Below are 115343 nucleotides of genomic sequence, written 5' to 3'. Positions count from 1 at the left end.
GTCCGCAAACGGATTCTGCTGTTGATGGGGCCGGTCAGCGGCGGTAAATCGACTCTGGTTACACTGTTAAAACGGGGCCTGGAGCAGTATTCGCGTACCGATGCCGGCGCCGTATATGCGATTGAGGGCTGCCCTATGCACGAGGAGCCGCTGCACCTGATTCCGCTGGAGCTTCGTCCGGAGATCGAACGGGAGCTCGGGGTGCGCATCGAAGGCAATTTATGCCCGTCCTGCCAGATGCGCCTGAGAAATGATTACCACGGCGATATTGAACAGGTCAAGGTCACCCGCGTTATTTTATCGGAAGAGGAACGTGTCGGCATCGGAACCTTCAGCCCTTCTGATCCCAAGTCCCAGGATATTGCCGACCTTACCGGCAGCATCGACTTCTCGACTATCACGGAATACGGCTCGGAATCCGATCCGCGCGCTTACCGGTTCGACGGGGAGCTGAACAAGGCCAACCGCGGCCTGATGGAGTTCCAGGAAATGCTGAAATGCGACGAGAAGTTCCTGTGGAACCTGCTGTCATTGACCCAGGAAGGGAATTTCAAGGCCGGGCGGTTCGCGCTGATCAGTGCGGATGAGCTCATTGTGGCCCACACCAACGAAACGGAGTACAAATCCTTTATCTCCAATAAAAAGAACGAGGCGCTGCAGTCCCGCATGATCGTTATGCCCGTTCCATACAACCTGAGAGTATCGGAAGAGGAAAAAATCTACGCCAAGCTGATCGGCCAGAGCGATATGAAGCATGTGCATATTGCGCCGCATGCCCTGCGGGCCGCTGCGATTTTCTCCATCCTGACCCGGCTGAAAGAGAGCAAGAAGCAGGGGATGGACCTGATCAAAAAGCTGCGGATGTATGACGGCGAAGAGGTCGAAGGCTACAAGGAAGCCGATCTGAAAGAAATGCAGTCCGAGTATCTGGATGAAGGCATGTCCGGTATTGATCCGCGGTATGTCATTAACCGGATTTCCAGCGCCCTGATCAAAGGCGACCTGCAGTGCATGAATGCGCTGGATGTGCTGCGGGCGATCAAGGACGGACTGGATTCCCACCCCTCGATTACAAAAGAAGAACGCGAGCGTTACCTGAACTTCATTTCCATTGCCCGCAAGGAATATGACATTCTCGCCAAAAGCGAAGTGCAGAAGGCATTCGTCTACTCTTTTGAGGAGTCGGCCAAAACGCTGTTCGAGAACTACCTCGACAATATCGAGGCCTACTGCAACTGGACCAAGATCCGCGATCCGCTTACGGATGAGGAGATGGAGCCGGATGAGCGGCTGATGCGTTCGATTGAAGAGCAGATCGGTATCTCCGAAAATGCCAAAAAGGCCTTCCGTGAGGAGATTCTGATCCGCATCTCGGCCTATTCCCGCAAGGGCAAAAAGTTCGAGTACAACAATCATGACCGGCTGCGCGAAGCGATTGAGAAGAAGCTGTTTGCCGATCTGAAGGATATCGTGAAGATCACCACCTCGTCCAAAACACCGGATGAAAGCCAGCTGAAGCGGATTAATGAGGTGTCCAGACGCCTGATCGAGGAGCATAACTACTGCCCGATCTGCGCCAACGAGCTGCTGAAATATGTCGGAAGCCTGCTGAACCGGTAAGCTCTCGCTGTTCTAAATAAACAGCGTGCCCTGTACGTCCGGGCACGCTGTTTGCTGTGTTCTTTAATAAAACTTGATTCCGCTACGGATGTGTACTAAACCAGTCTCTATCTCGCCTGCTTGGCGTACCACTCCGAGAATTGCTTTTGGTACTCGGCGATATATTTATCGATACCCGCTGCCTTCAGGCGCTCCAGCGCTTTCGGGAAGGCAGTCTCATAATCGCTGAAGCCGCTGCCGATCGGTGCAAGGTACTCGGTGAATACACCGTTCAGCTTGGTTTCTTCATTTTTGACCGGTGTGTTGTCAAAGTTAAAGCCGGCACCCTTGGAGATGATTGCCCCGTCATCCCATGCCTTGTATTCGGCGATGAAATCATCAGGCACAGTGTTGTCGAAGCGGATGAAGTTTTTGTTCATCAGCAGCCAGTCGGGGATGAGTGAGTCTGTATTGATTTTGGTCAGGCGGCCGTTCGCATCCAGGGTGTAGTCAGTGCCTTCAATTCCATAGGCGAACAGGTCATACAGCTGCTGGTTCTTTTGCAGCAGGTTGAAGAACATCAGATACCGTTCAGGGTCCTTGGCTGCGGCGGAGACGAAGAAGGCGGTGCTGTAAGTGCCGCGGCTGATTTTTGGACGGCCGGTGCCGAGGAAATAGTTGACCAGCTTGGCGTCAGGGACAGCCTGGGAAATCGTAGCCGCACCTTCAAACGGACGGGCTGCCGTTCCGGCCCAGAACATCGCCTTGCCGGAGTTCCAGTCGGACTGCAGCTGCGGCACGTTGGTGGCGGCGTATTTAGGAATAATACCCTTATCATACCAGCCGCGCATCAGGCCCGCATAGGTTTTGAATTCCTCAGATTCAAACCAGCTGATAATCTTATCGTCCTGCATAGATTCATCAAGGGCGATAAAATCATTTTGCCAAAAGAGATTCTTGTCGGTAAAGTCGTATTGCAGCATTCTGCGGGCATCCGTACCGGCGTAGCCGATGAGCTCGGGATGGAGGGCATGCGCCTTGTCATAGAACTCCTCCAGCTCTGCCAGGGAAGTCACTTGGGTCATACCAGCCTCCTCCAGCAGATCCTGACGGACCAGCACGCTGTAAAATTCGGCGGAGTTCGGTTTGTTGCCTACAGGGATCGCATACTGCTTGCCGTCCAGCAGGAAGGCGGTAAAGGAAGCTTCATCCACATTTGCCCTGAGGTCCGTCAAAGCTGCAGCATAGGGGGTAAGATCGGTGTACAAGCCTTTGGCTACTGATTTTACCATGTAATTGGTATCGGTATAGGTGGCGAAATCCTCACCTGTAGAGAGCATCAGGTCGGTTTTGCCGCCGCCGTATTCGGTCCAGGGCAGGAACTGGAATTCCACCTCGGCATTGATCTCTTTTTTGATCACATCGTAGAACTCGGACTTCGCCAGCTCCTTCATCCGGTTGGACTCATCGCCGTAAAGGACGATCTTCAGCTTGGCCGGTGCCAGGGTGCTGCTGTTGTTTGCGCTGTCTGCTGTAGCTGCAGGTGTTGTTCCTTCACTGCCAGTGCTGCCAGTATTACCGGAGGTACCTGAGTTAGCGCTTTCATTATTGCCCTGAGAGCAGGCGCTTAACAGGAACACAGCGGAGAGGAGCAGACTTAACCAACCTTTTTTCTTTTTCATGATGAACCCTCCTGAACTAGAATGTACTCATGAAGCATATATTGCAGCGGCTGTGCTCCCTTTTCCATTGTACAACAAGTCGGGATACGGGGGCACAAGCCTGTAGCAATCCATACGGGGGCATGGTGCCGGAATCAGCCTTTGACTGAACCGACCACAATCCCTTTGACAAAAAAGCCCTGCAGAAACGGGTACAGAATAGCAATCGGCAGAACGGTCAGACAGGTCATGGCCATTTTGGCGGTCTCGAGCGGCGGAGCGATAATCGCGCCTCCAACCTGTGCGGCGTTGCCGGAAGCAAGGAACTGGATGTTGGCCATCATGTTGTACATCAGATACTGGATCGTATAGAGCTCCTGGTCGGTTACCAGCATCAGCGGCAGATAGAAGTCATTCCAGAACTGCAGCGCGTAGAAAAGAGAGATGGTGACCAGCCCGACCCGGCCGAGCGGAATCATAATGCTGAAAAAGATCTTCAGGTGGCCCGCGCCGTCAATCTGCGCTGACTCCACAATCTCATGCGGAATGCTGCGGAAGTAATTGGCCATCAGGAACATCAGGAAAACGCTTAGTACATAAGGAATGAACAGTCCGAGCAGCGTATCCCCGAGATGATAATATTTGGTGCTGAGCAGATACCACGGCAGCGTTCCGCCGCTGAACAGCATGGTGAAGTAGGCAAAGAAGGCGAAAACGTTCTTGAGCCGGAAGCCTTTGACAGAAATGACGTAGGCATAGGCGGTAGTCACCAGTACAGCGGTAAGCGTACCGAGAACGGTTACAACCAGCGACATGGAGTAGGCTCTTATGATCTGCTCGGCTTTGGAGCCGAAGAGAAACTGGTACGTTTCCAGGCTGAAGCCGCGCGGCCAGAAGGAGTAGCCTTCGGCGGCAATTCTCGATTCCGTGGAGAGGGAGCCGGACACCGCCAGCACAAACGGTACAAGGCAGATGACCGAGAATACGGCTATGCAGATGTAAAAGAAAACGAGCAGGCCTTTATTTTCAGTAGCGGGCATGATTCTGGCCTCCTAAAATAATTTGCTGTCTTTGTCATACCAGCCCGCCAGCTTGTTGGCCAGCAGCACCAGAATGAAGCCAAAGACCGACTGGTACAGCGTAATCGCTGAAGCGAAGCCGAATTCGCCGGACCGGATGGCTGTGCGGTAGACATAGACGTCGATGATGTCCGTAGTCGGCAGCAGCAGCGGATTGAGGAAGGTAACGCCCATAATCATGCTTAGATCGCCCTTCAGCATCCCGCCGATTCCGAGCAGGGTCATTAATATAATGGAAGGAATCAGCATGGGGACGGTGATTTTGGTAATAATCTGCCACCGGGAAGCCCCGTCGATCTTGGCCGCCTCGTAGTAGGAGGTATCGATCCCCTGCAGCACGGCATAGTAGATGATGGCGCCGTAGCCGGCGCTTTTCCAGATATTCGCCAGCACCAGAATGATTACGAACAGCCACGGGCTGGAATACCAGTCCATCTGACTTAGACCGAGTGCCTGAAACAGCTGATTGAAAATCCCCTTGTCATAATCCAGCAGGGAGAAGAGAATCGCCCCGATAATAATCCATGAGATAAAATACGGGAAAAACATCACGCTCTGCGTCACCTTGATAAACCACTTGCTGCGCAGTTCATTCAGAATGACGGCGATCGCTACGGAGCAGAAGGTGCCGGTCAGCATATAAAGCACATTTAACATTACGGTGTTGCGTGTTGCACGCAGAGCATCCTCCATGCTGGAGAAGAAAAACTCGAAGTTGGAGAAGCCCGCCCACGGGCTGCCGAAGATCCCGTCATTAAAGTTGTAGTTCTTGAAGACAAGGATCAGGCCGCTCATCGGCAGATAGGCGAACAGGATCAGAATAATGATGCCCGGCAGGGCGAGCAGGTACAGCGAGCTGTCCCGCTTCAGTGTTTTGCGGAGGCTTCCTGTTCTGGAAGTCTTGGGGACCGGGCTCTGCCGTACCGGTGCTCCGGGTGCAGCCTCTTGGATCATTAACAGTCACTCCTTTGTGCCGCTTAACCAGTTGACTTCTGTTTACTTGGCCGGCGCAGGGGCGTAGGCTGCAGGGAGCGTCTGACGTCCGGCCGCTGATTACGGTAGAAATCCAAACCTAAAGGCGGATGCGACGCTCCATGCAGTTCCAGGCTTCCCTTCCGTTGCTGTCGCCTGTAAATTTCATTTGTAAGCCAACTCGTGTAGCGGTATATTTTCCGTGCCTTGGCAGCACGCTTTACATCGCAAAGCATAAATCGCAGACAAATGAAAACGCTATCAAAATAAACGGGAAAAAGTTAAAAAAGACGGAATCTGCGGGCTTAAAAAAACGTAAAAGCCATCACTTTTCTGCTTTTTGGGCTTGAAACGGGGCTTTTGGGGGCTGTTTTGCGGATAAAATGGCATGATTGGTGATTGCGGATGAGCTTTGGCAAGTACAAGAAGCTTGCCGGATATAGCGTCCCCTTGTTATGCATTCACCAGTTGGACTAAGTGGAAAATTGCTACTTAATTCTTCGGTGAATCCAGGAATTAAGAAACGAAGTGGAAAAACGTCACTTAATTTCCCCGGAATCCTTCCCATTACGCTTTATGGCCGCAATTAGGTGTGCTTTTTCCAACTAATGATCGTAAAATCCGGAAAAGGACAAATTTAAGTAGCAATAATCCACTTAGATGCCGGAAGGCCAGCTTCAGGAACAGCGGCTGCCGCTTTCTTTGTGGCTCATGTTACTTCTGCAAAAGGGGATGCCTCCTGACAGCCTACGGCTGAGGAAGCATCCCCTTTATCATTGTAGTTGTTGTAGCGTGAAGTGATACGTTTAACGGTGCTATTGGCGTAAACGGTGCTATTGGTGCTATAGGTGCTGTTGGTTCTATATGTGCTACTGGTGCTACAGGTGCTGTTGGTGTTGGTGCTGGTGCTGTTGGTGCTGTTGGTGCTGTTGGTGCTGTTGGTGCTGTTGGTGCTGTTGGTTCTATATGTGCTACTGGTGCTACAGGTGTTGGTGCTGGTGCTGTTGGTTCTATTGGTGCTATTGGTACTATTGGTACTATCGATGCTACCCGTGCTGTCCACGCTACCCGTGCTGTCCACACTAACCGACTATTTGCCCTAACGGTGCTATCCCAGCTAATCTGCTATCCGTGCGACTGCAGAATATGGCTCATCCGCCATTTGGACGGGGTTACCCCGTACCGTTTTTTGAATTGGGTGGTGAAGTAGGTGCTGCTGTTGTAGCCGACCTGTTCAGCGATTTGCCGGATATCCAGCGCAAGCTCGTTTACGAGCAGCAGCTGTGCCTGCTCCAGCCGGATCAGATTGACGAAGTCGGGGAAGCTGCTGCCTACTTCATCGGCGATCAGCCGGCTGAGGTACGCTGGGCTGAGCGACAGCTTCTCGGCAAGCGAGTTAAGCGACAGCCTTGGATCGTTGTAATGCTCTCTGATGTAGAAGATGGCTTCAGCCGCGATACTCCTGGACTGGACTGCGCTCATGCCGTCGATCCGTCCGGTCGCAGTATAGCAGCATTCCTCCAGCCAGCCGCGCAGCTTCCCGTAGCTTTGAATCTGCCAGATGACCTGGTAATGATCCAGAAAGCCGGAATGCCGGATATCGCTGCCCAGCCCGGCAGTACGTTCCAGCTCCAGGGCAAGCCTCGAAACGGCGATTGCAGCCTGTTCAATCCGGTAGCTGGTAACTACAGCAAGCAGACGTTCCACAGCCTGCGGGATATGGCTGCGCTGCTCCGGCAGTCGGACCGCCTGCAGCACCGGTTCAAATGTACTGTCTGGAACCGGGCTGTTATTCAGGTGGATCGTATCATCGGCAAAAATAATATTCCGCTGGTCATGGAATTTGACGTACTGGAGTCCGTTAGCTGCTTCATTGTATTTGGGCTTCAGGAGGCTGAGGTCCTCCGCCAATCCGCTGATTCCAAGTGCGCAGCGGGCACCGGGCTGTGTAAGCCAGACCGCCAGCGACTCCCAATGATCCCGGTACAGGGCATAATCCCCAAAGCTTCCGCTGTGCAGCTCGCTCAGGATCAGGACGGCCGACCCTTCATGCGGGTGGAAAGCCTGCACAGCAGCCAATCCGGAGAATCCCGTGCGGATCTGTTCTACCGCTTCGCTGCAAATCTGCTGCAGCCCGGCAGCCGGGGCCTCCTCCAACACGGCCAGTACGCAGACGCAGTATGCTCCTCCCGTTGCTCCCAGGCGCATATTGGGATTGACCGACTCGTCCGGAGCCCGGCGCGGGGAGAGCAGCCAGCGCATCAGGGCGCTGTCGTCACTTTCCTTTTTGAGCTGGTTCAGCCGTGCCCCGATCAGCTCGAGCTCCTGGCTGGCCGCCGCAAAATCACTGCCGGTCTTCAGCGCCTCCTCATTGCCCGACAGGTGGAGGATGTTGCCGAACAACCGGCCGATCGGCTGGTACATCCGGCGGGAGATCAGGCCGGAGACCAGTGCTGCCGCCGCAATGAGGACGAGACACAGCGTAATCATCAGATTGCGGGCACTGGAAATATCCCGGATGCTGTCTTTATAGGGAGTGTCCGATATAAACCACAGATTATCCTGCAGGGAATAGACATAGGTAACCAGCCGGGGCTCGCCGGCTCCCTTATAGACAAAGGAGTCTTGTCCGGGAGAAGACTTGACGACCTGCTCCAGCATCCCGGATTCCAGCGGCTGACCGGAAAGCGCACTGTGCATAAGCACAGTACCGTTGTCATCCAGCACAGCATAACGTGTCGCTTCCCCTTCAGCCTGTGTAAAAAGATTGTTCTGCAGCTTGGACAGATTCACTGTTAAAGCAACAGCCCCGTAATATTCACTGTCCGCAAAGGCCCGGTCATTATAGAAAACCGTCATCAGCTTTACTGGAGCGCCATTGTTCTGGGCAGCATCCCATAGAAACGGAGATTCGACAATCCGGCTATCCCGCATCCGCTCCGCCAGCTGCAGCTTGGATTCCGGGCTCAGCGGCATATTTTCAAACATCGCAACCGGCTCATCCACTCCGAATATATAAGCGTTCTCCAAATACTGGTTGACCACCAGCGCCCCCTTAATCTGGCTCAAAGCACTGTAGAGCTGGTCACTCCAGCCCGTATCCCCGCTGAGCATCAGCGCATTAATGTTCGGATTGGCATAGAAATCCATCGTGTAATTCTGGACGATTTCCTTATAGTTCATGAATACGGTTTCAGTATTGAGCAGCACATTCCGGTTGGCTTTGTTGACATTCGCTATCGATATATTCCGGTACCAGAAAAAGATGACCACCGCCAGCACAAGAATGCAGCAGACGGATATTGTGGTCAGGCTTATAAAGAAACGGGTGTACAATCGCTTTCTTTTTCCCAAACAAATCGCCCCTTTGTGTAAAACCTGCTACCCCCATTCTATGGTGACAGATCGGCTTCTGACAAGCAGTGAAATAGCAGATTTAGAGCATGAAAGTATAAAAAAGGATAAATAGAGCATGAGAAATGCAAGAAAGTTAAACCTGGGCGAACTATAATTGGTGGTGCTTACATACTACCGCTTCTAAGGAGGCTTCTTGTATTGAGAACATTCCGCAATCCGGTCATGCCGGGTTTCTATCCTGATCCATCCGCTATCCGTGTCGGTGAGGATTATTATCTGGTTACTTCCAGCTTTGAATTTTTCCCCGGCGTTCCGATCTTTCACAGTAAGGATTTGGTCAACTGGCGGCAGCTTGGGCATGTGCTTGACCGGCCGTCACAGCTGAATCTCGACCATACGATTCCCTCCATGGGCATCTGGGCGCCGACGCTGCGCTATCATCAGGGGATTTTTTATATGATTACGACCTATGTGGACAATGATAAAAACCAGCATAACTTCTATGTCACCGCCACTGATCCCGCCGGCGACTGGTCCGATCCGGTCTGGCTGGAGGATGCTCCGGGGATTGATTCCTCGCTGTTCTTCGATGAAGACGGCAAGGTGTATTATACCGGTAACCGTGTACCGCCCGAAGGCCAGGATTATCCGAAGGATATGGACATCTGGCTGCAGGAAATTGACCTGGAGGCAGGCAGGCTGATAGGGCCAAAGATCAGCATCTGGAAGGGTGCGCTTAAAGTGGCCCACGCCCAGGAAGGTCCGCATATTTACCGGATCGGCAACTGGTATTATGTGCTGATTGCTGAAGGCGGTACCGGGCATACCCATGCGATAACGATCGCCAGAAGCAGAAACGTAACCGGCCCTTATGAGGGACACAAGGCTAATCCGATTCTGACCCACCGCCATCTCGGCCGGCAATACCCGATCGTCAACGTCGGTCACGGCGAGCTGGTTGAGACCCAGCATGGCGACTGGTGGATGTTCTGTCTGGCTTCACGCACCTGCGGAGGCTATTACCGCAATCTGGGGCGTGAAACCTTCCTCACCCCGGTAGCCTGGGAGAATGAGTGGCCTGTAGTGAATCCCGGTAAAGGCGTACTGGAATTCGAGTCTGCTGCACCGGATCTGCCGGAGACGAAGTGGCCGGAGCTGCGGCTCGTGATGATTTTGCCGGCGGTGAGCTGGGCCTGAGCTGGAACTTCCTGCGGACACCGCGCGGTGAATTCTGGAGTCTTACCAAGAACCCTGGACATCTGCGATTGCAGATGAAGCCGGAAAAGCTGTCGGAGGTAGCCAACCCTTCCTTTGTGGGAAGAAGACAGCAGCATCTCAGCTTCCGGGCTGCGGCGGACATGACCTTCAGTCCGGCGCAGGAAGGAGAGGCTGCAGGGCTTGTGCTGCTGCAGAATGAGAATTACCACTTCCGCTATGAGCTGGGACTGGATGCGGGCGAGCAGGTGCTCCGCCTGATTGAGCGGCGCGGCGGAAGTGAGCAGCTGCTCGCATCGAAGCCGTATGCCGGGAATAAAGTGCAGTTCAAAGTCCAGGCAAAGGGGCAGGAATACAGCTTCTACTACAGAACATCCGAGGCGGACAAGTGGACGGCACTGTATGAAAAGGCGGATGGAACCGTGCTGAGCACCGATCTGGCCGGAGGCTTTACCGGGGCGTACATCGGCATGTATGCCAGCTCGCAGGGCGCAGAAAGCAGCAACTACGCAGATTTCGACTGGTTCAGCTATGAAGGGCTTGAATAGGAGGAGAACAAATACTATGACTGTTAATGAGAGAACTGAAGCTTATCTGCTGCCTGAGCTACCACAAATTCCAGAGCGGACTTTTCGTATAACGGACTACGGCGCAGAGAGCGGAGGTTTGTCCCTGAGCACCGCTGCAATTCAGGCTGTGCTTGATGCCTGTGCTGCTGCAGGGGGCGGAACGGTTATCATTCCTCCGGGCCTCTGGCGTACCGGGCCGCTGACCCTGCACAGCCGGATTAATCTGCATGCTGAGCGGGGAGCGATGGTGCAGTTCGTGTCCGACTCCTCCTTGTATCCGCTGCTGCCTTCCTATTATGAAGGCAATTCAGGCTGGCGCTGCCAGGCGCCGCTGGACGGTGACGGATTAAGCGATGTAGCCATTACAGGCGAGGGGATTTTTGACGGGAGCGGTGAAGGCTGGCGTCCGGTAAAGCGATTCAAAATGACAGAGCAGCAGTGGAAGAAGCTGACAGGCTCCGGCGGAGTTGTGGATGAGGACGGAGAGATCTGGTGGCCGTCACGTGCAGCGCTGGAAGGCGAAGCGTATGTCCGCAAGCTGCAGGAGAGCGGTGAAACCGCTATGGAAGCCTATCTGCCGGCGCGTGATTATCTGCGCCCGACACTGCTCAGCCTGCGGAACTGCCGCAGAGTGCTGCTGGACGGGCCGACCTTCCAGAACTCGCCTGCGTGGTGTCTGCATCCGATGGCTTGCGAGCAGATTACAGTCCGAAATGTCCAGGTCCGCAATCCCTGGTTTTCGCAGAACGGAGACGGTATTGATCTGGAATCCTGCAGTCACGCGCTTGTTGAACACTGTAGCTTCGATGTCGGGGATGATGCGATCTGCCTGAAATCAGGCAAGGATGAAGAGGGCCGCAGGCTGGGAAAACCCTGCCGGTATGTTACGATCCGCCACTGCACCGTGTATCACGGGCATGGGGGCGTTGTCATCGGCAGCGAGATGTCCGGCGGCGTGCATGCCGTCCGGGTCAATGACTGCCTGTTCATTGGAACAGATATCGGGCTCAGATTCAAAAGCGCCAGAGGCCGGGGCGGGGTGGTCGAGGATATTGTCATGGAGAACATCACTATGAGCGGCATTATTCATGAGGCAGTCTCTTTCCATATGTTCTACGCAGGTGTAGAAGGCTCGGAGGGACATGATGTGGAGCTTCTGCCAGTGACTGAGGAAACGCCGCAGTTCCGGGATATTACCTTGCGCAATATCGTCTGCCAGGGAGCCAATACCGCGCTGCTGGTCAACGGGCTGCCTGAGCTGCCGCTGGCGGGGCTCACTGTTGAGAAGCTGCGTGCGGACAGTGAGCAGGGCATTATTTTGCGGAATGCCGACGGTCTGAAGCTTGACGGGATCAGGCTGCAGACTGCGCAGCTGCCGGCGTTGCAGATTACGAAATGCAGCAATGTGACCATTACCGATTCGGATGAGCTGTTACTCGCCCGGAGTCAGGATAATGTCACCGTCCGCGTTCTCCCGGGCACTCCGTGAGCCGGAGGACGGCCGGGCTTTGGCTTCCTTCCGGTACTGAAGCGGAGTCAGCCCGGTTGACTTTTTAAATGTCTTGTTGAAGTGGGAGAGATGCTCGAAGCCGACTGCCGAGGCGATTTCCTGGATTTTGCCGGCAGAACCGGACAGCAGCCGCTCTGCTTCCCTGACCCGGATATGCACGATGTACTCCCGGAAGTGAAAGCCCGTCAGGCGGTGGAAGACCCTGCTTAAATAAGAGGGGCTGATGAAAAAATGCGTTGCAGTCTGCTCAAGCGTCAGTGACTCCCGGTAATGATCCCGGATATAGGTGGCGACTTCTGTAACCAGCTGATGGAGCGGATGCTTGGTTGCCCCGGCCTGTGAGGTAGTCTCGGAACGCTGCAGCAGAATCATCAGCTCCGTCAGCAGCGTAATGATGGACGTTTCATAAAAAGGCCGCTGCAGCCGGCACTCCTCCAGCATCCGGTTCAGCAGGCTTTCCGCCTCGTCCTGTTCACGGAGTGTCAACCTGAACAGGCGATAGCCGCGGCTGCTGAACCATTGCGCGCTGCTGCGCAGAGCCGGCGGCAGCAGGGCCGGGTCGTAATTGATCAGAATCCGCTCAAATTCGGCGATTTCGGAGCTTGCAGTAGCATGAAGCTCGTTGCCGGGGATGAGAATCAGCTCACCTTTGTGAACCGTAATCACCCTGTCATCGACAAAGTAGACGCGCTCGCCCTCCAGCAGATAATACAGTTCCGTTAACTCGTGGCTGTGCGGGCGCGGCATGGCGGTAATACCTTTGCGCTTCATATGCTGGATGCTGCAGCGCCCGTCTGCAATATGATATTTGGGATTAGGGCTGCTTAAGCTGGTCATGAATCTCCTCTTTTCTACAGGCCGATACGGCTATTATAGAATACATTCAGTTGGTTATGAAAGGAGCAGCACATGCTTATTACCGTTTCACTAAACAGCGCTGAAGCATTCAGCAGCCTGCAGGAGGCACTGGATTCCATTCCGCCGGGGCATAGTTCAGCGGTCACCATCCGCATTAAGCCCGGTATCTATGAAGAAAAGATCACCGTAGGCCAGCATCTGCCGCCGATTCTGCTGCTTGGCGAAGATCCGCATTCCACGATCATAAGCTGGTCGGATAACGCGCATACGCTCGGCCCGGACGGCGAGCCGCTCGGCACATTCCGCTCGGGCACGCTGAATGTGTTCGCCGCAGGCTTCACGGCCGAGAATCTGACCGTCCGCAACGCCTCCGGTCCGGGTACAGGTCAGGCTGTGGCGGCTTTTATCGACGCAGACCAGGCTGTCTTCCGGCGTGTCCGCCTGCTTGGCGACCAGGACACCCTTTATACCGGCCAAGGCAGACAGTATTACGACAATTGCTATATTGAGGGCGATGTGGATTATATTTTCGGTGCGGCCACCGCTTTGTTCGACCGCTGTGAGCTGCACAACAAGCGCTCAAGAGGCTACATTACCGCTGCTTCAACTCCGGAAGGCACGAGGTTCGGCTATGTCTTTCTGGACTGCCGGATTACGGGCGGCGAGGGTGTTAGTGAGGTGTACCTGGGACGGCCATGGCGGGACTTTGCCCATGTGGCCTTTATCCGTACCGCTATGGATGCATCTGTTACCCCGGAAGGATGGCACAACTGGGGACAGCCGGGGCGGAAACAACAAGCCGTTATGAGGAATTTGCCAGCAGCGGCCAAGGCGCCAATCCTGAGGCGAGAGTGCCGTGGTCCCGGCAGCTGAGTGCCGGGGAAGCGGCGGAATACAGGGTGCTGAACGTCCTCGGCGGCTGGCATCCGGAGGGGTATTAAGCGCCTGCATAACGCGGACTGAATTGAGGAGGCAGAACAACGCATGGATGTATTGCAGCAATATATGAATAAGCTGACGGATTCTGCGCCCCGGAGCTCTGCTTACCGCGAGAATGTTTCTTTCAGAGAGTGGAGGTCCGGCCTTGCCGGTGCCTTCACGGAGAAGCTGGGCGGTTTTCCTGGGCGGCACGCGGAGCTTGAACCCGTACTGCTGGAACGTGTTGGCTGCCCCGGCTATGTCCGGGAGCGGATAGAAATCACCACCTATGAGGGACTGCGTATGCCGCTGTACCTGCTGATTCCAGAGCAGGCTTCAGATTCGCCCGCGCCAGCAGTTATTGCCGTGCACGGGCACGGCTACGGCAGCCGGGAGATTTGCGGCCTGAATCCGGATGGTTCAGAGCGGCAGAGTGACCCGGGGCTGCATAAGGATTTTGCCGTATCCCTCGTCAAAGAAGGATTCGTTGTCGCTGCGCCGGAGGTGCTTGGCTTCGGTGACCGGCGGCTGGCTGAAGACCGTGCAAGCGGCGAGCCGGGCAAAAACTCCTGCTTCCGCCTGTCCTCGGCGCTGCTAATGGCAGGACAGACGATGGCGGGATACCGCATTTATGAATCGATGCGGGTTGTCGATTATCTCCAGACCCGCAGTGAAGTGTGCAGCGGGCAGATTGGCATTATGGGCATTTCCGGCGGCGGGCTGGTGGCCGGATTCACAGCGGCGCTTGATGAAAGGATAGCCTGCGCGGTTGTCAGCGGCTATGCCAATACATTCGCCGCCAGTATTCTCTCCCGGAACCACTGCCTGGATAACTACATTCCGGGGATTTTACTGGAAGCCGAGATGCCCGATCTTCTCGGCCTGATTGCGCCGCGTGGACTGTTTCTGGAGTCGGGCGACGCTGATCCGCTGTTTGGTCCGGAAGGCGCATCAATGGCGTTAGCCAGATTGCAGCAGATTTACACTGCGGCGGGTCATGCCGGGCAGATCGGGGCGGATTTTTTCCCGGGCGGACATGAGATTCACGGCGGGCCGGCGTTTGCGTGGCTGCGCGGGCAGCTTAATGAGACAGACAAATAGATTGAACTGGAAATATACAAAGCGTAAAGTGGCGGAAGAGAATTTTGGAAGTGTAAGAGTGTAGATCAACGACAGGAGGAATGAAGGATGCCAACAACAGAAGCAAGTACGCTGAGCTGGTCCCGCAGGATTGCGGACACTATCCTCGGGCAGTGTAATGAACAGGGTGAGCATGCTTACCTGCTGGAACGCTGGGCTTATGTCCCGGGGATGCTGCAGCTGGCGATGGCCAGAGCCGGGATTCAGCTGGGTGAGCCGGAGTATTTCGGCTATATGCAGCGGCATATGGACAGCTTCATCGGGGAGGACGGCTCGATCCGGACGTACCGGCTCGAGGAATACAACCTGGACCAGATCAACCAGGGTAAAAATCTGTTCCTGCTCTACCAGAAAACCGGAGAGCAGCGCTACGCCGAAGCCGCCCACCTGCTGGCGGCCCAGCTGATCAGCCATCCCCGCACCTCGGAAGGCGGCTTCTGGCACAAAAAGGTCTATCCGTTCCAGATGTGGCTCGACGGCTTATATATGGCTTCACCGTTCCTGGCCCAGTTCGGCGCAGTCTTCCAGCGTCCCGAGCTGATCGACGAGGCGGCCCGCCAGCTGCTGCTGATCGAGCGGCGGACCCGAGATCCCCGTACCGGGCTGCTGTATCACGGCTGGGATGAATCGAAGGAACAGGAATGGGCCGATTCCACAACAGGCTTGTCCTCCCACTTCTGGAGCCGGGCGATGGGCTGGTATGTGATGGCTTGCGTGGACTGCCTGGAGCACTTCCCGGTGACCCATCCGCAGCGCGGGACCATTATCGGCATTTTCCAGCGGGTGTGCGGTGCCCTTCTGGAGGTACAGGACAACGAGACCGGCCTCTGGTATCAGGTGCTGGATCAGGCGGGGCGCAAGGGTAACTACCTTGAAGCGACAGGCTCAACGATGTTCGTCTATGCCATGGCCAAAGGTCTGAGGCTGGGCTATCTGGAGCGTTCTTTTAGAGAAGCTATGCTTAAAGGCTATGAAGGCATTGTGAAGCATCTGGTCACTGAGGACAGTGAGGGCATCCACCTGCATCAAATCTGCAATGGAGCAGGACTGAGTAAGGACCGTAACGGTTCTTATGATTACTACATTTCCGAGGCGGTTGTTTCGGATACCCCGATGGGAGTGGGGCCGCTATTGCTGGCATCGCTGGAGGTAGAGAAATATGGTGACGGGCAGTAGACAGCAGCCGGAACAATCTGGGCAATCGGGGGGATACCGGTATAACTTCACCGGCATTCCGAAAGACGGATATGTGGCGGTTCCCTATGAACGGCAGACAGGGGCAGTGCGGTATGAGGATACGGGGAGCTACGGATTTGTGGAGCAGACCTGTGCAATGCCGCCGCGCCGGGTGAATCGTGCGCAGATAACGGCTGGCAATGGAGGATTCGAGCTTAATATGCAGGAGGCAGGCAGCCGGACGGAAGGTCAGGCAGAGGAAATAGGCGGTCATAGTGGCGGCATGGCATTCCGTATCAAGCTTCCCCGCGGTGCCTACACCATTCAAGTCACGCTGAGCTCTGCTCCTGAGGATACAATCATCGCCGTTTCCGGCATGAATGCTGACGCCCTCAGCCAGGCGGAGTACTGGGATGCAGCCAGGCTCGTGCCCAACCTTACCCGTCCGCGGACTCAGGGAAAGGTCTGGTCCTACGACTATGTATGCGGCCGGGAGTATCTGGATGTAGAGATCGAACCGCGGCGGCCGGGTGTGAAGGTGGGGCTGGCTGAGCTGGTGCTTACGCCAATTGGACGTAAGTACCGTACCGGTGCGGAACTGCCGGTTATTTTTACACTCGGGGATTCGACGGTAAAATCATATGTGTTCGAGGAAGCGCCGATGTCCGGCTGGGGCTAGGTATTTGGCCGGCTTTTTGACGGGAATAAAGTGCAGATCGTCAATTACTCACAGGGCGGACGTTCCTTCAAAAGTGCACACAACGAGGGGCGGTTCAACGACATTCTGCTGACCGGCCGGGCAGGCGATTATCTCCTGATCCAGTTCGGCCATAATGACGAGTCGGAGGATGAAGAGCAGCGTTTTGGCAGAGGATCTACCGAGGAAATGTACCGCACCTATGTGGAGGAAATCTATATCCCGGCTGTACGCGAGCGTGGGATGATTCCGGTACTGCTGACCCCGATGTCGCGGATAGACGGTGCGGCGCAGCCGGGGCACAGGTATGAGGATTCCTTTGCAATGCGTAAATTTCCCGTTATCCTCAGGGAGCTGGCCGGGAAGCTCGGAGTCCCGCTCATCGACCTGAATAAGGCCAGCCTGGAGTATTACAATGAGCTTGGCGTTGAAGCGGTAACGGCGGTTTTTATGTCCGTTGAAGCCGGAGAGACTCCGGGTAAAACCAATGACGGCAGCTACGCAGGCGGCCACCCCTCCTCCAAAAACGACGGCACGCACTACAAGGAAGCCCTGTCCAAGCAGTTTGCCAGGATGGTCGTTACCCTCATTGCTGAGCTTGGAAGGATGGGGGATGCTGACGCTGCCCGAATTGCCGGAATGTTTAAGCCTTCGGTGCTTGAGGCTATCCGTTCGCAGGATTGGTCAACGGTGTATCCCGAAATTGCCCCCGATATCGTGTCCGGCCCCGGCGCATATTACCGCAATCAGATTGAGAAGCTGCTGCAGCTGGGTGTGCTTGGCACAGACGGGGAAGGCCGGTTTAACCCGGATACGGAGATCGGCCCGGCGGAATTTGCTGCGGCACTTGCCAAACTAATGAAGCTTGACCCTGGAGTACTGGCAGACTATATGGATGCGGCTGGAGCAGACACGTTGACGAGGGAAATGATGGGCGCGATGCTCTGGGATGTGTATCTGGTAACTTTTGCAGCAGGAAAACCACGCTTTATGACCGATTATAACGGGGATACCGTTGGCCCGGACGATCCTGATTATAACCCTAATCTGCCCCCGGAGCAGAGAGGAATTATGTATTACCCGCTTGTCTCATATGAACAGCTGACGGATACGGATCAGGTTGACCCGGAGCTGCTGCCCAAGATTGAAGCGGCCTACAAGCTGGGACTCTTCCGTGCGGAAAAAGGAATCCGGCGGGGCAAGCTGTCCTACGCTGACGCACTTGAGCCCAAGCTGCCGGTTACCCGGGCCAAAGCCGCCAAGGCTTTGTATTATATGTGGGTGCTGATCCACCCGGTAAATGTAGAGAATCATGTGCTGCTGTAATGTAGCCTATGGTCCCGAGGAGCTGCCTGCTCTTTCCTGTTTCGAGGGGGAGGGGCAGTTTTTTTGCTGATTAGAGTTGAGTTTGCTGATATAGCTGCAGTTTGTGCAGTTAAAAGGAGCCAAAATTTGTATCTTCGCGATATAAGTGTAGTTTGTGCAGCTAAATTTGCTTGGATCGGCCTGCTACAGGCTTTTTTGCGCTTTTTAAGTGTATGGAATACAGCTAAACGGGTTTTGCGGGAAAAAAGAGCTGTTTTAGTTGTACAGAGTGCAGTTAAGACCGGGGGCGGAACGGTATGTCCCAGACCCCGCCGGCTATTGTGTGAGGAGTTTACCCGGATAGATACGTGAAGGTTAAATCAGCCTTTAGAGACTGCCTGAGACTGAATGTACTGCTCTATTTGCTTCTTATGGTGCTTATCGTGGGGCAGGAAGCCCCGGAGATGCCCGCGGTAGCTGAAGTTTTTGCCGTCCCCGTCCTTATGCGTCCGTATAAATTCCTCCTCGCTAATGTCTGTCATCTGACCGACAATCAGGCCCCGGTACCTTACAAACTGCTGAATCGCCTCCTGCACGGTTACGGTCTGCGCGTATTCAATTGCCCTGGCGTTAAATTCGTTAAAGTTCAGATGCTTCGCGGTCACCGGCTGGCCTTCCTTCACTTTGGCAAATGCCTCCTCGTAAAAATACTGATCCCAGCGCATCATGTGGCACAGCAGCTCTTTGAGCGACCATTTACCTTCTCCGACCGGGCTCTCCCAGACCTCCTTGTCCAGAGATTCCAGGGATTGTATGTAGGGGATAAAAGACTGAAATTCGGATACCCGCTGAGCGTTTGTTTTTGGTGCCATAACTTGATCCTCCTGCAAATAGGGTGTAGTGGTTAATTTTTCTATACTAACTATACCTTATCTAACTTGACTACAGTGGGTCAGGTTTTATTATGCTGCAAGGATCTTCATTACAGCAAAACAGGAGCAGTTCTCTGCACAACGGGTTGATATAATGAAGGTACCGTACGGGAAGGGCTGGGCTGCTCAGTGAACTACAGTAAAGATATAGAGCGATGCATTGATTATATTGAGGCGAATATTAAGGAAAACCTGACTGCGGAAGAGATTGCCGCTGTGGCCGGCTATTCGCTGTATCATTTCTGCCGGGTATTCAGCCTATGCAGGGAGATGACTGTGATGGAATACGTGCGCAGCCGGAAGCTGTCTTTGGCGGCAGTGGAGCTGTTCAGCGGGCGGAGTGTGACGGAAATTGCGCTGGATTACGGGTTTGAAACGCCCGGCGGTTTCACCAAAGCGTTCCGCAAAGCCTACGGCTACAGTCCCTCGCAGTACGCGGCGCGGATGGCCGGATATCTACAGGACGGTCCGGAATTTGAGATCGGAGGGTATTTAATGGATCCTGTGTTTGTGACGAAGCCCGCTTTTAAGACGGCCGGCTACGGCATTGCGACGAATGTGACAGACAGCAGCTATACGAAGGATATTGCTTCATTCTGGAGCCAGTATGAGGGCGAGAATCTGGAGGACAAAATGTACAGCATTCTTAATCCGCCCAGACACGGTGAAGTGGGGCTGTGTGTACCAGCAAACGGCGACGGCAATGCTGTGTACCTGCTGGGTGTAATTGTCGAGGACTTCTCTAGGGTAACACCGGATATGCTGACTGTGGAGGTGCCGGCCGCGGAGTATGCGGTATTCACCACACCGCCGGTGGACGGGACTGAGGATGGCGACCCGGATGTATTCGTGCAGGTGATCAGAAGCACCTGGAGGTACATTTTTGAGGAATGGTTTCCGGCCAGCGGCTATGCGTTCGACGAGGATAAGCTGGACTTTGAATTCTACGATGAACGCTGCCATTTGCGGGTGGATACGGTCATGGAGATTTACATTCCTGTGAGGGAGCGGGCGTGAAAATAAGACTTTAACGTTGTGCTGCTGGTGCTGCTGCTGCGGGGCAAATACTGTCCGGGTGAAGGGGCTGCACTACGGGAATGTTTGGGCTTCCGGCCGCTGTTAAGGTTGGATTTCCTGATTGAGGCCGCGCATTGCGGTGGAAATCCGGGGACAGCCTATGCTTCCGAAGCTAGCTTTTCTACGAAAAGCTTTTAGGCGGACGATCCCGCTCCTGCAGCTCCAAAATTCCCACCGTTACGCTCACCCGGCCACACTTTGCAAACGTTTTTTTCGTAAGATCATCTAATACCAATCATTCCCGGCGGACTCTATAATGGGTTAGAATGTATACCTATTGCTGAAAGGAATGTTCCGCAAATGCCATTAGTAGATATGCCGCTAGAACAGTTAAAACAATACCAGGGAAGAAACCCGCGTCCGGCTGACTTCGACGCTTACTGGGAACGCGCTCTGGAGGAGCTTGCCACGGTTGACACGCAGCTTGAGCTAATCCCAAGTACTTTTCAGACCCCGCAGGCCGAATGCTTCGATCTGTACTTTACAGGAGTGCGCGGTGCGCGCATCCATGCCAAATACCTGCGTCCGAGAGCAGTAAGCACGCCGCAGCCAGCGGTTCTGCAGTTCCATGGTTATACCGGTGACGCCGGTGAATGGCAGGATAAGCTTGCTTATGTGTCGCTGGGCTTTTCGGTGCTGGCACTGGACTGCCGCGGACAGGGTGGATTATCGGAGGATACAGGCGGAGTGAAGGGCAATACGCATAACGGACATATTATCCGCGGGCTGGATGATCATCCGGACAACCTGCTGTTCCGCCACATCTATCTCGACACTGTCCGTCTGGCGCAAATTGCGCTTGAGCTGCCGGGAGTCGATCCTGAACGGGTGTATGCCATGGGCGGATCGCAGGGCGGAGCCCTTACCATCGCTTGTGCCGCACTCGAGCCGCGGGTAAAAAAGGCTGCCACTACATACCCGTTCCTGTGCGACTATAAGCGTGTATGGGAAATGGATCTGGCCAAGGATGCCTACCATGAGCTGAACATCTATTTCCGGAAGTTCGATCCGCTGCATGAGCGGGAGGACGAGGTTTTTGAGAAGCTGGGTTATATCGACTTGCAGTATCTGGCTTCCCGCATTCAGGGTGAGGTACTGTTCATCACCGGTCTGATGGATACCATCTGCCCGCCGTCCACCCAGTTCGCAGCCTATAACAAAATCACCGCGCCCAAGCAGCTGGTCGTTTACCCGGACTTCGGGCATGAATATCTGCCGGGCGGCGGCGACCGTACGATGCAGTTTTTCCTTGGGGAATAGCAGCCTGCAATTTGCACGAACTGCGCAGTAAGGTTAAATGCAAATGTGGTTGAATGCAGTGTGAAACGAAAAATAAAAGGCACTACCAGTGGCGCATCCCTAGGAACGCCAGCTGATAGTGCCTTTTTAATAATCAATGATATGAAGCTGTCTACATAAACTTCCGCTGCACCTTTTTCCCGTCATAGGTGAAGAGGGCCTTTTTATCCTCAACGACGGTCTGCAGATGAACGGTGCGGCCCCAGAGAGAATAGATGTGCGGAAGGGTGCGCTCCAGATATTTCAGGTCAAGCTCGATGCTCTCGTAGCGGTGGACGATCAATAGCTCGCCGTTGCGCTCATAGTCTGCATCCTGAATGACAAGGTATGGGGAGCCGCCGTTGACCCTTGCGAGCACGAGCTGGTCGCGGACATTTTCCCAGGCTTTGTCGGTGATTTTCCACTCAGGCCCTTTTTTCTCGAACACATAGAGGTCAAGGTCGTTAACCAGCTGCTTTGACAGGTAGCTGCGGATGAAGGAGATGTCGGAATCCAGCTCGCGCACCTCGAACATTTTGTCGCGGTCCCAGCGGCGTTCGATGTCCTCAAAGATTTTCAGGCCCAAATAGTACGGATTCAGGCTCTGGCGTGACGGCTGCACAACGGACGAATTGAGCTTGGAGTACTCGATCGTCTCCTCCGGCGTCAGATCCAGCTCGCGCATGATCCGCTGATGCCAGTAGGAAGCCCAGCCTTCGTTCATGATCTTCGTCTCCATCTGCGGCCAGAAATAGAGCATCTCGTCGCGCAGCATGGTCATAATATCGCGCTGCCAGTCCTCCAGTGTGGTCGAATATTGCTGGATGAACCAGACGATATCCTTTTCCGGCTCAGGCGGAAACGTCCGCTTGGCGGCAGCGTCCGGCTCCTGCGGACCGGCTTTGGCCTGATCAAGCTTCCACAGCTCGCTGTAGGCATTGTCCCCGGCAGGTTTGCCGGCCTGCGCATCCTTGCTGGCTCTCATTTTTGCTTCCAGTATTTCCGTTTTGCCGAGCTTGCGCGGCTGGATCAGGCTGGGGTCGATGTGCTCCTGAATCGCCAGCACCGAGTCGATGAACCGCTCCACCCGGTCAATGCCATAGGTCACCGAATAACCGGCGATCCGGTCGGCTGTGGCAGACATACTCTCGACCATATCTCGGTTCGACATGGAGAATCGCATATTATTTTTGAAAAAATCGCAATGGGCAAGCACGTGGGCGACGATCAGCTTATTCTGGATCAGGGAATTACCGTCCAGCAGGAAGGCGTAGCAGGGATTGGAGTTAATAACTAGCTCGTAAATTTTGCTGAGTCCGAAGTCGTATTGTGATTTCATTTTATGAAAAGTTTTTCCAAAACTCCAGTGCCCGAACCGGGTCGGCATCCCGTAGGCTCCAAAGGTATAAATAATATCGGCAGGACATATTTCATACCGCATCGGGTAAAAATCCAGCCCGAACCCGGTAGCAATCTCCGTAATCTCGGCAATCGACCGCTCCAGCGCCTTAATTTCGTCTTCACTTGGCATGATTCTACTCTCCCTCCGGCTTGCTGTTCTTTTTAAGTATATGGGCGGGAGGGGGAGAGTATGATGGGGGACCCGGGAGAGTATATTATCCGAAATCGTCCAGCCTATACAAATAAGAGCAGCACACCTCCCGTTACACAGGAGATACGCTGCTCTTTGCATTTGATCATCCAACCTCAATACACAAACCGCCGCTGCACCCAGTAGCTGAACACGAAGATCGACACCTCGGTCAGAATCTTGGCTACTGCCAGAGGAATAATCAGCTGCTCGCTGTAGAAATAGAGCAGGCCGTAGTTGAACAGCAGCACAAGAACGACGAGCGAGAAGTATTTCGGGAGCGACTGGAGGCGTGAACGCTTGCCGCCGCTGAAGACATATCTCCGGTTGACGGAATAATTAAAGATCGAGCTGCACAGTCTCGCGGCGACTACGGACAGGAACAGATTGTGCGTCAGGCGCTGGAACAGGAACAGCAGCACGAAGTCGATCAGCGCAGACAGCAGCGATGAGGTGCTGAACATCAGGATCGGCAGATAGATCCTGATGGAATCGGCGAGCGGGCGGAAGTGCGACGATTTGTTGTGGTCCAGATACACGGTATCAATGAATTCCTCGGTGATATCGTAGCCCTCCTTGCGGGCGGTCAGCAGCATGTTCATTTCGTACTCGAACCGGTCGCCGGGAATCCGGCCCAGCCAGTCCAGCATGGACGGAGGGAAACCTCGCAGGCCGGTCTGGGTATCGTAGACTTTGCTGCCGGTAGTAAGAGCGAATACTCCGCGGGTCACGGAGTTACCGAAGCGGCTGCGCAGCGGGACCTTACCGCTGAAGCGCCGGCTGCCCAGCACGATTCCGGGCTTGTTTTGGCTATACAGCGCCTCAGCGACCCGCTTGATATCATGAGGTAAATGCTGCCCGTCACTGTCGGCGCAGACTACGTAGCCGGGCAGGTTATTGTCCTGAATGTAGCGGAATCCGGTTTTGAGCGCCCGGCCCTTGCCATAATTGACGGGATGAGTCAGTACTGTGCAGCCGAAAGCTTCAGCCGTCTGGAACAGCCCCCGGTAAGCATGGCCGCTGCCGTCGTCCACAATCAGAATCGGCCCAAGCCCGTAATCCTGCAGCTTAATAATCAGGTCAAGCAGCCGGTCGTCAGGTTCATATGCAGGAATTAGGATAGTCATAATCGTGGTCACTCCTTAATGTAAAGTATGTCACTGACGCCTCGCTCCTGGTTTTTACCCTGCGGATTATTGACCACCCGGCCCATGAAGTACATGGTCGAGGAGCCGCCGCCGTCCAGATTGTAGGCTTCGGTTGCCCCGAGATCCTGCATCAGGTCCGCCAGCTCGGTCAATGTCATACCGCGGCTGTAGCCTTCATTGCGCCCGTCGACAACAACAAACACATAATGGTTCGGGGCAATCATGCCGATGGCCGTCCGCGGATTGGCGTTCTGGATCGAGCGGTTGCCGAAGTTGGTGTCAATTTTGACACTGCTGAAATCACTGGTGATTTGCCCGTCCTGAATCAGAATCGGTCCGAATGACAGCGTGTTGGTTACTCCCTGCACCAGCAGCTCGTCAGAGGAAACCTCCTCCTCGTTATACGTCCGCATCGTACCGTCCCCGAACAGCGCCATCGCATCACGTACAGGTTCATCGCGGTACACCGTACCGTTACGGATAATCACCCCGTCCTCGCGGAAGCCGTAATAATCACCGTTAATCGCAAAAATCGCATCATTACTGGAAGCAATCTCTGAAGTCACCTCAGTAATATTGGTACCAAAGCTGTTATCGGCAAAAGCGGACTTCAGACTGTTCGCATCCTTTAACAAGACATCCGCCACAAAATAAGTGATTTTGTCTGAACCGGAGCCGGTCTCAACCTGGTCGATCTGGATTTGAATATCATCGCTGCTGTAGCTCCAGTCGTCGGATGTAGCATCAACCCCGGCTGAAGAAGATGCAGTCTCAGCACTTCCGGTTGTATTATTGCTGTCTGCCGTTCCGGCGGCTTCATCGGCCACAACGACCTCCACATGCTCGATCAGGTAACGGTCAGCCAGCTTATACACCACTCCGCCGATTACCAGGACTACGGCCAGAATCATGATTCCTACTTTTTGCTTTAAGCTCAGGGATTTTCTCTTGTCAATCTGTATCATTACAGCATCACCTCTACGTGTAAGTTCTTAAGCAGGATGATACGCGCCTTACCTTTAGTGAACCTGAAATGAAAGACAGGGATGGAGTAGGAAGATTCTGCTTGTCTGTAAGTTTCGGTAATGGGGTAGTAACAGCCGCAGCGGCTTGGTATACTCAAGCAATAGACAAACTTTTCCAGAGCGGATAAGGAGGCAGCTGTAAAAATGCGGTTATCACCCGAAAACAGACGGATGCATAAGCCGGAATCTATAAAGGGGCGTGGGCTTCGCCATGGGGCATTGACGCTAGCTATACTGCTCATTATGACGCTTATTCAGGGTTGCTTTCTTACTGGCAGAGACGCCGTGAATGACGGGCTTAGCCATGAGATCAATGAGCAGGAGGATGTGGTTTATTCCATTGGAACGGGTCCGCTGAACCTGGACAGGCTGGATGACTTCATGGAGCGGAAAAAAGGCAGCCAGCGGATTATTCAGTTCACGCCTGAGGGTGACCCGATTTTCACAGAGGTGCGGTATAGAGAGGGGAAGCTTGTTCTTGCTTATGACAGCATGGAGGACGCATTTGGGCCAAAGGAGACGGGAACGTATACCTGCCGGGCACTGGAAAAGAGTAAAGGGAGCACAGCGCTGGAATATACACTCACAGGCTGTGAAGGGGAATATCCGGAAGCCGCACTGCTCTGGATCAATTACAAGCTGTCAGAACAGGATGACTTTGGCTTTGTGCTGAAGTACGGGGTGAACCGGAAGAACGAGATCAATACGCTCCAGGGGAAGCTGGTCAAGGATCTCCAGGATGGCACTACAGTAGAAGCAGCGGAGTTCCGGCTGCCGCAGGCGAAGCTGCAGAGCATTTACCGCGAGCTGGTGCTGGCCGGCTATGTAAGGAATAAGACCTTGACCGAAGACTGCAATATCAAGCCTGCTGTCAGCTACGAGCTGCTGGTACAAATGAACGGCAGCGAACGGAAGTTTGCCTGGAGTGAATGCGACCATAGTGCAGACGGAGAGGGAATGACTGCAGTGGCACAGCACATGATCAGCGAGGTGCAGGAAGGGGAATTTTATCAGGCGCTGCCGGAGACAAAAGGTTATTATGAATAAGAGCTGGCCACGGCCAAGCCCAAATAAGCAAATCTACTAGAATTCACGGAGGTCCTGGCTATGCAACAGCGTGTACTGCTGATTGAAGATGATGAAGATATTAGCAGAATGGTAAGCTCTTATTTAGTAAAAGAGGGCTACGAGGTCGAGCAGGTATTTGACGGGGAAGCCGCCGAGCGCAAGGTGCGCAGCGGGGAGGCTTATGATCTGGTGCTGCTGGATCTCATGCTGCCGAGGCGCAGCGGGATGGATGTGCTGCAGAGCATCCGTGCAGCCAGCCTGGTGCCGGTGCTGATTATGTCCGCCAAGGACAGTGATGTGGATAAAGCGCTCGGACTCGGCTTCGGCGCAGATGATTATATTACGAAGCCGTTCTCGATGATCGAGCTTGCGGCGAGAGTGAAGGCGGCGATCCGCCGGGCTGGCTATGCGGCTGCGGGTACTGTCAGGGCTGAGGAGCCTCCGGCAGCCGAAGCACAGCAAGCCAAGGTTATTCCCCTGCGCGGGCTGACTGTTAATCTGGATACTTTTTCGGCAGAGAAGCACGGAGAAGAAGTCAAGCTGACCGCCAAGGAGTTCCAGATCCTGCGGCTGTTCGCAGCCAATCCGGGCAGAGTGTACACCAAGGCGCAGATTTACAGTCTGGTCTGGGAGGATGATTATTACGGAGACGAGAATGTTATAAATGTACATATGAGAAGACTGCGCGAGAAGATAGAGGATGACCCCTCCCATCCTGAATATATAAAAACACTGTGGGGCATCGGCTACAAGCTTGGGGATGTGCTGCCATGATTATTTTTCTCGGCGGAATTATCGCTGTGCTTCTGCTTCTTATCCTGTGGCAGACGCTGAGGCTGAGGGAGCACGGGCGCCAGCTGCAGTACATCCGGACCAAGCTTACGGGCATAATGGCGAGCGGCTCGCATGAACGGCTGCTGCTGTTCAACAGCGATCCGGCGCTGCAGCAGCTGCTGGCCACCCTCAATGACCTGCTAAATGTCAATCACAAGGGCGCGGTGGAGCGGGTCCGGCTCGAGCAGTCCATGCGTCATATGCTGGCTAATATTTCCCATGACCTGAAGACACCGCTGACCGTTGTACTCGGATATATTGAGACCCTGCTTCAGGACCATGATCTGCCTGCCGGGGAGCGGGAGGCGATGCTACGGACCATTCATGCCAAGGCGCAGGAGGTTATTGCGCTGATGAACCGGTTTTTTGACCTGGCCAAGCTGGAGTCGGGGGATAAAGAAATGCCGCTTACGCGGGTGGAGCTGGGTGAGCTGTGCCGCCGCAACATTTTGTCCTTCTATGAGCTTCTCAGCGCCGGAGGCAGCGATGTGCAGATCGAGATCCCGGATGAGCCGCTGTATATTATGGGGAATGAGGAGGCGCTGGACCGGGTACTCGGCAATCTGCTGTCCAATGCAATCACTTATGGCGGTGACGGGGGCGTGCTGGGACTCAAGCTGTTTTTGAAGGAAGACAAGGTATGCATTGAGGTGTGGGATAAAGGGAAGGGCATAGCCGAAGGCCATCAGGATAAAATCTTTGAGCGCCTGTACACCCTGGAGGATTCGCGTAACCGTGATTACCAGGGCAGCGGGCTTGGCCTGACCATCACCAAAAGACTGACCGAGCAGATGAACGGCAGTATTACTTTAACGAGCAAGCCCTACGTTAAGACGGCGTTCACTTTGTCCTTCCGCAGGCTGGAATTTTAAGAATGAAGGCTTTACAGATTGGAATTGAAAATAAATGCTGGAGCCACGGCGAAGCCCAAATTAATATTTAAACTCCAAGCTTAAGATTTTCGTAAGAAACAGGTAATAAAAAAGAAAATTCCCCCCTGTATTATATAAATCAAGGAAGACAACGAAGGCAAAGGGGATAACGGAAAATGACAACCATACTGCGGACGTGGAACTTAACCAAGGTCTATCAGGGCAAAGAAGCCGTAAACAACGTGAATATGAATATCAAGCAGGGTGAAATTTACGGTTTTCTCGGGCCGAACGGGGCCGGTAAGACAACGGTGATGAAAATGATCACCAATTTGGTGAAGCCTACTGCGGGCGAGATCGAATTTTTTGGCGAGAAGATGACATCCCGCTCTTACGAAATGCTCAAGCGCATGGGCTGCATCATTGAGTATCCGGTGTTCTATGACAAGCTGAGCGCCCGGGAGAATCTGGAGCTGCATGGGGAATACATGGGCTACTATGACCCGAAGGCGCTGAAGGAGGCGCTGGAGCTGGTGAACCTTACCGGGACAGACAAGAAGCCGGTCAAGCAGTTCTCGATGGGCATGAAGCAGCGGCTGGGCATTGCCAGAGCGGTAATGACCAAGCCGGAGCTGCTGATTCTGGATGAGCCGATCAACGGGCTGGACCCGCTGGGCATCAAGGAGCTGCGCGAGGTGTTCCGCATGCTGAGCCGTGAATACGGGATGACACTGCTGATCTCCAGTCATATTCTCGGTGAGGTTGAGCAGATTGCCGATACCATTGGTGTCATCAAGGACGGCGTGCTGCTGGAGGAGGTTGCCATGGATGAGATCCGAAGCCGGGATACGGACTATATCGAGCTGATTACGGATAACAGCAGTAAAGCGGTATACACGCTGACCAATACGCTCGGACTTAGCAACTTTAAGGTAATTGGTGCCCGGACCGTCCGGATTTATGAGAAAATCTCACAGCTGGAGCTGAGCAAAGCGCTGGCGGAGGCAGATGTGGAGCTGGAGAGCCTGAACCGGAAGCAGCACTCGCTGGAAGATTATTTTGTCGGACTGATGGGAGGTGAAGTCGTTGCTTAAGCTGATCAGACTGGAAATGCGAAAGAACAGAATCAGTTTGTTTACGGGGTCTCTGATAGCAGTCTTGGCTATTATATTGTTTATGCTGCTGCTCGTATTCACAGAAATAGATGATAAAGGTGACTTCTCTACCTATGCCGATGTTTTTGACGGTGTGCATATCTTCGTAAAAGTAGTATTTATGGTCTTTGGGTCCGTCCTGATCAGCAAGCTGGTCATTGATGAGTATAAAAATAATACGATTGATCTCCTCTTTATGTATCCGATTCCCCGCAAAAAGCTGATGGCAGCCAAGCTGCTGATTGTTTCCTTGTTTATGCTGGTTACGATTTTTGTATCCAATGTGGTGGTGGGTGCGGCAATGGTCTTATTTAATCATTACTTTGTTGAAGCGATCTCAGGCGACCTGACAACGGGGCTGATCGGCGAGCAGCTGGCGATATCCGCTTCGGATGCAGTATACTCGGCAGGGATCGGGCTGATACCGCTGTTCTTCGGAATGCGCAAAAAATCTGTCCCCGTTACGATCGTATCCGGCGTGCTGATCGCAGGTGTTCTGTCATCCAACTTCGGCAGCTTCCGCCTGGGCAATCAGGTAGGCGTATCCTTGTTCCTTGGGCTTGCAGGTGTTGCCGTTGCCTATTTCTCGATCCGCAAGATTGAGACGCAGGACGTAGGCTAACCGGAAATCTGGACTATAAAAAAAGGTGAATAAACCGCTTGATGCCGCTGTTTTACTGGCGACCGCAAGCGGTTTTTTTGCTATAATAAAGCTTAATTCAGGAATTTCTACATATATAGATAATTTCCGCATTTGCGGATGCATAATAGCAGGTTCTGAGCAGCGGAGGAGGTGGGCAATGGTTAAAGACTGGGCTGCCATTCTGAGCAGGGTGCTTTCTGAGGAAAGTGCTTTTAAATCGTTATATGATCATCATCCCGATCTGATCATCATACTGGACAGGCAGGGAAAATTCGTGGACAGCAACCGGGCTTTCGGCTCTGCCGTTCCGTGCGTTCCAGCGCACACATTTAATGGCACTGAGGAGGGGCTGACTCCCGGTGAAGCACATTTTACTGCGGCACTGGAAGGGGTAACCTCCAGCTTTGAGCTTGCAGAGAATGAGGAAGACGGCAGCGTATCTGTCTCTCCCACCATAACGTATGCTCCGGTTAAGGCTGAAGAGGGGATAGCTGGTGTGTTTGCCATTATCCATTATGATGTGAATACGCTGCTCCCTGCAGCACTGCTAGAATGGTTCAGCCGGCTCGCCGCAGCCGGGACCGAAGAAGAGGAACCGGAGCAGCAGGAAGAGAAGCTCCCGGCGCTTATGCGCGAGATGGCTGAAGATAAGCGTCTCAGCCTGATTCTGAATTCGGTATCGGCGGGGATCTTTGGTCTGGATAACGAAGGCCGTACCATCTTTATCAACCGTGAAGGCGCGGATATGCTGGGCTATCACCCGTCAGAGCTGTACGGCGTCCACTTGATGGACCTGATTAATCAGAGCCATGGCAGCACCGCCTCCTACGCCACGCTGGAGTGCCCGATCCGCCGTACCCTGGACGACGGGGTTATCCGCAGCAGCTCAGACGAAATATTCTGGCGCAAGGACGGCACCAGCTTTTTTGTAAGCTACCGGATCGCTCCGCTGCTTGACAAAGGCATGATCTGCGGGGTGGTTCTCTCCTTCGCCGATATTACCAATGAACGTGAAATCCGGCGTGCCAAGGAATCGGCTGAGCAGGCAGCCCAGGCCAAGTCTGATTTCCTGGCCATGATGAGCCATGAAATCCGTACACCGATGAACGGAATGATCGGCATGGCCGATCTGCTGCTGGAGACGGAGCTTGAAGAAGAGCAGCGAAGCTATGCTGAGATTCTGCGGAGCAGCAGCTACAGTCTTCTGCAGATTCTGAATGACATCCTCGATTTCAGCAAGATGGAGGCCGGGAAGATGCAGCTGCAGTCAGAGACCTTCGATCTGCGGGAGATGATCGAGAGTGTGATTGACCTGTTCACGCCTAAGGCGGAGGAGAAGCAGCTTGCTCTGCGGTGGTGGGCCGATACCAGTGTTCCGGAGGCTGTAACCACCGATCCCAGCCGTCTGCGGCAAATCATCGTGAATCTGGTGGGTAATGCGCTGAAATTCACCGAACGGGGAAGCGTGACCCTGTCGGTGAAGAATATACCGCTGCCGGGCTCGGAGGAATATCTGCTGGAATTCTCGGTTCGTGATACCGGCGTTGGAATTGCCGACAGCAAGCTGAACCTGCTGTTCCAGTCCTTCTCGCAGCTGCACCCGTTCATTAACCGCAAATACGGCGGTACCGGCCTGGGGCTTGCGATCTGCAAGCAGCTGGTGGAGCTTATGGGCGGAACCATTTTTGTGGAGAGCGAAGAAGGCCGCGGCTCCATATTCCGGTTTATGCTGCCATTCGTAAAGGAAACGGTGGAAGCGTAAGAGGGGGATGCACGGCAACGCATTCATATTATTAATACAAAAGCCAGCTCGCCCCGAGAGTTCGGAGTCAGGCTGGCTTATTTGTTGTTTGCATTTCAGTTGCAGAGGGTGCTCAACAGACTAAGTGGAATTATGACACCTATTTTCCGCCAGAACAGCGGCTTCAGAACTTTAGTTGGAAAAATGCTACTTAATTTCAGTGATTTCATCGCTGGAAGGCTATTGAGCCTATAATAGGTGTTGTTTTTCCAACTAATCATTGTAAAAGTTAAAATTAGGCTGAATTAAGTGGCGAAAATCCAACTAAATCTTAACAGGCTCTCCTTGGGCAGGTTTTAGCGTTAACTACGCTAACCCGTCAGCCCCTAACCCGTAAGTAGATAGGTGCCCCACCACTCCTAGCGCATATACATCAGGCCGACAGTAGCCGGTCCGCAGTGGCTGCCGATAACACAGCCCGCATTGATAACGGCGATTTCCTTAACGCTGGTCTGCTCGCGCAGCGCCTTCTCCAGGAACTTAGCGTCTTCTTCGGCCAGCGTATGGGCAACAATCAGCAGCTCCTGATCCATCTCGCCGACATTAGCAAGCGCGTTTTGCAGCATTTGCTCTACAGCCTTTTCCTTTTTGCCGCGGACTTTGCTGACGGGCACGATGGCGCCGTCGATCAGCCGTAGAACAGGCCGGATCTTCAAGAGGCTGCCGATAAAATTCTGCATCCCCGAGCAGCGGCCGCCCATATATAAGTAATCAAGGGTATCAACGACAAATTCAGTCTCCACCCGGCTGCGGCACTGCTCCAGCATGGCGGTAATTTCTGTACTGCTATGGCCTTTGGCGGCTGCGCGGGCAGCCTTCATAACGAGCAGCGCAATCCCGCCGCACAGGGTCTCGGAATCAACGACCCGTACTCGTCCTTCCGGGAATTCGCCTGCAGCCAGCAGGGCATTCTGGTATGTAGAGGATAAGGCAGAAGACAGGCTGATATAGACTACATCTCCGCCGCTTGCGATAACCGGCTCAAAAGCCGCGATGAAGTCAGCCGGCGACGGGGCAGCCGTCTTCGGTAAGGCTCCGTTAGCCGCTACTCTGCGGTAAACTTCCTCGGGTGTAATGTCTACACCGTCTTTGTATGTACCGTCCTGAAATACTACGTACAGCGGAACGATGCCGATATCATACGTTTGCTTCCAGCCTTGCGGCAAATCGGAAGTGCTGTCTGAAAAAATCTTTACATTAGACATGAAATTCTCCTTCACCGAATCTGAACTTCGGATCACAATTATGTTACAGAAATATACCATATAATCTGTCTATTATACCAAGCCCATGCCGATTCTCAAAATAAAAATCACAGCCTGATAGAAAAAAAGACTATCCGCAGGGGGATAGTCTTCACTCTTCTATGATCAAGCGGTAGGGAGGGGCACAGCTTATTTTTTGACAACCGGAATCCAAACCTCACAGACATAATCTTCCGCTGATGTATCTCCGGGAGGGTACAGCTCGATTTCCGGTCCGCCGGCATGCTGATAGCCTGTTCCCGGGAACCATTCCTGATAGATCCGCTGCCAGACAGTCTGAAGCGTATGGGGCAATGGTCCTTTGGAAGTAAATACCGCCCAGCTGGCAGCCGGAACGACGCCCTTCTCGTAGCCATGCGCATCTGCAGCTTCATCTGCCTGAACGGCGACCCAATAAGACAGCAGATCCTTTTCCATATCCATGCTCATACAGATACCGAGCCATGCTTCCTCTGAAGCAAGTCCAATCAGCTCATCCGAGGTGCCGTCCTCGTTGCATTCGTTCCAGAACTCGGGAATTCTGCGGAAATTCTCTCCGTCCTTGCAGGTAACCCGGATTGATTTGCCGATTACGTTAAAAGCAGGCTTATCCATGATTTTGTATTCCATTTCCTGATCTCCCTTCAATGATAGGTGGAAAGAGAGGCGGGGGAACGCTTTGAGCTGTACCCCGGGTTCACGCGCCGCCGAGGGAGTAAGCCCATGGGCCTTGCGGAACGCCTTGGCAAAGGATTCCGGTGAGTCATAGCCGTATTTCAGCGCTACATCCAGCACCCTGATTCTGGAGCTCGCAAGCTCCTGGGCAGCCAGTGTCAGCCTGCGCTTGCGGATATAGTCTGCCACCGTAAAGCCGGTCAGCATACTGAACATCCGCTGAAAATGAAACGGAGATACGTGTGCGATCCCTGCCACATCCTCGATTCGCAGCGGTTCGGTCATCCTGCTCTCCATATAATCCATAGCTTCCTTCATCCGGATCAGCCATTCCAAGACGCTGTCATCTCCCTTTGAGTTCATCCTATCATGGATAGAGGAACCAGTCCTGTTATTCTCTGCTCATTAATGACAGGTTTCTTTTCAAAGTATAACGTATTGCAGGCATTGCTGTCAGTTCCCGAGCCGGTAGACTCTGGCTTCATAAGGACGCAGCGTGTCGCGCTCCCCGGCAGCCGGCTCACCGGGATAGTTACTGATGATTGTTTCATCCACTGCGGCAAGCTCTTCCGGAAGCTGAACAGTCTGCAGGGCATCGCTGAAGTTCAGCAGCACCAGCCACTTTTCATTATCCAGCGCCCGGGTGTAGGCATAAATATATTCGTCCTCCGGCAGCAGCAGCTCATATTCGCCATAAGCCATTATGAGATTCTCTTTGCGCAGAGCGATCAGCTTCTGGTAGTAATAAAAGACGGAGTCAGGGTCGGCTAAGGCCTGCTCAACATTAATATCCTTATAGTTCGGATTGACCTTCAGCCATGGCGTGCCTTCCGTAAAGCCGGCGTTTGCCGAGTCGTCCCACTGCATTGGAGTGCGGGCATTATCCCGGCCTTTGGTATGGATAGCTTTCAGAATCGTATCATGATCCTCGCCGCCCTCCGTAACCTTTTCCCGGTACATATTCAGAATCTCGATATCCTTATAGTCTTCAAGTACAGGGAACTTCACATTCGTCATGCCGATTTCTTCACCCTGATAAATGTAAGGAGTGCCTTTAAGCGTATGCAGCAGGGTAGCCAGCATTTTGGCCGACTGTACACGGTACTCACCGTCATGACCAAAACGCGAAACCATCCGCGGCTGGTCGTGGTTATTCAGGTATAGACTGTTCCAGCCCTGCTCAGCGAGCCCAACCTGCCATTTATGCAAAATATCGCGCAGCCCCTTGAGGCTCCACGGTGTAACCTCCCATTTGCCGCCGGGACCGGAGTCGATGTCCATATGCTCAAACTGGAACACCATCTGCAGCTCCTTGCGGTCCTCTGCCGTATAAAGAATCGCATCCTCCACACTGGCACCGGGAGTTTCTCCGACGGTCATAACATCGTATTTGGAGAGTACCTCACGGTTCATCTCCTGCAGATACTCATGAACCCTCGGGCCGTTCATATAATATTCGCCGCCGCCGGCCAGCCTGCCGGGCTCCAGATCGTCACGCTTGACTGAAGGCAAGCCTTCCACCTTGGAGATCATGTTGATGACATCCATCCGCAGGCCGTCAACACCCTTGTCCAGCCAGAAGGTCATCATCTTGTAGAGCGCTTCGCGCAGCTTGGGGTTCTCCCAGTTGAGATCCGGCTGCTTGCGCGAGAACAGATGCAGGTAATATTCACCTGTTGTTTCATCCAGCTCCCAGGCCGGACCGCTGAAGATAGAGCTCCAGTTGTTAGGCAGCTCGCCATCCGGACCGCCCGGACGCCAGATATAATAATCACGGTACGGGTTGTCTTTGGAGGAGCGGGATTCTACGAACCAGGCATGCTCATCCGAGGAATGGTTAATGACAAGGTCCATCATCAGCTTGATGCCGCGTTCATGCAGCCCGGCGAGCAGCTCTTCCCAATCCTGCAGCGTGCCGAACTCATCCATAATATCCTCATAATCGCTGATGTCGTAGCCGTTGTCATCGTTCGGCGACTTATAGACCGGGGACAGCCAGACGACATCGACGCCAAGCTTTTTAAGGTAATCCAGCCTGGATATGATCCCGCGCAGATCGCCGATGCCGTCTCCGTTGCTGTCCTGATAGCTTCTCGGATATATCTGGTAGACTACCGCTTCTTTCCAAAAGGCTCTGTTCATGTTAACGACTCCTTCTATGTGCTTATTTGTGTACCCGCATAAAAAGCCCCGGGGGACAGGATCCCCCGGGGCCGACAAAAACTATGCCGTTACCGAGGAACCTTCAGCCGTAACGCTGCCGAGCCCGTTCACAGTATACTCTTTGCCATGAATCGTGAGTGCCGCCGGTACATCGGTCTCATTGGTTACTGTAACCTGTGCATCGGTAACGTTAACCTTGAGCCGTGAGCCGCGGAACATGATTTTGAACGAATACGAGGTCCAGTGACCCGGATTGGACGGGTTCAGAATCAGCCGGTCTGCCTGAACGCGCAGTCCGCCGAAGCCGTGGACAACCGACATCCAGGTGCCCGCCATACTTGTAGTGTGGCAGCCGTCTTCCGTATCGTTGTTGTAGTTGTCGAGATCCAGCCGGGACGTACGCAGGTACATTTCATAGGCTTTTTCCTTGTAGCCCAGCTCGCAGGCCAGAATGGCATGGATGCAAGGGGACAGGGAGGACTCATGAACGGTGATCGGCTCGTAGAAGTCGAAGTTCCGTTTTTTCGTATCCAGATCATAGCGGTCGCCCAGGAAGTACAGCCCTTGCAGGACATCGGCCTGCTTGATGTAGCAGGAGCGCAGAATGCGGTCCCAGGACCATTTTTGGTTGAGCGGCAGATTCTCCGGAGCCACTTCCTTCACCGGAATGATCTCTTTGTCGAGGAAACCGTCCTGCTGCAGGAAGATGCCGAGCTCCTCATCAGATGGATAGTACATTTTGCTGATGATTTCATTCCACTTGGAAGTCTCACTGTCCTGGAGCTCCAGCTTATCAGCCAGCTCTGCGTAACGGGCAGCTTCGTTCTCCTGCAGATATTTCAGTGCTTCGAGCGTATATTCCATCGTCCAGGAAGCAATCCGGTTTGTGTACCAGTTGTTGTTGACATTGTTCTCGTATTCATTCGGGCCGGTAACGCCCAGCATGACATACTGATCCTTGCGCGGCACATAATGCACGCGTTCCTCCCAGAAGCGGGAGATTTCCACCAGCACCTCAAGCCCGTATTGGCCCAGGTAAGCCTTGTCGCCGGTGTAGTTCACATAGTTGTAGATAGCATGGGCGATTGCGCCGTTGCGGTGGATCTCTTCAAAGGTAATTTCCCACTCGTTGTGGCATTCCTCACCGTTCATGGTCACCATCGGGTAGAGTGCACCTTTTTTGAAGCCGAGCTTACGCGCGTTTTCCTTAGCCTTCTCCAGATGCTTGTAGCGGTAGATCAGCAGGTTGCGTGAAATGCTGGAATCCGCAGTACTCAGGTAGAACGGCACGCAATAAGCTTCAGTGTCCCAGTAGGTGCTGCCGCCGTATTTTTCACCCGTAAAGCCTTTAGGCCCGATGTTCAGACGGTCATCCTCTCCGGTATAGGTCTGATTCAGCTGGAAAATATTGAAGCGGATCGCCTGCTGTGCCGATACGTCTCCTTCAATAATAATGTCGCTTTCCTTCCATTTGTCGCCCCAGGCAGCGGCCTGCTCGTTCAGCAGGGTAACAAAGCCGGCTTCGCGGGCACCATTCAATGCGCTGTGGGCGGCTTCAACAAGCTGGCCCAGGCCGTAATTGCGGGAGGTTACATTGGCGGCATACTTATAAATAACCACCTGGTCGCCGGACTGCACAGAAAGTGCCACTTTGCTGCCCACATATTTCTCCTGCTCAAGCGCTTCAGCTTCTGCAGTAACCTTTTCACCGTTAACCACAATGTCAAAAGCGAAGGCCGAAGTCACATGGAAATCGAGCTTTTTCGTTTTGAGCGTCAAATAGCCGCCTTCAGTACCGCTTTTCTTCTCTACTTCATTCCAGAATTTCTCGTCATAGTTGGAGTCCTTGTTCTTGATGTCTCCGTCAAGGTAAGGAGTAACAGTGAGCGTTCCGGCGAAATTCAGTGGAGTAACCGCATAACGGATCGCGCCGATCTCATGACGGGCCATGCTGACGATGCGGATGCTCTCCACCTGTACCTGCTTGCCGTCTTCCAGCTCAGCAGTAAAGCTGCGGAACAGTGTCCCTTCCTTCATATTAAGTACACGGCGGAACTGGGTCACAGTGCTGGTTGCCAGATCGAGCGGCGTACCGTCGATATCAATGTTGATACCGATCCAGTTGGTGCTGTTCAGTACCTTGGCAAAATACTCCGGATAGCCGTTTTTCCACCAGCCGACCCGGGTTTTATCCGGATAGTAGACGCCTGCCATGTAGCTGCCCTGCAGGCTGTGGCCGCTGTATTGTTCTTCAAAGTTGGCTCTGCCGCCCATATACCCGTTACCGATGCTGAAGATACTCTCGGAAATTTCCTGGGTGTGCGGATCAAAGGATTCTTCAATGATGGACCATTCATCAATTTTCAGATATTGTTTCATTGTTTTTTGGCTCCTTTTAAATGAGGGATGATATAAATGGAACTATTGGTTCGACATTACGGTCACGTGGGGAACCGCTCCGAAAGCAACGGAATACTGGGATCGCTATTGTCCCGGGGTGCTCAGCTCTGGCTATCTAAACTGAACTTATGGTTTTTCACCTGGGCTGGCCGCGGCTGCAGAGAATGTTTGGACTTCCGGCCGCTGTTGTCTTCAGATTTCGTGATTTTAACCGCTTCTAGCGGTAGAAATCTGAAGACAAGCTTATGCTTCCGTAGCGAGCTTTTCTGCGAAAAGCTTTCAGGCGGACGCTAACGCTCCTACAGTTCCAAACTTCTCTTCCGCCGCTTGTCCCTTTATGTTAAAAATGTAAGTTCACTTTATATAGCTGGTAAGCATCCGGGGACAAGAGCGAACGCTGATGCTTCTGCTCATTCCTTTTGCATTCTCCGCTAATCACGTGTCCTCAGATCTCTCACAGATAGTTCTTTTATAAGAGTAGTAGGGCAGTAAACGCATTTCACAATTACCGGTTAATATTCATCAAACCGCTGTAAACCATTCTCCCAGCTTGGAGACACTAACCTGGGCCAGAGAAGGAACGACGAAATCAGCCTCGAACAGGGTTTCCGGTGAGCCGATGCCGATGCTGCGCATGCCGGCGCGGGTTGCAGCCAGGATTCCGGCTTCGGCATCCTCGAATACGACGCAATGCTCAGGGGCAATGCCTACCGCCTGTGCGCCCAGCAGGAATACTTCAGGGTCCGGCTTGGCGGCGCTGGTGTGAGTCCCGTCTATGATGGCATCGAAGTAAGGGGTTAGGCCGGTATTGTTCAGAATAGCCATTGCATTTTTGCTGGCAGACCCCAGGGCAACCTTGATTCCAGCCTCACGGCATTCCTGCAGGAAGGAGAGGGCGCCCGGCAGAATCTCGGAGCTGTCCATCTTAGAGATGTATTCGACATAGCGGTTGTTCTTCTGCTCGGCAAAGCGCGCTTTGTCTTCTTCACTGAACGTGAGTCCGCCGATCTCCAGCAGAATGTCAAGTGATGCGGCCCGGCTGACACCCTTGAGCCGCTCGTTGTCCTGTTCCGTGAATACGAAGCCGAGCTGCTCCGCAAGCTCTCTCCAGGCAATAAAATGATATTTGGCGGTGTCGACGAGAACGCCGTCCAAATCGAACAGGCAGGCTTTGATTTCTGACATGTTGAACCTCCTAAAAGTTTTGTGAGCTGTGCTTCCTGAAATCCTTCGTACAAAACTCGCTTCGGAAGCATTAGCTAAGTTTTGTGAGCTGTGCTTCCTGAGATTACTTCGTACAAAACTCGCTTCGGAAGCATTAACTAAGTTTTGTGAGCTGTGCTTCCTGAGATTACTTCGTACAAAACTCGCTTCGGAAGCATTAGCTAAGTTTTGTGAGCAGTGCTTCCTGAAATACTTTTTTCGTACAAACCCGCTTGGAAGCACCTGCTATGTTTTGTTAGCGCTTGCTTGCATCCGTTTCTGTGTTATAGAAATAGCTTCGGCAAGAGGGTTCCGGTTTTGAAGAGCTGTAGCCGAAATTTAGCGCAAACGTTTGTACAATATTCGAAAAAATAAATGAAGCATCGGACTGCTTCATTTATTTTTGAATCCGGGTCATTTCTTGCCTGGAGCATACATGGATGACTCTCTCACGATCAGACGGTGAGGAATGACGAAACGGTTCGTATATCCCTGATCATTGTCCGGCTTCTGGATGGTCTGGATAAGCACCTGGGAAGCAGTATATCCGAGATGATAAATACCGATATCAATACTGCTGATCGGCGGGCTGGACAATTCCGAAAGCGGGATGTTGTTGAAGCTGACAATCGCCAGATCTTCAGGCACCTTGTATTTCAGCTCGTTCAATCCGCGCAGTACACCGAAAGAGACCATGTCATCGACTGCAACCAGTGCGGTCGGCCGGTTCGGGAGATTCATAAAGAATGACATCGCCCGGTAGCCGCTGTCCTGCAGAAACTCGCCCTCCACAATCCATTCGGGCCGCATTTCAAGGCTGCTGTTCTGCATAGCCTTGCGGTATCCTTCAAGACGGTCGCGCGAAACGATCAGATTGGGCGGTCCGCTGACAAAGCCGATACGCTCATGACCCATTGAAATCAGATGATTCGTGGCGTCAAAGGCTGCCATGACATTGTCGTTATCCACGGATAATATATCCTCATAGCGGTCGCTTCGTCCAACAAGGACGAACGGATATCCGCCGGATTCGAGAAAATCAATAACCGCATCATCCTTGCGTGAGTACAGCAGAATAACGCCGTCAACACGGCGTCCCTTGAGCAGGCGGGAAACAGCTTCAAGCTCTTCCTTCTCGTTGGCTCCGGAGCTTATTAGCACATCATAGCCGGAACGGCTTGACTGGGTGACAATCCCCCGGATCAATTCCATAAAGAACAGATTGGAGAAAAGCTCCTCGGCCGGCTTCGGCAGGATGATGCAAATGCTGTTGGTTGTTTTCGAAACCAGGCTCTTTGCCATCATGTTCGGAGTATAGCCCATTTCCTCCATGATCGTTTTCACTTTACGGGAAGTTTCTAGGCTGATTCTGGGATGGCCTGACAACACCCGGGATACCGTGGAGGGAGAAACTCCCGCTTTCTTAGCCACATCCTTGATGGTAACTGTCATAGAAACCTCCTTCATGGAACCGTTTGCTTTACACAGTAATATTAATCGAAGTGCTGATAATTGTAAATAGAGAAAGTCTTGCAACAGGCCGTTTTGCTGCCTTTTTGGAATAATATCCACGATTCGCGGCCCGATTTTGCATGTTTTTACAGCGGGATCAGACAAACTGAGGCAGTCAGAGGCTTTCTGCAGCGTAATTGGCGATCTTAGCGTCAAATGCGGGATATAGAAGTGTGCAAACGATTTTCATTGAGAAAACCGGTTTCTTTGTTGGTTTTTTGCCGGGAGGTTTGTGCAATTATGTGCAACTGGATGAAAATATTTTCAGTGAGCTTCCTGTATTATTGTTCTTGAAAAATAAAGAATTACAGTTGACAACGCTTTAAAACGAGGATTAATATGGTAAACAGAACTTAAAAGCGCTTACAAGTGTATTTGTCATGCAGGAGTAACCCGAAAGTCTGTTTGTTGATGGCCGCAGCTTCCTTTGCTTTCTTTTGCAAACGTTTGCGCTAATGTTCGTGAATTTGGAAGGAGCATTACATTCATTATGAAAAGGAGGGAATAGGCTTAAGACGGTCTAAGCAGCCGCGGCGGAAAGTGAACCCATTCACGGCATGATGTATTTCCGCAGATTGCGGAGCAAATCTCACATTTAGGGGGGCTTTTTGGAATGAAACTGGCTTCATGGAGCAAAAAAATGTTCGCCATCAGTATGATTGTCGTTCTGGTGTGCTCCTATTTTAGTTTTCCGGCATCTACGGTACAGGCGGCGGCAGCCAGAGCGGTTCTGGTCGGCAGCCTTCAGTCGGAGCTGTCTACGGAAACTAAACAGACCGGGGACTGGAATCCGGATACGACAGTCACTGAAATGACGTATATGAACAACGGCACTTATATGTTCACAGGAACACTGCCGGCGGGCACTTATGAATATAAGGTTGCGCTAAACGGCACATGGGATGAAAGCTATGGACACAGCAGCTATACCAATCCCCAGGGCGTAAACAAAGACGGCAATATTGTGCTTACGCTCGCAGCCGAGACGGCAGTGACCTTTTACTACAACGATATTACCAAGAAAATTGCAGACTCCACGTATTACACACCGCTTGCCCAGGATAAACTGCCAGACTTACGGGCTCTCTGCAGACTGAGCTGGGTGATGCAAAGGACCATTCTGCGGCCGATGCCCGCGCCTTACTGACAGACACTAATTTTGACAGCGTTTACGAGCATACGGCAAATCTGCCTAAGGGCGATTATGATTATCAGATTTTTGTACCGGGAGCCTCTGCAGAAGGGGATAAATATTATCCTGCAGCTGAGCAGAACCTTGATCTGCCGGCGGATCTGCCGGTTACGTTCCGTTACAGTGCGCTGACGCATGATGTGAGCGCCAAGTTTACAGCTCCGGTGAATCCGGGTACTGTAACGCCTGTTCCGGAAGGAAGTATGCGGATTCATTACAACCGTACGGCTGGCGATTATGCCGATCAGGGCCTGTGGCTGTGGGATGATGTAGCTGCCGCCTCGTCCGGCTGGCCATCCGGGGCAACTGCTTTTCCTGAAGGACAGCTGGACTCCTACGGAGCTTTCGTAGATATTCCGTTAAAAGCAGGCGCCAAAAAAATCTCCTTCCTCGTCGTTAACCGCACCAATGAGACTAAGGACAGCGGGGATAAAACCTTCCTGATCAATACTCCGCAGACCAATGAAATCTGGATTAAGCAGGGCAGCAATGAGGTGACGCCGTACGAACCGGTTACACTGCCTGCCAATACTGTCCGGATTCATTACATCCGTGCGGATCACAAGCAGAGTGATTTCGGTTTATGGACCTGGGAGGACGTAGCACAGGCTCCTTCTAAGTGGCCGACGGATGCTGTTATGTTCCCGGCCGAGAATACAGACCGTTTCGGTGCTTATGTGGATATTCCGCTAAAAGAGAATGCAAGAAAGCTTGGCTTCCTTGTCGTTAACCCATCGAATGAAGCAAAGGACGGCGGAGATAAAGCATTCAGCCTGCTTGACCGCTACAATCAGCTGTGGATCAAAGAAGGCGACAATACTGTTTATGTCTCCCCGTTCGGCGAACAGCCTATAGGTCTGGTATCGGCTGAAGTGCTCTCCAGCAGCAAGCTGCTGCTCGGATTTACACTTACTGACGGACTTGATGCAGCGACGCTGAAAAGTGCGATCACTGTAAAAGACAAAGATGGTGCTGCCGTTGATGTATCAGCCGTGAGAATTACCGGCACAGCGTCTGTTGAAGTGGACACGGCTGCTTTTGACCTGGAAAAGACACCGCTGAGTGTTACTTATTCCGGAAAAACGGTCTCTGCGTCCAGCGGCTGGAGAATGCTTGATGAAATGTACAACTACACTGGCGATGACCTGGGTGCAACCTATCACGCCGCAGACAAATCGGCAACGCTGAAGCTGTGGGCACCTGTGGCCAGCTCGGTTACAGTCAATGTATACAGCAAAACGGACGCTTCCAAGCAAGTCGGACATGTAAGCCTGACCAGAGGCGAACAGGGCGTATGGTCCACTCAACTTACACCGGCTGATATAACCGGAGTGAGCGGGGAAAAGGATGTCCGCGGCTACTACTATCAGTATGAAGTGACCAATCATGGTGTTACGAAGCCTGTGCTTGATCCTTACGCCAAATCAATGGCCGTATTTACTGTCGATTCTACCGGTGCAGCCGGTCCGGACGGGGATACTGTCGGCAAAGCGGCAATCGTAGATTTGAGCAAAACGAATCCTGCGGAGGTTCATCCGGCTGATATCGAGGGCTATGAAAAACGCGAGGATGCCGTTATCTACGAAGTCCACATCCGCGACTTTACCTCCGATGTCTCTATTGAGAGCAGTCTGGGCGGCGAACGATGGGGCTCTTACGATGCTTTTGCCAAAAAGCTCGATTACATCAAATCAATGGGTGTAACCCACATTCAGCTTCTTCCGGTAATGGCCTGGTATTACGGGGATGAAACAGGGATGGGCGAAAGAGAAACGGGCTATTCCGCACAAAACAACGAGTACAACTGGGGTTATGATCCGCACAGCTACTTCTCCCCGGACGGCGCTTATTCAGAAAACCCTGCTGATCCCGAGGAGCGGATCAAGGAACTGAAGGGCCTGATCAATGCGGTTCACGAAGCCGGAATGGGTGTTATTCTGGACGTTGTATACACTCACATGGCGAAAAAAGATTTCCTGGATGACATCGTGCCAAATTATTATGCGTTCCAGGATGCGAGCGGCAACTTTATCGGAGGCTTCGGCAACAACCTGGCCACCAATCACAAAATGGCCGAGAAGCTGATGATTGATTCCGTTAAATACTGGTTCAGCGAGTACAAAATCGACGGCATGCGCTGGGATATGATGGGTGATGCTACACAGGATGCGGTGCAGGCGGCTTATGATGCAGCCCAGGCGATCAATCCGCAGGCGCTGTTTATCGGCGAAGGCTGGGTTACGTTCGGCGGCGCGGCTTCCGATCCGTCACTTGCCGGACAGGGTGCTGACCAGCAATGGATGGACAAAACGGACAGCGTCGGCGTCTTCTCCGATGAGTTCCGCAACGAGCTGAAATCAGGCTTCGGATCGGAAGGTGAGCGAGATTTATTACAGGCGGAGCGCGCTCCATTGCGACCATCCTGAATAATATCAAGGCCCAGCCGTCCAATATTCCCGCGGATGATCCGGGTGATGTGGTGCCTTATATCGAGGCGCATGATAATCTGACCCTGCATGATGTCATTGCCCAGTCCATCAAGAAAGATCCGGCTATTCCGGCTAATGAGCTGGAAATTCAGCAGCGGATCAGGCTGGGAAATACACTGGAGCTTACTTCACAGGGAACGGCCTTTATGCAGGCCGGCCAGGAATACGGGCGTACCAAGCAATGGCTGGGTACAGGTATTCCTGAACAGAAATACACCGAGATGAAGGATGCAAACGGCCAGTCCTTCGGCTATTTTATCCATGACTCTTATGATTCCTCGGATGCAGTCAACATGTTTGACTGGTCCAAAGCGACTGATGCCGTGAAATATCCGGTACAGAACACGACCAAGGATTACACTGCGGGTCTTATCCAGCTCAGAAAGTCCTCGGATGCCTTCCGTTTGGGCGACAAGAGCCTGGTGGATTCCAATGTTACGCTGATCCAGGCGCCGGAAATGAAGGCAACCGATCTCGTAATCGGCTACAAAAATAAAGCAACAGACGGCACAGGCATCTATTATGTGTTCGTTAATGCTGATGATGAAGCCAGAACCCTTAGCTTGTCTGAGGATCTGACCAAAGGTGCGGTGCTTGCCGATGATGATCAGGCAGGAGTGACAGCCATTCCAGCCGGAGAGCAGAGCGGGTTCACTCTTACTGGCACATCGATTCAGCTCCAGCCGCTTACTGCGGTAATCATCCGTATGGATGCAGCGGCAGCGGTCTTTGCTTCAGTAGAGACGGACAGTGCAGCATATTCGCTGCAGGTGGGCACAAGTCATCAGACAGCTGCCTATGCCAAATATGACGACGGAAGCAAACGTAATATTACCAAAACTGCCGTCTATACTTCTGACAAACCTGAAGTAGCGAGCGTGTCGGCACAGGGTGTTGTGACCGGGGTTAAAGCCGGAACGGCACATATTACGGTGACTTACGGCGGAAAGTCCTCTGTTATAACGGTTAAGGTAGTCACAGAGGCTGTAGATACCAAACGTTATGTAGAATTTACCTATGTGCGCGAAGACAAGGATTATACCGACTGGAATATCTGGGTCTGGAATACAGGCGCGAAGAACGACCAGATTGACTTCACTACCTTCAAGGACGGGAAGGCCAGCGTGCTGATTGAGGTTGCTCCGAATGCGACCAGCGTAGGTTTTGTCCTGCGCAAGGGCACCGACTGGAATACCGGCAAGCAGGATTATCCGGATGACCGGGTTATTCCGCTGACCGCAGGCGAGAGCTATACCAAGGTCATTGTCACCAGCATGGTGAAGGAGCTGGATATCAAGCCGTTTATCAGCGGTCCGGTGATGAAGGACGGAACAATCACCTTCATGTACCGTGATGATGCGCTGTTCCGCAGCGGCAATCAGCAGGATATTGAGGCCGTAGCTGTAAAAGTAAATGGTTCCGAATATCCGATGACTTACGACGCGGTGAATGAATGGTTCAGCTATGAGCTGACAGGTGCCGAGGCAGGCACGTACAAATACACCTTCCTGGTCACAAAGGACGGAGTAACCGAGGAGCTGGCTGATCCAAAAAATACAGTCGGCGGAGAATCCTCAGTAACTTACCACAAGCCGGAGGTTAAAATTACTGCAGCAGCAGCGCCGCAAGCGGTGAGCTCAAATGAAAATGCGGTCATTACCATTACCGCGGCTTCAGCAGAGGAAGTCTCCTATAAAGACGGCTATATGGATCTGACCGCGCTTGGCGGACCGGCTAAAGTTCAGCTTGATACCGGGCTGATGAAGCAGACGGTTGCTGTAAAAGATACCGTGGCAGCGGGAATCAAAACCATTCCGCTTACACTGGTTGACGAGTATGGCAATACGCATAAAGGCTCGGCAGCACTGGAAGTCAAAGCCAGAACCTATAGCGGAGATAAGCTTGATTTTGATTGGGATGAGGCGCGGATTTATTTTGCGCTGACTGACCGGTTTGCTGACGGTGACCCGGCGAACAATGAGAATGTGGATAAAAGTCATCTGGAAGCCTATCACGGCGGGGATTTCCAGGGGATGATTGATCATCTTGATTATCTTAAGGAGCTTGGCATCAATACGCTGTGGATTACGCCGGTTGTCGATAACATCGACTTTAACAAAGGTGTCGGCTTCGGCGGCACCCAGTACGGCTACCACGGCTACTGGGCCAAGGATTTCACCCAGCTCGATGAGCATCTGGGTGATATGGACACCTTCAAGGAACTGATCGAGAAGGCGCATGACAAAGGCATCAAAATTATGGTCGACGTTGTCCTTAACCATGCAGGCTATGGCCTGAAAGCGAGCGACAATGAAGAAGGAGTAACGGCTGAAGATAAAGCGCGCTTCGACGGCATGCTCCGCACGGACGGCGTATCTTCGGATACCGACCCGGTTAAAGGTGAGCTGGCCGGACTGCCGGACTTTAAAACAGAAGATCCTGCGGTGCGTCAGCAGATTATTGACTGGCAGACCGGCTGGCTTGACAATGCCCGGACTGACCGCGGGGATACAATCGATTATTTCCGTGTGGACACAGTCAAGCATGTGGAGAGCACAACCTGGAAAGCATTTAAAAATGCGCTGACTGCGATTGATCCTGAATTCAAGCTGGTCGGCGAATATTTCGGCGGTACGATTGACAGCGACGGCGGCAATCTGCAGTCCGGTCAGATGGACAGTCTGCTTGATTTCGGATTTAAGGGCGCAGCCAAAAACTTCACGGACGGCAAAATCAGCGAAGTGGATGCTTATCTGCAGGACCGTGAAGCCAAGCTGGACAATACGAAGACTATGGCCCAGTTCCTGAGCAGCCATGACGAAAACGGCTTCCTTTCGGATTATGTGGGCGGCGATAAAGGCAAGCTGATGATCGCTGCTGCGCTGCAAATAACGGCAAAAGGCCAGCCGGTAATCTACTACGGCGAAGAGCTCGGCCGTTCCGGCAGCAATGCCGGTGATATGGCACAAGGACAGTTCAGCGAAAACCGCAGCGATATGCCGTGGGATCAGCTGACTGCGGAGCAAGGGCTGCACGACCATTACCAGAAGCTGCTGAATATCCGTGCCAAGTATTCCAAGGTGTACTCCAAGGGGACCCGCACAACGCTGGCAGGCTCGGATGAGCTGGGATACCTGGCGTTTAACAAGCAGTATGGCAATGAAAATGTTGTAACAGTAATCAATACCAAAGCTGAGGCAGCAGCTGTAAGCATCCCTGTGCCGTTTGCCGCAGGAGCAAAGGTAACAGATGAATACAGCGGCAAGACGTATACAGTATCTTCTGACCGGAAGGTGGCATTTGAGCTGCCGGGCAGAGCTGACGGCGGAACCGTTATTCTGGCAGCGGCGCTTGTATCTGTGCCGGGCTCCAATCCGTCTACAGGTACACCGGTTACTCCGGCTGCACAGAATACCCATACCATCAGTACAGACAGTCTGAAGAATGCCAAGGACGGCAAAGTGAGCCTTGAAATTCCGGTTGCTGCAACGTCTGTTCTGCTGCCTGTCAAGGCTGCAGAAGCGCTGGGCACAAACGCTCTTGAGCTGCAGATGGGCGGATTAAGTGTGATCCTACCTAATGCAGTATTGCTACAGCTCCAGAAATCACTCAGCGGAGCTGATGCGGAGGGTGCGCAAATCCGGTTTAGCGCCAATGCGCTGCAGGATAGTGCGGCAAGCGCTCTGGTGAACGGGCTGAGCAACGCCTTTACCCAAGTAAGCGCTGCTTCGAAGATCTATGATTTCTCACTGTCTGTAGTGAAGAAGGACGGCACAATCACGCCGGCAGGTACTTTTGCAGCACCGGTTGAGTTAACCTTTGCCATCAGCAGCAGTGCGGATAAAGATCTCACAGGCGTGTTCTATGTAGGTGAGAACAACAGTCTGGAGTACGTCCGCAGCGCGGTTAACGGTGAGCGGATTACAGCACAGGTAACGCATTTCAGCAAATATGCGGCACTTGAGCTGAACAAGTCGTTTACAGATGTGCCTGCTTCGCACTGGGCTTCACAGGCCGTGAAGTCACTGAGCGCCAAGCAGATTATAACAGGTGTGTCTGCATCAGCATTCAATCCGGGTGCTAATGTTACCCGTGCAGAATTTACTGCACTGCTGATCCGTGCACTGGGAACCGAAGCAGCAGGCCAGACCACATTCAGTGATGTACAGGCGGATGCCTGGTACGCCCCTTATGTGGCCGCTGCAGTCAGCCAGGGCATTGTTTCCGGACGCAGCTCTGCGCTCTTTGCACCGAATGCGGCGATTAGCCGTGAAGAAATGGCGGCTATGGTCATCCGTGCGCTTGAAGTGAAGCAGGGGCAGAAGGTAAGCCAGAGCGCTTCTTCCGCAGGCTTTGCGGATGCAGCCAGCATCAGCCCATGGGCAGCGGTGTATGTAAATACAGCCGCAGGTCTTGGACTGGTGCAGGGCAGAGAAGCCAACCAGTTTGCGCCTAAGGCCAATATGACCCGCGCAGAAAGCGCACAGGTTATCTACAAATTGCTGGCTAAGTAGAGTTTAAAGCCAGAGTTAGATTTGCAAAAAGGAGCGGTCCCCATTTACTGGAGACCGCTCCTTTGCGTTGTGTTGATTTGGTATGATGAGATTGGCGGGGGGCGGGATAACGTTGAACTGCTCTCGCCTAAATTATTGTGAAAACAGCACCCTTCAACCGTTGAAGGGTGCTGTTTGGCTTGTATTTGATTCGGAAACCAGCTTAATCAGAACAATGTAAGGAGAATGCCTGTACGTATGCGCTGATCAAACTAAGTGGATTTTCGCAGCTTAATTCTTTAACATTTGCCTTGTTTGAGATTTTAGGTGGAAAAACGCCACTTAATTTTGCAGAATTAGCTCCCGAAGGCGGGTTTCTACTGGATTAGATGGCGTTTTTTCCACTTAGGTATCAGAAATGTGGGAAAATAATAGAATTAAGTGACTAAAATCCAACTAGTCTTTAGCGATCCGCCTAGTAGCAGGGCGGCATTCTTACAAAACCGCTTTGATCGCCGTGTACCCGTAAGCCGGAAGCTTAACAGACAGCGTACCGCGTTCTGCGCGCAGGGAGTCACCGGTGAACAGGTTCTCCCAGCTGCGCTCCTCAACGCCCAGCCGGAAGGTCTGGGCGGTTTCTTCCGTATTCATCAGAACGATGATGATTTCGTCGCCCAGGCTGCGTTCGAAGGCGATCTTGCTTCCGCCGCGGCCGGCTTCAAGGAATTTGAAGGACCCGCTGCGCAGGGACGGATGGCTGGTACGGATGGAGATCAGCTTCTGGTAGAAGCTAAACAGGTCATGATCCTGCTTGGTAGGGTCCCATTCCATGCACTTGCGGCAGCCCGGATCGTTATCGCCGTCGAGGCCGACTTCATCGCCGTAATAGATGCAAGGCGTGCCCATGAAGGTGAACTGGAACAGCGCAGCCAGCTTAAATTTCTTCTTGTCGCCGCCGGCCAGGGTCAGGAGGCGTGCGGTATCATGGCTATCCAGCAGATTGAAGGCAACCTCGCTGGCCTGCAGCGGATAACGCGACAGCTGCTTGCCGATCGCATTGGCAAAGGCTTCAGCGTCAAGCGAGCCGTTGATGAAGAAGTCGAGTACAGCATCCGTGAACGGATAGTTCATGACGGCATCGAATTTGTCCCCCTCCAGCCAAGGAGCAGATTCATGCCAGATTTCACCGAGAATGTAGGCTTCCGGGTTAGCGGCTTTGACAACCTTGCGGAATTCGCGCCAGAAGCCGTGATCCACTTCGTTCGCCACATCCAGGCGCCAGCCGTCGATGCCGACCTCTTTGATCCAATACTCTGCCACTTTGAGCAGATATTCCTTGACCTCAGGATTCTCCGTATTAAGCTTAGGCATATGCGGTTCGAACGAGAAGGCATCATAGTTCGGAATATTGTCCACGACCTGAAGCGGGAATTCACGGACATGGAACCAGTCCTTATAACGGGAGTTCTCCCCGTGCTCCAGCACATCCACGAACGGGGCGAAAGTTCTGCCCGAATGGTTGAATACGGCATCCAGCAGCACGCGGATTCCGCGCTCGTGGCAGGCGCTGACCAGTTTTTTGAGCGTTTCGACATCGCCGAAATGCGGATCGACCTTCATATAGTCTTCGGTATCGTATTTGTGGTTGGTTGTTCCGGCAAAGATTGGCGTGAAATAAATACCCGTAATCCCCAGCTCTGTCAGATGATCGAGGTGATCGATAACCCCTTGCAGGTCTCCGCCGAAGAAATTTTCGGGGGTAGGCGTACCGCCCCAAGGCTGCACATTCTCAGGATTCAGGCTGGGGTCGCCGTTGGCAAAGCGTTCAGGGAATATCTGATAAAATATAGCATCTTTAACCCAGGCTGGCGGGGTGAAGACATCTCCGCGGTTTATGTAGGGAAATTCGAACAGCCGGTTGGGATTTGCCGGACGCTCTGTCTGAAAATCGCTTTCTGTCATCCAGATGCGTTCATGTCCCTTTTGCAGCAGAAATCCGTATTTAAGGCGGCGGTACAGGGGAACGGATTCACATTCCCAGTAATCGAACATTGCATCACTGGTGAAGAGCTTCATTGGAATCAGTTCTTTAGTAGTGTCCCATGCATATTTATCCCCGGCCCAGGCGAATACTTCAGTCAGGTCACCTTTTTTGGCACGCAGACGGAGATGGATGGTTTCATAATCATAGGCGTATGACCAGTTTAACCGCGGGCGGTGATATACAGCTTCAAGTAACATGATAATTCCTCCTAAAAGTTTTGTGAGCTGCGCTTCCAGAGATTCTTCGTACAAAACTGGCTTCGAAAGCATGGACTTAGTTTTGTGAGCTGCGCTTCCAGAGATCCTTCGTACAAAACTGATTCGAAAGCATGGGCTTAGTTTTGTGAGCTGCGCTTCCAGAGATCCTTCGTACAAAACTGGCCAAATATGTGAAGAAACAGGCGTTATGCCTGTATGGCACCGTCACTTGCGCCACAGTTGCACACATTGCTTGTGAAATTTGCCCATAGCAAAAAGGCACAACTCCAGCCTAAGCTTGTCCGAGGTTGTCCCTGATAAGTAACATTGCCTTTTGGTTGTTGTAAGAACAAGGGCGCATGCTTCCTCTGCCGCCGGCAGTGCTGGCTGCTCATAATGGTTTGGATTATAGCATGGAATAAATGGCCGTACAATACTATTGTTCAAACCATTGCACTATTTTTCACGAGTAGCACAACGTTTCTGTACTCAAAATAATAAAAAGTACACCTTTATCACAAGGTTTTATTGCTGGAGTGACTGATTTTGGCCAAACTCTATGTTATGAAAGGTGTATTTTGGAGTAAATAAGAGGAATCCTGTGAACTGTGAAGATAATAGTCCGTTGACGCGTGTTAAATGGAGTATATGGGCAAATATACACTGTGCAAACGTTTTAACAATTAACATTACTGTTGTATTATGAATTTATGAATGAAGCGCTTTCTAGAACTTGTTGAAGCGTATTCAGAAGGATGGTTGACAGAGACACACATTTTTTTTGAATCTTCTGAAATCGTTTGCGCATGTTCTGCAGCATCATCTCAAGCACAAAAGGCGATATACAAATCGGGAGGGGTTAAAGGAATGAAGTTGAAAAAACTCATGGTTATCACCGCAGCGGTCTCAATGGCAGCGTCCATTACAGCATGCGGCTCCGGCAACAACAATAACGGGGGAAATGCAGCAGCAACTAATGCTCCTGCAGATACTGCAGCCACTAACGCACCTGCTACAAACAGCGGTGAGGCTGTAACTGACGAGGTATTACCTGAAGAAGGCGCTTCGCTGGTTGTATGGGAAAGTAAAGAAGAGAGAAAATTTGCTGAAGAAATCGCCAAGCAGTTTACCGAGAAATACAATGTCCCGGTTAAAATCGAAGAGATTCCGCCGCCAGACCAAGTGGGCAAGCTGACACAGGACGGACCTTCCGGACTGGCTGCAGACGTAATCCTGATCCCGCATGATAACCTTGGTAAAGCCGCAAGCGCGAGCCTGCTGTTGCCAAATGATATTTTTGCCGAGCAGACCAAAGCTGAGAATACTGAAGCTTCCATCGTAGGTTCCTCCTATGACGGTGAACTGTACGGATACCCTAGAGCGGCTGAAACTTATGCCCTCTACTACAATAAGAAACTGTTGCCTGAAGCTCCGAAATCCTTTGATGACGTTCTGGCCTTCAGCAAAACCTTTACCAACAAAGACCAGAACAAATACGGCATCATGTGGGAAGTCGGCAACATGTACTACGGCTACACCTTCATTGCAACTACCGGCGGTTACCTGTTCGGTAAAGACGGCACTGACAAGGATGATATCGGCCTGAACAACGAAGGTGCTATCGAAGGTCTGACTGCATTCGCCAAGATTAAAGAAGCACTGCCGGTTAAGAGCGGTGACATCAGCGCTGACATCAAGCGCGCCCTGTTCACCAGCGGCGACGTAGCCATGGACATCACAGGTCCTTGGGAGCTTGCAGCTTATAAAGAAGCACTTGGCGACGACCTGGGTGTTGCTCCGGTTCCAACTATTAACGGCAAACAGGCGATTACTTTCTCCGGTATCAAAATTTTCGGGGTTAACGCCTATACGCAATATCCGAACGCAGCCAAGCTGTATGCACACTTTGCCTCCAGCAAAGATTCACAGCTGACCCTGAACAAGCTCGTCGGTTCCATCCCTACTAACAATGAAGCACTTGCTGATCCGCAGATCACTGGCGACCCTTATGTATCCGCCTTTGCTGAACAGGCCAAGAGCTCGCAGCCAATGCCTTCCATTCCTGAAATGGGTAACGTATGGGCTCCTGTAAATGCTGCGCTTCCAGAAATCTGGGATAACAATGCTGATCCAAAAACAGCAATGGACAAAGCAGTTCAGCAGATTAAAGATCTTAATAACGGTGCCCAGTAATACCCTGGATGCTTAGCAGTGAACAACCAATAGCAAACTGTGGAATGAATCGCCCGCCGAAGCTTCACCGGCGGGCAGTTTCCTGAATTCCGCGCGGAGAGGAGAACGGAAGGGAAATGCAGCGACACCGTACGAGAGCCGCAATACTGTCGACCGTATTTATGGGATTGGGACAAATATATAACCGCCAATTCATCAAGGGTCTTATCTTCTTAGCAGTAGAGGCGTTAGGCCTTATCTATTTCATCAACAACCTTGGAAGAGCTTTTTGGGGCATTACCACACTGGGAGATACTCCAAACCGTCTTGAGAAAGTAAACGGCATTGCCAAAATGGTCGCAGGTGACCACTCCATCTTCATTATGATTGAGAGTCTGATTACTCTCCTGTTTTTCATCATTATTCTGTGTGCATGGTTTATAAACATTAGAGATGCTTATAAGATCGGAGCGGCACGCGATGCCGGTCTTGAGTCCAATACATTCAAGCAAACCGTCAGATATATTCTGGATTATAAATTTGCCCAGACATTTCTGATTCTTCCCAGCGTAGGCATATTGTTCTTTACGATCATGCCGATCATCTTTATGATCATGCTCGCCTTCACCAACTTTGCTGCACCGGACCATATTCCGCCTGCCAAGCTGGTAGACTGGGTCGGCTTTGAAACCTTCCGCAATCTGCTGTTCCTGAAAACATGGAGCCAAACCTTCTATGGCGTATTAACGTGGACGATCGTCTGGGCGGTACTCTCGACGGTTACTACATACTTCGGGGGCGTGCTTGTGGCGCTGCTGGTTAACCAGAAGGGGATACGTTTTAAAGGCTTCTGGAGAGTTATTCTGATTGTTCCGTATGCGGTTCCGCAGATGATTTCGCTTCTGCTCATGCGCAACCTGTTCAACGGGCAGTTTGGTCCGATCAACCAGTATCTGGGGTATTTCGGACTTGGCGGACTGCCATGGCTGACCGACCCGTTCTGGGCGAAAGTCACCGTTATCCTCGTTAACATGTGGGTGGGTATACCGGTTTCCATGCTGTTGGTAATGGGTGTTCTGACTACCATCCCGCGTGATATGTATGAAGCTGCTGAAGTAGACGGTGCTACAAATTATCAGAAATTCCGGATTATTACACTGCCGATGATTCTGTTCTCAACCGCACCTACACTGATCATGCAGTTTGCCGGCAACATCAATAACTTTAACGCTATTTACCTGCTAACAGGCGGTGCACCAGTTAACGGTAACTATCAATATGCCGGCTCAACCGACTTGCTCGTTACCTGGCTCTATAAATTAACGGCTGACCAGAACAAAAATAATATGGCTTCCGCAATCGGGATTATCATCTTCATCATTGTGGCCGGATTCTCCCTGTACAATTACCGCCGGACCAAGTCATTTAAAGAGGAGGATATGATCCAATGATCGGACGCAAATTCGCGAATATCGTACGCCTGGCTGCAAGCTATATCATTCTGATTGTTATGGCGGTTGTAGCGTTGTATCCGGCTCTGTGGATTCTTCTGGCCTCTTTCCGTCCGGGGAAATCCCTGTACAGTAAGACGCTGATCCCTGAGCAGTTCACTCTTTCTCATTACAAAGAGCTGTTTACTTCAGATGTCTACATGTTTGGCACCTGGTACACCAATACACTGAAGATTGCCGTATTCTCCATGCTGATCGGTGTTCTGCTGACGCTGCTAACCAGCTATGCGCTGTCGAGATTCCGGTTCAAAAGCCGCAAGACCACGATGTCAACACTGCTGATTCTCGGGATGTTCCCGGGCTTCATGAGTATGATTGCCATCTATCTGCTGCTGAAGCAATTCGACCTGCTTGATACGCATCTGGCTCTGATCATTGTGTATGCAGCAGGAGCGCCGCTGGGCGGGACGCTGATTGCCAAAGGTTTCCTGGATACAATTCCGCGTTCGCTGGATGAGGCGGCACGGATTGACGGTGCGAGCAATTTCGGGATATTTATCCGGATTATCCTGCCGTTATCCCGTCCGATGATCACCTATATGGCGCTGACCCAGTTTGTCGGCCCGTGGGTGGACTTCATTTTCGCCAAGCTTGTTCTGCGGACCAAGGAAAACTGGACCGTTGCGGTCGGAATGTGGGATATGGTCAACAGCCAGCAGAATTCCAACTTTACGCTGTTTGCTGCTGGCGCGGTAATGATCTCTGTTCCGATTATGATCCTGTTCGGCTTCCTGCAGCGTCTGCTGGTTGACGGTCTGACTGCCGGCGCGAGCAAAGGATAAACATAACAAATTTAGAGTACTCCATGAAAACAGGGTACACCTTTATGCAGTTTAGTAAGGGGGTACCCTGTTTATTTCTGTCATGAGGAGAGAGAGCCTGATGAAACGGCCGCGAAACGTGCAATTAAAATCGGTAGGCGTCAAATTGTTTGTTATTCTCTTCAGTACCATTGTCCTGCTGTCCACCGTGCTTGGAATCACATCATACTATGCAGCCAAAGGCATTATTACGGATGAAGTAGCAGCAGCCTCTTCCCAATCAATCGTTCAGGCAGCGGACAAGCTGGATTTTTTGTTTGCAGAATATGAAGCGCTATCAAGACAATTTGCAGTTGATTCTGCACTGAAAGCCGACATGGAGTTGGTAAATAATCCGGCGGCCGGAACGGTAGCCAAGGTAGCAGCCGAGGACCGCATACGCCGCAAGCTTGATTCGGTAAAAGGGTCAGACGACCGGCTGATCGCCATACGGCTTGTATCCAGAAGCCTGGTGGATGCGCAGTCCTACAAATCGGCCGGAGTAAGTGCTGTCCGTGACGGTGAGGATATTCAATCAAGAATAAAAAAGATCGACGAGGGTAAGGGCCAGCCGGTCTGGTTCCCTGTACTGGATAAAGGGTTCTTCGGAATGTACAGCGAGTCATCCATGACGATGGGCCGGCTGCTGCGCAATATCCAGAACCCGGCTGCCGAATATTATATGCTCATTGAGATTAAGGGAAGCGCCTTGACGGATGTGCTGTCTAACCTCCATATCGGTCAGACCGGAGAAATCCGTATACTAGACCCGCAGGGCAGCATTGTATATGGAGCGGACAATGCGCTGCTTGGACAGGCCTCATACATACAAGCTGCCGCTGAACCACTGGACGGGCAGGAACAGTCTTTTACAGCCAATGATGAACAAGGCGAGTCCCAGCTGGTAGTCTACCAGCCGCTGGCTACCGGAGGATGGACTCTTCTCGGCTATGCCCCGGTCAGCGATTTCACCAAATCCGCTGATAAGCTGCTCTATATTACCTTGGCAGTAGTGCTGGCAGCAGCTCTGATCGCACTGCTGATCGGTTATATTCTGGTACGCCTGATCGGCCGCCCGCTCGGCAAGCTGGCCAGGCTGATGGAAGAAGGCGAGCAGGGCAATCTGCAGGTACGGACGAATTTCAAAGGCCAGGATGAAATTGGACGCTTGGGCCACAGCTTCAATAAGATGATGGAACAGATCTCCCTTCTGGCCGGCCAGAGCAGCAGATCGGCAGCTGAAGTGCTGGCAACCTCGGAGCAGCTGGTGAGAGCATCCGGCGCAACCTCCAATCATGCAAAAGAGGTTGCGGAAGCAACCGGGGAAATTGCGCAGGGGGCAGCCAGTCTGGCAGCTGAAGCTGAAGCCAGCAACCGGAATGTGGAGCTGATGGGCGCCAAGATGCAGGAGGTGGCCGGAATCAATTCCATTATGGACAGTACGGCAGAGCGGGTATTGACGGTCAGTGACCAGGGAGCCGGGCTGATGCGGACGCTGGTCAAGCAGAGCGAATCCACAGTCCAGATGATGAATCTGATTCAGGAGAACTCTGCTATGCTGCAGGAGAGCACCCATCTGATCCGCAGTATCCTGAGCCCGATGATAGCCGTCAACAAGCAGACGAATATACTGGCGCTGAACGCTTCAATCGAAGCGGTCCGTGCAGGGGCGGCGGGTAAAGGGTTTATTGTTATCGCCGATGAGATCAGGGGGCTGGCGAACCAGTCCAATCAATCGATCCAGTCCGTCTCCACAATAACAGAAGAGATCAGCCGCCATATTGAAAATACAGTGAAGGTCGTAAGCGAAGCCGGCCCGCAGTTCCGGGAGCAGATTACATCCGTTCGGGAATCTTCTATTATATTTGAGAGTGTCCGGACGGAAATGGAAGCTTTCTTAGAACTGATCGGCCAATCCTCTGCCTCCGTCGCCGAGCTGGGCAGATTCCAGCGCCAATTCGGTGAATCGATGGCCAGCGTAACTTCGGTTGTGCAGCAGACCAGCGCATCTACCCAGGAGGTGGCTTCGATGTCGTCGCAGCAATTCATCGTCAGCGAGGAGCTGGTTGCCCTTTCGGCGAAGCTGGAGGAACTGGCGGAGAATCTGAAGCAGTCACTGGTTTCTTTTGAAGGCTGACTATAGCAGAGCCGAAATCCGCTCCACCAGCTGCAGATAAACCTTGCAGCTAATAGAACAAGCCTTTGTCGCCGTTACTGTTACGGAGACAGAGGCTTGTTTGCTGACCAAACGTTATTGTATTGTACAAAGTACAGCTTAGTTTAGCGGTATACCGGCAAGGACCGGATGCAAGATGGAAAGGAGTGAACAGCATGAATGAGCTAAGCGGGAGCCTGTTTCAGCAGTCTCTGCTGGAGAAGGAGTATAGCCCTCATTTTTTTGCTTACTATTATAAGCAGTGGGATCAATATACAATGCCATTTCATCAGCATAACTCAACTGAAATAATGTATGTCATTTCCGGAAGCTGTGCGGTGGATGTCCGCAGTGCTGCAGGTCATGAGGAGCGGTTCAGATTGAAGCGCAGTGAGCTGATTATGCTTGATGCCAATGTCCCGCACCGTCTGATCGTTGAACCGGGCAGCGCCTGCCGGATGCTGAATGTCGAGTTTGGCTTTGCAGAGCACAAGGGAGTTGCGCCGTCACTCAGCAGGCTGGCAAGGGAGGAAGGAGAACTGGCTGATTTTTTGCAAAAACCGTTCATCAGCCTTGTGCTGTCTGATCCGGAGGAAGTCTTTCATGTGCTGAAAGCGCTGGTGCTGGAACTGGACCAGTATGGCAAGGAGGGAGGCAGCCTCGTTCAGCTGCTGTTCGCTGAGCTGCTGCTCCGGCTCTCCAGGCTGCACTGCGAACGGCTGATAGCCAGCCAGCAACCCTCCCAGCTGTATGTACGGCGGGCCATCGAATTCCTGCACCAGAATTATGACCGAAGCATTCAGGTCAAGGAGGTCGCAGCGGCCGTCAATGTACATCCCGGGTATCTGCACCGTATTTTCAAGGCGCAGACAGGCAAGACACTGACTGATTATCTCAACCTGCTGCGGATGGAGAAGGCCAAAATGCTGCTAGGACAGAGTGAGATCCCGGTGGCGGAGATTGCCGACTATGTCGGAATCAGCAGCAGGCAGTATTTTCATCTGCTGTTCAAAAAGTATGCCGGCGTCACTCCGGTCGAATATCGTAACTCCATTGAACGTTATTCCTGGAGTGAAATCAGCTCGTTTACAGATGAAAAGTGAGAATAGTTGACAGTGTACCGGCAAAATAGTCATGATATTGGTTACGCTTCCGTTAGTCTCCTTGCTACAATGGACAGGTAGAACAACCCATAACGGAGGATGATAACGATGTCTTTTAAAGTGACCTTTATCGGGGCAGGCAGTATCGGATTTACCCGCGGACTGCTGCGCGACCTGCTTACTGTAGCGGAATTCCGCAATATCGAAATATCATTTATGGATATTAACGATCACAATCTGCAGATGGTGACCGAGCTGTGCCAGCGGGATATCACAGAGAACGGCCTGTCGATTCGGATCAAGCCCACCACTGACCGCAGAGAGGCACTGAAGGATGCCAAGTACGTATTTTGTACAATCCGGATGGGCGGACTGGAGGCTTTTGCCACCGATGTGGATATTCCGCTGAAGTATGGTGTTGACCAGTGTGTGGGCGATACGCTGTGTGCCGGAGGGATTATGTATGGACAACGCGGGATTGCAGAAATGCTGGAGATTTGCCGTGACATCCGAGAAGTGGCTTCGCCGGATGTGCTGCTGCTCAATTATTCCAACCCGATGGCCATGCTGACCTGGGCCTGCAACAAATACGGCGGCGTCCGGACGATTGGCTTGTGCCACGGCGTGCAGCACGGTCATCACCAGATTGCCGAGGTCTACGGGCTGGAGAAATCAGAAGTGGACATTATCTGTGCCGGCATCAACCACCAGACCTGGTATATCTCGGCGAAGCATAAGGGCAAGGATCTCACGGCAGGTCTGCTCGAAGCGTTCGAGCGTCATCCGGAGTTCAGCCGGACAGAAAAGGTGCGGATTGATATGCTGCGCCGTTTCGGCTACTACAGCACTGAATCCAACGGCCACTTGAGCGAATATGTGCCATGGTACCGCAAGCGCAGCGGCGAAATCATGGACTGGATTGATCTCGGCAGCTGGATTAACGGCGAAACAGGAGGTTATCTTCGGGTGTGCACGGAAGGGCGTAACTGGTTTGAGACGGATTTTCCGAACTGGATGAAGGACCCGGCACTGGAGTATAAGGCGGAGAACCGCGGGGAGGAGCACGGCTCGTATATTATTGAAGGGCTTGAGACAGGCCGGGTCTACCGGGGCCACTTCAATGTAGTGAACAATGGCGTAATTGCTAACCTGCCTGCAGATGCTATTATCGAAGCTCCGGGATATGTGGATCATAACGGCATCTCCATGCCGCTGGTCGGGGAGCTGCCGCTTGGTCCGGCTGCGGTCTGCAATGTCAGCATATCGGTACAGCGTCTGGCGGTTGAGGCAGCGGTGCACGGTGACGATCAGCTGCTGCGCCAGGCGTTCATGATGGATCCGCTGGTCGGGGCAGTCTGCAATCCGAAGGAGATCTGGCAGATGGTCGATGAGATGCTCGTTGCCGGGGAGCAGTGGCTGCCGCAGTACAAGACGGCGATTGCCGCAGCGAAGGAACGCCTGGCTTCAGGCAACCTGATTCCTACCCGTACAGACAACGAAGGAGCAGCACGCCTGAAAGTGAAGACAGTAGAGGAAATGCAGCAGGACCGCGATGCCGCCAATAAAAATGCCGGTGAATCCGACAAGGGCAAGGACCGCGAGAAGGTGCACTAATTCGAATAGAAGGCCGGGAGCAGGAAAAGTCTGCTTTCGGCCTTATTTTACATTGTAAGAAAAGAAGTCCTACTCCCGGATTAGCTGGTCATTTTGCAGTCTGGTAATCTTTTTGCGGATAGACCTGCCCATCGAAATAAAGAATAGGGCCAGAACGATGAGCAGCAGGCCCATGACAAAGTTGATTCTGTTAAGGGCAGTAGGGTTGTTTACCAACATCAAAGCGATATTGAAAAAGCCGATAATCAGCTCCATCACGGCCAGAGACATCCACAGGCTGTGAATCCGTTTATAATGTTTGATTTTGGAGTCAATATCGGAATAGATGGTGAAGGCACCTTCGGATGCTTTTCTCCTGAAGATAACCCAGCGCAGGTTGCTGTAGTTTAGAGTGCCCCATAGCCATTTTCCGGTAGGTACAAGCTCTGCCCCTGTCTCTTTCATAAACTGCAGGTATTCGGCAGCCTCCGGCCCCTTCGGATCTTCCTTCAGCATTTCGATGCGGTAAATATACTCTCCCTTGCCGCTCTCCTCGAAGGTGTACCTTGCCCAGGAGTATTCGCTAAGCGCCAGCCCTTTGGCAGCCATCTCATTGAGCCATTCCTCTTCCTTCTCAAAATCACTGAAAAATCTGCGTTTTACGAGACTCATTCCGGGTCCCCTCCTATAAGCTTTCTGCCGTTCGCCAGCAGCTCGTCAAGTCTGGCCATTTCAGTCCGGACTGCAATCCGGCCGTCCTCCGTAATTCTGTATTCCTTCTTGCGGGAATCCTGCTCCCCCTGCAGCAGCTCGATCCAGCCACGCTCCACCAGTGTGCTCAGCGCCCCGTATAATGTGCCTGCGCCCAGCTCAACCCGCTCATTGCTCAGCAGCTTCACGTTCTGCATAATGCCATAGCCGTGCATCGGGGTGAGCAAAGATAAAAGAATATAATATACGCCCTCCGTTAAAGCTCCGTAATCTTTATTGTCCGGCACTCCGGATCACCTCTTTCCTGATATACCGTCAAACGTTATATCGTCAACCGATATAGTTACTATATCGTCTGCCGATATAGATGTCAACAGGCAATAGCGCAGCAAAAAAACCTCATCCCCGGAGGGAGGAGGTTTCAGGTTTTAGATATGCCTAAGCTTACTTTACCGGGCTTCTTTTGCCAAAAAAGGTCTTGAGAGCCTGGTATACTTCTTTCTTATCCTTGATCACATAATGCATGAACTGTTCCTGCTTCAGATGGCGGTAGGCGGACATCAGTGTACTGCTGCGGTTGTACTGGTTCACTTCGCCGTAGCCGAACATGTTACTGCGCTTCAGCAGCTCGCCGATCAGCTTGACGCAGCGCTCATTATCCGAGGTCAGGTTATCCCCGTCAGAGAAGTGGAAAGGGTAGATGTTATATTTGGCCGGCGGGTAACGGCTGTCGATAATCTCAATCGCCTTCTGGTAAGCCGACGAACAGATTGTGCCGCCGCTTTCGCCCCGGGTGAAGAAATCATGCTCGCTGACTTCCTTGGCTTCGGTATGATGGGCCAGGAAGACAATATCGACCTTCTCGTACTGGCGGCGCAGGAAGCGGGTCATCCAGAAGAAAAAGCTGCGGGCGCAGTACTTCTCGAAGGTACCCATCGAGCCCGAAGTGTCCATCATTGCAATAATAACGGCATTGGAGTGAGGGACCGTGACATCATCCCACGTTTTATAGCGCAGGTCATCGGGGCTGATGCTGTGGATGCCCGGCCGGCCGCTGCTGGCATTGCGCCGCAGATTCTCCAGCAGGGTGCGCTTCTTGTCGATGTTCGACATCATGCCCTTCTTGCGGATATCGTTGAACACAATCGACTTGACCTCAATTTCTTCCTTATCCTTGGGGGCAAGATGCGGAAGCTCGAGATCCTGAAACAGAATGTCCTCCAGATCCTCCAGATTGACCTCCGCTTCAATGGTGTCCTGGCCCGGCTGATCCCCGGCCTTGTCACCCTTGCCCGGCTGGGAGGACTGGGAATCACGGCCGAGGACATCGCCCACCTGGCTGTCTCCGTCCCCCTGGCCGACATGCTTCTGCTTGCGGAAGTTATAGATAATCCGGTATTCATCCAGACTGCGGATCGGCACCTTTACAATCTGCTTGCCGTCAGACATGATAATGTTCTCTTCGGTAACGAGGTCGGGCAGATTATCCTTGATGGCTTCCCTTACCTTCTGCTGGTGACGCTCCTGATCCTGGTGGCCCTTACGGTGAAGGGACCAGTCTTCTTTTGAGACAACAAATGCATACGGCTCCGGTGATTGCGGCAGGATGACCACCTCCCATGAAATATAAATCAGTCCCTTCACAAGCCTTAGTTCCGCTGAAAGGGTTGTAACTAAAGTATATTCATGGGGATGGGGGATATGTGAACTGTCTTTATTCGCTGATCTCCTCAATGATAAGACGGTAGCTGTTGGATATGGCTTCGCCTGAATAGCGGCGGTCCTCAATGGTATACACATACAGCGCGGTCGAATTGCCCTGAAGCGTATTGCCCATATAATCGATATTGATTTTGACCCTATAGGTCAGATGAACCGTCTGCCCCGGCTCAAGGACTCCCAGCTGCACAGTGCCGCTATAGGAATTGCCCGGTACCGTGACCGAGCTGACGGTGACAATATCCGGATCAATGACCGTGCCCTGCGGCACAATCCGGATCACTGTTACTTCAGCAGGATAATTGCCGCTGTTGGTTACATGAATGCTGAATTCGGCAATGCTTCCGTGCTCGACAACCGGCGGCTCACCGCTCATTTGAATCGAAATGATCGGCGCATAAAGCAATGTAGTGACTGCATTGGACCGGGAATTCTGTCTGACGCTCCTCCCGTCCGGAAGCGTGTAGGTATACGTGGCATTTCCCTGGTTCCGGATGGCCGGCAGCTCCCGGATATCGGTGGCAGCAGGTACAGCTGCGAGAAATGCTACATGAACGGCTGCTCCCGGTCTTACCGTACCGAGCAGAACGCCATCCCCAGGCCGCACTCCCGGACGGGGAACTCCGTTTACCTGTATACTGTCCCAGATAAACAGGGTGCCAGCGGGTATGGTATCGGTTAGCACGGCTTCCACTGCAAGATTGCCGCTGTTCCGGACCGTAAATTCATAGCGGAGATTGTCGCCCGGAGTTGCGCTATGCCGGTCTACCTTCAGGCTCACATGGATTCCTGCCTGCACAATTGTAACCGTTACTGTGTTGCTCACCGCTTGTTCCTCAACATCATTCACGATATAAGAGAGCGTTGCGGGGGTAACAAGGACAGAGCCGGGCGGCACTGCACTGACCCGTACCCGGAAGGAAATCTCCGCCGCGGCTCCAACGCCGAGTGTACCCAGCGGTATTCCGGCAGCCGGGTCCGCCTCGGGAGAGTATACTCCACCTGCAACTACGCTTCCGGGAATAAACACCGCTCCCTCCGGGACTGGAATGACTGCGGTAATACCACCAAGTGACAGTGTCCCCTCGTTTCTCAGCAGCAGGGTATACGTAAACACATCCCCCACGAAGGTGGTCGTGGTGCTTGCAGTAAGCAGGACGGAGAGCTGGTAGGATAGCAGCGGTACCGCAACAATATTGGAGCGGATCTCCCCCTGCACCATTCTGCCGCCCGGGGTGGAGAAGGAATATCTGCCGGTTGCGGCATTCTGCAGCTTAAGGGAAGGCGGAAGCGAAACCACGATAACCTGAAAAGCGACCGTAACCTGGCTTTGCGGTGCAACCTTATCAAGCGGAATTCCGCCCTCTGGAGATACGCCGGGCAGCGGGACGCCGTCTCTTATGACACTGTTGGCAATAAATGATACTCCAGCGGGCAGGGCGTCCAGAACGGTAACCAGGGCAGGGAGATTGCCGCTGTTCCTCGCCGTGATAGTATAAACCAGTGTTTCCCCAAGGGAAACACTGGTTTTGTCTGCACTTTTGACCAGTGAGAGAACAGGACCAACAACCTGTGTATTGACGGTATTGGAGAAGGTGATCCCGTCATTCCCTGCTGCTGAGCTGAACAGCACCATGGATTGATTCGTCACGACGGGCTGCAGATTCGGGCCTGGTGTCATACCTCAATTACCTGTACCTGGAAGGTAACGGTCACTGAAGCGCCTGCGGCAATCGTACCGATTACAATACCGGCTGCAGGGTTGGCATTTGGACGTTGAACACCGTCGACGGCCACGCTGCCTATTACAAACTGGCTGCCGGCCGGAATCGGGTCAACCAGCACGACATTATTTACGGCGACAATGCCGTTGTTGGTTACCACAATGGTGTAGGTGATAAGATCACCGACTACCGCATCAATTGCCGGAGTACTCTTAACTGCTGTAACATCCGGAGAAGAGACCGGAATGACGAGCACGTTGGAGAGTGAGGAACCGGAGAGCAGACGTCCGTCCGGCGGAGTAAAGGTGAAGCTGGCGGCTGCCTGGTTGACGAGCTGCTGCGGTGACGGCAGGGAGGCAACTGTTACCTGTAGAGTTACAGTTACAGTAACGGTAGCTCCGGGTGCAACTGTACCCAGCGGAATTCCCGAGGTAGGGTCAATTCCCGGCTGCGGTACGCCGTTGATCAGGACACTGTTCGGCACAAGTGCAGCTCCCGGCGGAATGGCGTCGGTTACGGTAACATCAGCCGGCAGGTTGCCTGTGTTGCTCACATTCAGGAAGTAAGTGACTGTATCGCCGACAGTTGCGTTAGCTGTATCTGCACTCTTAACGACATTGATGAACGGCTGGAACACCGGTGTGATCAGGTTATTAGAATAGGAAGCACCGGAGAAAGCACCGGAGGTGAAGCTTACCGAAGCCTGGTTGTTCAGAACAGTGCTGGCAGGCAGGGCATTTACCAGAATGTTAAAGGTAACGGTGGCCGTTGCTCCCGGTGCAATGGTACCGATGGCAACACCATTGGCCGGATTGGCTCCCGGCACCGGAGTGCCGTCTACGACTACGCTGCCGGTAACAAAGGAAGCGCCTGCCGGTATCGGGTCACTAAGCACAACGTTGTTGATCGGCGCGATCCCGTTATTGGTGACAGCGACCGTGTAAGGGACGGTGTCGCCGATGACGGCATCAATGACGCTGGTGCTTTTGACAACGGCAACGTTGGGAGATGATACTGAAATCAGATTAATGTTTGAAGAAGCGGTCTGGTTAAAGGTACGGCCGTCAGGCAGCGTATAAGCTAGAGAAATAACAGCCTGGTTGCTGAGCTGCTGGCTCGGCGGCAGCGTATCAATCAGCACGGAGAAGGTGACGGTCAGCGCTGCTCCGGCAGCAATGGTTCCGAGCGGAACGCCTGTGGCCGGATCGCTGCCCGGCACCGGCAGGCCATTGATCAGCACACTATTGGCAACAAGTACAGTGCCGGCAGGTATCGTATCCGTCAGGGTGCCCGTTGCCGGGTAATTCCCTGAATTATTGACGGTAACCGTATAGGTGATGGTATCACCGACCGTTGCATTGGTGACGTTGGAGGATTTGACGGCAGCGACGATCGGCTGATAGACCGGTGTAGTGACGATATTGGAGAAGGCGACATTGGCAATCGCTCCGGAAGTGAAGCTGACGGAGGACTGGTTGTTGAGCACTCCCCCCGCCGGAAGCGAGGTGACGTTGACCGTGAAGGCGACCGTGACCGAAGCGCCTGGAGCAATGCTGCCGATGGTAACCCCGGTAGCCGGTGAGGCACCCGGACGCGGTACTCCGTCCACCAGCACACTGCCTGCTGCAAAGGTCGTGCCTGCCGGAAGCGCGTCGGTAAAGACGACATTGTTAACCGCAGCGATGCCGTTATTGGTCAGCACCACTATATAAGTAATAGAATCGCCGACTGTGGTAGCAGTAGTAGTTGTGCTCTTGACCACGCCAAGATTCGGATTGGATACCGGAATGGTGAAGGTATTCGACAGGGCCGACCCGCTGAGTGTCCGCCCGTCCGGCAGGGTAAAGGTGTAGGACGCTGTCCCCTGATTGACAAGAAGCTGCGGCGACGGCAGTGAGGTGATAACAACCGAGAACTGCACCTGTACGCTTCCGGCCGCAGGAACGGTTCCGGCGGCGATGCCGGTGGAAGGATCGGCCTGCGGCAGCGGCAGGCCGTTCACCAGCACGCTGTTAGGAACAAAGGTTGTGCCGGCCGGGATATTATCGGTCACGGTCAGAACAGCCGGATAGTTGCCTGTGTTGCTTACAGTCAGGGAGTAGGTCACCGTATCGCCGACTGTAGCATTGGTGGTACTGGCACCCTTGACGATAGCGATATTCGGCTGAAAGACGGGTACGGCCACAGGATTGGAAAACGTCGAGCCCGAGAACACCCCTGATGAGTAGGTTACAGTTGCCTGATTATCAATGGAAGCATCAGCCGGTACGGAAGTCACCAGTACATTGTAGGTCACTGTTGATGAGGCGCCGGCCGCCAGTGTGCCGATGGACACGCCTGTTGCCGGATTGGCATTCGGGAAAGGCACTCCGTTAACAGCCACACTTCCGACAACAAAAACAGTGCCGTCCGGCGTCGGGTCATTAAGCTGCACACTGTTGACCGGATCGATCCCGTTATTAGTAATGGTTACTGTATAAGGAATGGTGTCCCCGAGTGCGGCAGCGGTGAAGGTTGTGCTTTTTACGACTGCGAGGTTAGGTGCAGATACAGCGATGGTTACTGTATTGGATGCTGCCGTACCGGTCAGCAGGCGCCCGTCAGGCGGTGTGAAGGTGAAGGTGGAGCTGGCCTGGTTAACTAGCTGCTGCGGGGTTGGCAGGGAGACGATAAAGACCGTGAAGCTGACCGTTACACTGGTACCGGGAGCGACGGTGCCGACCGCGATCCCGGTATCCGGTGCGGAGCCCGGCTGCGGGAAGCCGCCGACAATGACGCTGTTCGGGTCAAAGGTAGTCCCTGCAGGGATATTGTCGGTCAGGGTCACGTTTGCTGCCAGATTACCGGTATTACTGACGTCGATGGTATATATAATTGTATCGCCGACTGTTGCATTTAGGTCGTTTGCGCTTTTTACTAGTGAGATCTGCGGCTGTATGACCGGGGTAGTGGTCACATTGGAACTGGATGAACCGGAAAAGACCCCGGAGGTAAAGCTGACGGTTGACTGGTTATTAATCTGTGAAGGAATCGGCATTGTAATCCTCACCTCGAATGTTACGGCAACTGATGCCCCTGGGGCCAGACTGCCGATTGGAATGCCGGTGGACGGAACTGATAGCGGCTGGGAGACGCCGCCCACAATTACGGTTCCGGGGATGAAGGCTGCATTCTCAGGCAGGGGATCGCTGAGAATGATGTTATTGACGGCGGCGATACTTGTGTTGGTCAGCACGGAGGTGAAGGTCAGGATGTCGCCTGTAACGGCATCAATGGCATTGACGCTTTTAACGACATTGATATTTGGTGCAGAGACAGGAACGGCGAGTGTGTTCGATGCGGTATTTCCTCCAAGCTGCCGCCCGTCAGGCAGGGTGAAGGTATACGAGGCTGCTGCGGTATTCAGCAGCTGCTGGTTCGGAGGCAGAGCTGTAACGGTGACCAGGAAGCTCACCGTAACGCTGTCGCCGGGGGCGAGCGGACCTACCGGCACTCCGCTCACCAGATTATAGCCTGGCAGCGGTGTACCGCCGACGATGACGCTGTTAGGCTCGAAGGTCACCTGGGGCGGAAGGCTGTCTGTCAGGTTCAGGGTAGCAGCGATATTTCCGGTGTTACTGGCCAGAATGGAGAAAGACAGGGTGCTGCCTACCGAAGCCTGAACGGCATTGGCGCTTTTGATAAGGCTGATTACCGGTATAAAGACCGGTGTATTGACCGTATTTGACAACGCGGTACCGCTGAATGAGCCGGCGGTAAAGGACGCGCTGGCCCGGTTGCCCAGCTGTCCGGACGGCGGCACAGAGGTTGCGTTGACCTGAAACGTGACAACCACGGTTGCACCTGCAGCGATGGTGCCCAGGTTAATGCCGGCACCGGGATTGGCAGAGGGTGCAGCGGCGCCGTTAATGGTTGTGCTGCCGGCCACAAAAGCGCCTCCGGCCGGAATCGGATCGGAGAGGACAACATTGTTAACCGCCACGCCGCTGGGATTGGAGACTGACACGGTATAGGTGATGTATTCTCCGACAGCAATGGCATTCAGGCTGGCGCTTTTCAGCAGATTAATGTTAGGTGCGGATACCGGAATGCTGACCGTATTGGATAGTCTTGTGCCGGCAAGTGAACGGCCGCTGGGCAGCTGGTAGGTATAACTGCTGCTACCCTGATCAGTTAATACCGCCGGTGAAGGCAGCGACTGTACTGATGTCAGGAAGGTCACCGTTACAACCGCTCCCGGTGCTAATGATCCGAGCGGAATACCGGTGAGCGGGGAATCCGACGGACGGACGACGTTGTTGACAATGACACTGCCCGGTACAAAAGCGGAGCCTGCCGGAATGTTATCGCTCAGTGTGACGGCAGCAGCAATATTACCTGAATTTTGCACCTGCAGCGTGTACAGCACATTCCCGCCGACGGTTGCGCTGGACGGGCTGGCGCTTTTGACGATCCCGATGACTGGCTGGAAGACCGGGGTCGTTACAATATTGGACTGTGTAATGGCGGTGAATGCCCCTGAACTGTAAGAGGCCGATGAGCGGTTTGAAAGCTGGGAGCCTGCAGGGACTGAAGTAACAGTAACCTGAAAAGTGACAGTGACGCTGTTGCCGGGGGGGATAGCTCCGATACTGATCCCTGATGCCGGATCCGCTGTGGGCCGGCCTGAACCGGCGACAACAACACTGCCCGGAACAAAGGTGCTGCCGGCGGGAATCGGATCGGACAGAACGACACTGGTGACGGCAGCAATGCCGTTATTACTGATGACTGAGGTGTAGAGCAGAGTATCCCCTACAGCAACATCAGGCAGGCTGGCACTCTTGACTACTGATACATTAGGCAGGGTTACAGGGATGTTGAGTGTATTTGAAGCGGCAGAGCCGGGTACGGTACGGCCGTCAGGCACCAGAAAGGTGTAGGCGGCGGTTGCCTGATCAACGAGCTGGGGCGGTGATGGCAGACTGCCCACGACAATCCGGAATTGCACGGTGGAGCTTCCTCCGGCGGCAATGGTGCCGATTGGAATGCCGGTGGCTGGATTTCCGGCTACCGGTGTGCCGTTTACCGTAAAGCTGCCAGGCACATAAGTGCTGCCTGCCGGGATATTGTCGGTCAGCGTTGTGGATGCTCCGATGTTTCCGGTATTGGAGACCTGTATTGTATAGGTAATCTGGTCGCCGACGGTTGCATTGGTGATGTTGGCGCTTTTGACAAGTCCCAGTACGGGAGAGTATACCGGCAGAGTGCTTGTATTGGACGGGATGACGCCGGACACAACAGGGCCGCCGGCCACGCTTTGAAATGTAAAGGCCGCATTGGCGGTATTCGGAACAAACTGCGGGCTGGGCAGTGAAGTGACCCTTGCCTGATATGTAACGGTCACAGAGGTGCCAAGAGCAAGTGAACCTAAGGGAATGCCTGCTGTTACATCGTAGGTAGGCCTCGGAACCCCGGCGACGACAACGCTACCGGCGACAAAAGTCAAACCGGCCGGCAAAGTATCCGACAGCACAACACTGGCGGCGCTTGCTGTACCGGTATTGCTGACGGTTACGGTGTATGTTACAGTATCGCCGACAATGGTCCCGGTTACGTTGGCGCTTTTGGTAAGACTGATCTTGGGGGCATTGATATCAATCTGCAGGGCATTTCCGTTTACTACATAGGCATCACCGGAAGTCGTCAGTGTAAGCAGCGCAGAAGACTGGTTATTAACCAGCCTGGCTGACACATCAACATTAGTAATATCCCAGCCCTGACGGCCGCCGACAATATTGCTGCCGGGACTGCCGTTGGTCTGGTTGCGGTTGCCGAACGTTCCGCTGGTATTCAGCGCTCCGGCATCATTGTTAATCTGTGAGGCGAAAAAGTTGTTGGCAAAGTTATTGGGACCGGACAGCGCAACCTGGGTAGCGGAGGTAGGGCCGAACAATGCCTGGTCACCGGAACGGTTGGCATCGCCTTCCTGTGCACTGAACAAAATGCGTCCGCCTAGCGCACCGGTTACAGGGGTGGCAAAGCCTGTAATGTTGGTGACCACAGGTGCTGAAGTCGATTGGACCAGTACGGCACCGGCGCGCAGTGACATATTACGGAAAGGCAGCGCCGGGTTCTGGTAGATGACGCCAAGGGTCCAGCCGGCATGGTTGGCTGTAGAATCACCGGAGATTACAATGGTGCCGACTACCCCGGCTACGGTATAGGTTCCGGCTCCGCCAGCCTGAATGACGCTGGTTACATTATTTGAACGCACGTAGGCAGAGGCGCCGCCGCCCAGTTCAACCGTGTTGCTGGTGGCTGAATCCGGAGAGACACTGACCGTGTTGCCGGCCGGGGTTGTCAGCGAAACCGGATTATTGATGGCCGCGCTAAGATTGACGGACCCGTTAATATAGGAGCCGCCCCAGATCAGTTCTGCATACAGCACCGTACTTCCGGCGGGAATCGTCAGAATGGCGGAGGAGCTGTTATTTTGATACAGGCTGGTAGTCCCGGCAGGATAAGTGCCGAAGGTAGAGGCCGTATTGACTGTAGAGAAGGCGCCTATACTGTCCTGTGTGCCGGGTACGCCCGATGTATCCGAACGGCTCAATCCGAGTGTATTTCCTGTAAAAGTAATAGCACCGGTTGCATTGATCGTAGACCGAACGACTAGAGGAATCTTTTTCACCTCCTTCATTGAATACTGCGTATACTCTGCAACGAAAAAAAAGCAGACCGTCACCTGCAGAGACGATGTGCCATCTTTCTTGTGATATATTAGCCTATGAGGGGGAATGAGGTTACTTGTTTGTCCATAGCAAAATTTTAAGTGAAACTCAGGATGGCTTCCGTTCCGGGCAGCGGCTTTTCTACATTGGTTTCTCTCGAAGTCCGGCTAACCGTCTGCGTTCCAGGAGAGCACGCGGCTCCGGATAAGGAGTACGGCTCATTGCTTCCAGCTCGGCATAGGTAATGTCCTTTTTGACCACAACGAAATGGTACATGATTTCATGGACGACGTTTGCTTGCAGCGTTTTAAGGACATCAAGCTCCTCTGCTTCATACAGCGACTGGTCAAAAGGATACTGATAGAACAGCTCCATCCGGAGCAGCCGGTAATCAAACGGAGGTGCGGGAGCCGGATAATCGGGAACCGGCGGCGAAAGCGGGCCCGCAGACGGCTGATAAAAGCTGCCCGTGAAATAGCGGGGGGTATACTCATCGAACTTTTGCTTGAAAAAAGGGTTTGAGCTGTGCGGATAACTATGCGCATAAGGAGCCAGGATGCAGACAACCGCTTTATGGCAGCTGATCCGGTAAATCTCTGCCATAACCGACATCAGATCGTCCACGTACGGCAGTACGCGGCTGGCCATGACGAATTCTGCGGAGTTGTCCGGCAACGGAATTTCTTGATTAATATCACATACCATATCCACTCCGGGGTAAGAGGTCCGGTCGATTCCCAGATAACCTGATTCTTTGGCGGATCCGCAGCCGATATCGATTTTCAAGGAAATCACTCCTTCGGGGGGATAAATAAGGCTCTTCACTATAGTATTATTTCCGCAGGCTCCTGCTTCCGGTAGATGCCTATGATGCGGGAAAGAAACGTACTACAGCGCTTTTCTTCCTATTAATAAGCAAAAGATTCCAAAAATAAAGGAGCAGCTATAAATGACGTTAACCTTGTTCAAAAATGGAAACCTGGCCGCTGCAGGCTATCCCGGCTATGATGCTGTACTTGCGGAGGACGGCTTCATCAGGGCTGTCGGTAAAGGGAGTGAGCTCTCCCTGCAGCTGTCCGGGCGCCAGGCGGCAGTTATCGACTGGGACGGCGGGCATGTCCTGCCCGGACTTGTAGATGCCCATGTTCATCTGGGCATGCATGGGATGAAGCTGGACATGCTGGATTTCACGGGCATGACCTCCAAGGAGGAAATGCTGCGAGCCATTAAGGAGCGGGCGGCGGTCACGCCTCCCGGGGAATGGATTCTCGGCCTCAACTGGAACGAGAATGAATTCAGTCCTGCGGCCGCTCCGCATATATCGGAGCTGGACGCTGTAACCCGGGAGCATCCGGTGTTCCTGACCCGGACCTGCTTCCACGCTTTTCTGGGCAACAGCGAGGCGTTCCGGCGGGCAGGCGTCACGGCTTCCACGCCTGATTGTGCCTCCGGCGCTTACGGCCGCGACAGCGGAGGCGAGCTGAACGGCTGGATCTACGAGGATGCCGTCCAGCCGTTCAATGAGGTGCAGCCGGCGCCGGATTATGCCGCCCTGAAACAGGCGGTGCGCCGCGGCATCACGGATGCGCTCTCGCTTGGGCTGACCGCGGTCCACACGGAGGACCTGCGTTTTCTGGGCAGCGTGGAGACGATGCTGCGCATTCACCGTGAGCTGCGGGAGGAAGGGCTGCTGTTCCGTACCCATCAGCTGCTCTACTATGCCTATCTGCAGGAGGTGGAGCAGCTGGGGCTGGCCGCAGGCAGCGGAGATGAGTGGCTGCGGCTTGGCGCGGTCAAGCTGTTCGCCGACGGGGCGATCGGCGGCCGGACAGCCCTGCTGGAGCAGCCCTACAGCGATGCGCCTGAGACCTCAGGCATTGCGATCCATACCCAGGAGGCGCTGAATGACATCGTCAGCTCAGCCCGCAGGCTGGGGTATCCGGTGGCGGTGCATGCCATCGGCGATGCGGCGGCCCGGATGACGCTGGCCGCAATGCGGCATGTGCCGCTCCAGCGGGATGCGGCGCTTCCGGACCGCTTCATTCACGCCCAGGTACTGAGCAGCAGTCTGGTCAGTCAGATGCGCGGCATGCGGCTGATTGCCGATATTCAGCCGCGGTTTGTGGCGAGTGACTTTCCATGGGTGCTGGACCGGGTCGGCCCGGCCAGAACCGGTTATCTCTACGCATGGAAGAAGCTCCTGGAAGCGGGCATTCCCTGCGCCGGAGGCAGCGATGCCCCGATTGAGCCGCTGAGCCCGTTCCTCGGGATGCATGCTGCCGTTACCCGCTGCAGACCCGGAGAGCATCATGAAGGCTATCTGCCTGAAGAGAAGCTTAATCCTCAGGAAGCGCTCCGGCTGTTCACGGAGGGCAGCGCCGCTGCCGCAGGAGAGGCTTTGGAACGGGGACGAATAGCACCCGGCTACCGGGCGGATTTCACAGTTGCGGACCGTGATATCCTTACGGATGCGGAAGAGCTTCTTGAGGCTAAAGTGCGGATGACCGTAATCAACGGCGCTGTGGCTTATAGTGCCGGTTAAGCAAGCTTCTGCCGGTTTCAGGGTAATACGGTCAGCAAACAGAACAAGTTTATGCAACCCTGCCTTAGGGTTAAACGTTAATAAGGGTAGACATTATAAAAACCTGCAAACCTAAGGAGGCCGTCAACATGAGATCACAACGTTCATTACCGGCAGCCGCAGCCGTTGCTGTCCTGATGCTGGCCATTACGGCATGCGGCGGCCGGAGCCCGGCAGAAGCTCCCGGCGAACCCTCGGCAACCGTTGCCCCGGTCCAGACAGAGACCGCAGCAGCGACACCTACACCAGCACCTACTGCTGAGCCTGAGCAGACCATTCAGGGTACGGGCACCTATATCGGCCAGATTGACAATCATTCCGTGGAGATAGAGACAGAAGAAGGCCCAACCGCATTTGAGCTGGGAGCAGGTACTGAAGACGCGCCTACAGCGCTTGAAATGGATGATACCGTCATTATTGAATACGTGGAAAAACCGGTGGAAGGCGATCCTGCGGTCGTTCAGCGGGTGCTATCCAGACTGGAGAAGGCTGAGGGCGGGGAAGCCTCCTCTGGAGTGGAGTTGCCGGCTACCAAAGTAATCAAGCTTACCCTCGAAGGTATGGAGGAGGAGAAGACCGCTAGTCTGGCCGAAGGAGACGGCTATTCCCTGTATGTCTTTGATATCTTCACCTTTGACCCGGCAGCGGGCAGGCTGGCGATGAAGGTGGATCCCGGGTATTATGCTGACATCACCAGGCTGCCTTCCGATTTCAATCTTGACGCACTGGAAGAGGAAGGCCGTGAAGCACTTTCGGCCGTGGGAGAGGTTACGAAGCTGAGCCAGGAGGAGCAGGATCGCCGGATGTCCGGCGTAAGGCTCTATCTTACAGCGATGGGCTCCGGGCTTACCGACCAGTACATCGTCAAAGAGGTTGACGGCCAAGGCTATATCATCCGGCTGAATATCCCGCAGCGCGAAGCTTCGGAAGGGTTCGGGCCGCATGTATATGCTTCGCTGGATTCTCTTGTTAACCGTTAACATCTGAGCATGGCCCAAAAAGGCCGCTGCGGATTTATCCGCAGCGGCCTTTTTGCTGCACCAAACCTATGGCTTGCCGGATCAGGCACCGGCATTTACGAGCACAGTAGCGATCATCAGCATGAACAGGAGCAGAATCACGGCATTGATAACGGTACCGATAATGGCAAATACCTTCTTGCGCCTGCGGAGCGTAAGTCCGATAATACCGACAACTGCACCGGCTACATTGACGGCTGCCAGAATAAGGACCGTCAGTCCGAGCAGCATGATGGCCTGCGAAGAATCATTGATCACATCATTGCTGCTGCTGAGGATAGAGGAAGCCTGCATACCTGCGTAAACAAAGGAAATGGCATAGCCGACTACTGTAACAAGGGCAATCACGAAGGATGCGATCCCTGGTCCGGAATGCTTATAATCGCGTTTGTTCTCCTGATAAGCATATCCCGGGTTTGTTTCCGGCTGCATGCCTGCTGCGGCCGGAAAGGACTCAGGCGGATTGCCCTGAAGGTCGGTTTTGGGCGGATATTGGTGATCCATATTCAGCACTCCTCGTAAATGGGGATGAAGACTCTATACCTTCCACTTTTTCACAACACAGCTATAAAAGCAAGGTTTAACGGTGAAAATTCCGGAAGTCGCCTCCAGCTGGAATTCACAGGCGGCAATAAGTTAAGATAAGATGAGCTTAATGAAGAGGAGTTGTGACTGCAATGCAGCGAAAATTTATGGCCTGGGGCGCAATCCTGGCCATGCTGTCGGTGATGATTGGCGCTTTCGGTGCTCACATGCTGAAGACTGTGATAAGCAGCGACGATCTAGCAGTCTATGAGACTGGCGTTCATTATCACATGGTTCATGCGATTGGCCTGCTTGTGATTGCGGTCCTGATAGGCCAATGGGGGGAGAGTGCCCGGCTTCGCTGGGCCGGTTGGCTGCTTATAGCGGGAATTGTTCTGTTCTCCGGCAGCCTGTATGTGCTCAGCATCTCCGGAATTACTATTCTGGGCGCCATTACCCCGCTGGGCGGTGTCTGCTTCATCGCCGGATGGGTCAGCCTGGCCTGGGAGGCCCTGTCCCGCAAAAGCTGATGTCACCATAAGCAAACAGGCACCTGCCCGCGCAGCGGGAGGTGCCTGTTTGCTCTTTACAGTAAAGAATACCCTTACATAAATTCATCAATTTCATAAATTTTAAAGGTGTACACTTGTTTTTCGTCGACATGATAGACACTGATGGTAGACGACGCTTCATCAAAGTTCAAAATCCGGCAGGGCATGGAGACCTGGTTGCCAGGCCGGTTAGTCCGCAGACGGACCAGCTGATTGCTTTTAATGTAATGACGGATTTTGGCAAAAGCGTCTACAGACCCTTCGGAAGAGGGTTTGGAAACATTTGGCTTATCTGTCTTTTCACTTAACGGCTTCTCAATGACTGGCTTCTCATTCACCGGCTTCGGCGGCAGCTTGATCGGTACCGGCTGTGGTGACTCCTGATTCAGAGCCGCTTTGGCTGAGCGGAGCAGCGTATCGATGCTTCTTCCCAGCTCAAGACCCGATATGATTTTGAAGTCCGTAACCTTATCGCTGTTGTTCAGCATTTCAAGCAAATATTGCAGAGCAAGCGGGTTGGTACGGGCGTTAATCAGGATGTCGACGTTAAACAAATAATTACCGTCCGTATTTTGCAGTTTCTTGTCCATAAATCCCCCAGCTTTTTCATCAAATCAATTCGTAAGCCAAGTAAACTATACCATTAAAATTCTAATAAGCATATACTTCTTTGTCCGGAGGAAGGACTTGGGACTCAGGTATTCTATGACCGCCCTAGTCCATTCGTCCACACGCCGGCCCTTTGGTACGCATACACATACATCGTGAATGTGATTATAAGGAGGAAATGCAAAGTGGTAACATTGGAGCCTGTTCAAGTAGGCGGTCATACGCTGGTTGGTGTCGAGGTCAAGCTGCCCAAAACCACCCTGCTGACTATAAGCACGGACCGCGGGTATATTATGTGCGGGGCACTTGATGTAGGCCTGCTTAATGAGAAGCTGGGTGACCGCAAGATCATTGCAGCCAGAGCAGTGGGTGTGCGTACGCTGGCCCAACTGCTTGCTGCTCCGCTGGAGTCTGTTACTGTTGAAGCTGAGAAGCTGGGGATTGTTCCCGGAATGACCGGTGAAGAAGCACTGCTGTTAATGCTCTAGCCAGTAAGATTTTACCTTTAAAATATGACTTACAGGGGCCTCTCCGGCCCCTTTTATGCTGCCGGAATAAAAGCGGATAAGGCTGTAATACATGGTCATCCTACAAAGAGGAAAAAGCATGTCCGCTTACCTACGCATGCTGGCGCAGCCGGTATGCTGTTGTTTCGTACCCGGGCATCAGGGGTACAATGAATATAGACAACTGCTGGCGGAGGATGGACATGCAGCCGGCAAATTTTATGGACAAGGATGGGATCTGAAATGGCTAAAGCAACGAACAAAGTTGATACAACCTCACTGGAACAAGTACTTAACCGTCAGGTGGCTAACCTGAACATACTTTATGTCAAGCTCCACAATTATCACTGGTATGTCAAAGGGGAGCAGTTCTTCTCCCTGCATGTGAAATTTGAAGAGCTGTACGACGATATTACACTGAAAATGGACGAAGTGGCTGAACGCCTGCTCAGCATCAAGGGCAGTCCTGCTGCAACGATGAAGGAATATCTGGAAATCGGTACAATTCAGGAAGCCACAGGCAAAGAGGACACCCGCGGTATGGTGCAGACCCTGATCGAGGACTTTGCAACTGTAGCGGAAGAGCTTACTGAAGGCATTGAGCTGGCTGAGGAGAGCAGCGACCAGCCGACAGCGGACCTGTTCATCAGAATCCGCACCGATCTGGAAAAACACCAGTGGATGCTCCGCTCCTTCCTGGGGGCGTAACACTGCGGCATTATAAAAGCTGGATAATGGAATAGAGCCTCCCTTACGGGCAAAGTTATTAAGTAACAGCTTCTTAATGACATAGCCCGTGCGGAGGCTTTATTTTTTTGCGGTAAAATATAATGAAGTCCATAACCTACAGATATTTCTGCGGAAGGTGTGATCCAAGCAATTTGTAGATGGCTGCTGCAAGTTATATAATCCATAGTAAACCTGCTGTTAAGTACACGTAGACGGAAAGGGGAGACTGTACTTGAATATTAATCCTGTAGCGTTAAAGGAATGGGCTTCCGCTGTACATGCCCTGGCCGGAGGCGGCAGATCATCCTGCTGCGCAAAGGGGGCATTGCGGAGGAGACCAGACGCTTTGAGCTGAAAAGCCACTCGTTCTTCCTGTACCCCACCTACGAGCATCAGCGTGAAGAGCTGCTTAAGGAACCTTACCGTCCGCTGGTCGCGCAGACGCTGGCCGATGAGGCTGCAGGCGGGGGCGGAACCGTATCGCTTGCGGTATATGCCGAAGCAACTGACGATATTGAGGTCCGCGATCTGGAACAGCTGGAGCTGCTGTATCCGTTCCATATCTGGAGCGAACAGCTTGCCGCCGAACGTCTTCGCTGGAAAGCCAAGGAACCGCTGCATGTCCTGCTTCTGCGGGTATATGTGAGCGAGGCTGGGGCAACCATACCTGTGCTGCCTGAATATTCAGGCTGCCGCTCCTGGATTGAACTGAAGGATGCGCCGCCGGAGCAGCAATGGAAGCCGGTTCTTAGCGACAGCGAATTCGAGCGGCGGAGGTCGGAAATCCTGTCCGCGTTAGGCAGCTAACAAGCTGTTGTTAACTGTCGGCTCATGTAAAATAGCTGTGAAAATTGAAAAGCAACATTTGTAAAAAGGCATCCTTTGTAATAAAATTAGTGAGAATCATTGATAATCATTATGATTCTGTTTATAATCATTACAATGTGATATAAAATATAATTGTGCTGGCAATCAGGGAAATCCTGTGACAATACAACTTTCTGATTTCGCAAATTGACGAGTGGAGGGAATATTAATTATGGCAGCAGATTTTGTCATTGAGGGACTGAAAGCAAACATTGAAGGAAAAGAAATTCTGAAGGGCATTAACCTTCAGATGAAGGGCGGAGAAATTCACGCCATCATGGGACCTAACGGTACCGGTAAAAGTACACTGGCTTCCGCACTCATGGGTCATCCCAAGTATGAAGTTACTGAAGGTACAGCCGTTCTTGACGGTGAAGACCTGCTGGAAATGGCGGTAGACGAGCGTGCACGTGCCGGCCTGTTCCTGGCTATGCAGTATCCGAGTGAAATTGCAGGTGTAACCAATTCCGACTTCCTGCGCAGCGCCATCAATGCCCGCCGTGAAGAGGGTAATGAAATCTCCCTGATCCGCTTCATCCGCCAGATGGAAGCGAAAATGAAGGAACTGGAGATGAATCCGGAATTCCTGCACCGCTATCTGAACGAAGGCTTCTCCGGCGGTGAGAAGAAGCGTAATGAAATTCTCCAGATGATGATGCTGGATCCGAAGATCGTCATTCTTGACGAAATCGACTCCGGCCTTGATATTGATGCTCTTAAGATTGTAGCGGAAGGCGTAAATTCGATGAGAAGCCCGGAACGCGGTTTCCTGGTCATTACCCACTATCAGCGCCTGCTTAACTACATCAAGCCAGATTTCGTGCATGTCATGATGCAGGGCCGTATCGTTAAATCCGGCGGACCTGAGCTGGCTGAGCGTCTGGAAGCAGAAGGCTACGAATGGGTTAAGGAAGAGCTTGGCATTGAAGACGAAACAGTAGGACAGGAAGCCTAAACAAAGACACCAGGAAGGAGGAAACCACTTATGACGACGCAAACCATTCTTCCGGTGGACGCCGAGCGGCTCAGCGAATTATCGCAGGGCAGCGGCGAGCCGGGCTGGCTGAAGGACAGCGCCTGCAGGCGCTGGCTCTGGCAGCCGAACTGGAATTGCCGAAATTGGAGAAGACGCGGATTGACCGCTGGAACGTGAATAACTACGGAAGCTATAAGGCAAGCAAGCCGCTAACGGCACTTAATGAAGCACCTGCGGCGATTGCTGCGCTTATTAAGGACCAAGAGGAGGGCAGCCTGATTATTCAGCAGAATTCAGGTGTGGTCTACACCCGGCTGGCGCCTGAGCTGGCAGAACAAGGGGTAATCTTTACCGATCTGCAGACTGCGGCCAAAGAGCATGGCGATCTTGTTCAGCGTTATCTGCACAAGGCTGTGCTACCGGGCGAGCATTCCATTGCCGCTTTGCATGCTGCACTGTGGAACGGCGGTGTATTCCTCTATGTTCCCAAAAATGTGGTTATTGATACTCCGCTGCAGGCCGTTCTGCTTACCGATGATGCCGAAGCTGCGTTTGTTCCGCATATTCTTGTCGTTGCCGATACCAACAGCTCTGTTACCTATGTTGACAACTATGTATCTGACAAGACCGAAGCAGGCCTGCACAACGGTGCGGTTGAAGTCTTCGTGGGTGCTGGTGCCACAGTGCGTTATGCAACTGTCCATCAGCTGGGTGCAGACACAACGGATGTCACTTACCGCCGGGCGGTTGTTGAGAATGACGGCACAATCGAATGGATTGTCGGTGAGATGAACTATGGTGATACTGCCAGCGATACCAAATCGGTGCTCAAAGGCAACGGTTCCAGCTCGGATGCCAAAGTGATTGCTGTAGGCTCTGGCTCCCAGAAGCTGAACTATACTACCCAGGCACAGCATTTCGGCAAACATACGCCAAGTGACATGATCACACGTGCGGTTATGCGCGAATCAGCCAATTCCATTATTAACGGAATTACAAAGATCGAGAAGGGTGCTACAAGAGCTGACGGCCAGCAGACTGAAAAAGTTCTGATGCTGAGCCCGAAAGCGCGCGGAGACGCCAATCCGATCCTGCTCATAGACGAAGACGATGTAACAGCAGGCCATGCCGCTTCCGTAGGACAGGTCAATCCGGAGCAGGTATATTACCTGATGTCCCGCGGGATTACACGGCATGACGCAGAGAAACTTATCATATACGGCTTCCTGGCACCTGTCGTGTCGCAAATTCCACTGGAGGGACTGCGCAGCCAGCTCCAATCTCTTGTGGAAAGGAAGTTAGGCCAATGATCAGCAGCAGTATCCGGGAGCAGTTTCCCATCCTGAACCAGAAGATTAACGGGCATCCGCTCGTTTACCTGGACAGCGCGCGACTTCACAGAAGCCGCGCCAGGTCATTGAAGCAGTGAAAGCCTATTATGAATGGGATAATTCAAACGTGCACCGCGGTGTTCATACCTTGGGCAGCCGGGCTACGGATGCATACGAAGGCGCGCGTGAGAAGGTAGCGAAATTCATTAACGCCCGCAGCATCAAGGAGATCATATTCACCCGCGGAACAACAACCGGGCTGAATATTGTAGCTTCCTCCTATGGTCCTGCTGCAGTCGGCGAAGGTGACGAGATCGTTATCACCCAGATGGAGCATCACAGCAATTTCATTCCGTGGCAGCAGCTGGCCAAGCGGACAGGGGCTACCCTGAAGTTCATCCCGCTGCAGCAGGACGGAACGGTACGGCTGGAGGATGCGGAATCAACAATCACGGATAAGACCAAGATTGTGGCCATTGCTTATGTTTCTAATGTAATGGGGGTTACGAATCCTGTAAAAGAGTTGGCTGCCATCGCCCACCGCCACGGTGCAGTAATTGTAGTGGACGGCGCACAGAGCACTCCGCATATGAAGGTGGATGTCCAGGATCTGGACTGCGACTTCTATGCGTTTTCCGGCCACAAAATGCTGGCTCCGACCGGCATCGGCGCCCTGTACGGCAAGAAAGCACTGCTGGAAGCCATGGAGCCGGTTGAGTTCGGCGGCGAGATGATTGACGACGTCGGCCTGTATGACTCGACCTGGAAAGAGCTTCCGTACAAGTTCGAAGGCGGCACACCGATTATTGCCGGTGCTGTCGGTCTTGGGGCCGCTATTGATTTCCTGCAGGAGGTCGGGCTGGACAATATCCATGCCCATGAAATGAAGCTTGCCGCTTATGCGGAGCAGAAGCTCTCGGAGATCAGCGACCTGTCCATCTACGGGCCGCGCAACCGCCAGGTTGGCGTAGTCACCTTTAATCTCGGCGACGTCCATCCGCATGATGTGGCTACCGTACTTGATGCCGAAGGCATCGCTGTGCGGGCCGGACATCATTGCTGCCAGCCGCTTATGCGCTGGCTGCAGGTCAGCTCGACGGCCCGGGCCAGCTTCTATCTATACAATACCGAAGAGGATGTAGATGCGCTGGTTAAAGGCCTAATCAAGGCAAAGGAGTACTTCTCTTATGAACTTGGATGACCTGTATAGACGTGTTATTATGGATCATTATAAAAATCCCCGGAACCGCGGTTCTTTTGAAGACGATGCACTAAAGATCGAACTGAACAACCCGACCTGCGGCGACCGCATTACGCTGCAGCTCAAAGTAGAGGACGGCATCGTCAAGGATGCCCGGTACAGCGGTGAAGGCTGCTCGATCAGCATGTCATCTGCTTCCATGATGACTGAAGCGGTCAAAGGCCAGACGATCGGCCGTGCACTTGAGCTGGCTGACAGCTTTTCCTCTCTGATGAAGGGTGAAGATGCAGATTTCGGAGATTACGAAGATATAGAAGCCCTGTCCGGTGTAAATAAATTCCCGGCGCGGATCAAATGTGCCACCCTGGCCTGGAACGCGCTGCGTAAAGGGATTGAAACAGAAGAAGGGCAACAACAACATTAGAACAAGGAGGCTGACACCATGGCTAAGAAAGCGCCTGATATGGAGGAGTACCAGTACGGGTTCCGTGATGAGCACAAGTCGATATTTCAGTCTGGTAAAGGACTCACGGAAGAAATCGTCCGCGAAATCTCCGCAATCAAAAATGAGCCGGAGTGGATGCTTAATTTCCGTCTGAAGTCTCTGGAGCAGTTCCGTAAAATGCCAATGCCTAAATGGGGCGGCAATCTGGACGAACTGGATTTTGATGATATTCAATATTATGTAAGACCTTCCGAGAAACAGGGTAAGACCTGGGAAGAGGTTCCTTCCGAAATTAAGGAAACCTTTGACAAGCTCGGTATTCCGGAAGCGGAACAGAAGTTCCTCGCCGGTGTCTCGGCGCAATATGAATCCGAGGTAGTCTACCACAGCATGCAGAAGGACCTTGAGGATCAGGGCGTTATCTTCACAGATACAGATACTGCGCTGCGTGAGCACCCTGAGCTGTTCAAGAAATTCTTCGGCACGATCATTCCTCCGGCTGACAACAAATTTGCCGCACTTAACAGTGCAGTATGGTCAGGCGGAAGCTTCATCTATGTTCCAAAAGGCGTGAAATGCGAAGTGCCTCTGCAGGCTTACTTCCGCATCAACTCCGAGAATATGGGACAGTTCGAGCGTACGCTCATTCTTGCGGATGAGGATAGCTTCGTGCACTATGTAGAGGGCTGTACAGCCCCGATCTACAGCACGAACTCCCTGCACAGCGCAGTTGTTGAGATCCTATGTATGAAGAACGCACGTGTTCGTTATACTACGATCCAGAACTGGGCCCCGAACATCTATAACCTGGTAACCAAGCGTGCTGTAGCCGAAGAAAATGCCACTATGGAATGGGTGGACGGCAACATCGGCTCCAAGCTGACTATGAAGTATCCTGCGGTTGTCCTGAAGGGACGCGGAGCCAAGGGTTCGGTATTGTCCATCGCGGTTGCCGGTAAAGACCAGCACCAGGATGCAGGCGCCAAGATGATTCACCTGGCACCTGACACAACATCGACTATCGTCTCCAAATCGATCAGTAAACACGGCGGCAAGGTAACTTACCGCGGGCTCGCTTCCTTCGGCCGTCAGGCTGAAGGCGCCAAAGCGAATATCAAGTGCGATACGCTGATTCTGGATAACCAATCCACATCGGATACGATCCCGTATAATGAGATCATGAATGACAATGTTATTCTTGAGCATGAAGCTACGGTATCGAAGGTATCCGAAGAGCAGCTGTTCTATCTGATGAGCCGCGGCCTGACTGAGGCTGATGCTACACAGATGATCATCATGGGCTTCATCGAGCCGTTCACCAAAGAGCTGCCGATGGAATATGCGGTCGAAATGAACAGACTGATCAAGTTCGAGATGGAAGGAAGCATCGGCTAATCCCTGTACTTACAGGGACCCGTGCTCCGTACCTGATTCATTAATAAGTGTCCGCTGTACTCTGACATTTTTATGTCTGAGACAGCGGACACTTTTTTATTGAGAATAAGTTTGTCGTCATTTGATAATAGGCTGCTGATAGATGAGCTTGCGCTATCGCCTTAAGCTGATAAAAGGTAACCGTTAACGGACGTGAAACAGAGTATAAGCGTCGGATTCTCCGGAATATTGCCGAGGAAATAACGGTAGCCATATATATACGGTACTGCTATATCATCACTACAGAAAGATTAGCAAAATAGTGTTAGGCATTACTTTTGATCAATTTGCCAAAGAATATTGCCTATTAAAGTTTTGTGAGGTAGATTATGGTAAAATATGGTGGTTATCGTTTGTGATTTGCTATTAAAAAGTCGTTGAATTTCGTTAAAGCTAAATTGAGCAGCATTTGGGAGGAAACGGGAGCAATTAAAGATACGGCAGTTATAATAGCCCAGGTTAAGCCTGATTTAACCGGAAAAAACCTGAAATATGCTCATTTCTCCCCTTTGCCGCATTAAAACATGGGTGATAAACTGCTTAAAGTCCCTAAATTGAAAGCGCTAAAAAATATGGCTTGCGATGTGAGGTTTGCATCGCAAGCAACTGTATCTTACAGACTGCGCCGAGATTGCAGGAACGAAGAGTATGCTTACGGAGCCGGCGTTATTTCGTACAGCCAGGTGCGCAAACGGAATAAGCTGTACCCTGTAAAGCTTTAAGGAGGAGAGACATGGATGTTCTCAGGCAACTGCGGGGCTTTTACCGGGAGAAGCTGCACTATTTGATTCTTTCGATTATTGCTTTGGCCGCCGCAACTGCAGTGGGGCTTATAACCCCCAATTTACTTAGAAGGCTGATTGACGATGTAATTGTTCCCCTGAAGTTTGCCGAGGTGCCGGTATTGGCACTCAGCGTTGTAGCTGTAGTATTTGTAAAAGCCTGCCTGCAGTTTGCACACGGATTTTTTGGAGGACGGCTGGGTAACTTTTTGGCCTACCGCCTGCGCAATGCCTGTTATGAGAAGCTGCAATTCCTGTCTTTCCGTTACTATGATACCGCCAAGACAGGCGATCTGATGTCCCGGCTGACCGGGGACCTGGAAGCAATCCGTAACTTTATCGGATTCGGCTTCGCCCAATTGCTGAACGTATTCTTCATGGTGCTGTTCGGCTCTATTATGATGTTCAGCATCAATTGGCAGCTCACGCTAATTACGCTGATTACGATGCCGTTTCTGGCAGCAGTAGCCTTCAGATTTGAATCGCGGATTCATCCGGCCTTTCAGGAGATGCGGCTTGCCTTGAGCTCTTTGACCACGGCAGTTCAGGAGAATATTACCGGTGTGCGGACGGTCAAATCTTTTGCCAGAGAGGCTTATGAGGTTGAGAAGTTCTCCCACCGTAATGAACGTTATAAGGATAACCAGATTTTTGCTGCTGAGCTGTGGAGCAAGTTCTTTCCGGTAATGGAGCTGCTGGCTTCGGTCAGTGTTGCCATTCTGCTCGGTGTAGGCGGTACGCTGGTCATTAAAGGGCATATGTCGCTGGGCGAGCTGGTAGCCTTTTTCAGTCTGATCTGGTACATTATCGGCCCGGTATGGGGACTTGGCTTCCATATCAATAACTATACGCAATCCAAAGCCTCCGGAGAACGGGTGCTCGAGGTGCTGAACCAGCGGATTGACGTGCAGGATAAGGCAGATGCCCTTACGCTGGAAGCTTCCGCGGTGAAAGGGGAGGTTGTTTTTAATCACGTAACCTTTGCTTACGGCAACAAAATGCCGGCAGTTAAGGATATTCATTTCGAAGCCAAGCCAGGGGCGGTAATCGGCTTCCTTGGCGGTACGGGCTCCGGTAAATCGACGATTATCCAGCTTATGATGCGTGCTTATGATGTGAACCAGGGCAGCATCACGCTTGACGGCACAGATATACGGGAGTTCAATGTACGCAGTCTGCGTTCACAGATCTCCACCGTGTTCCAGGAGACGTTCCTGTTCTCCTCATCCATCCGCAACAATATTGCCTACGGCCTCAAAAATGTTAGCATGGAGGAGATTATCCGCGCAGCCCGGCTTGCCAAGGCCCATGATTTTATTATGGAGATGCCGGAAGGTTATGATACTGTAGTCGGCGAGCGGGGGATGGGCCTCTCCGGCGGCCAGAAGCAGCGGATTGCCATCGCCAGGGCACTGCTGAAGAATCCGCGGATTCTGATTCTCGATGATGCGACCAGTGCCGTCGATATGGAAACGGAGCATGAAATCCAGGCCGGGTTCCAGGAGGTTATGCGCGGGCGGACTACGCTGATTATTGCCCACCGGATTTCCTCGCTGCGCCATGCCGACCAGATCATCGTGATGGATCAGGGGCGGATGGTGCAGAAGGGTACGCATAATGAGCTGATTGCAATTCCAGGGCCTTATCAGGATGTATACCGGATTCAATATGCCGATTATCTGGCCAGGACGCAGGATAGAGGGGAGGGAACGGAGCATGGAGCTTGAAAAGAAACAGGCGGCAGGGGGACCTGCCGGCAAGCCGGGTAAACCGGGCAAGGCTGCTGCAGGGCAGCTCCTTGAGGAGCGTTTTGTATACAAGGACGATGACCAGATCGACAAGGCGTTTGACTGGAAGCAGTTCACCCGGCTGTTCGGCTACATGAAGCCTTATGCCAGGCAGATGCTGCCGATTGTCTCGGTGCTGATGATTCTGGGTACGGTAACGAAGCTGACCGTTCCTTTTTTGACCAGTATGGCGATTGATAAGGCGATTGCCCCCAAGGAAGGAAGCCCCAGCCTGACCCTGTTGTATACATTGACGGTGAGTGTAATTGTGCTCTATCTGATCCAGTGGATCGCTGGGGTATACCGGATTAAATATACGAATGTGATCGGCCAGCGGGTCATTTACGACCTGCGTTCAGATCTGTTCCGGCATATTCAGAAGCTGTCGTTTAACTTCTTCGATAAAAGACCGGCGGGCTCCGTACTGGTACGGGTGACCAATGATATTAACTCCCTGCAGGACCTGTTCACGAACGGGGTCGTCAATCTGATGATCGACTGTGTGCAGCTTGTCGGGATTATGGTCATTCTGCTGCTGATTAACTGGAAGCTCGGACTGGCCGTAATGATTACCGTACCTATTATGTTCTTTGTTTCCACCAAGCTGCGCCAGAAAATCCGGATCGCCTGGCAGGATGTGCGGATGAAAAATTCGCGCATCAACTCCCACCTGAATGAGTCGATTCAGGGCATTCGGGTTACCCAGGCGTATACGCAGGAACAGGAGAACATGCAGTATTTTGACGCGATGAATATGGACAGCCGCAAATCCTGGAACAAGGCTTCAGCGATGAACCAGGCGTTTGGTCCGATCATCGAGGTTACCGGCGGGATCGGCACCATGATTCTGTTCTGGTTCGGGGCTTACCTTATTCAGTCAGGCGAGCTGACAGTGGGTTATCTGGTGGCGTTCAGCACCTATGTCAGCAACTTCTGGGATCCGATTAACCGGCTGGGCCAGATGTACAACCAGCTGCTGGTGGCCATGGCTTCCTCCGAGCGGATATTCGAATATCTGGATGAGCAGCCTGCGGTTCAGGATAAGCCGGATGCGAAGCCGCTGCCGAAGATTCAAGGGGTTATCCGCTTCAAAAACGTCGTGTTCGAGTATGAAAAAGGCCGTGCGGCGCTGAAGGGCATCTCGCTTGACGTCAAGGCAGGCCAATCCATTGCGCTTGTCGGGCATACCGGCTCAGGGAAGAGCACCATCATCAACCTGATCGGGCGTTTCTATGATATTAAAAGCGGTGAGCTGACGATTGACGGTCACGATGTGCGTGATGTACAGCTGCAGAGTCTTCGCGAGCAGATCGGGATCGTGCTGCAGGATACGTTCATTTTCTCGGGGACGATCCGTGACAATATCCGTTTCGGGCGGCTGGATGCAACCGACCAGGAGGTTGAAGAGGTTGCCAAGGCGGTCGATGCACATGAATTTATCATGAAGCTGCCGCGCGGCTATGATACGGAGGTAGAGGAACGGGGAAGCGCCTTGTCGATGGGACAGCGCCAGCTGCTCTCCTTTGCCCGGGCGCTGCTGGCTGACCCGCGGATTCTGATTCTGGATGAAGCAACAGCCAGCATCGACACCGAGACAGAGATCAAAATCCAGGATGCGCTCAAAATCCTGCTGCAGGGACGGACCTCCTTCATCGTAGCCCACCGGCTCTCGACGATCCGCCATGCCGACAAGATCGTCGTGCTTGATCACGGTGAAATCAAGGAAGAGGGCAATCATGCCGAGCTCACCGAACGCGATGGGATTTATAACGGATTAATTGAAGCGCAATTCCGCTTCCTATAGCAATAAACAGCAGCAGCCCGTTCCTGATTGCCAGGTTACGGGCTGCTGCTTTATGTTTACTCTGTAAAGGAAGAGGAGGCAGGCAGCTCCCTGCCGTGCAGACCTTCCCATTCTGTCCAGGGCATGATCTCAAGCTCCGGTCTGGGAACATCCGGCAGCATCGCAATCAGCTCCAGGGAATGACCGTCCGGATCATCGAAGTAGATCGATACTGCCGGCATGAAGGGGAAGACCAGCAGCTCTTCAGCGCTCTCACCCCGGAAATTCTCGGCCTTGATGCCTAGCCCTTCAAGATAGCTGCGAGCCCGAAGCATATCGTTCAGCTCAATTCTGAAGGCAAAATGCTGGCGCTGAACAAGCGGAGACGGGTAATTCTCGCGTATTCCCAGCATAGCTTCCCCGGGTTTGCCGACCCAGTAAAATTTAGACCTGCGGACAGGATCATCAAGCAGCGGAAGAATTCCGAGCAGCTGCTCATAAAACTGCGATGACCTGATATAATTGCTAACATTAATATGGGTTTCGAAAAGGCCTGTAATCATAGTATTCATCTCCTGGATGCCTATTACATTTTATAGTGCCTTTATCATAAAATATGAGCCTCCTGCCGTTCAAGTGTGCTACTCTTTGCGCCGTCTGGCAGCTTTGCCGCTGCATTGTACTTCCAGCAGCTGTGCCTGAATCTCCTCCTGCCATAACGCGTCCCCGGTCCGGGCTGCAAGCTGCCCCTCCATATTCAGCCGGCTTATTTCCCAGCAGTAGACGCTATTAGCGTGCAGGCAGTGCTCTTGTTCTGTAAGCTCTGCCGGCGTAAGCGGTCGCATGCGGCTTATCGTATACAGCTCAGCCAGCCGCTGATGAATCAGTAGCATCACTCCACCTCCAGTTTTTGTGCAGCTGTCTTAACAGCCTCGCCAGAGAAACAGGAGTCCAAACGGTTGTACAAGCCATAAAAAGTAATTTCCCTGATGAACTGAATCAGTATCTAGAATGGACCTGAAATTTTAAGTTAAGGAGCTGGGCGGAAGTTAAAAAAGAGGCTCCAGCCGCAATCAGCAGCGTAGGAAGCCTCTTGTGCTTATTCCATGTAAATTTCTGCTACGGTGATATGGCGCTCACGGGACAGATCAACAAATTTGCTCTCAATCTGAACCAGCGGACGGAAGACATCAAGGGGATTGTTCATAATAATAACACCCTTGTCACCGGTGCTGAGCAGCACCTTTTTGTTAATGAAATTGGGCATCAGATGCTGGATGAAGGCTTGTACATGACTGCCGTTCAGCTTGCCGAAGCTGAGGGAATTAAGTTCCCGCAGGACGGAGATGAATTCCTGTTTCGACTGGTAGGCCCGCTGGGAGGTCATTGCACTGTAAGTATCGGCAACGGCTGCAATCTGGGCATAGGGATGGATCTCGGATTTGGTCAGGTTGTTCGGATAGCCGGTGCCGTCATCCCGTTCATGATGCTGCAGGGCAATAAGCGCCGTAAAGGGGTGGTCCATGGAACTGCGGATAATTTCATTGCCGTAAAGCGTATGTAGTTTGACTTCTTCATATTCTTGAGGTGTAAGCTTACCCGGCTTCTGGAGGATGGACGGAGGAATCTGGCAATTGCCGATGTCGATTAAATATCCGGCCCGAGCGATCTCATAACACTCCTGCTTGGAATATCCGAGCCATGATGCTATATAATAGGAAAGCATGCCAACCTGCAGGGAATGGTTGTACGTGTAATTATCTTCCCTGTCCAGCAGCATCAGCAGCGTTACTACATCTTTGTGCTTGTCCAGTGCCTGCAGGGTAGGCTGAAGGATGTCATCTACCACGGACTGGTTGAAGCTCCCTTTGGTCAACGCTTCCAAATACAGTGACTCAAAGCCTTCTATACTGTTGTCAAAGCTTGCATTTACAGTCTCGATGACGGGAGAACTGCCGGTGTGAATAACGATGTGCTCCCGGGCATCAATATCAACGTAATCAACGCCGTGCTGTATCAGCCTGGAGATTTCTTCAAGCCGAAGGCGCGATCCTTTGGATAATACGTGTAGGCCTCTTGAACTAAAGGTATCCGACTGCAGGTAATCACCGGCTTTAAGATCCATGACGTGTACTCTCAATGCTATGCCACCTTACTAATAGTAATTTGTACCCAGCATAGCAACAAAGACGGAATTATTCAATGGTTTTACCGTAAGGTTTACAGGGATTTATACGCTTTGGCTTTCGGGTCAGAGCCGAGCCAGACCTCACCGGATTCATTGATATCCTTCTTCCATACCGGTACATCGGCCTTCAGCTTCTCGATGGCATACCGGCTTGCTTCATAACAGATGTCGCGGTGGGCTGCAGAGACGGCGATGATGACACTGGCCTCCTTAAGTCCTACCAGGCCTGTCCGGTGTGCAATTGCGCAATTAGCATTCCACCGTCTCCGGACATCGTTGCCGATTTCCTGCAGCTTGGCAAGCGCCATGGGAGTATAGGCTTCATAATGAAGGGCTGTTGTCCGCTGGTCCCCGGTCATTTCCCGGGTAGTACCAACAAATACAAGGGAAGCGCCGTGATTCTGATCCAGCACCTTGTCCAGCAGTGCTTCCGCATTAAGAGGCTGGCCGGTAATGATAAACAGTCCGTCGGCTGTCTCCCCGTCGGTATCTGCAGGTTCCCCTCCTGATACTGGAGGGATCAGTGCTACTTCAGAGTCTTCAGTAACAGGTGTATCATCAGGCGCATATTCGTGGTCAATAGCTACGAGTGAAGTATGGATCTGCTGTGCAGCCTCAGGATAAGCAGCGGCAAGCAGCGCCTTCAGTCTGCCTGCGGTCAACGGGGCTTCGGGTGCCTGGAATTTCAGGGTGGATGCACTGAACAGCTCGGCCAGGCCGGCGAACAGGCGAATGTTGATCTGCATTGTTCATTTCACCTCGGGGTTCTAATAATGATTCCAATATACCATAATGCCCCTGAAAATGTTATGCTAGGCTACATAAGATTACATGCCTGCCGCTTCTGCCGGAACGGCTTTACAGAAGGAAGGGAACTAGTGCTCATGGAGTCTGCACCGCAAAGACTGACGATACTGCATACCAATGATATACATAGCCATTTTGAGACGATGAGTCCCATTGCCGCCGGAATAGCCGGGCTTAAAGCTGCAGCAGGTGAGGACGCAGTGCTGCTGGTGGATATCGGCGACCATATGGACCGGGCCGCTGTAGAGACGGAAGGTACAATGGGTCAGGCGAATATAGACATCATCAATCTGACCGGGTATGACGCGGTAACCATCGGCAATAACGAAGGCCTGACCTTTTCACCGGAGACGCTGGCCGCCATATTCTCAGGGCTGCAGTGCCCCGTAGTATGCTGTAATTTTCTTGATGCCGCCACCGGGCAGCCTCCGCAATGGATGAGGCAGCATGCCATTGTGGAGAAGAACGGCATCAGGATCGGCATAACCGGGGCTACTGCTGCGTTTACCTCCTTTTATGCACTGCTGGGATGGGAAGTCATGGAGCCTGAGGATGCGCTTCGTGAGCAATGCCGGCTGCTGGCTCAGCAGGCGGATATTGTGATCATCCTTTCCCATCTGGGACTGCCGGCAGATAAGATTCTGGCCGAGCGTCTGGAGGGCGTGCATGCCATTCTCGGAGGCCACACCCATCATCTGCTGGAGCAGCCGCTCCTGATTAACGGAACCGCGGTCTGCGGGGCCGGGAAATTCGGCCGCTATCTGGGCAGACTGCAGTTTGAGCGGCCTGAAGCCGGCAGCCCGTTCAGACTGGTAAGCGGCGGCTGCGTTGAACTGGATCAGCAGCTGACCGAGTCCGTGATTGCTCCGGCGGCTGCACTGCATCAGCAGCAGGGGCATGAGGCGCTGGAAGAGACTGTAGCGATTACAGAGCGGGAGCTTCCGCTGGATCTGCTCGGTGAATCGCCCTTCGGCAATCTGCTGGCCCAGGCCGTGCGCCGGTTTACAGGCACCAGACTGTCGCTGGTCAATACGGGTCAGCTGCTCGGTCCGCTTCCGGAAGGCAACATAACAGCAGGTATGCTGCATGCGCTGTGCCCGTCACCGATCAATCCCTGCATTATAAAGCTTACGGGCAGAGACATCCGGACCGCTCTTGCGCAGAGCCTGACAGAAGCGTTCTGCATGAAGCCGATATTCGGTTACGGCTTCAGGGGAAAGGTGCTCGGCAGCCTGGCTGCCGACGGATTAAAAATCTTGTACGACCCTGCTGTGATGCCTTATGATAACAGTATTGCAGTTTTTGTCGAAGGGGAGCCGCTGGAGGACGAAACGGAATATGAGGTCGGTACCCTGGATATGTTCACCTTCCGTTCCGGCTATGAGAGTATTGCGAACGGACGCGATCCGGTGTATCTGGTGCCGCATTTTCTGCGCGATCTGCTGCGGATGGAGCTGCAGCGTCCTGGAAGCCTGGAAGAAAGCGCCGGTATCCGCTGGGTAGACACAGGCGCTTAATAGCTTTTCTTACATAAGCACATAACAGCAAAGGCAATAACCCGAAGCAGTGTTCATTTTTCAATCAGGAGGAAGCTATGGATACAATTACAGCAATAATTCTAGCTATAGTAGAAGGAATTACCGAATTTATTCCGGTATCTTCTACGGGCCATATGATTCTCACTACCAAGCTGCTTGGCTTTGATGAACAGTCGCCGATCATGAAGACCTATGAAATCGTGATTCAGCTTGGCGCAATTCTGGCCATTGCACTGGTCTACCGCAAACGGGTGCTGGATCTGCTCGGCATCGGGCGCAGTAACCGGGGCAGAGGCGGAGTAATGCCGGCCTCACGGCTCAATCTGATTCACGTGATCCTTGGGATTGCTCCGGCGCTGGCTGTGGCCTTTTTTGCCCGGGACTTTATTAAAGGCCTGTTCGGAGCCACTACGGTGCTCTGGGCGCTCGTTGCCGGCGGGATACTGATGATTGTGGCGGAGTGGTGGAACAAGCGCAAATCGCGCGTGACTGCGCATGAGCTGGATGACTTGTCCTACGGCCAGGCGCTGGCCATCGGTCTGTACCAGATTATTTCAGTGCTCTGGCCGGGATTTTCACGTTCCGGTTCAACGATTTCAGGCGGTATGCTGAGCGGGGTAAGCTATAAGGCGTCAGCCGACTTCTCCTTCCTTATTGCCATTCCGATTATGTGCGCTGCATCCGGCTATGAGCTGCTGGATTCTTACAAATATTTCACCAAGGATACCATTTGGGATTTTGCGATCGGCTTCGTGATTGCCTTTGTGGTCGCTTATGTCGTGGTGGTATTATTTATGAAGCTGATCCAGAAGATCAGACCGACGCATTTTGCCATTTACCGTTTTATACTGGCAGCCGTTTTCTGGCTGTTTATTATGCGCTAGCCCAGGTTCGTTCAATATAACGGTATAGACACAGAATGCATTTATAGCTTTAGAAACAGAATAGTAATTTACCGTTAAAGGCAGGAGTGAGCCAAGGTGCGTTTAGTATCCGTGAATCGGCTTCAGTCGGGGATGAAGCTGGGAAAAAAGATTTATAATGATGAAGGACTTGTTCTGCTCGCTGACGGGGTAGAACTGACGGATGCGTTAATTAAGCGGCTGGCCAGGATCGACATCGGCTATGTCTATATAGAGGACGCCAATACAGATGATGTTGTGATCACCACATTGCTGCATGATGAAACGCGTAACCAGGCGCTTAAGGTAATCCGTAACCAGTTCCAGGAGATGTCCAGCATGTCCGGTATTACCAAAGGCTTTTATCATCTGGACAAAAAATTCTCCAAGGTAATGGATTCCATTCTGGACGATATGTCCTCCCAGGAAGATCCGATGATTATGCTGGCGGATATGCACACAGCTGATAATTACCTGTATGTCCATTCACTTAATGTATGTCTGTATACACTTGTCCTTGGCATTGCTTATGGCTACAGCAGAGAAGAGCTGCGCGTGCTCGGTCTCGGTTCGCTGCTGCATGATATCGGCAAAACCCAGATTCCGGTCAAAATCGTTCAAAAGCCCGGTATGCTTAGCGATGAAGAATTCCGCCATATGCAGGCCCATACGGAGATCGGCTACCGGATTCTCAAGGATGAGCCTAACATCCCGCTGCTCGCGGCGCATTGCGCACTGCAGCATCATGAGCGTATTAACGGCACCGGCTATCCGCGCGGGCTGACCGGTCCGCAGATTCATGAATACGCCAAGTGGCTGGGTGTCGCTGATTCTTATGATGCGATGACCTCTAACCGGATCTACAAAAAAGCGATGCTGCCCCACCAGGCGGTTGAAGCGCTGTATGTCGGTTCCGGTACCTTGTACGAGCAGAAGCAGCTTGAGCTGTTCAGAGACAGAGTGGCAATCTATCCGCTTGGGCTGACAGTCAAGCTGAGTACAGGGGAAAGCGGTATTGTTGTGAAGATAGACCCCAGCATACCGCATAGGCCGGTAGTACGGGTGATTACAGGTCAGGAAGGTGAACCGGTTACGCCGTATGAGATTGATCTGGGCACCGCGCTTTCCGTAGTGATTTCCGATGTCTCGGATGAAGACGAGCAGACGAAGTCCACCTGAATTGCAGAAATTGCGGCAGGAGGCTTCGCACGAAGCATTCTGCCTCCTAGCAGCGAGGAGCGAATAACAGGCAGCAGCCGCAATTGTGCGGTTGACAATGCCTGTTATCGCCCCGCTGTTTTTCATTAGGAGCTGTTTTCTCGGCACACCGGCATCCAGCGGTTTCGGAATATGCAGTTTTTTGGCCGGGCGTGGTATGATAAAGGGTAAGTTGCCTATCTTTTTCATTTATTTGGGTTAATAATAAGGAATACGTATTAAAGGAGCAAGCAAAAATGAGTATATTAGAACCTTCATCAAGAATAATAAGGGAGCTGTCGCCAAGCTATGATCCTTGGGATCCGATTACTTCGCTGCGTCAGCATGGACAGCATGTACTGACCAGTGTGGAGATGACGGTTACTAATCTGTGCAATATGCGCTGTGAACACTGTGCGGTCGGTGATAGCCTCACCATGAAGGAAGGGGAAATGCTGCCGCTTGCCAATATGCTCAAGCGCCTTGACGAAGTGGAGCATTTGCAAACCATAAGCATTACCGGGGGAGAGCCGATGTTCCGTGCTTCTACCGTAGATAACATTATTGTACCGCTGCTGAAATATGCACACGAGCGGGGCATCCGCTCACAGATTAATTCAAATTTGACGATGCCGTACGCCCGGTATGAGAAGCTGCTGCCTTATCTGGATGTTATGCATATCTCATTTAATTATGTAAACGGCGATGACTTCCATGAGGTCGGCTTCGCGAACAGCGGACATCCTGTCGCCAGGGAAGCCGCGTACCGGCTATATGACACAATGATTGAGAATTCCCGCCGGCTCAGTGAGGATGGCATGCTGATCTCCGCAGAATCCATGATCAACTACCGTACCCATACGAAGCTGCCGCAAATCCATAAGCTGATCGGTGACATGGGCGCGAGACGCCATGAGGTTCATCCGATGTATGCCTCAAGCTTTGCCTCCTCACTGCCGGTGTTATCGCTGAAGGAGATGGGCGATGCGATTCATTCTCTGCTGGACGCCCGTGATCCGGAGATGTGGATGCTGTTCGGCACGCTTCCGTTCTTCGCCTGCAGTTCTCTTGAAGAGGACCAGCGGCTGCTGCACAGACTGCGGACAGAGAAGAATGTGACGCTGCGCAATGATCCGGACGGACGGAACCGGGTGAATGTGAATATGTTTACCGGCGATGTATTTGTGACGGATTTTGCCGATATTTCCGCTTTCGGCAACATTGGCTCAAGCAGGCTGGACGATATCTTTGCCGACTGGCAGAACAGCCATCCTCTTAACCAGAAGGTGAACTGCTTCTGTGATGCTGCGGGCTGCTGCGGTCCGAATCTGCTGGTGGCTGATATGTATTACCCCAAGGTCGATTTCAAATCAAGAAAGGCGATCACACTGTAGAATCGAGGCGTTGTTATTGTGCATACGGAATTTGACATAGGAAGCTTATTGCTTAATCTGGTTCTGGTTCTGGTGCTTGTCTTGTTAAACGGTATATTTGTTGCTGCGGAGTTTTCGCTGGTGAAGGTCAGACAGTCCCGTCTGACCCAGCTGGTGAGCGAGGGGAACAAAATGGCCGGATACGCGCTGAAGGTTAACAAGAAGCTGGATGCGTACCTGTCTGCTACCCAATTCGGAATTACGCTTGCCTCCCTCGGGCTGGGCTGGATCGGGGAGCCGGCAATCTCGGAGCTGTTGGTAGAGCCGCTGATGTTTCAGCTAGGCGTTACCGATCATACTTTAATTTCTACTGTGTCGGTTATAGTCGGATTTTCCATTATTACTTTCTTACATATTGTACTGGGGGAGCTGGCTCCGAAATCCCTGGCGATTCAAAAAACAGAAGGCTCTGCGCTGCTGCTCTCTGCACCGCTGATGTTCTTTTATAATCTGTTTCTTCCGTTCATCTGGATTCTGAATGCTTCGGCAAATGCGCTTCTTAGACTGGTTGGCGTGGAGCCTGCCAGTGAAGCGGAAGCCGCCCACTCGGAGGAGGAAATACGCATCCTGATGAATCAGAGCGCCAAGAGCGGGGTCATTGATCAGGATGAAATGAAGCTGATGGATAATATATTTGAATTCTCGGACCTGCTGGCCCGTGAAGTCATGCTGCCGCGCACCGATATGGATGTGCTGTACAGCAATCTATCGCTGGAAGAGAACATGCGGATTATAACGGAAACCAAGCATTCCAGATATCCCGTAGCCAATGAGGACAAAGACCGGATTATCGGATTTATTCACATCACCGACCTGCTGTTTGCCCCGCTCGATCAGCAGAATGATCTGGCTTCGCTGGTACGTCCGATTCTGAATGTACCGGAATCAATGGAGATTAGCCATGCCCTGCGGCTGATGCAGAAGAATAAAGCCCAGCTGACGCTGGTGGTCGATGAGTACGGCGGAACGGCCGGCCTGCTGACTGCCGAGGATATTCTTGAAGAAATCGTCGGCGATCTGCATGATGAGTTCGAGAATGAGCGTCCAGACGTTGAACGTAACGGGGAATATATCTCCGTGGACGGGCGGATGCTGATTGAGGATGTCAATGACCTGACTGGTGTAATTATAGAAGACGAAGAAGTCGATTCCATCGGCGGCTGGCTGTTCAAGGAGCTGGAGGGCAACCCGTCGAAGGGTAAAAACATTGTTGTGGGCGATGTTACCTTTGAGGTGGAGGAATCAACCCGGCTGCGGATTACCAGAATCAAAATCCACCGGGAGAATCCGCCCGAGGCGGAAGAAACAGACAGCGCTGCAGATGAGGGAATAGAATAGAGCGGCTTGGGTTAAAGCCGCTGCCGGTAAGAATAAGCTGTACTGCTGTATTCAGGGTTTTGTCCTGGTGCGGCGGTGCGGTTTTTTTTGCCATGAACGTTCTGATTGATTGGCGAAGTCTCATACAATAGCTACGAAGAGATCATAGCCAGAATTGAGGTATCAACCAATGAGGAGGGGAACGCTATTGAACTCCCAGGAGCGTGTATGGGCCACTTACCGCGGACCGTTTGATCCTTGCCCGCCGGTGCCATTCAAAACGTATGTTGTGCCGCCGAACCAGTATATCAACTTCCAGCCGCCGGGCCTGCCGCAGTATCCGCTGCCGGAAGCCCTGAGGGCAGGGACTTTATGGCCGGCATTTTACAGTCCTTACGAATCCAAAGCCGGAAAAGGGAAAGGGGGCATCTAGTCAGATGGAGCAGCCAAATGCATGTGAGCCGCGATATTATGAAATGCTGGAGCAGCTGCAGGTGCTTGACTTTGCACTGGTCGAGCTGAATTTGTATCTGAATACCCATCCGGAGGATCTAAAGGCGATTGAGCAGTTTAATCAGCTGACCCAGGAACGGACCCGGCTGGCCAATCAGTTTCAGGAGCTGTACGGGCCGCTGCAGAATTTCGGGCGGGCCTACTCCAAATGTCCGTGGGAATGGAACCAGAGCCCGTGGCCCTGGCAAGTGTAGCGATATCACAACGTATAGGAGGGAGGCTCCCGGATGTGGATTTATGAGAAGAAGCTGCAGTATCCTGTTCGTGTCAGCAAATGTGATGTAAGGATGGCACGCTACCTGATGGAGCAATACGGAGGCGCTGACGGGGAACTGGCCGCAGCGCTGCGCTACATGAATCAGAGGTATTCGATTCCGGATAAGGTAATCGGCGTGCTTAACGATATTTCGACGGAAGAATTTGCCCACCTCGAGATGATTGCTACGATGATCTACAAGCTGACCAAGGATGCATCCGTGCAGGAGCTGGAAGCGGCAGGCCTGGGACCGAATTACGCGCAGCGTGACCACGCCCTGTTCTACCAGAATTCAGCCGGGGTTCCGTGGACTGCCAGCTATATCCAAGCCAAGGGTGATCCGATCGCTGACCTGTATGAAGATATTGCCGCCGAGGAAAAAGCCCGGGCTACATACCAGTGGCTGATTGACATGACGGATGATGTAGACCTGCAGGATAGCCTGAAATTCCTGCGCGAGCGGGAGATTATTCACGCGATCCGGTTTAAGGAGTCCGTACAGATCCTGATGGAGGAGAAGGACAAGAAACGGATCTTCTGATCCGTGAGGTCCGGTTGAATACTGGAAGCCTGGAGAACGTGTCCCACCTGTCTACACCGGCATATGGATGCCGGTGTATTTGGCGTACGGAGGTTCAATATGTTAACCTTATTCCATATCTGGGCAGGACGGGAGATGGAAGGCTATGGGGTTGGTGGCGGAGCGCTTGCGCGGATTTATAAAGGCCTGGCAGGATTACCCGCTCCCGGAGGGGAAGCTGATCGGCGGGCGTTATGTAATACAGCATCTGCTAGGTGAGGGGAGCTATGGGCTTACCTATTGCTGCCGTGATACTGCTGACGGGGAGCTTTATGCGCTGAAGCAGTCCAGACCCAGCAAAAAAGACGCGGGACGGAAGCTCCTCGAGAAGGAGTACAGGATCCTCCAGTCCATGGATCATCCCAGGATCCCCGCATGCCGGGATTATCTGGAGTTTAAAGGCTCGAACTGGCTGGTCAGCGAATATGTTACGGGAAAAACACTGGAGGACCTGATCTTTGACGACAAGCTTATCTACGGGGAGCGGGAAAGCCTTGCAGTCATTCTTAAGCTGGCAGAGCTGGTCATGCATGTCCATTCGCGGGGATACGTCCATCTGGACCTGCGGATTCCTAATGTGATTCTGCAGGGTGATGACTTGTATCTGATTGATTTCGGCCTGGCAAAAAGGATCGGGGAGCAGGAGGATTCAAGTGGCGCGGATGCCATGCAGACAGTAGTGCTGCCTGAACGGATGCCGCCGGTTGTTGCTTCGGATCTCTATGATATGGGCCAGCTGATGCTGTTTATGCTGTATTCTGCTTATGAGCCTGAACGCGGGAAGCAAGAACGGAGCTGGCGGGAGGAGCTGCAGGTATCGCCGGACATGCTGATGCTCCTCAACCGGCTGCTTGGAGAACACGCCGAACCTTATGCGGATACTGCGGACTTTGTCCGGGATGCTGAGGCAATACATCAGAGCCTGCTGAAATAACATTAAAGAGGCGCCTTCAGCTTGAGCATGAAGGCGCCTCCTGGACCATTCCGGCAGCAGGCTTTTAGCTGGAACTGCCGTAACGGTTTTTATAATATTTATGACCGCTTCCGCCGCGGTGCGCATCGGATGATGAATACCGCTTATATCCGCGGCTGCTGCTTGAATGTCTGCCGTAAAATGACCTCCCTTTGTGACTGCTTGAGTATTTACGGTGTCCGCCCGGCCTGGAATGTTCTACAGAATGCAGTACCTTGCCAAGAAGTTTTCTAAGCATCATGTTTCCTCCTTATAAGATATATTGTGCTTATAATATAATCTTACTCTTTTATTACCCTTAAGTACGCCATGATTAGATTAAGGTTTCATGAGAATTTTTTCATTTAACGACATTAATAACAGCAACCAGCCGCTCCCGGTGAGAAGCGGCTGGTTGCTGTATTTGTTAGGGATACGATGATGTTACTGGCGCAGTGTCTTCAGGGCACCGCTCCAGGCCAGCACCTGATCGAGCATCGCATTGACGTTCGCTTTGTGCAGATCAGCCGGCTTGAAGACTGTGCCGTTCTCAAAGTCGGTGAAGAGGGAGAGCAGCGGATGCACCCGGACATCAGCTACCTGGAGCTCACCTAGAATTCCGCGCAGATGTTCAGCCGCGCGTGCTCCGCCTGCCGAACCGTAGCTGACAATCCCGGCAGCCTTGTTGTTCCATTCTTCCCGGGCAGAGTCAAGCGCATTCTTGAGTGCTCCGGTAATGCTGTGGTTATACTCCTGGGCGATAAAAACAAAACCGTCCAGAGTAGCCAGCTTGGCGGCCCAGGCTGCGGCAGGGGCGTAATCATCGCTTTCGCCCAGCAGCGGAAGCTTGAAGTCGGCAATGTCTACGATCTCATAGTTGGCATCTCCGCGGGCATCTGCAATGCCTTTCACCCATTCCCCGACCTGCGGGCTTACGCGGCCCTTGCGTGTGCTTCCCAGAATAATCCCGATGTTCAATGTTGTCATTTGAAATTCCTCCCAAAAGTAAGTGTATTGGATTTCGTGTTGACCTTTATGAAGTTAATTATAGCATATTACTTTTATAAAGCAAGTATAATTTTGAAACTAAATAAGAACTAATGCAGAGAGTAGTTTTGTGATCCGATTACTCGTTACTCGCTATCCTCATATATAGCTATGCCCGATTTCCCGTCTGCAGATTATCGTTGTCTGTCATAGGGCTGGTTATTTTTTTTCAAACAGATAGAAATTCCTAGCAAACTGGTCTAAAATAACAAGTGCAATAGAAACACCGGTTCACAATCGGGCCGGATAAAGAGGAAATGGGAGGAGAAGTGTGGAATGAAGTACCGCAGATTAGGCGGATCGGGGCTAAAGGTTAGTGAAATCAGTCTGGGAAGCTGGTTGACGTACGGCGGATATGTGGAACGGGAAAATGCTGTCAGAGCTATTGAAACCGCTTACGGGTTGGGTGTGAATTTTTTTGATACGGCCAATGTGTATGAAAAAGGTGCGGCCGAGAAGCTGCTCGGTGAGACGCTGCGCGGATTTCCCCGCGAATCTTATGTCCTGGCCACCAAGGTATACGGCGTTATGGGAGACGGTCCGAATGACCGCGGCCTGTCACGCAAGCATATTACAGAGCAGTGCCATGCCAGTCTGAAGCGGCTGGGGGCAGATTATGTGGACATTATGTACTGCCACCGTTACGATCCGGAGACACCCATTGAGGAGACGCTGCGCACACTGGATGATCTGGTCCGTCAGGGCAAGGTGCTCTATGTCGGTGTAAGCGAGTGGACGGCTGCCCAGATGACAGAGGCGCTGGCTGTCGCGGACCGGTATCTGCTGGACCGCATTGTGGTCAATCAGCCGATTTACAATATGTTCGAACGTTATATAGAAAAAGAAATTATTCCGCTCGGTGAACGCAAAGGGATCGGACAGGTTGTATTCTCGCCGCTGGCTCAAGGTCTCTTGACCGGAAAATACAGCTCGGCGGAGGACATTCCTGAGGGCAGCCGGGCCTCCAGGCTGGAATGGATGCGTAAAGGGGTTACGGAAGAAAAAATCGCCAAGGTGCAGCAGCTGGGTAAAATTGCAGCAGAACTGGATCTCTCGGTCGGCAATCTGGCCCTCGCCTGGATACTGCGGCAGTCTAATGTAGCAAGCGCACTTGTCGGTGCAAGCCGGCCGGAGCAGGTAGAGGAGAATGTGAAGGCTGCAGGTGTCGAACTGAGCGGTGAAGTCTTGTCGCGGATTGACGAAATTATTGCCTAAAGAGAGAGGAGCAGATACAGATGAAGGTACTTTTTATCGGGGGCACAGGATTAATTAGCCAGGCCGTATCCAGGCTTGCAATCGAACAGGGGATTGAGCTGTATCTGTTTAACCGCGGGGAGCGCAGTGAATTCGTACCTGACGGGGCGGAGGTAATCCGGGGAGATATCCGCGATGCAGCGGGGGCCGCAGAAGCACTCAAGGGCTACGAGTTTGATGCTGTTGTAGACTGGATTGCCTTTACACCGGAGCATGTGCAGAGCGATATTGAGCTGTTTGCCGGCAAGACGAAGCAGTATATCTTCATCAGCTCTGCCTCGGCCTACCAGAAGCCGCAGCGGAGCTACCTCATTACGGAAGAAACACCGCTGGCCAATCCTTACTGGCAATATTCCCGTGACAAAATCGCCTGCGAGGAACTGCTGATGGAGGTACACCGCACCAATGCCTTCCCGGTCACCATTGTCCGGCCTTCGCACACTTACGGCGTTACGGCAATTCCGGCAGCGCTTACCAGCTGGCAGCATCCCTGGTCGCTGGTGGAACGTATCCGCAAAGGCCAGCCGCTGGTTATTCATGGTGACGGTACTTCACTCTGGACGCTGACGCACAATACAGACTTTGCCAAAGGCTTCATCGGCCTGCTGGGCAATCCTGAAGCGATCGGTGAGGCGATCCACATCACCTCCGATGAGTCACTGAACTGGAACCAGATTTATGCGGCCATCGGTGAAGCTGCGGGGAGAGAACCCAAGGTGGTGCATATCTCGACAGATTTCATCGCCGCCCATACGCCGGCGGGAACAGCAGACGGCCTGATCGGCGACCAGGCGGTAAGCAGTGTATTCGACAACAGCAAGCTCAAACGGCTGGTGCCGGAGTTCAGCGCCGCGGTTTCTTTTGCCGAAGGAATCAGGATGTCGGTTGAATGGTTCGAAGCCCGGCCGCAGCTCTGCTCCGTGGATACGGAGTGGTCCAAAATGCTGGACATGCTGATCAGCAGACATGGTGTTGATGCCAAGCTGCTCTCATACTACGTGTAACACGGATGTGGCATGAATCAGGGAATGGTGAATATACTCTCACTACCTACCGAAACCCGTAAAAAAGGAGTCCTGGTCATGCCGACACATCCTTATGTATCCCGTTTTTTCGTCCATTCCGATGCCCGCCGTGACAAGCTGATTTATGACTTGCCGGAGTCCTGGTGGAGCCGGCCTTATGAATATGAATGGTGTACCAACTTTGTTTCTCCCCATGATGTAGTACTGGATGCCGCCTGCGGCATTTCCCATCCGCTCAAGTTCTATCTTGCCGGCTTCAGCGCCGAGGTGCATGCCTGCGATAGGGATGCACGGATCCTATCACAGGAAGCCATCATCCGGAATATTGAAGATGACATTGGCGCAGAGGCAGCCCGTCAGATCCTGGCCAGGAGGACGACAGGCCTGCATCTGGCCCAGGCGGAGCTCACCTCCCTGCCGTATGCGGATGAAAGCTTTGATACGATTTTTTGTATTTCGGTACTCGAGCATTTATCGCTGAATGATACGATCCTGGCCATACGGGAATTTCACAGGACTTTGAACGGTGAGGGGCTGCTGGTGCTGACCTTTGATTATCCGACCGTCAATCTGCCGGTGATGAACGACGTGCTGCTGCAGGCTGGCTTCCAGTACTGGGGTGAGACAGATTTTAATCTTCCGGAGGATGCGCTGCGGACGGATCAGTGGGGCGGGCTCAGCTGCTTCCGGGCAGTGCTGAAGAAAGCGCAAAGCTATAGATGAACTTGAGAATCGGATAGTTGAGCTGCTGTAGAACCCTTAGGTTCAGGCTCGACAGCAGCTGCCGGTTCACTATTCTTAAATTCACGCTCTATAGCCGGGACTTTTTACTCTTTTAGATAACCTACGCTATCCGTTATAGTTGATAGATATCTTATCAAAAGGAGTAAAATGAGTGCGCAGAGCAATCCTACTTATTCTATTATTCTTTCTGCTGATTCCTCCCCCGGCGGTTTGGGGCGGAGCGTCCAAGGTGCAGCCGGCAGACCGTATTACTCTTACATTTGCCGGAGATATTCTGCTGGACGGCTTCGTAGGGGAGCAAATAGCAAGGTACGGGGTGAATTTTCCGTTTGCGAAGGTAGCTCCTGTTCTGCAAAAAGCTGATCTGGCCTTCGCCAATCTGGAGACGCCTGTATCGGTGCGCGGCCAGGCGGCAGAGAAGACCTTTGCCTTCCGCTCCAAACCGGAGACGCTCGGCGGATTAAGCTATGCCGGTATTGACGGCGTAACGCTGGCAAATAATCATATCCTCGATTACGGCCAGAATGCGATGCTGGATACACTGGTCCATCTGGACAGGAACAAGATCGGCCATACAGGAGCCGGCAGCAATATGGATCAGGCTTTCAAGCCGTATGTCAAAACAGTCAAAGGCAAGCGGATTGCTGTGCTTGGGGCAAGCCGGGTGCTGTCCGGACCTTCCTGGCATGCCGGAAAAAATACACCGGGTGCTGCCTCGGCTTACACGGCGGAGCCGCTGCTCGGGGCCATCAAGAAATCCGCCAAAGACAATGACTATACGATTGTATATCTGCACTGGAACGAAGAGTTCGCGGATTATCCGGAGAAGTACGCCCGTACGCTGGCCAAGCAGATGATCGACAGCGGCGCGGACATCATTCTCGGTGCACACAGCCACTGTCTGATGGGAATCGAGTATTACAAGCATAAGCCGATCTACTATTCGCTGGGTAATTTTGTGTTCAACAAATCGACGCGCGGCGGAGAGAAGACTGTGCATACGATGCTGGCCGACTTCACCATAACGGGTTCGGGGATCACCAGCCGGATCACTCCGCTCAAGATCATCGGCGGACAGCCGAACTTCATGGGAGCTGCCTATAATAAGGAAGCGATCATGAAGCTGAACAAGCTGTCGTTCAACGCGAAGATAGCTGCGGACGGAACGGTTAGTGAGAAGCTGTGAGCTTCAGACTGTAGGCTGAACGCCAAACACCATAAGCTAGGTTAACACAGCTGCTCACCTTACAGCTTCATGCTATAGCTTCTTCTGCTTCGAACCATCATCTAGTTGGATTTTAGTCACTTAATCCTGCGCTAACGCGGAGTTATTGTTGATTAGTTGGAAAAACGTATCTTAATTCGGCCGCAAAGCTCCAGTCGGAGCGATATCAGCGATATTAGGTGTCTTTTTTCCAACTAATGTCCTCTTCCCGGCATTTAGCCCGGAATTAGGTGACGAATTTCCACTTAGATGAATGGAGTCAAACATGTTCAATCCGCAAACAGGAGCATCGTTCATACAAAGATGTAAAAACACCCCATAGCCTTCGCGGCTATGGGGTGTTTGCTGTGTCAGTCATGCGGCATGGGGGTGTTTTACAGCTCATTCAGGCAGAAGCTTGCAGCAAGGCCAACCAGATCAGCCCTTAACCGCCCCGGCGACAACGCCTTTAACAATATACTTTTGCAGGAAGATGAACACGATGATGGACGGCAGTACGGCCATCACCATAGCTGTCATTGCATACTGCCAGTCGGAGGTGTACTGTCCGACGAAGGTGTAGGCGGCCAGCGTCAGTGTCTTGGTGTCCGGTGAGCCATTGACCATGAGGAGCGGGAGCAGGAAGTCATTCCAGATCCACATTACGTCGATGATAACGATGGTAGTCGTTACCGATTTCAGCAGCGGGAAGATGACGCTGAAGAACAGGCGGAAGCCGGAAGCCCCGTCGATCGTGGCGCTCTCGTCGATTTCCAGCGGAATCCCTTTAACAAAGCCGTGATAGATGAAGACGGCAAGCGGTGCGCCGAAGCCCCAGTAGAGCAGGCCGAGGCCCCAGGTACTCTCAGACAGGTTCAGGTTCTTGGCGGTCTGCAGCACGGTCAGCATAATGGACTGGAACGGAATCAGCATCGGCATAATGCAGAGGAAATAGATGACGCCGCTCCATTTCGTTTTGGTCCGGGCCAGCTTGTAAGCGGCAATGGAGGAGACGAACACAATCCCCAGCAGCCCGAGCCCGGTAATGATGAAGTTGTTCAGGAACAGCCGCGGATAGTTGATGAATTCCCATACATAAGAGTAGTTGGCAAAGGTCAGCTTTTGCGGCAGGGCAATCACGTCGGTCATGACCTCGCTGAAGCTTTTGAATGAGTTGATAATGGTCAGGAACAGCGGATACAGGAACAGCAGGGAGAGGAGGACAAGCACAATCTCGAGTATAATTTTGCCGGTCTTGTTGTTGGTTTTCATTATGCCTCCACCTCTCTTTTCTTGAAGAATGTAAGCTGGATCACGGTAACTATCAGCACTGCAACGAACAGGATAAGCGCTTTCGCCGTACCGTAGCCGTACAGGTTATTCTGGAACGTGTCACGGTAAATGTCATAGGCGATACTGTAGGTGGTTCCCCCGGGACCGCCGCCGGTCAGCGACAGGATAACGTCGAATACTTTAATGGAGTTGGTCAGCGCCATAAATACCGAGATGGTAATGGATGGTGCGAGCAGCGGCAGGGTAATGCTGAAGAATCTTCTCAGTGCTCCGGCACCGTCAACTGTTGCGGCTTCTTTGAGATCCTCAGGCACGGACTGCAGGCCGGCGATATAGATAACGAGATAGAATCCGATGGATTGCCAGATGGATACCCCTAATATGGATATGAAGGCCAGCCCCGGCGTCCCCAGCCAGCTCAGGCCGAAAATGCCCCAGCCGGTGCTTTCCCCGAGCGAGTTGAAGCCCTGCATAAAGATGAATTTCCAGATGAAGCCTACGATAACCAAACTGAGAATGTAAGGGATGAAGAAGGCCGCTCTCAGCCAGGAGGTAGATTTCAGCTTCATATCGAGCAGCACGGCCAGCAGAATAGCCAGCACATTGACGATAACGATGTAGAGCACCGCATATTTGATCGTAAACCAGGCCGAATCGGAGAAATTGGTATCTCCCGTAAAAATCTGCTTGAAGTTATCCAGCCCGACGAACTTGGGATGCTTGGAGATCCCGTTCCATTTGGTCATGGAATAACGGATGGTCATGATAAACGGAACATAGAAGGCTACTGCGATACAGATCAGAACGGGGAGGGTGAAGAGCCCGAACTCCGTTTTCTCGCGCCATTTTCTGCCGAGTGATTTTAACATGGATGCACCTCTTCTGCTATTTATAGGGTGGGAGTAAAGGACCCCGCTTGCCACACTTAACCATTCCGGTTAGTCTATATTGTGTATTATAGGGCAGCGCCGTATACTCAGAAATGGATTTAAGAAGACAGTTAGGGGTAAAAAAGTGAACTGAAAGCGGAAACAAAATTAGAGGCGGGGAGGCTGCGGCCATCATAAAAAACAACATACAAAAGCTGCTGGAGCCGCTCCTGGAGCGGGTTTCCCGCCGTCTGGCCAACAAGCTGATCCTGCTGTTCTCCATTATTATCATCCTCGTGGTCACGTCGCTGACGTTCATCTCCTACGGGATGCTGCGCAAGGAATCGGTGAACAACAGTATAGCGAGCACAAGCAACAATCTGCTGCTGGTCGGCCGCAATCTGGAGAGCTATCTGAACGGAATTGAGCAGCTGTCCCTGCCGCAGATCTCCTATGATGAGTTCGCTTACGCCATTACGCATGAATCACAGGATTATGCTTCCAAGATGTATGTGGAGGATTATCTGAAAAATCTCTATTTTTCACGCAAGGATCTGGAGTCCATCTATCTCTACATCATCAAGGAGCAGAAATATTATTACGTGACCAAGGAGAATTACAATATTACTGTCCGGGTCGCCGAGCATCCGCCGATTGATCATCTGACCTGGTACAAGCGTGCGCTGGCCAGCCCGAATAACCGGTCCTATCAGTCTTTTGTCAGCGATACAGCGGAGAAGGGCGACTACAAGGTCAATACGGATGCAAGCTTTATGGGCTATCACCGGCTGCTGCGTTCGATCGCTTCCCGTGAGCCTCAGGCGGTGCTGTCGCTGTATTTCAACTCCAGTGTAGCGGATGAGATTATGAAGGATATTCCCTTCTCGGAAGGGGACCATCTGATGTATATCAGCCCGGACAATGAGCCGTACGTGGTGGATGATAAAGCGTTCTATGCCCGGACGGAAGAGGCGGAACTGCTGAATAAGCTTACAGCGGAGCAAGGCGGACAGGTGACCTGGTCAGACGATCAGGAGAAATACCTGGTGATCTACGATATCAGCCAAAAAGAGGGCTGGAAGCTGGTCAAGCCGATTCCTTACAAACAGATCTATGAAGCGGCGACCACGACACGCAAGCTCAGCTATTCGATCGGGCTGCTCTTTCTGATGGCCTCGGTTATTCTGGTCGGCTTCCTGTCCAACCGGATTACCCATCCGCTGAAAAACCTGTCCCTGCAGATGAAACGCTTCAGCGCCGGCAGCTTTGAGGCGGAGGCGAGGGTGGAGGGCAATGATGAGATTGCCTATCTGTCACGGCATTTTAACAAAATGGTAGAACGTACGAATGAGTTAATCAATGAACGTTACAAGATGAAGATAGTTGAAAAAAATGCGGTGCTTAAAGCACTCGAAGCGGAGATTAACCCGCATTTTCTGTATAATGCCCTGCAGGCAATCTCCACCAAGGCGCTCAAGAACAACAATGATGATATCGTCGAGATGGTGGACAATCTGGCGCTTACCCTCAGGTATTGCATCAGCGGACGTGATGTCGTCCAGGCGAGCGAGGAGCTCCGGCATATTGAGCGCTACATGGCTTTGCAGAAAGCCCGGTTCGGCAGCCGGATGCAGGTGGTCTATGAATGGGATGAGAGCCTGCTTAGTCTGCGGATTCCGAAGCTGTCCGTGCAGACGCTGGTGGAGAACTGCATCAAGCATGCCCTGGAAAAGGTGTCGACCACCGTGACCATCCGGATTGAGGCGCATGTGACGCCGGCCTACAGTGTCATTTCGGTGATGGATGACGGGCCGGGAATGACGGCGGAGCGGCTTGGCGAGGTGCTGGGCTCGCTGCAGATTCAGTGGGATGAGGAGGGCAGCGGTACTGAAGCATCCGGGGAGGACGAAGGACATGAGAGCATCGGCCTCAAAAACCTGAATACCCGGCTGAAGCTGCTGTACGGTGAGGAAGCGGGTCTGCTGATAACAAGTGAAGGAAACGGAACGCAAATGGATATTCTTTTACCGCGGGGAGGCCAATAACAACATGTATAGAGTACTAATCATTGATGATGAGGAGCCGCTGCGCGAAGCGATTCATATTCTGGGCGACTGGAAGGGACTCGGGGTAAGCGAGGTACTGGAGGCGAATGACGGGAAGACCGGGCTGGACATGCTGCGCAGGGAGAAATTCGATCTGGCCCTTGTGGATATGAAAATGCCGGAGCTCAGCGGTAGCCAGCTGCTGCAGATTGCGGAGCAGGAATTTCCGGAGCTGCTGCTGATTGTGATCAGCGGCTACAATGACTTTGAATATACCCGGCAGGCGATCCGCTCCAAGGTGGTCGATTATTTGCTGAAGCCGGTGAACCGCGGCGATCTAAACAGTGCACTGCGCAAAGCTGTGGATCTGCTTGAAGCCAGGAAGCGGAAGAAAAGCGAGTTCATTGCACAGAACATCACGCTGAATATGTCTGTGCCCAAGCTCAAGGAAAAGATGTATCTGTCCATTCTGGACCGCAGCTTCAAGAACCAGTCGAATGAGGCCTTTCTGCCGCTGATCGGCGCGGATACAGCCGGCAACCAGTTTACGGCCGGCATTCTGCGGCTGCTTAATCTTGAACAGGTGCGCAAGGGGCGGTTCCATGAGGACCGTGATCTGATGCATTTTGCCGTGACGAATGTGATTAATGAGAACAGCGGCGGAGCATTTGAAGCATTCAGCTTCGTGAGCCCAAGGAATGAGCGGGAACTGATTGCGATTTTTACAATGAAAAAAGGGTATGAGGAGGATGCGGCCTTCCACTCAATGCATCAGCTGAAAAAAGCGGCTGCGACGCTGAAAGAGCTGTTCGGAATACACTGTGCCGGCGGGCTTGGAGCTACTTATGGCGACTACCTTGAGCTGGCCGGTTCATACGAAACTGCCAAAGCGCGGCTGGATGATGTTGACCTGCTGCAATTGAAAGGGCCGGTGGTAGCGGGCGGGGGTGCAGCGGTGCAGGAATTCAAGGACAGTCCTTCCCTGACCGGACGGATGCCGCAGATCCGCAGCATATTGGAGAGCGGCAATGCCGCCCATGCCAAAAGCATTCTGAACGAATTCACCCAGAGGTGGCAGTCCTCGGCCCATTTCAGCCTGGGGGATGCGGACCGGACACTCCGCGAACTCCTGATTCTGCTCGGCGATATTGCCGGAGAGCTGGATGAGGTGCCGGCTTCGCTGCGTGCAGTCAAGAATAAAGGGCTGGCTGCACTAGGCCTCAGCGGTGATTATGCTTCGTTCAGCCAGTTTGAAGGACTGCTGAATGAGCTTCTGGATGCCTATGCCGGTGAAATTAGCAGGTCGCTTGCCGGCAACCGCAGCGGTGTGCTGGAAAATATTAAAGCATACATTGATAACCATTATTTTGAGAATATTAAAATATCGATGTTCACGGATAAGTATTTCCTGAGCAGAGAATACTTGATGAAGCTGTTCAAGGGCAAATACGGCTGCGGCATTCATGAGTATGTGCAAAAGGTAAGGATGGACAAAGCCAGGGATCTGCTGGCCGACCCGGCGCTCAAGGTTCAAGATATTTCCGAAATGCTGGGCTACAAGGACAAGAATTATTTCAGCAAGGCGTTCCGCAATTACTATGATTGTTCGCCTTCTGAATTCCGGACCGGGAACCTGGAGGGAGAAAAGTGAAACGGTTACATTAGCCCACTTTTTTACCCTTAGAAGTTCACTTATGTACATTCTTATCCTTTTTCTTTTTATTTAGAATAAACACCAAGAACACAAGATACATGAGGAAAAGGGGGCAACATCATGTTAAAAAGATTTATGCAGTCTCAGCGAGCCTGTTGCTATTCGGGGGATTGCTGGCCGGCTGCGGGGGCAATAACAATAATGCCGCTAACAACACAGCTGGAACAAATGGCGGGGAAAATGCAGCTACCGAAACAGACTCCTCCAAGCCTGTAACCATTAATATGTTCACCGCATCACCGGAATACACGGACGCCTTCAATGCATACATTGCCGAGTACAAAAAAGTGAAGCCGAACGTGACCATCAACCTGGAAATTATGCAAGCCGACTATAACACCGTACTGAAATCCAAAATTGCCGCAGGCAGCACGCCTGACGTCTTCCAGACCACGGCCGGCGGGGATATTGATACTTTTGCCGAATACAGCGCTGACCTGACCAATGAACCGCTGGCAGCAGCCATGACAGACGCCGTACGGGCCAACATGACATCCTCTGACGGCAAGGTGCTGGGGCTTCCGGTAAAAGGTAACCTGTTCGTGCTGATGTATAACAAAAAACTGCTGGCCGATGCCGGCATCACAGAGGTTCCGAAAACAACAGTTGAGTTAGACGATGCCATCACCAAATTGGAAGCTAAGGGAATTACACCGTTCGCGAACGCCTACAAAGAGTGGTGGGTATGGAAGCACATCTTCCAGCACTTTGTAGACGCAGCGGCTATGGATGCCGGTATTGATGCCAAGACACTGGTAGCGAACTTCATCGCCGGTGAGACCACCTTCAAGGATCATCCGGTGCTGTACGATAACTTCTTCAACTTCATCGATACTACCGTTAAGCACGGAACAGACAAGCCGCTGGAACGTGACAGCAATGCCGAAGTGAGCGATTTTGCACTTGGCAAGGCCGCGTTCATGACCGGTAAAGGCGCATGGGATGAAGAAGCGATCAAGAAAATCACCCCGGACTTTGACCTTGGCATCGCCGGCTATCCGGTCAGCGACAAGGCTGAGCAATCCCAGATCATTACCGGTGCCGACCAGGCGCTGCGCATCAACAAGGATTCCGCAGTAGCTGCCGAAACCATCGAGTTCTTCAACTGGCTGTATACTTCCGACTACGGTAAAAGCTGGTTCTCTACTGTAGCCAAAGTAATCCCGCCAATCAAGGATGCTCCGATGCCTGACCTGCAGATGCCTAAGGAAATGGATGAAATCCTCAAAACCGAGAAATCCGGTGACCTGTCCGTCAACTACTCGCTGGATACGTTCCACCAGAAATTCGGCGAGCTGATGCAGGCCTACATAGGCGGCAGCAAGACGAAGGACCAGGCGATCGATGAAATTCAGAAAGCGTGGATTCAATTCGGTTCTGCTGAATAACAGAAATTGATAATCCGGGACGGTCTCGAAGGTAAGGTTCTTACCGGCGGGGCCGTCTTTTACTGTAGGGATAAGACAGGGATGATTTGTAAAATGATTTTTTGGTATTGGCCGTAACTGCGGAGAGCGTTTGGATTTCCGGCCGCTGTTATGTTTGGATTTCTTGATTTAAACTGCTGGCTGCAGTAGAAATCCAAACATAAAGGCGGACGCGTTCGCTCCTCCAATTCCAAACCTCCCCTCCGTTACTTATACCTTTTATTTGGATTTATAAATTCATTACAGATTAATAGCCAATTTGAGAGCCTTCAATCCCGCTTATCCATGAAGAATTAAATAGAGCAATTTCACTTAATACGCATATAATCAGGATAGAAAACAGTACTTGTCAGGAGGCTTACTATATGACCAGCAAGCTGCTAGAAATAAACGAAAATGGATTATATCTTACGATTGAAATTACAGAGGAGCTGGATGTAAGACTGCTGCATTTCGGGGCGCGCCGCTTAACCCGGGAGCAATTGCGGACAAGCATAAGCCGGGCTTCCGGCTGCTGGAGCTGCAGCTGTCAGGGGAGGACCGCGCAGAGTATCACGGACGGACGCACCGCGCCTCTTATCCGGGGCTGCGGATGGAATACAGCGGTCACAGTGATACCGTTAACACACTTGGACGCAAGCTGGAGCTTACACTCGCGGATCCAGTAACGGGTGTTAAGGCAGTGCAGCATTTTCAATTTTACAGCGGGGTGCAGATCGTACGTTCCTGGACAGTGCTGAAGAATGAAGGAGACAGTGAAACGGCTGTAGAATATATTTCTTCCTTTGCCCTTACAGGTGTGGACAAGGAGGGGGGCGGTGACAGGGGGGACAAGATAGAAGTTACCCTGGGACACAGCGGCTGGCAGAGCGAGCTGCAGTGGCGGACCTACAGCCTGCCGGAGCTGGGCATGTACCATCTGGCTGACCGGGGCTCGAAGCGGATTGCCGCCAGCAATACCGGCTCCTGGTCGGCGGCGGAGCTGCTGCCGATGGCGGTGCTGCACAACAATGAGAGCGGAAGCAGCCTGTTCTGGCAGATCGAGCATAACGGCTCCTGGCACTGGGAGCTGACCGACCAGTACGATCAGCTAACTCTGTTGGTCAGCGGACCAACGGAGCATGACAACCACTGGTGGCTGAAGCTTGCGCCGGGTGAAGAATTCACCTCCGTGCCGGTTGCCGCCGGCTCCGTGCAAGGGGGAATAGAAGCTGCTGCCGCGCAGCTGACGGCCTACCGCCGGATCATCCGCAGACCGAATGAGGACAATGAGCTGCTGCGGATTATTTTTAACGATTATATGAATTGTCTGTGGGGCAGCCCGACGACAGAGAAGCTGCTGCCGCTGATTGATGCCGCCGCAGATGTGGGCTGTGAATATTTCTGTATTGATGCCGGCTGGTACGCGCCCGGAGAATGGTGGGATGGTGTAGGCCAGTGGGAGCCTTCGGCTGAACGTTTTCCTGAAGGGATCAAATACGTGCTGGATTACATCCGCGGCAAAGGCATGATTCCCGGGCTGTGGCTGGAGCTGGAGGTCATGGGGATCAACAGTCCGAAGCTGGCCGAAACGGATGACAGCTGGTTCTTCATGCGGCACGGCAAGCGGGTCAAGGACCGCAGCCGTTATCAGCTGGACTACCGCAATCCCAAGGTTATCGAACATGCGGATGGTGTTATTGCCCGGCTGGTAGAGGAGTATGGTGTAGGCTATATCAAGATGGACTACAACATTAATGCAGGTATCGGCACCGAGACGGATGCAGACAGCTTTGGCGACGGGCTTCTGCAGCATAACCGGGCCTATCTGGCCTGGCTCGACAGCATCTTTGCGCGTTACCCGGAGCTGGTCATCGAGAACTGCTCCAGCGGCGGCATGCGGATGGATTATGCTATGCTGAGCCGTCACAGTATCCAGTCCACAAGTGACCAGGAGGACTACGTGAGCTATGCGGCGATTGCCGCCGGTTCCCCGCTGGCGCTGACCCCGGAGCAATCGGCGGTCTGGTCTTACCCGCTGCGCGAAGGCGATGATGAAGAGGTCATTTTTAACATGATCAACGCCCTCCTGCTGCGTGTGCACCAGAGCGGCCATCTGGCAGAGCTTGCGCCCGGCCGCAGGGAGCTGGTGCGTGAAGCGCTGGATTACTATAAATCGATCCGTGCTCAAATCCCGCAGGCGATGCCGTTTTGGCCGCTTGGCCTGCCGGACAGCCGGGGACAGTGGGTCAGCTATGGTCTGCAGCACGGTAATATCCGCTATCTGGCAGTCTGGCGGATTGCCGGGGAAGAGCAGGGAATAACGCTGCCGCTGCCGGAGCTTGCCGGCCGGGAGGTACAGCTCAGTTGTGCTTATCCCAAACAGCATGGCTCCGAATGGAGCTGGAATAAGGCGGAGGGCAGCCTGACCGTATCTGTTCCGGCCGGAAGAACGGCCAGACTGTTTGAGCTGCATAGTTAAAAGGGTAAACAAGGTCTTAAGCACCGTACGAATAGAGACATCCTTCGCAATCTGGAAATCATTGACCAGTGCTTGCGGAGGGTGTTTTTGCTATTTTCGCAAAAAAATATTATTATTCATGTAAAACTATCTAAAAATCATAACTCAACTTCGCAGCTC

The 115343-nt window shown here is 52.7% G+C and carries 84 protein-coding genes and 3 pseudogenes (1 of these 87 running past the window's edge); 55 read left to right on the top strand and 32 right to left on the bottom strand.

Annotation, left to right across the window (positions count from 1 at the left end; genetic code table 11):
• Window positions 1–1620, top strand: partial view of a PrkA family serine protein kinase gene (locus AWJ19_RS00485; protein ID WP_068720599.1) — the 3' portion only. Its footprint begins 276 nt before the window's first position; 1620 of the gene's 1896 nt are visible here — the last part of the coding sequence; its start codon lies off the left edge, out of view; it ends in the stop codon at window positions 1618–1620.
• A gap of 107 nt (window positions 1621–1727) precedes the next feature.
• Here the strand turns inward: AWJ19_RS00485 and AWJ19_RS00480 are convergent, their stop codons facing one another.
• The 3 genes from AWJ19_RS00480 to AWJ19_RS00470 all read right to left on the bottom strand — a co-directional run bounded on the left by AWJ19_RS00480 (window position 1728) and on the right by AWJ19_RS00470 (window position 5293).
• Window positions 1728–3281, bottom strand: a complete 1554-nt coding sequence (locus tag AWJ19_RS00480) for a DUF3502 domain-containing protein (protein ID WP_068720594.1) — start codon at window positions 3279–3281, stop codon at window positions 1728–1730.
• Window positions 3282–3415: 134 nt separating this feature from the next.
• Window positions 3416–4300 carry a carbohydrate ABC transporter permease gene (locus AWJ19_RS00475; RefSeq protein ID WP_068720592.1) on the bottom strand — a complete coding sequence of 295 codons (885 nt, stop codon included), beginning with the start codon at window positions 4298–4300 and terminating at the stop codon, window positions 3416–3418.
• A 12-nt stretch (window positions 4301–4312) separates the two neighbouring features.
• Window positions 4313–5293 (bottom strand): ABC transporter permease subunit, encoded by a 981-nt coding sequence (locus tag AWJ19_RS00470; RefSeq protein ID WP_082707625.1) that lies wholly within the window; start codon window positions 5291–5293, stop codon window positions 4313–4315.
• Window positions 5294–6207: 914 nt separating this feature from the next.
• Here AWJ19_RS00470 and AWJ19_RS35005 point away from each other — a divergent pair.
• Window positions 6208–6414: a hypothetical protein gene (locus tag AWJ19_RS35005; RefSeq protein WP_198536438.1), complete on the top strand. Its 207-nt coding sequence runs from the start codon at window positions 6208–6210 to the stop codon at window positions 6412–6414.
• Window positions 6415–6436: 22 nt separating this feature from the next.
• On the opposite strand, the gene AWJ19_RS00455 is transcribed toward AWJ19_RS35005, so the two are convergent.
• A complete protein-coding gene (locus AWJ19_RS00455; protein ID WP_128083465.1) occupies window positions 6437–8665 on the bottom strand; it encodes an AraC family transcriptional regulator in 2229 nt (742 codons plus the stop codon).
• Between the two features lie 201 nt (window positions 8666–8866).
• On the opposite strand from AWJ19_RS00455, the gene AWJ19_RS37500 reads away from it, so the two are divergent.
• From AWJ19_RS37500 to AWJ19_RS00445, 3 genes are read left to right on the top strand one after another with little or no spacing between them, the layout of a single operon-like run.
• Window positions 8867–9865: a glycoside hydrolase family 43 protein gene (locus tag AWJ19_RS37500; RefSeq protein WP_347231077.1), complete on the top strand. Its 999-nt coding sequence runs from the start codon at window positions 8867–8869 to the stop codon at window positions 9863–9865.
• Window positions 9814–10431 (top strand): hypothetical protein, encoded by a 618-nt coding sequence (locus AWJ19_RS37495; RefSeq protein WP_347231076.1) that lies wholly within the window; start codon window positions 9814–9816, stop codon window positions 10429–10431. Before AWJ19_RS37500 ends, AWJ19_RS37495 begins: the two co-directional genes overlap by 52 nt.
• Before the next feature lie 16 nt (window positions 10432–10447).
• Entirely contained in the window at window positions 10448–11941 is a 1494-nt protein-coding gene (locus AWJ19_RS00445; RefSeq protein WP_068720587.1) for a glycoside hydrolase family 28 protein, read from the top strand.
• Here the strand turns inward: AWJ19_RS00445 and AWJ19_RS00440 are convergent.
• Window positions 11885–12799 carry an AraC family transcriptional regulator gene (locus AWJ19_RS00440; RefSeq protein ID WP_082707624.1) on the bottom strand — a complete coding sequence of 305 codons (915 nt, stop codon included), beginning with the start codon at window positions 12797–12799 and terminating at the stop codon, window positions 11885–11887. The two genes, AWJ19_RS00445 and AWJ19_RS00440, sit on opposite strands and share 57 nt — an antisense overlap.
• A gap of 72 nt (window positions 12800–12871) precedes the next feature.
• Between AWJ19_RS00440 and AWJ19_RS00435 the strand changes: the two genes are divergently transcribed.
• From AWJ19_RS00435 to AWJ19_RS00415, 5 genes are all read left to right on the top strand, one after another.
• Window positions 12872–13693 (top strand): pectinesterase family protein, encoded by an 822-nt coding sequence (locus AWJ19_RS00435; protein WP_241781542.1) that lies wholly within the window; start codon window positions 12872–12874, stop codon window positions 13691–13693.
• 111 nt (window positions 13694–13804) lie between these two features.
• Window positions 13805–14839, top strand: coding sequence for an alpha/beta hydrolase family protein (locus AWJ19_RS00430; protein WP_068720585.1), 1035 nt, complete (start codon window positions 13805–13807; stop codon window positions 14837–14839).
• An 87-nt stretch (window positions 14840–14926) separates the two neighbouring features.
• A complete protein-coding gene (locus AWJ19_RS00425) occupies window positions 14927–16054 on the top strand; it encodes a glycoside hydrolase family 88 protein (RefSeq protein WP_068720584.1) in 1128 nt (375 codons plus the stop codon).
• Window positions 16038–16733: a hypothetical protein gene (locus AWJ19_RS00420; RefSeq protein WP_068720583.1), complete on the top strand. Its 696-nt coding sequence runs from the start codon at window positions 16038–16040 to the stop codon at window positions 16731–16733. The genes AWJ19_RS00425 and AWJ19_RS00420 overlap by 17 nt, the downstream gene beginning before the upstream one ends.
• Before the next feature lie 30 nt (window positions 16734–16763).
• A complete protein-coding gene (locus tag AWJ19_RS00415; protein ID WP_068720582.1) occupies window positions 16764–18077 on the top strand; it encodes an S-layer homology domain-containing protein in 1314 nt (437 codons plus the stop codon).
• Between the two features lie 359 nt (window positions 18078–18436).
• Here the strand turns inward: AWJ19_RS00415 and AWJ19_RS00410 are convergent, their stop codons facing one another.
• Entirely contained in the window at window positions 18437–18928 is a 492-nt protein-coding gene (locus tag AWJ19_RS00410) for a DinB family protein (RefSeq protein WP_068720577.1), read from the bottom strand.
• Between the two features lie 189 nt (window positions 18929–19117).
• On the opposite strand from AWJ19_RS00410, the gene AWJ19_RS00405 reads away from it, so the two are divergent.
• On the top strand, window positions 19118–20005 hold the full coding sequence (locus AWJ19_RS00405; RefSeq protein WP_068720575.1) for an AraC family transcriptional regulator: 888 nt from the start codon (window positions 19118–19120) through the stop codon (window positions 20003–20005).
• Between the two features lie 360 nt (window positions 20006–20365).
• The gene (locus AWJ19_RS00395; RefSeq protein ID WP_068720572.1) at window positions 20366–21325 is read left to right on the top strand and encodes an alpha/beta fold hydrolase; all 960 of its coding nucleotides are present in this window, start codon (window positions 20366–20368) and stop codon (window positions 21323–21325) included.
• A gap of 151 nt (window positions 21326–21476) precedes the next feature.
• Here AWJ19_RS00395 and AWJ19_RS00390 read toward each other — a convergent pair whose 3' ends face one another.
• The 3 genes from AWJ19_RS00390 to AWJ19_RS00380 form a co-directional block, all read right to left on the bottom strand.
• Window positions 21477–22874 (bottom strand): SpoVR family protein, encoded by a 1398-nt coding sequence (locus AWJ19_RS00390; RefSeq protein ID WP_068720571.1) that lies wholly within the window; start codon window positions 22872–22874, stop codon window positions 21477–21479.
• A 176-nt stretch (window positions 22875–23050) separates the two neighbouring features.
• Window positions 23051–24061, bottom strand: a complete 1011-nt coding sequence (locus AWJ19_RS00385; RefSeq protein ID WP_068720570.1) for a bifunctional glycosyltransferase family 2/GtrA family protein — start codon at window positions 24059–24061, stop codon at window positions 23051–23053.
• Window positions 24062–24069: 8 nt separating this feature from the next.
• Window positions 24070–25047 (bottom strand): phosphodiester glycosidase family protein, encoded by a 978-nt coding sequence (locus AWJ19_RS00380; RefSeq protein ID WP_068720568.1) that lies wholly within the window; start codon window positions 25045–25047, stop codon window positions 24070–24072.
• Window positions 25048–25392: 345 nt separating this feature from the next.
• Here AWJ19_RS00380 and AWJ19_RS00375 point away from each other — a divergent pair, with 345 nt between their 5' ends.
• The 6 genes from AWJ19_RS00375 to AWJ19_RS00350 all read left to right on the top strand — a co-directional run bounded on the left by AWJ19_RS00375 (window position 25393) and on the right by AWJ19_RS00350 (window position 31440).
• Window positions 25393–26154, top strand: a complete 762-nt coding sequence (locus AWJ19_RS00375; RefSeq protein WP_068720565.1) for a DUF4362 domain-containing protein — start codon at window positions 25393–25395, stop codon at window positions 26152–26154.
• A gap of 60 nt (window positions 26155–26214) precedes the next feature.
• Window positions 26215–26949, top strand: coding sequence for a response regulator transcription factor (locus AWJ19_RS00370; RefSeq protein ID WP_068720563.1), 735 nt, complete (start codon window positions 26215–26217; stop codon window positions 26947–26949).
• Complete coding sequence (locus AWJ19_RS00365; RefSeq protein ID WP_068720561.1) at window positions 26946–27881, top strand: sensor histidine kinase; 936 nt, start codon at window positions 26946–26948, stop codon at window positions 27879–27881. The genes AWJ19_RS00370 and AWJ19_RS00365 overlap by 4 nt, the downstream gene beginning before the upstream one ends.
• Before the next feature lie 176 nt (window positions 27882–28057).
• Window positions 28058–28975: an ABC transporter ATP-binding protein gene (locus tag AWJ19_RS00360; RefSeq protein WP_068720559.1), complete on the top strand. Its 918-nt coding sequence runs from the start codon at window positions 28058–28060 to the stop codon at window positions 28973–28975.
• A complete protein-coding gene (locus AWJ19_RS00355) occupies window positions 28968–29657 on the top strand; it encodes an ABC transporter permease (protein WP_068720554.1) in 690 nt (229 codons plus the stop codon). The genes AWJ19_RS00360 and AWJ19_RS00355 overlap by 8 nt, the downstream gene beginning before the upstream one ends.
• 178 nt (window positions 29658–29835) lie before the next feature.
• Window positions 29836–31440, top strand: coding sequence for a PAS domain-containing protein (locus AWJ19_RS00350; protein ID WP_068720552.1), 1605 nt, complete (start codon window positions 29836–29838; stop codon window positions 31438–31440).
• A gap of 398 nt (window positions 31441–31838) precedes the next feature.
• On the opposite strand, the gene AWJ19_RS00345 is transcribed toward AWJ19_RS00350, so the two are convergent.
• The 6 genes from AWJ19_RS00345 to AWJ19_RS00320 all read right to left on the bottom strand — a co-directional run bounded on the left by AWJ19_RS00345 (window position 31839) and on the right by AWJ19_RS00320 (window position 40616).
• Window positions 31839–32684 carry a DegV family protein gene (locus AWJ19_RS00345; RefSeq protein ID WP_068720550.1) on the bottom strand — a complete coding sequence of 282 codons (846 nt, stop codon included), beginning with the start codon at window positions 32682–32684 and terminating at the stop codon, window positions 31839–31841.
• A gap of 189 nt (window positions 32685–32873) precedes the next feature.
• Window positions 32874–33734 (bottom strand): AraC family transcriptional regulator, encoded by an 861-nt coding sequence (locus tag AWJ19_RS00340; protein WP_198536437.1) that lies wholly within the window; start codon window positions 33732–33734, stop codon window positions 32874–32876.
• Between the two features lie 117 nt (window positions 33735–33851).
• Window positions 33852–35540, bottom strand: a complete 1689-nt coding sequence (locus tag AWJ19_RS00335) for an alpha-glucosidase (protein ID WP_068720546.1) — start codon at window positions 35538–35540, stop codon at window positions 33852–33854.
• Between the two features lie 81 nt (window positions 35541–35621).
• Entirely contained in the window at window positions 35622–37940 is a 2319-nt protein-coding gene (locus AWJ19_RS00330) for a glycoside hydrolase family 65 protein (protein WP_068720545.1), read from the bottom strand.
• A gap of 543 nt (window positions 37941–38483) precedes the next feature.
• Complete coding sequence (gene pgmB, locus AWJ19_RS00325) at window positions 38484–39146, bottom strand: beta-phosphoglucomutase (protein ID WP_068720542.1); 663 nt, start codon at window positions 39144–39146, stop codon at window positions 38484–38486.
• 432 nt (window positions 39147–39578) lie between these two features.
• The gene (locus AWJ19_RS00320) at window positions 39579–40616 is read right to left on the bottom strand and encodes a LacI family DNA-binding transcriptional regulator (protein WP_068720541.1); all 1038 of its coding nucleotides are present in this window, start codon (window positions 40614–40616) and stop codon (window positions 39579–39581) included.
• A gap of 673 nt (window positions 40617–41289) precedes the next feature.
• Here AWJ19_RS00320 and AWJ19_RS00315 point away from each other — a divergent pair.
• Window positions 41290–48871: pseudogene (locus tag AWJ19_RS00315) on the top strand (pullulanase).
• A gap of 474 nt (window positions 48872–49345) precedes the next feature.
• Here the strand turns inward: AWJ19_RS00315 and AWJ19_RS00310 are convergent.
• Window positions 49346–51091 carry an alpha-glycosidase gene (locus AWJ19_RS00310; protein ID WP_068720539.1) on the bottom strand — a complete coding sequence of 582 codons (1746 nt, stop codon included), beginning with the start codon at window positions 51089–51091 and terminating at the stop codon, window positions 49346–49348.
• A gap of 867 nt (window positions 51092–51958) precedes the next feature.
• On the opposite strand from AWJ19_RS00310, the gene AWJ19_RS00305 reads away from it, so the two are divergent.
• The 6 genes from AWJ19_RS00305 to AWJ19_RS00280 all read left to right on the top strand — a co-directional run bounded on the left by AWJ19_RS00305 (window position 51959) and on the right by AWJ19_RS00280 (window position 60446).
• Window positions 51959–53284, top strand: a complete 1326-nt coding sequence (locus AWJ19_RS00305) for a maltose ABC transporter substrate-binding protein (RefSeq protein WP_068720537.1) — start codon at window positions 51959–51961, stop codon at window positions 53282–53284.
• A 116-nt stretch (window positions 53285–53400) separates the two neighbouring features.
• On the top strand, window positions 53401–54714 hold the full coding sequence (locus AWJ19_RS00300; RefSeq protein ID WP_068720535.1) for a sugar ABC transporter permease: 1314 nt from the start codon (window positions 53401–53403) through the stop codon (window positions 54712–54714).
• Window positions 54711–55556: a sugar ABC transporter permease gene (locus AWJ19_RS00295; protein ID WP_198536436.1), complete on the top strand. Its 846-nt coding sequence runs from the start codon at window positions 54711–54713 to the stop codon at window positions 55554–55556. The genes AWJ19_RS00300 and AWJ19_RS00295 overlap by 4 nt, the downstream gene beginning before the upstream one ends.
• A gap of 100 nt (window positions 55557–55656) precedes the next feature.
• Entirely contained in the window at window positions 55657–57711 is a 2055-nt protein-coding gene (locus AWJ19_RS00290) for a methyl-accepting chemotaxis protein (protein ID WP_068720533.1), read from the top strand.
• A 194-nt stretch (window positions 57712–57905) separates the two neighbouring features.
• Window positions 57906–58832: an AraC family transcriptional regulator gene (locus tag AWJ19_RS00285; protein WP_068720531.1), complete on the top strand. Its 927-nt coding sequence runs from the start codon at window positions 57906–57908 to the stop codon at window positions 58830–58832.
• A gap of 108 nt (window positions 58833–58940) precedes the next feature.
• Window positions 58941–60446 carry an alpha-glucosidase/alpha-galactosidase gene (locus AWJ19_RS00280; protein ID WP_068720529.1) on the top strand — a complete coding sequence of 502 codons (1506 nt, stop codon included), beginning with the start codon at window positions 58941–58943 and terminating at the stop codon, window positions 60444–60446.
• Between the two features lie 69 nt (window positions 60447–60515).
• On the opposite strand, the gene AWJ19_RS00275 is transcribed toward AWJ19_RS00280, so the two are convergent.
• The 6 genes from AWJ19_RS00275 to AWJ19_RS00250 form a co-directional block, all read right to left on the bottom strand.
• Window positions 60516–61097 carry a DUF2812 domain-containing protein gene (locus tag AWJ19_RS00275; RefSeq protein ID WP_068720527.1) on the bottom strand — a complete coding sequence of 194 codons (582 nt, stop codon included), beginning with the start codon at window positions 61095–61097 and terminating at the stop codon, window positions 60516–60518.
• Entirely contained in the window at window positions 61094–61423 is a 330-nt protein-coding gene (locus AWJ19_RS00270; protein WP_068720526.1) for a PadR family transcriptional regulator, read from the bottom strand. The genes AWJ19_RS00275 and AWJ19_RS00270 overlap by 4 nt, the downstream gene beginning before the upstream one ends.
• Before the next feature lie 157 nt (window positions 61424–61580).
• Entirely contained in the window at window positions 61581–62741 is a 1161-nt protein-coding gene (yhbH, locus tag AWJ19_RS00265; protein WP_068720605.1) for a sporulation protein YhbH, read from the bottom strand.
• 109 nt (window positions 62742–62850) lie between these two features.
• Window positions 62851–64536: a DUF11 domain-containing protein gene (locus tag AWJ19_RS00260; protein WP_068720524.1), complete on the bottom strand. Its 1686-nt coding sequence runs from the start codon at window positions 64534–64536 to the stop codon at window positions 62851–62853.
• A complete protein-coding gene (locus AWJ19_RS00255; protein ID WP_068720603.1) occupies window positions 64533–71261 on the bottom strand; it encodes an isopeptide-forming domain-containing fimbrial protein in 6729 nt (2242 codons plus the stop codon). The genes AWJ19_RS00260 and AWJ19_RS00255 overlap by 4 nt, the downstream gene beginning before the upstream one ends.
• A 172-nt stretch (window positions 71262–71433) precedes the next feature.
• Window positions 71434–72078 (bottom strand): methyltransferase domain-containing protein, encoded by a 645-nt coding sequence (locus AWJ19_RS00250; RefSeq protein WP_068720522.1) that lies wholly within the window; start codon window positions 72076–72078, stop codon window positions 71434–71436.
• Window positions 72079–72241: 163 nt separating this feature from the next.
• On the opposite strand from AWJ19_RS00250, the gene AWJ19_RS00245 reads away from it, so the two are divergent.
• Both AWJ19_RS00245 and AWJ19_RS00240 read left to right on the top strand, forming a co-directional pair.
• Window positions 72242–73834, top strand: coding sequence for an amidohydrolase (locus AWJ19_RS00245; RefSeq protein WP_068720520.1), 1593 nt, complete (start codon window positions 72242–72244; stop codon window positions 73832–73834).
• 128 nt (window positions 73835–73962) lie between these two features.
• Complete coding sequence (locus tag AWJ19_RS00240; protein ID WP_068720517.1) at window positions 73963–74853, top strand: hypothetical protein; 891 nt, start codon at window positions 73963–73965, stop codon at window positions 74851–74853.
• Between the two features lie 81 nt (window positions 74854–74934).
• Here AWJ19_RS00240 and AWJ19_RS00235 read toward each other — a convergent pair whose 3' ends face one another.
• Window positions 74935–75396: a hypothetical protein gene (locus tag AWJ19_RS00235; RefSeq protein WP_068720516.1), complete on the bottom strand. Its 462-nt coding sequence runs from the start codon at window positions 75394–75396 to the stop codon at window positions 74935–74937.
• 173 nt (window positions 75397–75569) lie between these two features.
• Here AWJ19_RS00235 and AWJ19_RS00230 point away from each other — a divergent pair, with 173 nt between their 5' ends.
• Window positions 75570–75947: a DUF423 domain-containing protein gene (locus AWJ19_RS00230; protein WP_068720514.1), complete on the top strand. Its 378-nt coding sequence runs from the start codon at window positions 75570–75572 to the stop codon at window positions 75945–75947.
• A gap of 74 nt (window positions 75948–76021) precedes the next feature.
• Here AWJ19_RS00230 and AWJ19_RS00225 read toward each other — a convergent pair whose 3' ends face one another.
• On the bottom strand, window positions 76022–76558 hold the full coding sequence (locus AWJ19_RS00225) for a hypothetical protein (protein ID WP_068720511.1): 537 nt from the start codon (window positions 76556–76558) through the stop codon (window positions 76022–76024).
• Between the two features lie 204 nt (window positions 76559–76762).
• On the opposite strand from AWJ19_RS00225, the gene AWJ19_RS00220 reads away from it, so the two are divergent.
• From AWJ19_RS00220 to AWJ19_RS00175, 10 genes and pseudogenes are all read left to right on the top strand, one after another.
• The gene (locus tag AWJ19_RS00220; RefSeq protein ID WP_068720510.1) at window positions 76763–77065 is read left to right on the top strand and encodes a DUF1805 domain-containing protein; all 303 of its coding nucleotides are present in this window, start codon (window positions 76763–76765) and stop codon (window positions 77063–77065) included.
• A 261-nt stretch (window positions 77066–77326) separates the two neighbouring features.
• A complete protein-coding gene (locus tag AWJ19_RS00215; RefSeq protein ID WP_068720509.1) occupies window positions 77327–77791 on the top strand; it encodes a Dps family protein in 465 nt (154 codons plus the stop codon).
• Between the two features lie 282 nt (window positions 77792–78073).
• Window positions 78074–78619, top strand: coding sequence for a DUF1802 family protein (locus tag AWJ19_RS00210; RefSeq protein ID WP_347231075.1), 546 nt, complete (start codon window positions 78074–78076; stop codon window positions 78617–78619).
• A gap of 232 nt (window positions 78620–78851) precedes the next feature.
• A complete protein-coding gene (sufC, locus tag AWJ19_RS00205; protein ID WP_068720507.1) occupies window positions 78852–79634 on the top strand; it encodes a Fe-S cluster assembly ATPase SufC in 783 nt (260 codons plus the stop codon).
• 30 nt (window positions 79635–79664) lie between these two features.
• Window positions 79665–80965 (top strand): annotated as a pseudogene (gene sufD, locus AWJ19_RS00200) (Fe-S cluster assembly protein SufD).
• Window positions 80962–82187 (top strand): annotated as a pseudogene (locus AWJ19_RS00195) (cysteine desulfurase). The pseudogenes sufD and AWJ19_RS00195 overlap by 4 nt, the downstream one beginning before the upstream one ends.
• Complete coding sequence (gene sufU / locus AWJ19_RS00190) at window positions 82174–82611, top strand: Fe-S cluster assembly sulfur transfer protein SufU (RefSeq protein WP_068720505.1); 438 nt, start codon at window positions 82174–82176, stop codon at window positions 82609–82611. Before AWJ19_RS00195 ends, sufU begins: the two are co-directional and overlap by 14 nt.
• An 18-nt stretch (window positions 82612–82629) precedes the next feature.
• The gene (gene sufB, locus AWJ19_RS00185) at window positions 82630–84027 is read left to right on the top strand and encodes a Fe-S cluster assembly protein SufB (RefSeq protein ID WP_068720503.1); all 1398 of its coding nucleotides are present in this window, start codon (window positions 82630–82632) and stop codon (window positions 84025–84027) included.
• A gap of 772 nt (window positions 84028–84799) precedes the next feature.
• Entirely contained in the window at window positions 84800–86575 is a 1776-nt protein-coding gene (locus AWJ19_RS00180) for an ABC transporter ATP-binding protein (protein ID WP_068720501.1), read from the top strand.
• Entirely contained in the window at window positions 86565–88439 is a 1875-nt protein-coding gene (locus AWJ19_RS00175) for an ABC transporter ATP-binding protein (protein ID WP_068720499.1), read from the top strand. The genes AWJ19_RS00180 and AWJ19_RS00175 overlap by 11 nt, the downstream gene beginning before the upstream one ends.
• Window positions 88440–88495: 56 nt before the next feature.
• On the opposite strand, the gene AWJ19_RS00170 is transcribed toward AWJ19_RS00175, so the two are convergent.
• The 4 genes from AWJ19_RS00170 to AWJ19_RS00155 all read right to left on the bottom strand — a co-directional run bounded on the left by AWJ19_RS00170 (window position 88496) and on the right by AWJ19_RS00155 (window position 91352).
• On the bottom strand, window positions 88496–88981 hold the full coding sequence (locus tag AWJ19_RS00170) for a VOC family protein (protein ID WP_068720497.1): 486 nt from the start codon (window positions 88979–88981) through the stop codon (window positions 88496–88498).
• Between the two features lie 78 nt (window positions 88982–89059).
• Window positions 89060–89311 carry a hypothetical protein gene (locus tag AWJ19_RS00165; protein WP_068720495.1) on the bottom strand — a complete coding sequence of 84 codons (252 nt, stop codon included), beginning with the start codon at window positions 89309–89311 and terminating at the stop codon, window positions 89060–89062.
• 206 nt (window positions 89312–89517) lie between these two features.
• Window positions 89518–90558, bottom strand: a complete 1041-nt coding sequence (locus tag AWJ19_RS00160) for an HD-GYP domain-containing protein (RefSeq protein WP_068720493.1) — start codon at window positions 90556–90558, stop codon at window positions 89518–89520.
• A gap of 80 nt (window positions 90559–90638) precedes the next feature.
• Window positions 90639–91352: a molybdenum cofactor biosynthesis protein MoaE gene (locus AWJ19_RS00155; RefSeq protein WP_068720491.1), complete on the bottom strand. Its 714-nt coding sequence runs from the start codon at window positions 91350–91352 to the stop codon at window positions 90639–90641.
• 138 nt (window positions 91353–91490) lie between these two features.
• On the opposite strand from AWJ19_RS00155, the gene AWJ19_RS00150 reads away from it, so the two are divergent.
• From AWJ19_RS00150 to AWJ19_RS00110, 9 genes are all read left to right on the top strand, one after another.
• Window positions 91491–92930: a bifunctional UDP-sugar hydrolase/5'-nucleotidase gene (locus tag AWJ19_RS00150; RefSeq protein WP_068720601.1), complete on the top strand. Its 1440-nt coding sequence runs from the start codon at window positions 91491–91493 to the stop codon at window positions 92928–92930.
• Between the two features lie 77 nt (window positions 92931–93007).
• Window positions 93008–93835 (top strand): undecaprenyl-diphosphate phosphatase, encoded by an 828-nt coding sequence (locus AWJ19_RS00145; protein ID WP_068720489.1) that lies wholly within the window; start codon window positions 93008–93010, stop codon window positions 93833–93835.
• Between the two features lie 96 nt (window positions 93836–93931).
• A complete protein-coding gene (locus tag AWJ19_RS00140; RefSeq protein WP_068720487.1) occupies window positions 93932–95032 on the top strand; it encodes an HD-GYP domain-containing protein in 1101 nt (366 codons plus the stop codon).
• A gap of 275 nt (window positions 95033–95307) precedes the next feature.
• Window positions 95308–96444, top strand: coding sequence for a radical SAM/CxCxxxxC motif protein YfkAB (gene yfkAB / locus AWJ19_RS00135; protein ID WP_068720485.1), 1137 nt, complete (start codon window positions 95308–95310; stop codon window positions 96442–96444).
• A gap of 18 nt (window positions 96445–96462) precedes the next feature.
• Window positions 96463–97821 (top strand): hemolysin family protein, encoded by a 1359-nt coding sequence (locus AWJ19_RS00130; protein ID WP_068720483.1) that lies wholly within the window; start codon window positions 96463–96465, stop codon window positions 97819–97821.
• A gap of 187 nt (window positions 97822–98008) precedes the next feature.
• Complete coding sequence (locus tag AWJ19_RS00125; RefSeq protein WP_241781541.1) at window positions 98009–98233, top strand: spore coat associated protein CotJA; 225 nt, start codon at window positions 98009–98011, stop codon at window positions 98231–98233.
• Between the two features lie 4 nt (window positions 98234–98237).
• On the top strand, window positions 98238–98507 hold the full coding sequence (locus tag AWJ19_RS00120) for a spore coat protein CotJB (RefSeq protein ID WP_068720479.1): 270 nt from the start codon (window positions 98238–98240) through the stop codon (window positions 98505–98507).
• Window positions 98508–98540: 33 nt separating this feature from the next.
• Window positions 98541–99110, top strand: coding sequence for a manganese catalase family protein (locus AWJ19_RS00115; protein WP_068720477.1), 570 nt, complete (start codon window positions 98541–98543; stop codon window positions 99108–99110).
• A gap of 145 nt (window positions 99111–99255) precedes the next feature.
• A complete protein-coding gene (locus AWJ19_RS00110) occupies window positions 99256–100083 on the top strand; it encodes a protein kinase (protein ID WP_068720475.1) in 828 nt (275 codons plus the stop codon).
• Window positions 100084–100147: 64 nt separating this feature from the next.
• On the opposite strand, the gene AWJ19_RS00105 is transcribed toward AWJ19_RS00110, so the two are convergent.
• Both AWJ19_RS00105 and AWJ19_RS00100 read right to left on the bottom strand, forming a co-directional pair.
• The gene (locus AWJ19_RS00105; protein ID WP_068720473.1) at window positions 100148–100360 is read right to left on the bottom strand and encodes a hypothetical protein; all 213 of its coding nucleotides are present in this window, start codon (window positions 100358–100360) and stop codon (window positions 100148–100150) included.
• A gap of 185 nt (window positions 100361–100545) precedes the next feature.
• Entirely contained in the window at window positions 100546–101088 is a 543-nt protein-coding gene (locus tag AWJ19_RS00100; RefSeq protein WP_068720471.1) for an NADPH-dependent FMN reductase, read from the bottom strand.
• A 336-nt stretch (window positions 101089–101424) separates the two neighbouring features.
• On the opposite strand from AWJ19_RS00100, the gene AWJ19_RS00095 reads away from it, so the two are divergent.
• From AWJ19_RS00095 to AWJ19_RS00080, 4 genes are all read left to right on the top strand, one after another.
• Window positions 101425–102363: an aldo/keto reductase family protein gene (locus tag AWJ19_RS00095; protein WP_068720469.1), complete on the top strand. Its 939-nt coding sequence runs from the start codon at window positions 101425–101427 to the stop codon at window positions 102361–102363.
• A 20-nt stretch (window positions 102364–102383) separates the two neighbouring features.
• Window positions 102384–103406: an SDR family oxidoreductase gene (locus tag AWJ19_RS00090; protein ID WP_068720466.1), complete on the top strand. Its 1023-nt coding sequence runs from the start codon at window positions 102384–102386 to the stop codon at window positions 103404–103406.
• 78 nt (window positions 103407–103484) lie between these two features.
• The gene (locus tag AWJ19_RS00085) at window positions 103485–104150 is read left to right on the top strand and encodes a class I SAM-dependent methyltransferase (RefSeq protein ID WP_068720464.1); all 666 of its coding nucleotides are present in this window, start codon (window positions 103485–103487) and stop codon (window positions 104148–104150) included.
• Window positions 104151–104322: 172 nt separating this feature from the next.
• Window positions 104323–105357 (top strand): CapA family protein, encoded by a 1035-nt coding sequence (locus AWJ19_RS00080; protein WP_068720458.1) that lies wholly within the window; start codon window positions 104323–104325, stop codon window positions 105355–105357.
• A gap of 456 nt (window positions 105358–105813) precedes the next feature.
• Here the strand turns inward: AWJ19_RS00080 and AWJ19_RS00075 are convergent, their stop codons facing one another.
• Window positions 105814–106647, bottom strand: coding sequence for a carbohydrate ABC transporter permease (locus AWJ19_RS00075; RefSeq protein ID WP_068720456.1), 834 nt, complete (start codon window positions 106645–106647; stop codon window positions 105814–105816).
• Complete coding sequence (locus AWJ19_RS00070) at window positions 106647–107537, bottom strand: sugar ABC transporter permease (protein ID WP_068720454.1); 891 nt, start codon at window positions 107535–107537, stop codon at window positions 106647–106649. Before AWJ19_RS00070 ends, AWJ19_RS00075 begins: the two co-directional genes overlap by 1 nt.
• A gap of 296 nt (window positions 107538–107833) precedes the next feature.
• Here AWJ19_RS00070 and AWJ19_RS00065 point away from each other — a divergent pair, with 296 nt between their 5' ends.
• The 4 genes from AWJ19_RS00065 to AWJ19_RS00050 all read left to right on the top strand — a co-directional run bounded on the left by AWJ19_RS00065 (window position 107834) and on the right by AWJ19_RS00050 (window position 115184).
• Complete coding sequence (locus AWJ19_RS00065) at window positions 107834–109582, top strand: histidine kinase (protein WP_241781540.1); 1749 nt, start codon at window positions 107834–107836, stop codon at window positions 109580–109582.
• A 4-nt stretch (window positions 109583–109586) separates the two neighbouring features.
• Entirely contained in the window at window positions 109587–111233 is a 1647-nt protein-coding gene (locus AWJ19_RS00060; protein WP_068720451.1) for a helix-turn-helix domain-containing protein, read from the top strand.
• Window positions 111234–111334: 101 nt separating this feature from the next.
• Window positions 111335–112684 carry an extracellular solute-binding protein gene (locus AWJ19_RS00055; protein WP_068720450.1) on the top strand — a complete coding sequence of 450 codons (1350 nt, stop codon included), beginning with the start codon at window positions 111335–111337 and terminating at the stop codon, window positions 112682–112684.
• Window positions 112685–113315: 631 nt separating this feature from the next.
• Window positions 113316–115184: a glycoside hydrolase family 36 protein gene (locus AWJ19_RS00050; RefSeq protein WP_241781539.1), complete on the top strand. Its 1869-nt coding sequence runs from the start codon at window positions 113316–113318 to the stop codon at window positions 115182–115184.
• Window positions 115185–115343 lie beyond the last annotated feature (159 nt).

This window comes from Paenibacillus sp. DMB5, from assembly GCF_001517085.1.
Lineage (GTDB): Bacteria > Bacillota > Bacilli > Paenibacillales > Paenibacillaceae > Paenibacillus_AQ.
The sequence above is the reverse complement of the archived record's forward strand: the minus strand, read 5'-3'. Positions and strand labels throughout refer to the sequence as shown.

Excerpts from the sequence above, each read along its gene's own strand:
- AWJ19_RS00150 (WP_068720601.1), top strand. The coding sequence starts at position 91,491 with ATGGAGTCTGCACCGCAAAGACTGACGATACTGCATACCAATGATATA.
- AWJ19_RS00335 (WP_068720546.1), bottom strand. The coding sequence starts at position 35,540 with ATGAACAGAGCCTTTTGGAAAGAAGCGGTAGTCTACCAGATATATCCG.
- AWJ19_RS00385 (WP_068720570.1), bottom strand. The coding sequence starts at position 24,061 with ATGACTATCCTAATTCCTGCATATGAACCTGACGACCGGCTGCTTGAC.
- AWJ19_RS00330 (WP_068720545.1), bottom strand. The coding sequence starts at position 37,940 with ATGAAACAATATCTGAAAATTGATGAATGGTCCATCATTGAAGAATCC.
- AWJ19_RS00260 (WP_068720524.1), bottom strand. The coding sequence starts at position 64,536 with ATGACACCAGGCCCGAATCTGCAGCCCGTCGTGACGAATCAATCCATG.
- AWJ19_RS00255 (WP_068720603.1), bottom strand. The coding sequence starts at position 71,261 with ATGAAGGAGGTGAAAAAGATTCCTCTAGTCGTTCGGTCTACGATCAAT.
- AWJ19_RS00090 (WP_068720466.1), top strand. The coding sequence starts at position 102,384 with ATGAAGGTACTTTTTATCGGGGGCACAGGATTAATTAGCCAGGCCGTA.
- AWJ19_RS00100 (WP_068720471.1), bottom strand. The coding sequence starts at position 101,088 with ATGACAACATTGAACATCGGGATTATTCTGGGAAGCACACGCAAGGGC.
- AWJ19_RS00060 (WP_068720451.1), top strand. The coding sequence starts at position 109,587 with ATGTATAGAGTACTAATCATTGATGATGAGGAGCCGCTGCGCGAAGCG.
- AWJ19_RS00180 (WP_068720501.1), top strand. The coding sequence starts at position 84,800 with ATGGATGTTCTCAGGCAACTGCGGGGCTTTTACCGGGAGAAGCTGCAC.
- AWJ19_RS00145 (WP_068720489.1), top strand. The coding sequence starts at position 93,008 with ATGGATACAATTACAGCAATAATTCTAGCTATAGTAGAAGGAATTACC.
- AWJ19_RS00475 (WP_068720592.1), bottom strand. The coding sequence starts at position 4,300 with ATGCCCGCTACTGAAAATAAAGGCCTGCTCGTTTTCTTTTACATCTGC.
- AWJ19_RS00215 (WP_068720509.1), top strand. The coding sequence starts at position 77,327 with ATGGCTAAAGCAACGAACAAAGTTGATACAACCTCACTGGAACAAGTA.
- AWJ19_RS00445 (WP_068720587.1), top strand. The coding sequence starts at position 10,448 with ATGACTGTTAATGAGAGAACTGAAGCTTATCTGCTGCCTGAGCTACCA.
- AWJ19_RS00110 (WP_068720475.1), top strand. The coding sequence starts at position 99,256 with ATGGGGTTGGTGGCGGAGCGCTTGCGCGGATTTATAAAGGCCTGGCAG.
- AWJ19_RS00380 (WP_068720568.1), bottom strand. The coding sequence starts at position 25,047 with ATGATACAGATTGACAAGAGAAAATCCCTGAGCTTAAAGCAAAAAGTA.
- AWJ19_RS00075 (WP_068720456.1), bottom strand. The coding sequence starts at position 106,647 with ATGAAAACCAACAACAAGACCGGCAAAATTATACTCGAGATTGTGCTT.
- AWJ19_RS00310 (WP_068720539.1), bottom strand. The coding sequence starts at position 51,091 with ATGTTACTTGAAGCTGTATATCACCGCCCGCGGTTAAACTGGTCATAC.
- AWJ19_RS00290 (WP_068720533.1), top strand. The coding sequence starts at position 55,657 with ATGAAACGGCCGCGAAACGTGCAATTAAAATCGGTAGGCGTCAAATTG.
- AWJ19_RS00370 (WP_068720563.1), top strand. The coding sequence starts at position 26,215 with ATGCAACAGCGTGTACTGCTGATTGAAGATGATGAAGATATTAGCAGA.
- AWJ19_RS00300 (WP_068720535.1), top strand. The coding sequence starts at position 53,401 with ATGCAGCGACACCGTACGAGAGCCGCAATACTGTCGACCGTATTTATG.
- AWJ19_RS00170 (WP_068720497.1), bottom strand. The coding sequence starts at position 88,981 with ATGATTACAGGCCTTTTCGAAACCCATATTAATGTTAGCAATTATATC.
- sufC (WP_068720507.1), top strand. The coding sequence starts at position 78,852 with ATGGCAGCAGATTTTGTCATTGAGGGACTGAAAGCAAACATTGAAGGA.
- AWJ19_RS00120 (WP_068720479.1), top strand. The coding sequence starts at position 98,238 with ATGGAGCAGCCAAATGCATGTGAGCCGCGATATTATGAAATGCTGGAG.
- AWJ19_RS00280 (WP_068720529.1), top strand. The coding sequence starts at position 58,941 with ATGTCTTTTAAAGTGACCTTTATCGGGGCAGGCAGTATCGGATTTACC.
- AWJ19_RS00085 (WP_068720464.1), top strand. The coding sequence starts at position 103,485 with ATGCCGACACATCCTTATGTATCCCGTTTTTTCGTCCATTCCGATGCC.
- AWJ19_RS00360 (WP_068720559.1), top strand. The coding sequence starts at position 28,058 with ATGACAACCATACTGCGGACGTGGAACTTAACCAAGGTCTATCAGGGC.
- AWJ19_RS00225 (WP_068720511.1), bottom strand. The coding sequence starts at position 76,558 with ATGGACAAGAAACTGCAAAATACGGACGGTAATTATTTGTTTAACGTC.
- AWJ19_RS00350 (WP_068720552.1), top strand. The coding sequence starts at position 29,836 with ATGGTTAAAGACTGGGCTGCCATTCTGAGCAGGGTGCTTTCTGAGGAA.
- AWJ19_RS00480 (WP_068720594.1), bottom strand. The coding sequence starts at position 3,281 with ATGAAAAAGAAAAAAGGTTGGTTAAGTCTGCTCCTCTCCGCTGTGTTC.
- sufU (WP_068720505.1), top strand. The coding sequence starts at position 82,174 with ATGAACTTGGATGACCTGTATAGACGTGTTATTATGGATCATTATAAA.
- AWJ19_RS00275 (WP_068720527.1), bottom strand. The coding sequence starts at position 61,097 with ATGAGTCTCGTAAAACGCAGATTTTTCAGTGATTTTGAGAAGGAAGAG.
- AWJ19_RS00210 (WP_347231075.1), top strand. The coding sequence starts at position 78,074 with ATGGGCTTCCGCTGTACATGCCCTGGCCGGAGGCGGCAGATCATCCTG.
- AWJ19_RS00470 (WP_082707625.1), bottom strand. The coding sequence starts at position 5,293 with ATGATCCAAGAGGCTGCACCCGGAGCACCGGTACGGCAGAGCCCGGTC.
- AWJ19_RS00395 (WP_068720572.1), top strand. The coding sequence starts at position 20,366 with ATGCCATTAGTAGATATGCCGCTAGAACAGTTAAAACAATACCAGGGA.
- AWJ19_RS00155 (WP_068720491.1), bottom strand. The coding sequence starts at position 91,352 with ATGCAGATCAACATTCGCCTGTTCGCCGGCCTGGCCGAGCTGTTCAGT.
- AWJ19_RS00425 (WP_068720584.1), top strand. The coding sequence starts at position 14,927 with ATGCCAACAACAGAAGCAAGTACGCTGAGCTGGTCCCGCAGGATTGCG.
- AWJ19_RS00165 (WP_068720495.1), bottom strand. The coding sequence starts at position 89,311 with ATGCTACTGATTCATCAGCGGCTGGCTGAGCTGTATACGATAAGCCGC.
- AWJ19_RS00320 (WP_068720541.1), bottom strand. The coding sequence starts at position 40,616 with ATGACAGTTACCATCAAGGATGTGGCTAAGAAAGCGGGAGTTTCTCCC.
- AWJ19_RS00365 (WP_068720561.1), top strand. The coding sequence starts at position 26,946 with ATGATTATTTTTCTCGGCGGAATTATCGCTGTGCTTCTGCTTCTTATC.
- AWJ19_RS00420 (WP_068720583.1), top strand. The coding sequence starts at position 16,038 with ATGGTGACGGGCAGTAGACAGCAGCCGGAACAATCTGGGCAATCGGGG.
- pgmB (WP_068720542.1), bottom strand. The coding sequence starts at position 39,146 with ATGTCAGAAATCAAAGCCTGCCTGTTCGATTTGGACGGCGTTCTCGTC.
- AWJ19_RS00305 (WP_068720537.1), top strand. The coding sequence starts at position 51,959 with ATGAAGTTGAAAAAACTCATGGTTATCACCGCAGCGGTCTCAATGGCA.
- sufB (WP_068720503.1), top strand. The coding sequence starts at position 82,630 with ATGGCTAAGAAAGCGCCTGATATGGAGGAGTACCAGTACGGGTTCCGT.
- AWJ19_RS00410 (WP_068720577.1), bottom strand. The coding sequence starts at position 18,928 with ATGGCACCAAAAACAAACGCTCAGCGGGTATCCGAATTTCAGTCTTTT.
- AWJ19_RS00440 (WP_082707624.1), bottom strand. The coding sequence starts at position 12,799 with ATGACCAGCTTAAGCAGCCCTAATCCCAAATATCATATTGCAGACGGG.
- AWJ19_RS00050 (WP_241781539.1), top strand. The coding sequence starts at position 113,316 with ATGGAATACAGCGGTCACAGTGATACCGTTAACACACTTGGACGCAAG.
- AWJ19_RS00055 (WP_068720450.1), top strand. The coding sequence starts at position 111,335 with ATGAGGAAAAGGGGGCAACATCATGTTAAAAAGATTTATGCAGTCTCA.
- AWJ19_RS00070 (WP_068720454.1), bottom strand. The coding sequence starts at position 107,537 with ATGTTAAAATCACTCGGCAGAAAATGGCGCGAGAAAACGGAGTTCGGG.
- AWJ19_RS00245 (WP_068720520.1), top strand. The coding sequence starts at position 72,242 with ATGACGTTAACCTTGTTCAAAAATGGAAACCTGGCCGCTGCAGGCTAT.
- AWJ19_RS00235 (WP_068720516.1), bottom strand. The coding sequence starts at position 75,396 with ATGGATCACCAATATCCGCCCAAAACCGACCTTCAGGGCAATCCGCCT.
- AWJ19_RS00285 (WP_068720531.1), top strand. The coding sequence starts at position 57,906 with ATGAATGAGCTAAGCGGGAGCCTGTTTCAGCAGTCTCTGCTGGAGAAG.
- AWJ19_RS00435 (WP_241781542.1), top strand. The coding sequence starts at position 12,872 with ATGCTTATTACCGTTTCACTAAACAGCGCTGAAGCATTCAGCAGCCTG.
- AWJ19_RS00095 (WP_068720469.1), top strand. The coding sequence starts at position 101,425 with ATGAAGTACCGCAGATTAGGCGGATCGGGGCTAAAGGTTAGTGAAATC.
- AWJ19_RS00115 (WP_068720477.1), top strand. The coding sequence starts at position 98,541 with ATGTGGATTTATGAGAAGAAGCTGCAGTATCCTGTTCGTGTCAGCAAA.
- AWJ19_RS00345 (WP_068720550.1), bottom strand. The coding sequence starts at position 32,684 with ATGTCTAATGTAAAGATTTTTTCAGACAGCACTTCCGATTTGCCGCAA.
- AWJ19_RS00175 (WP_068720499.1), top strand. The coding sequence starts at position 86,565 with ATGGAGCTTGAAAAGAAACAGGCGGCAGGGGGACCTGCCGGCAAGCCG.
- AWJ19_RS00295 (WP_198536436.1), top strand. The coding sequence starts at position 54,711 with ATGATCGGACGCAAATTCGCGAATATCGTACGCCTGGCTGCAAGCTAT.
- AWJ19_RS00240 (WP_068720517.1), top strand. The coding sequence starts at position 73,963 with ATGAGATCACAACGTTCATTACCGGCAGCCGCAGCCGTTGCTGTCCTG.
- yfkAB (WP_068720485.1), top strand. The coding sequence starts at position 95,308 with ATGAGTATATTAGAACCTTCATCAAGAATAATAAGGGAGCTGTCGCCA.
- AWJ19_RS00430 (WP_068720585.1), top strand. The coding sequence starts at position 13,805 with ATGGATGTATTGCAGCAATATATGAATAAGCTGACGGATTCTGCGCCC.
- AWJ19_RS00230 (WP_068720514.1), top strand. The coding sequence starts at position 75,570 with ATGCAGCGAAAATTTATGGCCTGGGGCGCAATCCTGGCCATGCTGTCG.
- AWJ19_RS00105 (WP_068720473.1), bottom strand. The coding sequence starts at position 100,360 with ATGCTTAGAAAACTTCTTGGCAAGGTACTGCATTCTGTAGAACATTCC.
- AWJ19_RS00390 (WP_068720571.1), bottom strand. The coding sequence starts at position 22,874 with ATGCCAAGTGAAGACGAAATTAAGGCGCTGGAGCGGTCGATTGCCGAG.